103 protein-coding genes, 2 tRNA genes and 1 riboswitch (1 of these 106 running past the window's edge) are annotated in these 115343 nt (G+C 56.8%); of the genes, 56 read left to right on the forward strand and 49 right to left on the reverse strand.

The window, feature by feature from the left end; translation table 11 throughout:
* Both ACMGGH_RS01665 and ACMGGH_RS01670 read left to right on the forward strand, forming a co-directional pair.
* Positions 1–207: the final stretch of a response regulator gene (locus ACMGGH_RS01665; RefSeq protein ID WP_047367414.1), read on the forward strand. Its footprint begins 486 nt before the window's first position; the window shows 207 of its 693 coding nt (coding positions 487–693); the start codon falls outside the window, past its left edge; the stop codon is at positions 205–207.
* A 109-nt stretch (positions 208–316) separates the two neighbouring features.
* Positions 317–1474, forward strand: coding sequence for a DDE-type integrase/transposase/recombinase (locus ACMGGH_RS01670; RefSeq protein ID WP_232949191.1), 1158 nt, complete (start codon positions 317–319; stop codon positions 1472–1474).
* A gap of 73 nt (positions 1475–1547) precedes the next feature.
* Here the strand turns inward: ACMGGH_RS01670 and ACMGGH_RS01675 are convergent, their stop codons facing one another.
* Positions 1548–3686: an ornithine decarboxylase gene (locus tag ACMGGH_RS01675; RefSeq protein WP_193031868.1), complete on the reverse strand. Its 2139-nt coding sequence runs from the start codon at positions 3684–3686 to the stop codon at positions 1548–1550.
* Between the two features lie 181 nt (positions 3687–3867).
* Here ACMGGH_RS01675 and ACMGGH_RS01680 point away from each other — a divergent pair, with 181 nt between their 5' ends.
* The 3 genes from ACMGGH_RS01680 (at position 3868) to ACMGGH_RS01690 (ending at position 6091) form a co-directional block, all read left to right on the forward strand.
* Positions 3868–4581 carry a DUF554 domain-containing protein gene (locus ACMGGH_RS01680; protein WP_232948953.1) on the forward strand — a complete coding sequence of 238 codons (714 nt, stop codon included), beginning with the start codon at positions 3868–3870 and terminating at the stop codon, positions 4579–4581.
* Positions 4582–4676: 95 nt separating this feature from the next.
* Positions 4677–4752: transfer RNA gene (locus ACMGGH_RS01685), tRNA-Phe, on the forward strand.
* 520 nt (positions 4753–5272) lie between these two features.
* Positions 5273–6091 carry a DUF4225 domain-containing protein gene (locus tag ACMGGH_RS01690; RefSeq protein WP_155026355.1) on the forward strand — a complete coding sequence of 273 codons (819 nt, stop codon included), beginning with the start codon at positions 5273–5275 and terminating at the stop codon, positions 6089–6091.
* Here the strand turns inward: ACMGGH_RS01690 and ACMGGH_RS01695 are convergent.
* The 3 genes from ACMGGH_RS01695 to ACMGGH_RS01705 all read right to left on the reverse strand — a co-directional run bounded on the left by ACMGGH_RS01695 (position 6069) and on the right by ACMGGH_RS01705 (position 9216).
* Positions 6069–6395 carry a hypothetical protein gene (locus ACMGGH_RS01695; RefSeq protein WP_045630641.1) on the reverse strand — a complete coding sequence of 109 codons (327 nt, stop codon included), beginning with the start codon at positions 6393–6395 and terminating at the stop codon, positions 6069–6071. The two genes, ACMGGH_RS01690 and ACMGGH_RS01695, sit on opposite strands and share 23 nt — an antisense overlap.
* Positions 6396–6799: 404 nt before the next feature.
* Positions 6800–8587, reverse strand: coding sequence for a hybrid sensor histidine kinase/response regulator (locus ACMGGH_RS01700; protein ID WP_049138310.1), 1788 nt, complete (start codon positions 8585–8587; stop codon positions 6800–6802).
* A complete protein-coding gene (locus tag ACMGGH_RS01705; RefSeq protein ID WP_028014393.1) occupies positions 8584–9216 on the reverse strand; it encodes a response regulator transcription factor in 633 nt (210 codons plus the stop codon). Before ACMGGH_RS01705 ends, ACMGGH_RS01700 begins: the two co-directional genes overlap by 4 nt.
* Before the next feature lie 175 nt (positions 9217–9391).
* On the opposite strand from ACMGGH_RS01705, the gene ACMGGH_RS01710 reads away from it, so the two are divergent.
* Together ACMGGH_RS01710 and ACMGGH_RS01715 are read left to right on the forward strand one after the other, a co-directional pair.
* Entirely contained in the window at positions 9392–9706 is a 315-nt protein-coding gene (locus tag ACMGGH_RS01710; RefSeq protein WP_028014394.1) for a lipoprotein, read from the forward strand.
* Positions 9707–9820: 114 nt separating this feature from the next.
* Entirely contained in the window at positions 9821–12838 is a 3018-nt protein-coding gene (locus ACMGGH_RS01715) for an autotransporter outer membrane beta-barrel domain-containing protein (protein ID WP_028014395.1), read from the forward strand.
* A 61-nt stretch (positions 12839–12899) separates the two neighbouring features.
* On the opposite strand, the gene ACMGGH_RS01720 is transcribed toward ACMGGH_RS01715, so the two are convergent.
* Positions 12900–13427, reverse strand: a complete 528-nt coding sequence (locus ACMGGH_RS01720) for a helix-turn-helix domain-containing protein (protein WP_045260784.1) — start codon at positions 13425–13427, stop codon at positions 12900–12902.
* A gap of 673 nt (positions 13428–14100) precedes the next feature.
* Here ACMGGH_RS01720 and pgaA point away from each other — a divergent pair.
* The 4 genes from pgaA to pgaD are packed head-to-tail and all read left to right on the forward strand — an operon-like array spanning position 14101 to position 20240.
* On the forward strand, positions 14101–16539 hold the full coding sequence (gene pgaA / locus ACMGGH_RS01725) for a poly-beta-1,6 N-acetyl-D-glucosamine export porin PgaA (RefSeq protein ID WP_232948954.1): 2439 nt from the start codon (positions 14101–14103) through the stop codon (positions 16537–16539).
* Between the two features lie 8 nt (positions 16540–16547).
* Entirely contained in the window at positions 16548–18485 is a 1938-nt protein-coding gene (pgaB, locus tag ACMGGH_RS01730; protein WP_232948955.1) for a poly-beta-1,6-N-acetyl-D-glucosamine N-deacetylase PgaB, read from the forward strand.
* Positions 18478–19809 carry a poly-beta-1,6-N-acetyl-D-glucosamine synthase gene (gene pgaC, locus ACMGGH_RS01735; RefSeq protein ID WP_193052535.1) on the forward strand — a complete coding sequence of 444 codons (1332 nt, stop codon included), beginning with the start codon at positions 18478–18480 and terminating at the stop codon, positions 19807–19809. Before pgaB ends, pgaC begins: the two co-directional genes overlap by 8 nt.
* Entirely contained in the window at positions 19806–20240 is a 435-nt protein-coding gene (pgaD, locus tag ACMGGH_RS01740; RefSeq protein ID WP_045260787.1) for a poly-beta-1,6-N-acetyl-D-glucosamine biosynthesis protein PgaD, read from the forward strand. The genes pgaC and pgaD overlap by 4 nt, the downstream gene beginning before the upstream one ends.
* 54 nt (positions 20241–20294) lie before the next feature.
* On the opposite strand, the gene gss is transcribed toward pgaD, so the two are convergent.
* From gss to ACMGGH_RS01770, 6 genes are all read right to left on the reverse strand, one after another.
* Positions 20295–22157, reverse strand: coding sequence for a bifunctional glutathionylspermidine amidase/synthase (gene gss / locus ACMGGH_RS01745; RefSeq protein ID WP_232948956.1), 1863 nt, complete (start codon positions 22155–22157; stop codon positions 20295–20297).
* Between the two features lie 116 nt (positions 22158–22273).
* On the reverse strand, positions 22274–23245 hold the full coding sequence (locus ACMGGH_RS01750) for an ABC transporter ATP-binding protein (RefSeq protein ID WP_232948957.1): 972 nt from the start codon (positions 23243–23245) through the stop codon (positions 22274–22276).
* Entirely contained in the window at positions 23242–24216 is a 975-nt protein-coding gene (locus ACMGGH_RS01755; protein WP_047367402.1) for an ABC transporter ATP-binding protein, read from the reverse strand. The genes ACMGGH_RS01750 and ACMGGH_RS01755 overlap by 4 nt, the downstream gene beginning before the upstream one ends.
* Positions 24209–25054 (reverse strand): ABC transporter permease, encoded by an 846-nt coding sequence (locus ACMGGH_RS01760; protein ID WP_028014404.1) that lies wholly within the window; start codon positions 25052–25054, stop codon positions 24209–24211. The genes ACMGGH_RS01755 and ACMGGH_RS01760 overlap by 8 nt, the downstream gene beginning before the upstream one ends.
* Positions 25055–25058: 4 nt before the next feature.
* The gene (locus ACMGGH_RS01765; RefSeq protein ID WP_232948958.1) at positions 25059–26012 is read right to left on the reverse strand and encodes an ABC transporter permease; all 954 of its coding nucleotides are present in this window, start codon (positions 26010–26012) and stop codon (positions 25059–25061) included.
* A gap of 44 nt (positions 26013–26056) precedes the next feature.
* Positions 26057–27646, reverse strand: coding sequence for an ABC transporter substrate-binding protein (locus ACMGGH_RS01770; protein WP_193050806.1), 1590 nt, complete (start codon positions 27644–27646; stop codon positions 26057–26059).
* A gap of 245 nt (positions 27647–27891) precedes the next feature.
* Between ACMGGH_RS01770 and yghU the strand changes: the two genes are divergently transcribed.
* On the forward strand, positions 27892–28758 hold the full coding sequence (gene yghU / locus ACMGGH_RS01775) for a glutathione-dependent disulfide-bond oxidoreductase (protein ID WP_028014407.1): 867 nt from the start codon (positions 27892–27894) through the stop codon (positions 28756–28758).
* Positions 28759–28916: 158 nt separating this feature from the next.
* Entirely contained in the window at positions 28917–29249 is a 333-nt protein-coding gene (locus tag ACMGGH_RS01780) for a YMGG-like glycine zipper-containing protein (protein WP_041908148.1), read from the forward strand.
* A 49-nt stretch (positions 29250–29298) separates the two neighbouring features.
* On the opposite strand, the gene ACMGGH_RS01785 is transcribed toward ACMGGH_RS01780, so the two are convergent.
* Positions 29299–30846: a methyl-accepting chemotaxis protein gene (locus tag ACMGGH_RS01785; protein ID WP_045260793.1), complete on the reverse strand. Its 1548-nt coding sequence runs from the start codon at positions 30844–30846 to the stop codon at positions 29299–29301.
* A 219-nt stretch (positions 30847–31065) separates the two neighbouring features.
* On the opposite strand from ACMGGH_RS01785, the gene ACMGGH_RS01790 reads away from it, so the two are divergent.
* Entirely contained in the window at positions 31066–32106 is a 1041-nt protein-coding gene (locus tag ACMGGH_RS01790) for an aldo/keto reductase (protein ID WP_232948959.1), read from the forward strand.
* Positions 32107–32181: 75 nt separating this feature from the next.
* Here ACMGGH_RS01790 and ACMGGH_RS01795 read toward each other — a convergent pair whose 3' ends face one another.
* Together ACMGGH_RS01795 and ACMGGH_RS01800 are read right to left on the reverse strand one after the other, a co-directional pair.
* Positions 32182–32670 (reverse strand): TIGR00645 family protein, encoded by a 489-nt coding sequence (locus ACMGGH_RS01795; protein WP_003862473.1) that lies wholly within the window; start codon positions 32668–32670, stop codon positions 32182–32184.
* 81 nt (positions 32671–32751) lie between these two features.
* On the reverse strand, positions 32752–33255 hold the full coding sequence (locus ACMGGH_RS01800) for an ESA_00282 family adhesion-associated protein (RefSeq protein WP_041908140.1): 504 nt from the start codon (positions 33253–33255) through the stop codon (positions 32752–32754).
* A gap of 103 nt (positions 33256–33358) precedes the next feature.
* Here ACMGGH_RS01800 and ACMGGH_RS01805 point away from each other — a divergent pair, with 103 nt between their 5' ends.
* Positions 33359–33763, forward strand: coding sequence for a hypothetical protein (locus tag ACMGGH_RS01805; protein ID WP_219358140.1), 405 nt, complete (start codon positions 33359–33361; stop codon positions 33761–33763).
* Complete coding sequence (locus ACMGGH_RS01810) at positions 33744–34223, forward strand: cytoplasmic protein (RefSeq protein WP_416172908.1); 480 nt, start codon at positions 33744–33746, stop codon at positions 34221–34223. The genes ACMGGH_RS01805 and ACMGGH_RS01810 overlap by 20 nt, the downstream gene beginning before the upstream one ends.
* 42 nt (positions 34224–34265) lie before the next feature.
* Here the strand turns inward: ACMGGH_RS01810 and exbD are convergent, their stop codons facing one another.
* Both exbD and exbB read right to left on the reverse strand, forming a co-directional pair.
* A complete protein-coding gene (gene exbD / locus ACMGGH_RS01815) occupies positions 34266–34691 on the reverse strand; it encodes a TonB system transport protein ExbD (protein WP_032643392.1) in 426 nt (141 codons plus the stop codon).
* 4 nt (positions 34692–34695) lie between these two features.
* The gene (gene exbB, locus ACMGGH_RS01820) at positions 34696–35427 is read right to left on the reverse strand and encodes a tol-pal system-associated acyl-CoA thioesterase (protein ID WP_028014417.1); all 732 of its coding nucleotides are present in this window, start codon (positions 35425–35427) and stop codon (positions 34696–34698) included.
* Between the two features lie 251 nt (positions 35428–35678).
* Here exbB and metC point away from each other — a divergent pair, with 251 nt between their 5' ends.
* Both metC and yghB read left to right on the forward strand, forming a co-directional pair.
* Positions 35679–36866 (forward strand): cystathionine beta-lyase, encoded by a 1188-nt coding sequence (metC, locus tag ACMGGH_RS01825; protein WP_193540934.1) that lies wholly within the window; start codon positions 35679–35681, stop codon positions 36864–36866.
* A gap of 143 nt (positions 36867–37009) precedes the next feature.
* Complete coding sequence (yghB, locus tag ACMGGH_RS01830; RefSeq protein ID WP_028014419.1) at positions 37010–37669, forward strand: DedA family general envelope maintenance protein YghB; 660 nt, start codon at positions 37010–37012, stop codon at positions 37667–37669.
* A gap of 45 nt (positions 37670–37714) precedes the next feature.
* Here yghB and ACMGGH_RS01835 read toward each other — a convergent pair whose 3' ends face one another.
* A complete protein-coding gene (locus ACMGGH_RS01835; protein ID WP_232948961.1) occupies positions 37715–38614 on the reverse strand; it encodes an AraC family transcriptional regulator in 900 nt (299 codons plus the stop codon).
* A gap of 195 nt (positions 38615–38809) precedes the next feature.
* Here ACMGGH_RS01835 and yqhD point away from each other — a divergent pair, with 195 nt between their 5' ends.
* Complete coding sequence (gene yqhD, locus ACMGGH_RS01840; protein WP_232948962.1) at positions 38810–39973, forward strand: alcohol dehydrogenase; 1164 nt, start codon at positions 38810–38812, stop codon at positions 39971–39973.
* Positions 39974–40078: 105 nt separating this feature from the next.
* Positions 40079–40906, forward strand: coding sequence for a 2,5-didehydrogluconate reductase DkgA (dkgA, locus tag ACMGGH_RS01845; protein WP_021242117.1), 828 nt, complete (start codon positions 40079–40081; stop codon positions 40904–40906).
* Positions 40907–40979: 73 nt separating this feature from the next.
* On the opposite strand, the gene ACMGGH_RS01850 is transcribed toward dkgA, so the two are convergent.
* From ACMGGH_RS01850 to ACMGGH_RS01870, 5 genes are all read right to left on the reverse strand, one after another.
* Positions 40980–43151: a YgiQ family radical SAM protein gene (locus ACMGGH_RS01850; protein WP_232948963.1), complete on the reverse strand. Its 2172-nt coding sequence runs from the start codon at positions 43149–43151 to the stop codon at positions 40980–40982.
* A gap of 131 nt (positions 43152–43282) precedes the next feature.
* Positions 43283–44695: a cell division protein FtsP gene (ftsP, locus tag ACMGGH_RS01855; protein ID WP_232948964.1), complete on the reverse strand. Its 1413-nt coding sequence runs from the start codon at positions 44693–44695 to the stop codon at positions 43283–43285.
* 58 nt (positions 44696–44753) lie between these two features.
* On the reverse strand, positions 44754–45491 hold the full coding sequence (gene plsC / locus ACMGGH_RS01860) for a 1-acylglycerol-3-phosphate O-acyltransferase (RefSeq protein WP_028014424.1): 738 nt from the start codon (positions 45489–45491) through the stop codon (positions 44754–44756).
* Positions 45492–45653: 162 nt separating this feature from the next.
* Positions 45654–47912: a DNA topoisomerase IV subunit A gene (gene parC / locus ACMGGH_RS01865; protein WP_136485013.1), complete on the reverse strand. Its 2259-nt coding sequence runs from the start codon at positions 47910–47912 to the stop codon at positions 45654–45656.
* Positions 47913–48030: 118 nt separating this feature from the next.
* On the reverse strand, positions 48031–48432 hold the full coding sequence (locus tag ACMGGH_RS01870; RefSeq protein ID WP_023309189.1) for a YgiW/YdeI family stress tolerance OB fold protein: 402 nt from the start codon (positions 48430–48432) through the stop codon (positions 48031–48033).
* Positions 48433–48571: 139 nt separating this feature from the next.
* Here ACMGGH_RS01870 and qseB point away from each other — a divergent pair, with 139 nt between their 5' ends.
* The 5 genes from qseB to lysM all read left to right on the forward strand — a co-directional run bounded on the left by qseB (position 48572) and on the right by lysM (position 52124).
* Entirely contained in the window at positions 48572–49231 is a 660-nt protein-coding gene (gene qseB / locus ACMGGH_RS01875) for a quorum sensing response regulator transcription factor QseB (protein WP_045261340.1), read from the forward strand.
* Positions 49228–50565, forward strand: a complete 1338-nt coding sequence (gene qseC, locus ACMGGH_RS01880; RefSeq protein ID WP_219358135.1) for a quorum sensing histidine kinase QseC — start codon at positions 49228–49230, stop codon at positions 50563–50565. The genes qseB and qseC overlap by 4 nt, the downstream gene beginning before the upstream one ends.
* 105 nt (positions 50566–50670) lie before the next feature.
* Positions 50671–51252, forward strand: coding sequence for an NAD(P)H-dependent oxidoreductase (locus ACMGGH_RS01885; protein ID WP_041908121.1), 582 nt, complete (start codon positions 50671–50673; stop codon positions 51250–51252).
* Between the two features lie 31 nt (positions 51253–51283).
* Positions 51284–51598, forward strand: a complete 315-nt coding sequence (locus ACMGGH_RS01890) for a putative quinol monooxygenase (protein ID WP_008502984.1) — start codon at positions 51284–51286, stop codon at positions 51596–51598.
* Between the two features lie 85 nt (positions 51599–51683).
* Positions 51684–52124, forward strand: a complete 441-nt coding sequence (gene lysM, locus ACMGGH_RS01895) for a peptidoglycan-binding protein LysM (RefSeq protein WP_028014428.1) — start codon at positions 51684–51686, stop codon at positions 52122–52124.
* Between the two features lie 33 nt (positions 52125–52157).
* On the opposite strand, the gene ACMGGH_RS01900 is transcribed toward lysM, so the two are convergent.
* From ACMGGH_RS01900 to ACMGGH_RS01910, 3 genes are read right to left on the reverse strand one after another with little or no spacing between them, the layout of a single operon-like run.
* Positions 52158–53345: a glycoside hydrolase family 88 protein gene (locus ACMGGH_RS01900; protein ID WP_048959950.1), complete on the reverse strand. Its 1188-nt coding sequence runs from the start codon at positions 53343–53345 to the stop codon at positions 52158–52160.
* A gap of 17 nt (positions 53346–53362) precedes the next feature.
* Positions 53363–54628: an oligosaccharide MFS transporter gene (locus ACMGGH_RS01905; protein ID WP_232948966.1), complete on the reverse strand. Its 1266-nt coding sequence runs from the start codon at positions 54626–54628 to the stop codon at positions 53363–53365.
* A gap of 31 nt (positions 54629–54659) precedes the next feature.
* Entirely contained in the window at positions 54660–56474 is a 1815-nt protein-coding gene (locus ACMGGH_RS01910; RefSeq protein WP_232948967.1) for a DUF2264 domain-containing protein, read from the reverse strand.
* 166 nt (positions 56475–56640) lie between these two features.
* Here ACMGGH_RS01910 and ACMGGH_RS01915 point away from each other — a divergent pair, with 166 nt between their 5' ends.
* A complete protein-coding gene (locus ACMGGH_RS01915) occupies positions 56641–57480 on the forward strand; it encodes a helix-turn-helix transcriptional regulator (protein ID WP_219358132.1) in 840 nt (279 codons plus the stop codon).
* Between the two features lie 41 nt (positions 57481–57521).
* On the opposite strand, the gene ACMGGH_RS01920 is transcribed toward ACMGGH_RS01915, so the two are convergent.
* From ACMGGH_RS01920 to ACMGGH_RS01940, 5 genes are read right to left on the reverse strand one after another with little or no spacing between them, the layout of a single operon-like run.
* A complete protein-coding gene (locus ACMGGH_RS01920; protein WP_028014433.1) occupies positions 57522–58397 on the reverse strand; it encodes a MurR/RpiR family transcriptional regulator in 876 nt (291 codons plus the stop codon).
* Positions 58394–59344 carry an iron-siderophore ABC transporter substrate-binding protein gene (locus ACMGGH_RS01925; protein ID WP_048959954.1) on the reverse strand — a complete coding sequence of 317 codons (951 nt, stop codon included), beginning with the start codon at positions 59342–59344 and terminating at the stop codon, positions 58394–58396. Before ACMGGH_RS01925 ends, ACMGGH_RS01920 begins: the two co-directional genes overlap by 4 nt.
* Positions 59345–59353: 9 nt before the next feature.
* Positions 59354–60394, reverse strand: coding sequence for a FecCD family ABC transporter permease (locus ACMGGH_RS01930; RefSeq protein WP_136343784.1), 1041 nt, complete (start codon positions 60392–60394; stop codon positions 59354–59356).
* Positions 60391–61374: a FecCD family ABC transporter permease gene (locus tag ACMGGH_RS01935; protein ID WP_232948968.1), complete on the reverse strand. Its 984-nt coding sequence runs from the start codon at positions 61372–61374 to the stop codon at positions 60391–60393. Before ACMGGH_RS01935 ends, ACMGGH_RS01930 begins: the two co-directional genes overlap by 4 nt.
* Positions 61371–62183 carry an ABC transporter ATP-binding protein gene (locus tag ACMGGH_RS01940; protein ID WP_028014437.1) on the reverse strand — a complete coding sequence of 271 codons (813 nt, stop codon included), beginning with the start codon at positions 62181–62183 and terminating at the stop codon, positions 61371–61373. Before ACMGGH_RS01940 ends, ACMGGH_RS01935 begins: the two co-directional genes overlap by 4 nt.
* Positions 62184–62567: 384 nt before the next feature.
* On the opposite strand from ACMGGH_RS01940, the gene ACMGGH_RS01945 reads away from it, so the two are divergent.
* A complete protein-coding gene (locus ACMGGH_RS01945; protein ID WP_232948969.1) occupies positions 62568–64706 on the forward strand; it encodes a TonB-dependent siderophore receptor in 2139 nt (712 codons plus the stop codon).
* An 83-nt stretch (positions 64707–64789) separates the two neighbouring features.
* Here ACMGGH_RS01945 and parE read toward each other — a convergent pair whose 3' ends face one another.
* Genes parE through nudF form a run of 5 tightly spaced genes read right to left on the reverse strand, consistent with a single transcriptional unit; the run spans position 64790 to position 69198 of the window.
* The gene (parE, locus tag ACMGGH_RS01950; protein ID WP_028014439.1) at positions 64790–66682 is read right to left on the reverse strand and encodes a DNA topoisomerase IV subunit B; all 1893 of its coding nucleotides are present in this window, start codon (positions 66680–66682) and stop codon (positions 64790–64792) included.
* Between the two features lie 28 nt (positions 66683–66710).
* The gene (gene yqiA, locus ACMGGH_RS01955; RefSeq protein ID WP_041908103.1) at positions 66711–67292 is read right to left on the reverse strand and encodes an esterase YqiA; all 582 of its coding nucleotides are present in this window, start codon (positions 67290–67292) and stop codon (positions 66711–66713) included.
* Entirely contained in the window at positions 67292–68119 is an 828-nt protein-coding gene (gene cpdA / locus ACMGGH_RS01960) for a 3',5'-cyclic-AMP phosphodiesterase (RefSeq protein WP_028014441.1), read from the reverse strand. The genes yqiA and cpdA overlap by 1 nt, the downstream gene beginning before the upstream one ends.
* Positions 68120–68146: 27 nt before the next feature.
* Positions 68147–68569 (reverse strand): DUF1249 family protein, encoded by a 423-nt coding sequence (locus ACMGGH_RS01965; RefSeq protein ID WP_003862516.1) that lies wholly within the window; start codon positions 68567–68569, stop codon positions 68147–68149.
* The gene (nudF, locus tag ACMGGH_RS01970) at positions 68566–69198 is read right to left on the reverse strand and encodes an ADP-ribose diphosphatase (protein ID WP_028014443.1); all 633 of its coding nucleotides are present in this window, start codon (positions 69196–69198) and stop codon (positions 68566–68568) included. Before nudF ends, ACMGGH_RS01965 begins: the two co-directional genes overlap by 4 nt.
* A gap of 204 nt (positions 69199–69402) precedes the next feature.
* Here nudF and tolC point away from each other — a divergent pair, with 204 nt between their 5' ends.
* The 3 genes from tolC to ACMGGH_RS01985 all read left to right on the forward strand — a co-directional run bounded on the left by tolC (position 69403) and on the right by ACMGGH_RS01985 (position 72871).
* Positions 69403–70881 carry an outer membrane channel protein TolC gene (gene tolC / locus ACMGGH_RS01975; RefSeq protein ID WP_028014444.1) on the forward strand — a complete coding sequence of 493 codons (1479 nt, stop codon included), beginning with the start codon at positions 69403–69405 and terminating at the stop codon, positions 70879–70881.
* A gap of 161 nt (positions 70882–71042) precedes the next feature.
* Positions 71043–71708, forward strand: coding sequence for a DUF1190 family protein (locus ACMGGH_RS01980; protein ID WP_049000611.1), 666 nt, complete (start codon positions 71043–71045; stop codon positions 71706–71708).
* Positions 71709–71710: 2 nt separating this feature from the next.
* On the forward strand, positions 71711–72871 hold the full coding sequence (locus ACMGGH_RS01985) for a glutathionylspermidine synthase family protein (RefSeq protein ID WP_045261129.1): 1161 nt from the start codon (positions 71711–71713) through the stop codon (positions 72869–72871).
* A gap of 38 nt (positions 72872–72909) precedes the next feature.
* On the opposite strand, the gene ygiD is transcribed toward ACMGGH_RS01985, so the two are convergent.
* The gene (ygiD, locus tag ACMGGH_RS01990; RefSeq protein ID WP_232948970.1) at positions 72910–73698 is read right to left on the reverse strand and encodes a 4,5-DOPA dioxygenase extradiol; all 789 of its coding nucleotides are present in this window, start codon (positions 73696–73698) and stop codon (positions 72910–72912) included.
* Positions 73699–73828: 130 nt separating this feature from the next.
* On the opposite strand from ygiD, the gene zupT reads away from it, so the two are divergent.
* From zupT to ACMGGH_RS02015, 5 genes are all read left to right on the forward strand, one after another.
* Positions 73829–74602, forward strand: coding sequence for a zinc transporter ZupT (gene zupT, locus ACMGGH_RS01995; protein WP_028014448.1), 774 nt, complete (start codon positions 73829–73831; stop codon positions 74600–74602).
* A 333-nt stretch (positions 74603–74935) separates the two neighbouring features.
* Positions 74936–75496, forward strand: a complete 561-nt coding sequence (locus ACMGGH_RS02000; protein ID WP_045261131.1) for a fimbrial protein — start codon at positions 74936–74938, stop codon at positions 75494–75496.
* A gap of 73 nt (positions 75497–75569) precedes the next feature.
* Positions 75570–78008: a fimbria/pilus outer membrane usher protein gene (locus ACMGGH_RS02005; protein ID WP_232948996.1), complete on the forward strand. Its 2439-nt coding sequence runs from the start codon at positions 75570–75572 to the stop codon at positions 78006–78008.
* 9 nt (positions 78009–78017) lie between these two features.
* Positions 78018–78779: a molecular chaperone gene (locus ACMGGH_RS02010; protein ID WP_048959459.1), complete on the forward strand. Its 762-nt coding sequence runs from the start codon at positions 78018–78020 to the stop codon at positions 78777–78779.
* Positions 78763–79824 carry a fimbrial protein gene (locus ACMGGH_RS02015; protein WP_028014452.1) on the forward strand — a complete coding sequence of 354 codons (1062 nt, stop codon included), beginning with the start codon at positions 78763–78765 and terminating at the stop codon, positions 79822–79824. Before ACMGGH_RS02010 ends, ACMGGH_RS02015 begins: the two co-directional genes overlap by 17 nt.
* A 44-nt stretch (positions 79825–79868) precedes the next feature.
* Here the strand turns inward: ACMGGH_RS02015 and ribB are convergent, their stop codons facing one another.
* Entirely contained in the window at positions 79869–80522 is a 654-nt protein-coding gene (ribB, locus tag ACMGGH_RS02020; RefSeq protein WP_028014453.1) for a 3,4-dihydroxy-2-butanone-4-phosphate synthase, read from the reverse strand.
* Between the two features lie 107 nt (positions 80523–80629).
* Positions 80630–80780, reverse strand: a riboswitch (FMN riboswitch).
* A gap of 121 nt (positions 80781–80901) precedes the next feature.
* Between ribB and ubiK the strand changes: the two genes are divergently transcribed.
* Entirely contained in the window at positions 80902–81198 is a 297-nt protein-coding gene (gene ubiK / locus ACMGGH_RS02025; protein ID WP_028014454.1) for a ubiquinone biosynthesis accessory factor UbiK, read from the forward strand.
* Between the two features lie 64 nt (positions 81199–81262).
* On the opposite strand, the gene hldE is transcribed toward ubiK, so the two are convergent.
* The 3 genes from hldE to ACMGGH_RS02040 are packed head-to-tail and all read right to left on the reverse strand — an operon-like array spanning position 81263 to position 86912.
* Positions 81263–82693 carry a bifunctional D-glycero-beta-D-manno-heptose-7-phosphate kinase/D-glycero-beta-D-manno-heptose 1-phosphate adenylyltransferase HldE gene (gene hldE / locus ACMGGH_RS02030; protein ID WP_003862540.1) on the reverse strand — a complete coding sequence of 477 codons (1431 nt, stop codon included), beginning with the start codon at positions 82691–82693 and terminating at the stop codon, positions 81263–81265.
* A 40-nt stretch (positions 82694–82733) separates the two neighbouring features.
* Positions 82734–85589 (reverse strand): bifunctional [glutamate--ammonia ligase]-adenylyl-L-tyrosine phosphorylase/[glutamate--ammonia-ligase] adenylyltransferase, encoded by a 2856-nt coding sequence (gene glnE / locus ACMGGH_RS02035; RefSeq protein ID WP_420299057.1) that lies wholly within the window; start codon positions 85587–85589, stop codon positions 82734–82736.
* Between the two features lie 21 nt (positions 85590–85610).
* On the reverse strand, positions 85611–86912 hold the full coding sequence (locus ACMGGH_RS02040) for an inorganic triphosphatase (protein WP_232948972.1): 1302 nt from the start codon (positions 86910–86912) through the stop codon (positions 85611–85613).
* 229 nt (positions 86913–87141) lie between these two features.
* Here ACMGGH_RS02040 and ACMGGH_RS02045 point away from each other — a divergent pair, with 229 nt between their 5' ends.
* The gene (locus ACMGGH_RS02045; RefSeq protein WP_041911953.1) at positions 87142–87762 is read left to right on the forward strand and encodes a TIGR04211 family SH3 domain-containing protein; all 621 of its coding nucleotides are present in this window, start codon (positions 87142–87144) and stop codon (positions 87760–87762) included.
* Between the two features lie 60 nt (positions 87763–87822).
* Positions 87823–89064, forward strand: coding sequence for a multifunctional CCA addition/repair protein (locus ACMGGH_RS02050; protein WP_028014458.1), 1242 nt, complete (start codon positions 87823–87825; stop codon positions 89062–89064).
* 13 nt (positions 89065–89077) lie between these two features.
* Here the strand turns inward: ACMGGH_RS02050 and bacA are convergent, their stop codons facing one another.
* Both bacA and folB read right to left on the reverse strand, forming a co-directional pair.
* Positions 89078–89899, reverse strand: a complete 822-nt coding sequence (gene bacA / locus ACMGGH_RS02055) for an undecaprenyl-diphosphate phosphatase (RefSeq protein ID WP_028014459.1) — start codon at positions 89897–89899, stop codon at positions 89078–89080.
* A 108-nt stretch (positions 89900–90007) separates the two neighbouring features.
* Positions 90008–90376 (reverse strand): bifunctional dihydroneopterin aldolase/7,8-dihydroneopterin epimerase, encoded by a 369-nt coding sequence (gene folB / locus ACMGGH_RS02060; RefSeq protein ID WP_045261137.1) that lies wholly within the window; start codon positions 90374–90376, stop codon positions 90008–90010.
* Between the two features lie 107 nt (positions 90377–90483).
* On the opposite strand from folB, the gene plsY reads away from it, so the two are divergent.
* Together plsY and ACMGGH_RS02070 are read left to right on the forward strand one after the other, a co-directional pair.
* Positions 90484–91098 (forward strand): glycerol-3-phosphate 1-O-acyltransferase PlsY, encoded by a 615-nt coding sequence (gene plsY / locus ACMGGH_RS02065; protein ID WP_014833311.1) that lies wholly within the window; start codon positions 90484–90486, stop codon positions 91096–91098.
* Between the two features lie 92 nt (positions 91099–91190).
* The gene (locus tag ACMGGH_RS02070; protein ID WP_028014461.1) at positions 91191–92657 is read left to right on the forward strand and encodes an MFS transporter; all 1467 of its coding nucleotides are present in this window, start codon (positions 91191–91193) and stop codon (positions 92655–92657) included.
* 41 nt (positions 92658–92698) lie between these two features.
* Here the strand turns inward: ACMGGH_RS02070 and ACMGGH_RS02075 are convergent, their stop codons facing one another.
* The gene (locus ACMGGH_RS02075) at positions 92699–93121 is read right to left on the reverse strand and encodes a MarR family winged helix-turn-helix transcriptional regulator (protein WP_047367377.1); all 423 of its coding nucleotides are present in this window, start codon (positions 93119–93121) and stop codon (positions 92699–92701) included.
* Between the two features lie 143 nt (positions 93122–93264).
* On the opposite strand from ACMGGH_RS02075, the gene ACMGGH_RS02080 reads away from it, so the two are divergent.
* The 9 genes from ACMGGH_RS02080 (at position 93265) to ureG (ending at position 99895) form a co-directional block, all read left to right on the forward strand.
* A complete protein-coding gene (locus tag ACMGGH_RS02080) occupies positions 93265–94278 on the forward strand; it encodes an alpha/beta hydrolase (protein WP_028014463.1) in 1014 nt (337 codons plus the stop codon).
* Positions 94279–94415: 137 nt separating this feature from the next.
* On the forward strand, positions 94416–95243 hold the full coding sequence (locus ACMGGH_RS02085; protein ID WP_232948973.1) for an urease accessory protein UreD: 828 nt from the start codon (positions 94416–94418) through the stop codon (positions 95241–95243).
* Between the two features lie 10 nt (positions 95244–95253).
* Entirely contained in the window at positions 95254–95556 is a 303-nt protein-coding gene (locus ACMGGH_RS02090) for an urease subunit gamma (protein WP_041908071.1), read from the forward strand.
* Between the two features lie 10 nt (positions 95557–95566).
* Positions 95567–95881, forward strand: a complete 315-nt coding sequence (locus ACMGGH_RS02095) for an urease subunit beta (protein ID WP_028014465.1) — start codon at positions 95567–95569, stop codon at positions 95879–95881.
* Positions 95874–97577 (forward strand): urease subunit alpha, encoded by a 1704-nt coding sequence (gene ureC / locus ACMGGH_RS02100; protein ID WP_028014466.1) that lies wholly within the window; start codon positions 95874–95876, stop codon positions 97575–97577. Before ACMGGH_RS02095 ends, ureC begins: the two co-directional genes overlap by 8 nt.
* A gap of 9 nt (positions 97578–97586) precedes the next feature.
* The gene (ureE, locus tag ACMGGH_RS02105) at positions 97587–98045 is read left to right on the forward strand and encodes an urease accessory protein UreE (protein WP_048961248.1); all 459 of its coding nucleotides are present in this window, start codon (positions 97587–97589) and stop codon (positions 98043–98045) included.
* Positions 98046–98054: 9 nt separating this feature from the next.
* A complete protein-coding gene (locus ACMGGH_RS02110) occupies positions 98055–98594 on the forward strand; it encodes a HupE/UreJ family protein (protein ID WP_049138365.1) in 540 nt (179 codons plus the stop codon).
* Complete coding sequence (locus tag ACMGGH_RS02115; protein ID WP_126817106.1) at positions 98594–99268, forward strand: urease accessory protein UreF; 675 nt, start codon at positions 98594–98596, stop codon at positions 99266–99268. The genes ACMGGH_RS02110 and ACMGGH_RS02115 overlap by 1 nt, the downstream gene beginning before the upstream one ends.
* A gap of 9 nt (positions 99269–99277) precedes the next feature.
* Positions 99278–99895 (forward strand): urease accessory protein UreG, encoded by a 618-nt coding sequence (gene ureG / locus ACMGGH_RS02120; RefSeq protein ID WP_126817105.1) that lies wholly within the window; start codon positions 99278–99280, stop codon positions 99893–99895.
* A gap of 46 nt (positions 99896–99941) precedes the next feature.
* On the opposite strand, the gene tsaD is transcribed toward ureG, so the two are convergent.
* On the reverse strand, positions 99942–100955 hold the full coding sequence (gene tsaD / locus ACMGGH_RS02125; RefSeq protein WP_047364618.1) for a tRNA (adenosine(37)-N6)-threonylcarbamoyltransferase complex transferase subunit TsaD: 1014 nt from the start codon (positions 100953–100955) through the stop codon (positions 99942–99944).
* 236 nt (positions 100956–101191) lie between these two features.
* Between tsaD and rpsU the strand changes: the two genes are divergently transcribed.
* The 3 genes from rpsU (at position 101192) to rpoD (ending at position 105266) form a co-directional block, all read left to right on the forward strand.
* Positions 101192–101407, forward strand: a complete 216-nt coding sequence (rpsU, locus tag ACMGGH_RS02130; RefSeq protein ID WP_001144069.1) for a 30S ribosomal protein S21 — start codon at positions 101192–101194, stop codon at positions 101405–101407.
* Between the two features lie 115 nt (positions 101408–101522).
* Entirely contained in the window at positions 101523–103268 is a 1746-nt protein-coding gene (gene dnaG / locus ACMGGH_RS02135; RefSeq protein ID WP_028014472.1) for a DNA primase, read from the forward strand.
* Between the two features lie 153 nt (positions 103269–103421).
* A complete protein-coding gene (gene rpoD / locus ACMGGH_RS02140) occupies positions 103422–105266 on the forward strand; it encodes an RNA polymerase sigma factor RpoD (RefSeq protein ID WP_028014473.1) in 1845 nt (614 codons plus the stop codon).
* 102 nt (positions 105267–105368) lie between these two features.
* Here rpoD and mug read toward each other — a convergent pair whose 3' ends face one another.
* Entirely contained in the window at positions 105369–105875 is a 507-nt protein-coding gene (gene mug, locus ACMGGH_RS02145) for a G/U mismatch-specific DNA glycosylase (RefSeq protein ID WP_008503183.1), read from the reverse strand.
* Positions 105876–105999: 124 nt separating this feature from the next.
* Here mug and ACMGGH_RS02150 point away from each other — a divergent pair.
* Positions 106000–106075: transfer RNA gene (locus tag ACMGGH_RS02150), tRNA-Ile, on the forward strand.
* Positions 106076–106183: 108 nt separating this feature from the next.
* Here ACMGGH_RS02150 and ACMGGH_RS02155 read toward each other — a convergent pair.
* On the reverse strand, positions 106184–106519 hold the full coding sequence (locus tag ACMGGH_RS02155) for a hypothetical protein (protein WP_232948974.1): 336 nt from the start codon (positions 106517–106519) through the stop codon (positions 106184–106186).
* A gap of 855 nt (positions 106520–107374) precedes the next feature.
* On the opposite strand from ACMGGH_RS02155, the gene ACMGGH_RS02160 reads away from it, so the two are divergent.
* Positions 107375–108544 carry a DNA repair protein gene (locus ACMGGH_RS02160; RefSeq protein ID WP_232948975.1) on the forward strand — a complete coding sequence of 390 codons (1170 nt, stop codon included), beginning with the start codon at positions 107375–107377 and terminating at the stop codon, positions 108542–108544.
* On the opposite strand, the gene ACMGGH_RS02165 is transcribed toward ACMGGH_RS02160, so the two are convergent.
* A complete protein-coding gene (locus ACMGGH_RS02165; RefSeq protein WP_232927917.1) occupies positions 108545–109309 on the reverse strand; it encodes a siderophore-interacting protein in 765 nt (254 codons plus the stop codon).
* Between the two features lie 147 nt (positions 109310–109456).
* Here ACMGGH_RS02165 and ACMGGH_RS02170 point away from each other — a divergent pair, with 147 nt between their 5' ends.
* Positions 109457–109951: a PadR family transcriptional regulator gene (locus tag ACMGGH_RS02170; protein ID WP_041908013.1), complete on the forward strand. Its 495-nt coding sequence runs from the start codon at positions 109457–109459 to the stop codon at positions 109949–109951.
* Here ACMGGH_RS02170 and ACMGGH_RS02175 read toward each other — a convergent pair.
* Together ACMGGH_RS02175 and ACMGGH_RS02180 are read right to left on the reverse strand one after the other, a co-directional pair.
* The gene (locus ACMGGH_RS02175) at positions 109948–111507 is read right to left on the reverse strand and encodes a methyl-accepting chemotaxis protein (protein WP_232948976.1); all 1560 of its coding nucleotides are present in this window, start codon (positions 111505–111507) and stop codon (positions 109948–109950) included. The two genes, ACMGGH_RS02170 and ACMGGH_RS02175, sit on opposite strands and share 4 nt — an antisense overlap.
* 336 nt (positions 111508–111843) lie before the next feature.
* Entirely contained in the window at positions 111844–113364 is a 1521-nt protein-coding gene (locus ACMGGH_RS02180; protein ID WP_063943009.1) for a methyl-accepting chemotaxis protein, read from the reverse strand.
* 435 nt (positions 113365–113799) lie between these two features.
* Between ACMGGH_RS02180 and ygjG the strand changes: the two genes are divergently transcribed.
* Positions 113800–115179, forward strand: a complete 1380-nt coding sequence (gene ygjG, locus ACMGGH_RS02185) for a putrescine aminotransferase (protein WP_232948977.1) — start codon at positions 113800–113802, stop codon at positions 115177–115179.
* Positions 115180–115343: the final 164 nt, after the last annotated feature.

Here is a 115343-nt window from a genome sequence, read left to right on the forward strand (position 1 = left end):
AACACGCTGGCGCGGGTGCAAACGCTGTTTAACAGCAAGGCGGCGCACTGCTTTACGGTGGATGAGGTGGTGAGCGAGACGGGACTGAGTAAAACCACCACCCGACGCTATCTGGAACATTGCGTAGAGGTGGGTTTTCTGACGGTGGAGATGCTGTACGGGAAGATTGGGCATCCGAGAAGGATGTACCGCCGCGCAGAAGCCTGACGAAGTATTATAGGCCCGGTAAGCTTGGGTATGAACCGGAAACATGGGTAACACTTTAGACCGGATACATGGGTAACAGTTATAACTGGCATAGAAGAGGAGACTCGCTATGCCCTGGACTGAGACCCGACCTATGCAACGCCTTGATTTTATCCGTGCCTGCCATGCAGGTACGGACTCCTTCTCCGCTCTTTGCCGTCTTTTTGGCATCAGCCGCAAAACCGGCTACAAATGGCTTCAGCGTTTTGACCCTTCTGACCTGTCCTCTCTCTCTGACCGGTCGCGCGCACCACGCTCCCACTCCCGGACGGTTCCTGATGAGGTCGTCGGACACCTGACTACCCTGCGTCAGAAACACCCTGACTGGGGCCCGAAAAAACTGCGGATGTGGCTACTCAATCATCACGTCGATTTTACCGTTCCTGCTGCCAGCACTGTTGGCGATATCCTCAAGCGTGAAGGCCTGGTACCTGACAGAAAGAGAAAGCGCAGAACGCCGGGGAATCGCCGGCCCCTGACCAGCATCAGTGAGAACAATCAGGTCTGGAGCGCTGATTTTAAAGGCAAGTTCAGGCTGCTGAGCAGAGAATACTGTCATCCCTTCACCCTGACCGACAACCACAGCCGGTATCTGCTGAGCTGCCGTGGAACGGACCGTGAGAGCGAGCCCTTCGTCAGGCACTGTCTGACGGAGGCGTTCCTGGAGTACGGTCTGCCGGACGTTCTGAGAACCGATAATGGTCAGCCCTTCGCAGGGACGGGTATCGCCGGGTTAAGTCGTCTTGCAGTCTGGCTGATAAAGCTGGGCGTCAGACCGGAACGAATCCGCCGGGGCCATCCCGAAGAGAACGGGCGGCACGAACGCATGCACCGTTCCCTGAAAAGTGCGCTGGCGCAGGGGAACACCTTCATGACGATGGAAGAACAACAGCGGTGGTTCAGTGACTACCGGAAAGAATTTAACTATGAAAGACCGCATGAAGCCCTGGCGGGTGCAACGCCCGGAACGGTGTGGCAACCCTCGAAGCGACAGTGGGATGGCCGTGTTCCTGACTATGCCTATCCGTCAGGAGGAACGGTCTACAGAGTGAAATCGAGGGGGACACTCTATATGGGGAAAAAGGGGACGGTGTTCCTGAGTGAAGCGCTGACTGATGAGTACATCATGCTGGAAGAACAAGATGATGGCCTTGAGGCCATCATCTTTAACGGAATAACGCTTGCGTACTACGACCGAAAAACCCAGAGTGTGCTCCGGATAGACTAAAAGTGTTACCTATGTTCCCGGTCTGATCTGTCACCTATGTATCCGGTCATACATTGCGCCACCGGGCCTACGTTCAGACATTCAATACGTACCCATACAGCCGCTTAATCCCGTCCGCATCCTTCTCGCTGTAAACGCCCTGCAACTCCGGCGAGAAGCCCGGCAGCATATTAATGCCCTCTTCCAGCGCCAGGAAATAACGCTGTACCGCCCCGCCCCAGACTTCTCCCGGCACCACGCACAGCACGCCTGGCGGGTACGGCAGCGCACCTTCGGCGGCAATGCGCCCTTCAGCGTCACGAATACGCACCAGCTCCACGTTCCCGCGAATGTACTCCTGGTTGGCATCCTGCGGGTTCATCACTACGGCGGGCAGGCTCTCCCGGCGGAACATCGCCTTCTGTAGATCCTTCACGTTAAAGCTGACGTAGAGATCGTGCATCTCCTGGCACAGTTGACGGATCGTGTAGTCTCGGTAACGCACCGGGTATTTTTGGTAGATGGTCGGCAGCACGTCGGCGAGCGGCGTGTCGTCTTCAATATGCTGCTCAAACTGCCCCAGCATCGCCACCAGCTGCGCCAGCTTCTCGCTGCTTTCGGCAGGCGTCAGCAGGAACAGGATCGAGTTGAGGTCGCACTTCTCCGGCACGATGCCGTTTTCGCGCAGGTAGTGGGCGAGAATGGTCGCCGGAATGCCGAAATCGGTATAGTGACCTGTTTCTGCATCAATGCCCGGCGTGGTCAGCAGCAGCTTGCACGGGTCGACGAAATACTGCTCGCTCGCATAGCCCTCAAACCCGTGCCATTTGGCCCCCGGCTCGAAGCTGAAGAAGCGACGCTCGCTCGCAATGACCTGCGTGGGGTGATCCTGCCATGGCCGCCCCGCCACCACCGGCGGGATAAACGGTTTAATCATATGGCAGTTGGCGATGATGGCCTTGCGCGCCTCAATGCCCAGCTCAACGCACTCCGCCCACAGCCTGCGCCCGCTCTCGCCCTCGTGAATTTTGGCGTTCACGTCCAGCGCCGCAAACAGCGGATAAAACGGGCTGGTGGAGGCGTGCAGCATAAACGCGTTGTTCAGCCGCTTGTGCGGACAGAAGCGCGCCTGACCGCGGATGTGGTTATCCTTTTTATGGATCTGCGACGTTTGCGAGAACCCGGCCTGCTGCTTGTGCACCGACTGGGTCACGAAAATACCCGGATCGTTCTCGTTAAGCTCCAGCAAGAGCGGAGACGTTTCCGCCATCATCGGAATAAACTGCTCGTAGCCCACCCACGCGGAGTCAAAAAGGATGTAGTCACACAGATGGCCGATCTTGTCGATCACCTGGCGGGCGTTGTAGATCGTCCCGTCGTAGGTGCCCAGTTGAATGATCGCCAGGCGGAACGGGCGGGCCTCGTCGGCCTTTTCCGGTGCCGCCTCGCGGATCAGATCCCGCAGATACGCGTCATCAAAGCAGTGCTCGTCAATCCCGCCGATAAAGCCAAACGGATTGCGCGCCGCCTCAAGATACACCGGCGTGGCGCCCGCCTGGATCAGTGCGCCGTGGTGATTAGATTTATGGTTGTTGCGGTCGAACAGCACCAGGTCGCCGCGGGTCAGCAGCGCGTTGGTCACCACCTTGTTGGCCGCCGACGTGCCGTTCAGCACAAAGTAGGTTTTGTCCGCGTTGAATACTTTCGCCGCGAACTTTTGCGCGTGCTTGGCGGAGCCTTCGTGGATCAGCAGATCGCCCAGCTTAACGTCGGCGTTGCACATGTCGGCGCGAAATACGTTCTCACCGAAGAAATCATAGAACTGTCGCCCTGCCGGGTGTTTTTTGAAAAAAGCCCCGTGCTGGTGGCCCGGACAGGCGAAGGTGCTGTTGCCCATCTCTACATACTGGCTCAGGGTATCGAAAAAAGGCGGCAGCAATTCCTCTTCGTAACGGCAGGCGGCGCTCTCCAGTTCCAGGAACTCCTGAGCTTTACCCGAGATAATCGCCGTGACGCCATCAGGCACCTCTCCAGGCTCTTGCGAGAACATAAACACCGGTAGCTGAAAGCCCGTACGCTTCAGCAACGCGAGAATGCCGCTGTAGCTTTCAACAACGGTAATGACGACTGCCGCCACATCGGTGAAATCGGTGTTATCCAGCGTCACCTTTTCACGGTGCGTAGAAACTTTGGATACCAGCTCATGGCTGACGGCAATTTTCATGGTTTTCATAAGCGCAAATACCCTCACCGAGCGGTGAGACAGGGAGGAGAAAATTCGCGCAATCATGTCACCTTTTATTTTCACGCGCAAGAAGGAATCAGTATGCACGAAACCACCCAAAGCTAAGGCTCGTGCAGCCCTGACGTGCCATAATAATGCAATATCAATGAGTAAATAACAGGAGTTAACCGTGGTTATCGGGCCATTTATTAACGCCGGAGCCGTATTGCTGGGCGGCGTACTGGGCGCAGTGTTGAGTCAGCGGCTGCCGGAGCGTATCCGTTCATCCATGCCCTCTATATTCGGCCTGGCATCCTTAGGCATCGGCATCCTTTTAGTGATCAAATGCGCCAACCTGCCCGTCATGGTGCTGGCTACACTGCTCGGCGCACTGATTGGCGAATTTTGCTATCTGGAAAAAGGCATCAATAGCGCGGTGGGCAAAGCCAAAAATCTGGTTGCCCGACCGGGCAAGGCGAAACACGGCACGCACGAGTCGTTTATTCAGAACTACGTCGCCATCATTATTCTGTTTTGCGCAAGCGGCACCGGGATTTTCGGCTCGATGCAGGAAGGAATGACGGGCGACCCAAGCATATTGATTGCAAAAGCGTTTCTCGATTTCTTCACCGCCACCATTTTCGCCACCACGCTCGGCGTTGCCGTTGCGGCGATTTGCGTGCCGATGCTGCTGATTCAACTCGCGCTTGCCACCTGCGCCACCTTGATTCTCCCGCTGACCACGCCAGCGATGATGGCGGACTTCACCGCCGTCGGCGGCCTGCTGCTGCTGGCGACGGGCCTGCGTATTTGCGGGATCAAAATGTTTGCCGTGGTGAATATGCTGCCCGCATTACTGCTCGCCATGCCGCTCTCTGCGCTCTGGACACACTTTTTCGCTTAAGATTGCGGCGAAATGGCGAGAGATTGCGCAGTCTGTAACGAAAACAACATTTTTCGTTGACGGCAACGGGCAGATCGGGTTTAATGCGCCCCGTTGCCCGGATAGCTCAGTCGGTAGAGCAGGGGATTGAAAATCCCCGTGTCCTTGGTTCGATTCCGAGTCCGGGCACCACTTATTTATAACCCTCGCTTCGGCGGGGGTTTTTGCTTTCTGAGTCAGCAACTCGTTGTTTGAACAGTAGTTACCACCCTTATCTTTCCTCCGACCCCGCTTCCCGGTGGTACAACTGGCGTGTTTACCGCCTTTACCTCCACACAGAAGCAGAAAAACCTGACCTTCACCAATCTATTTGAGCATTACAAATGCACATATCAATTGGACAGAGCCCGACAGAGCGGCATCACGTATCCGTGATTACACCCCATCGGCTAACTGTTTTATTAGATTGATTGGTGGTAAATCCATCCGGGACATCCTGAAAAGTGACCTGTCGGCGTTCCGTACACTGCTGGAACAGGCCCAGGCTAACCGCAGTAAAGTAGGCCGAGGAACGAAGCTGTAAAAAGCGACTTCTACTTCAGACACCGTAACCACATTGCTACTATATTGTGTGTGCGTTGGCACGCATGGCTGTCAGGGGGGCGTTTATCAGTCTAAGCAGAGGCCGGTAAAGCAATTGAGAGGAACTACAATGGATGCAGCATTACTTAACATGATGCGCTCAGGTGGAAGAAATAAAGCCTGGGCGGAAACGATGGTGAATATGGAAGCCAGGAAACTGGTAAATACAGCCAACACTCTGTCGGCTTTTCATCTCAGCGATAGTTTGACTCGAATGAAGTTTGTTCAGGAAATTCGGGACCTCATAGAAGAACAATTTACGTTAGCTCGTCGGGCTAAATCAGATGAAGAATGCATGGAATGCGTTAAAACTCTCAGAGAAGAAAACAGTAACCTGCTGGAACAAGCGCGTTTATTAAGAACGAAGGCAGCGAAGCTTTACGCTAAAGTCGAGTTTATCCGAGAGAATAACAAAATTGTTGGGTATGTGATCTCGGCTGTTAGTGTTGTCCTGGCCGGTGCTGAAATAGCCGCAGGATTTACCCTCATAGGCACTATGACCCCTCTCGGGGTTCTTGCTGGTGCGATTCTGGTTACTGACGGGGCAAACAGCATCAGTAAAGAAGTGGCTCGCTACGCAACTAACAACACTACCAGTGAAGGGCTGGTCGCGAATGCCGCGATGTCTACAGCTGAGTTTATGGGCTTTAGTCGTGAGAATGGGTTAGGTGTCTACAAATCAATTTCACTGGCCGCTAATGCGTACACCATTTTTGGCTTGTTACGGCGACCTGGTACCTGGCGACTGTTTCGTTATCTCCCTGCTGACTATTACCGAAAGGTGAGCACACTGAGCCGCCCGCAGCTTACAATGAAAATAGCGGGTTATGGCGTGAAAGCTAAGATTATTTTTGATCTGTTGTCCGTCAGCGACCCGTCCCAGAATTAGTCAGCATTTTACGATAACGCCAGGATTTGTAGCCAAGTTTTGCTGGCGTTATATACCAGATGAAAGGTAGTACAATCAATAACGTGAGTGCAAGTGTCAGGCTTGTATCCTTGGATGCAAGTAAAAGAGTTAAAGCCAGTATGATGAAGGCAATAATAGTTATCCACTTCATAGCCTTAAAACGATTGGCCAGATCATGAGTTACGCTATCAAACGAACCACCGTAATTTTCAATATTGTTTTTTAGCTTTTGAATATCTCGTTTGCTAAAACCTGATTTTAAAAGTGCCTCTTCGCTGGTCATTCTGTTATCCGTCCCATAACTCACTGAAACCTGTGACGAAGTTTAACTTAATTTGGCGGATAAATCGCTACCTGGCGATATTCATCAAATTTATATATATCAACGAGTTGAAGATATCTTAGAGTATACGCTCGAAAACTGACATTATTGCCCACTGCGGAACTTCGCTGGTAGCAACTCTAATGACTCCTTCGGGGCCGTTTCCAACATCTCCCGCCCTGCCCGGTAGAAGCAACATGCAGATCACCACAGGAGGCTGAATCATGCATGATGAAATCATTAATCAGGCCCGCGAAATCCTCCCTCAGCGGCTCAACCATACCGACACATTGGCATCACAGCAGGACACCGCGTACTATCTGGCCCAACAGTGAAGCGCAACGCTGCTGTTGTTATCTATTCCCCTATCCACGACATTCTGACCACTGCGTCAGCAGCGCATGCAGTTTAGCCGGCTCCAGAGGCTTGCGCAGCACCAGATACCCTTCCTGCTCCGCCTCCAGCAGAACAGGCGAATTAAATTCGCCGCTGACCATCGCGCCGCTCATGTCCGGCAGACGTTCAAAAAGCGCTTTCAGGATGTCGAAGCCGCTTTCGCCGGATCGCAGGCGCTGGTCGCACAGCACGGCGAACGGGGTGAAGCCGTCGTCGATGATGGCGAACGCTTCTTCAGCGGAGGCCGCGCAGCGCACCTTGATTCCCCAAACGCTCATCAGGCTCTCCCAGGCTGACGTCACCAGCGGGTCGTCATCGACGACCAGGCAAGAACCGCGCAGCGGCGCATAGCGTACCGGCGCAGAGGCGTTGTTATCGGCGGGCGGGATGTCCGTCGCGATCTCTTCGCCAGCATATTGAGTGAAGCGCATCCAGAAGCGTGAGCCTTTACCTTCTATGGATTGCATCCCGTACTTCACCTTCATCAGCCTGGCACAGCGGGCAACCACGGCGAGGCCCAGCCCGTGTCCGGCGCTGTCGATCTTCCAGGCCAGTTCGGGGCGGTAATAAGGGGAGAAGATTTTACCTTTCTCGTCATCAGCGATACCGACACCCGTGTCCCACACCTCCACCAGGCACTCGTCACCGCGCGGTCGGATGGCAACCAGCACGCCGCCCTGCTGCGTGTAGCGAAGGGCGTTTTGAATCAGGTTAATCAGCGATTGTCGCACCAGCAGCGGGTCGCCCATCACGTGGATGCGGCGTTTGGGTCGACGGGTGGACAGCCTAAGTGCACGGCTGTTGGCCTCTTCGCGAAACAGCGTGATCACCGAGTCGAGCAGAGCGCCGATGTCCACTTTGGTAGGGGCAGTGAGCACTTTTCCGGATTCAATCTTGCTGAGGTCGAGCAGAGAATTGAACATCAAATGCACCGAGCGAACGCTCTGCTGCAGGTCAAGCAGCTGGGGCGTCAGGCTGTCGTCCCGGTTTCGGTGGATAATCGCTTCAATCAAAAATCCCATGGCGTGTACCGGCTGACGCAGGTCGTGGCTGGCTGTCGTCAGGAACTGATTTTTATCCAGCAGCGCCTGCTCCGCTTCCTCTTTGGCCTGGCGAAACTGTTCTGCCAGGCGTGAGCTTTTTTCCTCAAGCAGCGCTTGCTGAATAAAGTACGCGTGCGACGTTAACGCATGGCGGTAAATGGCGAAGCCGTACAGCAGGTTCAGCATCAGCACAATGAAAATCAGCTCGTCCAGCCGCCAGATGATGCCGATATTCAATACTCCCCAGGAGGCGAAGAAAAAACACGTAAAGGTGCTGATGACTGGCGTCAGATGCGTCGCATTGGCAGCGACGATGGCGGCAATACTGATATTAAGGAGCAGGAAAAAGTCAAAGTTCTGCGTCTGCGGAGTAATTAAATAGAGAGATGAAATCCCCAGCCCGTGAATAAAAGCGATCTTATTTATGCGCGGAAGCCAGCGGCGCAGGACGTCCTCTTCATCATGCTCTTTCACTTCGCGCTGGTAGCGTCGGTGCAATATGCGGATTGCCACGGCACATAGCAGGTAAATAATTATCCAGATAATGGTTGGGCCAAGTTCATCGCCCAGCAAATAGATCCAGATGGCAAAAGGAATACCGACAAATGGCACTGCGCTAAAGCTGAACACCAGCCGCAAAAAAGTGTTGTTTAGCAAACGGATCTGCGCGGGAGATGAGATACCATCTTTCTGTAAGCTCTGGAAAAATCTCATTCTGATGATTCCCGCTTGCCATGCAGAAGCGTGATAGCTTCGACCCGGCTGTTAACGCCTATCTTTTTCAATATATTGCTGATGTGTTCTTTGACCGTGGGCTCAGAAATTGAAAGCTGCGCGGCGATTCGTTTATTTGGAAGGCCGCGCATAATCATATTTAAAACGTCTATTTGTCGCGGCGTTAAGTTAAATTTACTTAACTTCTCATTATTCGATTCAACGGGAAAATCGTTTCTCTCAGGAAACCAGGTCAGATTATCAAGGAGTGCACAAACGGCCCGTGAGAACATTTCAGGCGGTTCGCTTTTCAATACAAATCCGTGTCCCCCGGCGGCGTGAACTTTCTGCCAGATGTCATTATTGTCGTCCCCGCTGACCACCAGGAACCGTACCTGTGGGTAATGTTGTTTTACTTCTTTGAGTAATTTCAGTGCCGTTCCGGACGAAAGCCAAAAATCGATTACCAGCAAACGCGGCGGGCCATTATCCCTAATTTGACGGTAGCAATCTTCCTCATTCGTCACCACGCTCGCCTGCTTAAACTGGCAATGTGAAATCAGAAAATTAGCGATGCCGCTTGCTACCAATGGATGGTCATCAACGACCAACGCATAATTCTGCCCCAAAGGATCCTCCTTTTACCTTCGCATATCTGAGTGTACAGATGAATTATTATCTACCCACCCTACTTTAGGAGGGTTTTTTCGATTAGGAAAGGGAAATATATTATTCGCTGATTTGGGTAATTGAAAACATAAATACAATCAGTGAAATTAACTGATTGGATATCAAGGATAATTTATGAAAAAACCACTCATCTTTTTAAGCGTTACGTTGATGCTCGCCGGTTGTTCCACGCTAAAAACCGATCAGGCTATTCCACTCCTGCAGGCGGAGACCGCTAAAATGCTGGGGTTGGGCTCATCGGATGAAATAACCGTGACCAATGTTAATGGCGCCCAGCCGGACGCACTGGGAGGGCAAAAACTGTCTTATCGCGCTACGACGGAAAAAGGGCGTATTTTCGATTGCTCATCAATGATGATGCCGGGGATTTTAGGATCCGCCCCGACGCTCAGCGCACCAACCTGTACCCCTGTTGTCACGCATAAATAATTAACGGCAAATGAAAAGGCGTACATAAATAACGCCTTTTATATTTTCTGACGTATCTGAGTTTTCATAAAAACGATTTTCCAGACATCACGCTAATGAGTACGGAGATAGCCCGTGAATAACTCTACATCGCATGCTTTAGCGGTTAAGACGCCGCTTTCCAGACTTTACCTCGCTCTATTTTCCGCGCCACTGTTACTGCTTTCACCTGCCGATTTCGCGCGTGCAGCCGATGCCATTTTTGATGGCGAGGCGCGTATAACCGAAACGCTGGGTTACACCGGAGATGTTTACGTTGGACGTAATCAACCCGGAAACCTGCTGATTGATAATGGCAAAATCACCGCCTATAACATCAACATCGGTCGGCTGTTCGACGGCCAAATTTATGAAAGCGTGGTCACGGTCCGTGGGCCAAACGCTGAACTTAACGCAGTCAACGATCAGTACGTCCTGCGCGGCGACCTGAATCTTGGCCTCGGCACCCTGCGAGTCGAAGAAGGCGCGCTGGCCAGCGCAAAAGAAATTGTTGTCGGCACCACCCGCGGCTACGACAGCCACCTTATCGCCACTGGCGCCGGCTCTCGCGTGACCAGTAATTTTCTCAGCGTAGGTACCGATCTGGGGGCACGCTCCACGCTGGCGATTGAAGACGGCGCGGCGCTCAGCACCGCCTACGATGCGCGCATCGGCAACGGTACCGGGCCGGGTGAAACCGACACGCTAAGCCCGAAAGCCACCGTCACGGGGAGCGGCTCACAGTGGAACGTTGGCCGTACGTTGACGCTTTATGGCGACCTGGACGTGCTGAACGGCGGTGCGGTTAACGTTGGCGGCGTGCAGGTGGCGGGCGTCTCCGGGGCAGGTAAAACCGCCGAGCTGGTTATTGCGGGCAAAGACTCGCGCTTTACCAGCGGCAGCAGCGTGAGCGTGGGCGATTATGGCAATGGCGTGCTGTCGGTGATTGACGGCGGTTCATTTTCCGCTGGCAGCAATACGCTGATCGTGGGGACCTCGGGTTCCGGCTCGAACCGGGGTGCGCTCATTATCGGCAGCCGCGGCAATATGGACACCGGAACGGGTTTAACTGAGCCAACGCTTGGCACAGCGGGCGGCGCGGGTACTCTTGATGCGAATACGGCAATCAGCCTGCGCGGCGGGCTGTTCGGCAGCTATGTCTACTTCAACCATACCGATGAAAATTACGTCTTCAGCAACAAGATGAGTGGCGAAGGTGAAGTGATCAATACTTCCGGGCAGACAACGCTGAATGGCGATCTTTCAGCCCTTCAGGCGAACGTGACCGCGCGCGGTGGCAAAGTCATTATCGCCAGCAACATCAACACCCAGCCAGAAGACGATATTTTTGATATTCAGACCCTTAGCGCCGAGAACGGCGGGACGCTGATCCTCAACGCGACGGCGGGATCCGACGTTAGCAACGGGCTGGGCTACAGCAGCGCCGCCTCAATCAAGGCCGGCGGAACGCTGGGAGGGAACGGCACGCTGGGTCAGACCGAGATCCTTTCCGGCGGGCATATCTCGCCAGGGGATGGTGATATCGGCACGCTGACGCTGAAACGTTATCTGAATTTTGTAGGTGACTCTTTCTATGACGTCGATATCGCCGGTGATGGCCGCAGCGACCAGCTGCTGGTCGCAGGCAAAACGACCATCAGCGACCGGGCTCAGGTACAGGTCACTGCGCTGGATCCGCAAACCAGCTACAAAACGGGCCAAAGCTACCGCATTTTAACCTCCGACGGGGGGATTGACGGTCAGTTCGCGGGGGCGGTGTCTAAATCCGCCTTCCTGGACGTGGCGCTCAACCAGAGTACCAACGCCGTCGATCTGACCATCGCGCAGAAAGAGACCGGTGGCGAGAATCCGGGAGGCGAAAACCCGGGAGGTGAAAATCCAGGAGGAGGAAACCCAGGAGGAGGAAACCCAGGCGGTGAGAACCCGGGCGGAGAAAACCCTGGCAGTGAGAATCCGGGCAGCGGCAAGCCGGGGATTTTCCAGACCGTCGCCAAAAGCAGCAACCAGTGGAATACCGCCGGCGCGCTCTCCACCCTGACGCAAAGCGGCCCGTCGCTGGCGCTGTATAACTCGCTGCTGGTACTCAGCGCGCCGGAAGCGCGCGAGGCGTTCAACCAGCTGTCCGGTGAAGTTTATCCGTCAATGCAGTCCAACCTGATCGCCGGCAGCACGCAGGTGTTTAACGTCTTAAACCAGCGTATGCAGCGCGCGTTTGATAACGACAGCCTGCCGATACCACCGTTAGCGATGTCGCTGGTGCAGCAGCCGGAGCCGCAAAACAATGGCGTCTGGGGCCAGACCTTCAGCTCCTGGAGCCGAAACGACGGCGACGGTAACGTGGGCAAGCTGGACGGCAACACCACCGGCTTCCTGCTGGGGGCAGATCGCAAGCTGGCGGATCATAACGTGCGTGTCGGTGGCTACTTCGGCTACAGCCGCGGTGATTACGACGTCGACAGCCGTCGTTCCTCAACGGATACCGATAACTACCACCTTGGCCTGTATGCGGCGGGTCAACAGGATGCGTTCTCCCTTCGCGGCGCGCTGGGTTACACCTGGCACAAGATCGAAGGCGAGCGCAGCGTTGATTTCAGCGGCTTCTCGGATCGGCTGAAGTCGGATTACGACGCCAACTCGCTGCTGGCATTCACCGAAGCGGGCTACCGCTTCGGCCAGCCTGATATGAATATCGAGCCGTTCGTCAATTTATCGTACATTCGACTGCATACCGACAGCTTCAGGGAAGACGGCGGTGCCGCCGCGCTGAGCGTGCGTAACGAAACGATGAATACCTTTTACTCCACCCTCGGGGTGCGCGGTGTGACCGAGCTGCCAAAGAACGTGAACCTCTACGGTTCGTTGGGCTGGCAGCACGCCTATGGCGATAAGAATACCTCTTCGCGCATGGCGTTTGCGGGCAGCGACGCGTTCATTACTCAGGGGCAGGCCGTGGATGAGGACGTGATGGTGGGTGATATCGGCGTGAGCGTACAGCTGTCGCGTGCTGCGACGCTGGATGTGGGTTATCAGGGGCAATATGGTGCGGATACCCGCGTCAACTCGGTTAACGCTAATCTGCGCTGGTCGTTCTGAATTATTTCCAGTAAAAGAACCCGCCCTTGTGGCGGGTTTTTGCTTTTAGGCTCTCAGGAATTCAGGGATCGTTCCCAACCGCATCCAGCAGTTTGTTTTTAAAGATAAACAAACACGCCTCGTTGAAGTTCTCCGCCCCCAGGCGTTCCGACAGCGCCGTCCGTTTGCGATAGAGGCTCTTCACCGACGTGTTCAGCTCATCGGCAATCGCTTCCATCGACATCCCTGCCCTCAACAACCGCAGCATGATCGCTTCGTGCGTGCCAAGCCGTAAGTTAAGCAGCCATTTAGTGGTCAGACGCCTGCCCTTCATATTGAGCACCAGGTTAAATAACGATGCCATATCCGGCGCCGTAAGCGACGTATTCATAAACAACTTCATACTGAGTAGATTCTCCTCGCGATGTCGCATATCCAGCATAACGCAGCAGATCGTTTTTTTTGTTCTGGCCGGATGGCGTATCAGGTAATCATATAAACGGAGCGGAGAACGGCTATCAATCAACACAGAATATTCATCTGCACCGTTATCAAATATGTTTCTGTCAATCGAGTCGAGCAGGATAATATCCGGGAAAAATAGCCTCATCCCCCTGACAAGATAGCGATCCTGGGTCACTAACACTATTGAAGTTGCCACTAACCATCCCTTTTAGATTAAAGCAAGAACGCACCTTCAGAAAGAAGGCCGCCTTCGTTTTATAGCGCTGTAATATTAACGACAATATGTATTCTGGCGTTGAACATCCCTCAATACAGACATTGATGAGTAAGACTTCCTGTAGACTTTCATTCAATGGCTGGCGTTAATTATAAATAAAAAACAATCGCAGAAAAGTCACTTCGCTGAACATTAAGACTTTTTGTCATGAAACTTCCCAAACATGCACCAGAAAGTACTTTAATTGCTACAATAAAACCTCGCCAGGAATATAAACAAACTCAAAAAGACATAAATAAAACACATTAATATCAAATAGTTACAAATACATATTCAATTCAAAATAATCACAAAAGACATCTCATTCCAGAATTATCCCAAAACTACCCCTCTGCTTTTCACCATATTTATCCGGCAACATATCAGGTGTACATTACCTTCCACCCAGTTCCCAAAGAGGAGGTTCCATAATTACCTTAAAGTAAGTACCCCATAACGTTACTGCATTCAGATTTAATGTTCTCATTTATGGCCTTTAACGCAGAGTTAAAAGGCGGCCGTGTTATGCAATGGATTCATGATAAACAAATGGCAAATAGATATGGAAAGATCGCTTCGCTTCAATACGTTATTCTTTTATCGCGCCCCAGGATTATTGTTTCTGCTATTTCTGTTTCCTGTTCTCGTTCAGGCAACGGAATCCGTTTATGAGCAACAGATTCAACAGGCACGTAACGGTAATTACACGCCGTTTCTCAATTATCTTCAGCGGTATCAGCAACAGCATGCTCTGACGCCCGAGCAAGTGGCGGACTGGCTACAGGTGGCTGCGTGGGCAGGTCGTCATGACGAGGTGATTCAGCTCTGGCAGCGCTATGGCATTTATATGCCGCTGCCCGCTCGCGGCGTTGCGGCTGTCGCGCAGGCCAGAAGAGATCAAAAAGCGTGGCAGCCTGCCTTATCACTGTGGAAAGAGGCGCTTAGCCTTGCGCCACATAATGACGATTATCGTATCGGCTATATCAAAACCCTGGCCGATGCCCGCATGGATACGCTCGCTCTGCAGGAAGCCCGCAAGCTGGTGACGGAGGATCCCTCTCCGGCGCATCTTCAGACGCTTTCGTACGTCTGGTTACGCCAGGGAAAAAGCTGGGATCGGCTTTTAGCGGACACGCGCGCGCTGACCCTCGCGCCGGAGAATAAAGCGCTCCTTAGCGAGCTGATTGACGCGCTAACGGATAACCGGGTGAGTACTCCCGCGCTGATGCTGTCACAAAGGGTAACGCTGACCCCCGCGCAGCGCCGCCGTCTGGAGCTTAATGCCGCCGCAGAATGGGTTCGCCTTGCCGACGTGCCTGGCAGAACGGAAAAGGAGCGCCTGCAGCTGGCGCAAACGGCACTGAATCGTTACGACGCCCTGCTCTCACGCTGGCAACACGAACCGCAGGCAGCGGAAGACATCATCCTCGCCCGTATCGACAGGCTGGGTGCGCTGTACGCGCATGGCGATTACCCGCAGGTCATCCGTGAATATCAGGCGCTGACGGAGGCGCAGCATCCGGTGCCGGGCTGGGCCATCGGCTGGGCGATCTCCGCGTATCTGCAGGAGAAAAACGCCACTGCCGCCTTCTCGCTGTTGCAATGCTATCCGCAATACGCCGCCGATCCGCAGGACGAGGAGCATGCGCTTTTCTACGCCTGGCTGGACACGGGGCAGTATCAGGCCGCTCGCCAGTACGTAGAGCGCCAGACCCGCAGCGTTCCGTGGATCCGCTACGATTTCGGCTCGCCCACTCCGCAGCCCAACGATCGGTGGCTTACCGGGCAGTCGCTCAAATTTAACTATTTGCTCTCAACCAACGCCCTGCCGGATGCGGATAAGCTGGCGCACCGTCTGGCCACAACGGCGCCGGGCAATCAGGGGCTGCAGATTGACTATGCCACCCTGCTTCAGGCACGGGGCCAGCCGCGCGCGGCCGAGCAAACGTTAAAAAGGGCGGAGGCGCTGGAGCCATCTAATCTGGAGCTGGAACAGCAGCAGGCTTACGTCGCCATGGATCTGCAGGAGTGGCGCCAGATGGATTTACTGGCCGACGACGTGCTTGCCCGCGCACCCGTTGCTCGCAGCGCCAGGCGTCTGGACAGGCTCAGAACGGTGCATCACATGTCCGAGCTGCGCCTTAACGCGAGCAAGGGCTTGCACTCCGATAACCCCATCAGCGGGACGCACGACCTGAACGGGGATGCCACGCTCTATGGTCCACCGGTAGCGGATAGCTGGCGGCTGTTTGCGGGTACCCGCTATGCGCAAGGTAATTTCGATGAAGGCAAAGGCACCAGCCGTCACCTCCTGGGCGGCGTCGAGTGGCGTCCTCGCGACCTCCAGCTCGAAGCCGAGGTATCCAGCAACCGCTATCACGGTGAAAACAAGCCAGGTGCTCGCCTCTCAACCACGTACTTTCTCAATGATAACTGGCAGTTCAGCGGCAGCCTTGAACGCTTATCCCGCACCGCGCCGCTACGGGCATTACGCAACGGGATTAGCGCCAACCGGGGTGAAGGCGGGATCCGCTGGTATCAAAACGAGCGCCGTGAGTACCAGTTCAGCGCCGCCGTCAGCCGCTTCTCAGACCATAATCGCCGACAGGAATACACCCTTACCGGTAAGGAGCGTCTCTGGCAGACCCCGACCCTGACGCTGGATCTTGAACCGGGGATCGCCGCCAGTAAAAACAGCCTGCGGGACACGCTCTATTACAACCCGGCGCGGGATCTGTCCGTGACGGCCGCCCTGTCCGTGGACCATGAGATGTACCGCCATTACGACACCCTCTGGAGCCAGCAGTTGGTGGCGGGAGGCGGCAGCTACTGGCAGAAAAACCAGTCCGTTGGCGCCATCGCCCTGCTGGGCTACGGGCAACGCGTCCAGTGGAATAACGTCATTGATACCGGCGTGATGCTGAACTGGGATAAACGCCCTTACGACGGCAAACGCGAGAGCAACCTCTCCCTCACGCTTGACGCGACTTTACGCTTTTAAGGATGAATATGCTGAACACACGTTTTTCCGTGAGCCTGATCCTCATCGGCTGGCTCTGCCTCAGCGCGAGCGTCTGGGCGCAGGCAATCTCGTTCATTGCGCCCAGCGAGCGGCCGCAGCCGGAGGCGAGCAAACCCTGGCCGCAGAACCAGTTTCTGGTGCTGGCCTACCACGACGTCGAAGACGATGCCGCCGATCAGCGCTACCTCTCCGTGCGCACCAGCGCGCTAAACGAGCAGATTAGCTGGCTTCTGCACAACGGCTATCACGCCATCAGCGTGCAGGACATTCTGGACGCGCATGACGGCAAAAAATCGCTGCCGCCGAAAGCCGTTCTGCTCAGCTTTGACGACGGCTACAGCAGCTTCTACACCCGCGTCTGGCCGCTGCTTAAGGCCTGGAACGTGCCTGCGCTCTGGGCGCCGGTGGGCAGCTGGGTGGATACGCCAGCAAACCAGAAGGTGAACTTTGGCGGCCTGATGACGCCCCGGGATCGCTTCGCGACCTGGGACATGGTGCGCGAGCTCAGCCAGTCTCCGCTGGTTGAGATCGGATCGCATACCTGGGCCTCGCATTACGGCATCGTCGCCAACCCGCAGGGCAGCCGGGAACCGGCCATCGCCAACCGCTTTTATGATAAAGCGACGGGGCGCTATGAAACTGACCAGCAGTTCAGCCAGCGGATCGACGATGACGTCCGCAAGGTGACGGAGAAAATCGCGCAGGTGACGGGCAAAGCGCCGCGCGCCTGGGTCTGGCCTTACGGTGCCGCCAGCGGTACGTCGCTCGCCATCGCCAGGCAGCAGGGCTATCGGCTGGCCTTTACTCTGGAGGACGGGCTGGGTGACGTGCGCAATCTCGGTAGCATTCCCCGTTTGCTGATCGCCGGCAACCCCTCGCTCAAAGCGTTTGCCAGTTCGGTCAGCCGGGTTCAGGAGCGCGATCCCGTGCGCGTGATGCACGTCGATCTCGACTACGTTTACGATCCCGATCCGGCTCAGCAGACCCAAAACATCAACAGGCTGATCCAGAGGGTCTACGACATGAAAATCAGCCACGTCTTCCTGCAGGCGTTTGCCGACCCGCAGGGCGATGGCAGGATCAGGGCGCTCTATTTCCCCAACCGCCGGCTTCCGGTCCGGGCCGATCTCTTTAACTTCGTATCCTGGCAGCTGCAAACCCGCGCGGGGGTGAAGGTCTACGCGTGGATGCCGGTGCTCTCGTTCGATCTCGATCCTGCCCTGCCGCGCGTGCAGCGCCGGGACGATCGAACCGGCCAGCTGCGCGAGGCCAATGAGCCCTACATCAGGCTTTCACCGTGGGACCCGCAGGTTCGCCTGCAGGTGACGGAAATCTATGAAGATCTGGCCCGCTATGCCAGCTTCAACGGGATCCTGTTCCATGACGATGCGGTACTGACGGACGTTGACGCTGCCGGGCAGGACACGACGCGCCAGAAAAGCCGGAGGCTTATCGGATTTACCCGCGCTCTGAGCCAGGCGGTGAAGCACATCCGCGGCCCGCAGATAAAAACCGCGCGCAATATGTTCGTCCTTCCCATTCTGCAGCCCGAAAGCGAAGCGTGGTTTGCGCAGAATCTCGATGATTTTCTGGCGGCCTATGACTGGACGGTGCCCATGGCAATGCCGCTGATGGAGTCCGTTCCGGCGAACGAGAGCAATGCCTGGCTGACGCGTTTGATCAAGGCCGTCGCCGCGCGGCCCGGCGCGCTGGATAAAACCATTTTCGAGCTGCAGGCCAGAGACTGGGAGCAGAAGCCGCAGCGCGCCGTCTCCGACAGTCAGCTTGCGGCGTGGATGCGCGTCCTCCAGCTGAACGGCATCAAAAACTACGGCTACTACCCTGACGATTTCATCAATAACCAGCCTGATATCTCGCGCATCAGGCCCGTCTTTTCTTCCTACTGGTACCCTGACAATGACTGATCGCATAATCGCCTTTTCAATTTTGTGTCTGGTATTCGGGCTGCCGTTAGGGATGGCCGCCCTCTTTACCGGCGAGCTGATTCTGGATTTTGTCTTCTTCTGGCCGCTGTTTATGTCCGTGCTCTGGGTCACCGGTGGCCTCTATTTCTGGTTTCAGCTTGAACGCCGCTGGTCGTGGGATAAAGACACGCCCGCCCCGACGCTCGCCGGCGAGCCGCTCATCTCAATTCTGATCCCCTGCTTCAATGAGGAAAGAAACGCCAGAGAGACCATCAGCGCCGCGCTGGCTCAGCGATACGAGAATATTGAAGTGATCGCCATCAACGACGGCTCGTCTGATAACACCGCGCAGGTGCTGCAGCAGCTGGCGCTGGAGCAGCCGCGCCTGCGGGTGATTAACCTCGCGGAGAACCAGGGAAAAGCCGTGGCGCTCAAAGCCGGGGCGGCGGCGGCCCGGGGCGATCTGCTGGTCTGCATTGACGGCGACGCTCTGCTCGACCGCGACACCGCGGCCTATCTGGTCGCGCCGCTGATTCAGTATCCCCACGTCGGGGCGGTTACCGGGAACCCGCGCATTCGCACGCGCTCCACGCTGATTGGCCGCATTCAGGTTGGCGAGTTTTCGTCCATCATTGGGCTCATCAAGCGGACGCAGCGGATCTATGGCCGGGTCTTTACCGTCTCCGGCGTCATCGCCGCCTTTCGTCGGCAGGCGCTGGCGGACGTCGGGTACTGGAGCCCGGACATGATCACCGAAGACATCGACATCAGCTGGAAGCTCCAGCTGCGCCACTGGGATATCTTTTTCGAGCCGCGGGCGCTGTGCTGGATCCTAATGCCGGAGACGCTGAAGGGCCTGTGGAAGCAGCGTCTGCGCTGGGCACAGGGCGGCGCGGAGGTATTTCTGGTCAACCTGCGCAAGATGGTGCGCTGGGAGCATCACCGCATGTGGCCCCTGTTTCTGGAGTACGCGCTGTCAACGCTGTGGGCCTTCGCGTATGCGATAACGGTGCTGCTGTACATCATCAGCCACGTCGCGCCCATTCCCGCCAGGCTGACCGTTGAAACCCTGTTTCCCCCGGCGTTTACCGGGCTGCTGCTGGGCGTGATGTGCCTGCTGCAGTTCCTGGTCAGCTTGTACATCGAGCGGCGCTATGAGCGCAAGGTGGCCAGCTCGCTTTTCTGGGTGATTTGGTTCCCGATGGTCTACTGGATGATTGGTCTGTTCACCACCCTCGTCGCATTTCCAAAAGTCATGCTTAAACGTCAGCGCGCCCGCGCGCGCTGGATCAGTCCGGACAGGGGAAAAGGAAGCCTTCAATGAACGAAAATACCTTAATTTTGACTGAACATCGGTTGCTGCCACGACTTTTTGATGCCGCGTTAACCGTGGTGGCGTGGGGCGGGTTTCTGTTCTTCCTGTATGCCAGGCTGTGGATGCAGTTAACCGAGGAGAGCGACCACCGGTGGAGCGTGATTATTGCCTCCTTTAATACGGTGTTGATCTATTTGCTGTTCGCCGCGCTCAACGGCTGGCTGCTGATTTTGTGGTATCAGTACAACCGCCGCCGCGCGAACGTAAGACGACGTCAGCCGGGCTTGTTGCATCATGACGAACTTGCCCGCAGCTTTAACGTCTCACCGCAGCTCATCTCGGAGATGAGCCAGCACAACCTGCTGACGGTTTATCATGACCAGATTGGACGCATCATCGAATTGAAAACCAGCGCGCAGCAGGACGAGGAAGCGCAGTAACAAAAAGCCCCCACAGAGAATACCCTGCGGGGGCTTTTTTAGCGCAGATGCTCGTTACTTATCCTTGAGTACAATCAGCGGCTCGATATCGCTCTCTTTTTTCACCACCAGCGAGTCATCACCGCGCAGGCAGGTCCCGCCGTAATTTCCGCCCACGGTAAAGGTACAGACCTGAATGTACTTGCCGTCGACGTTTGGCAGGCACCAGAGCTGCTGGTAGATATTTTTGCGGTCAACAAACTTGCCGCTGGATTTATCCAGCAGCTCGTCCTGGGCGCTGATGAGATCGATATTGCTGCCGCAGCGTCCGGCAATCGGCTTGACGGCGTATCCGGTCTGCTTCAGCAGGTCATTCACCTCAAAATCGGTGTCGAGCAGGTAGCGGTGGTTCGGGAACAGCTGCCACAGGACCGGAAGAATCGCCTTGTTGCCGGGAATAACGGTCCACAGCGGTTCAAAGACCAGCACTTCCGGGCGCAGCAGAACATCAATCAGGCGCACTTCGCCCTCAGGATGCCCGGTGCGGATCGGCACGGCGGCGTATTCGGTTTCGCTGACCTCGCGGATCTGCTCTATCGCCGTCTCCCACGCCCAGGTTTTCCACACGCAGTTGACGTGACGACCTTCGTCGTCAATCAGCTGCCCGGAGGCATCCCAGCTCAGGGCGCCAAGCCCGTGCAGAATTTTGGTTTCAAATCCGGCCTGCAGCAGAGAACGCTGGATAAAGAGCGCGTGATAGTCCTCTTCGACATCGTTGTCCTGCATGATGTGGACGAACGGCCGGGCGTGGCTGTGCTTCCATGCGCCGGTCAGCTCTTCCAGCAGGCCTTCCGCCGGGTTGTGCCCGCTGCCGCGATAGCCGTTTTTGACCCACTCTTCGAGGATCAACCCGCCTTCTGTGTGACAAGACGCGGAGTCGGCATTGTACTCGTAGACCTTAATCCCGCGCTCATCCATGCAGAAATCCATACGACCGGTGATCATATGGTGGCGGCGCCACTGCCAGGAGAGGCGCAGGCGCGGCCAGAGGATTTTCGGGATGTCGAACAGCGCCAGCAGATTGTCGTCTTTCAGCACCTTGTCCGTCGCGTGCAGGTACATCAGGTGCAGTTCGTTGGTGGCCTTGATCAGCTCCTGCTCGGCGCTTTCGGTGATGGTGAAATACTGGCAGGGATCTTTGTTGATCACATGGCCGTTCGCACGGATATACGCCTGCTGCAGCGCGTCATTTTCGTTTAGCCATTTTCCGTCGAACTGACGTTTGTTTTTCAGCCGCGCGCCGCTGATTTTCAGCAGTTCACCGTCCGGTTCAGGCTGGGGAATGCTGTGCTCCGTGTCGTCCGTCTGGATCATCCAGCCGAGAATTTCGGTATCGCTGAAGGTGTCATGAAGGGTATAGCAGCCATTCTCCACGGTCATGCGCAGCTCGCGCGTCCACTGCTGCCCGAGCGGCAGCGGGGAGTGAATCACGTTCTGCTCCGCAATACGCACCTTATCGTCGAGAAGCTGGGTGATCACCGCAACGTGGCCGGTCTCATGAAACTCGCCGCCTTTTTGCCAGATCAGCAGCGCCCCGGCGCGCGGCGCGCGCTTCGAGCCGTTGGCAAAAGCCTGAAGGGGCAGAATGTTATCGTTCACCACCTGGCGTAAAAAGCGCAGGGAGAAAATTTCCCATGCCATGCCGACGTCGGTAAACACGAAGCCATAGTTGAGGAACAGGAAACGGCGGGCAAACTCAACGCACTGCCATTTGTGGCCCATGTATTCGTTGCCGATATAGCTGCGAAAGTCCGCGTCTTCCGGGTAGTTACGCGGGTCCAGACTGCCGTAATTTGAAGAGTAAATCGCCACGCCACCTGGCGCATAGCCTAACAACGTCCCGAATGGCGCATCACTGCTTAACTTTCCTTTACGCATGTATCCAACCTAAAACAGGCAGGCGGCAATTTTTTATGGGTTGTCGTCGTCTGCACGTTGTAATTAACCTGACAGAGGAGCGTTTATCATACACCTGCGCGACGCGTGAATAACATTTAAAACAGCCAGCATGCCGCGAAATGCCCTGGCGCGATCTCCTGCATCGCAGGCTCCTGCGTCTGGCAAACCGGCATGGCGTGCGGGCAGCGGCTGCAGAACTTACAGCCCGGCAGCGCGGACGTGGGGCCTGGAATGTCGCCGCGCAGGGTGGCGTCGTCGAGGTTGCGAATACGCGGATCGGGCTGGGGAACCGCCGCCAGCAGCGCGCGGGTGTAAGGGTGTGCCGGGCGCTGATACAGTTCATTCGCCGGGGCCACCTCTACCAGTTTGCCGAGATACATCACCCCAATGCGGCTGGAGATATGGCGCACCATGGAGAGATCGTGGGCGATAAACAGATAGGTTAGCCCCAACTCCTGCTGCAGGTCCTGCAAAATATTCACCACCTGCGCCTGCACCGATACGTCCAGCGCCGAGAGCGGCTCATCGCACAGCACAAATTCAGGATGCACGGACAACGCGCGGGCAATACTGATGCGCTGACGCTGCCCGCCGCTGAACTCATGCGGGAACCGTTCAAGGTGTTCGTGCTTCAGCCCCACTTTGTAGAGCAGCGTTTCCGTACGTTCTCGCTGTTCTTCGCGGCTGTAGCCGTGGATCTGCATCGGTTCGGCCACCAGCTGTCGCACCGTCATACCGGGGTTGAGCGAGGAGTAAGGATCCTGAAAAATTGCCTGCATCCGCTTACGCAGCGGCTTGAGCTCTCTTTCGCGGGCGTGGGCGATTGCCTGTCCGGCAAAGTGGATCTCGCCCGCGGTGATATCGAAAAGGCGCAGTATGGCGCGCCCGAGGGTGGATTTTCCGCAGCCGGACTCCCCCACCAGGCCAAACGTCTCGCCGGACTGGATATCAAAGCTCACGCCATCAACCGCCTTCACGGCCACGCCTTTACGCAGCAAACCGCCGTTGAGCGGATAGTGCTTGCGCAGATCGCGCACGCTCACTAATGGCGCCTGTTGTTCACTCATGCCTGAATCTCCTCGGCCCATAGCCAGCAGGCGGCGCGATGGCCCTCTCCGGCGGTGTAAAATGCGGGTTGCCGTTCACACTGGGGCATGCGCTTCGGGCAGCGTTCCGCAAATGGACAGCCCGGCGGCGGGTTAAGCAGGCCAGGCGGCGAACCTTCAATGGGCGATAAACGCTGATTCACCTCATCCGGGCGCGGCAGCGAGGCCAGCAGACCCTGGGTGTAAGGATGCGCAGGGCGATAAAAAATGTCCTCCACGCTCCCCTCCTCCATCACCAGGCCGCCGTACATCACCACCACGCGGCTGCAGACCTGTGCCACCACGCCGAGATCGTGGGTGATCAGCAAAATCGCGGTCCGGGTCTGCTGTTGCAGACTTTTCAGCAGGCGCAGGATCTGCGCCTGAATGGTCACGTCCAGCGCGGTGGTCGGCTCATCGGCAATAAGAAGCTTCGGATTGCAGGAGAGCGCAATAGCGATCATCACCCGCTGGCGCATCCCGCCGCTGAACTCGTGGGGATACTGGTCGTATCGGCGTTCCGCTTCAGCAATGCCCACCTGATCCAGCATGGCTATTGCTGCCGCTTTGGCCGCTTTTTTCGACAGTTTTTTATTTCGCACCAGGATCTCAGACATCTGCTTGCCGATAGTGAGCACCGGGTTCAGGGCGGTCATCGGATCCTGAAAAATCATCGCGATCTCGTTGCCGCGAATGGCACGCATCTGCGCGGGCGTTTTCTGCGCCAGGTCCTCATTCTGGAAGCGAATGCTGCCGCCGGTTATCCGTCCGTTGCTCCCCAGAAGCTGGATAATCGACTTACAGGTGACGCTTTTCCCGCAGCCCGACTCGCCGACGATACCGACGAGTTCCCCCGGCTGAACCTGAAAGCTCACGCCGCGCACCGCGTGAACCTCGCCCTCGCGGGTGCGGAACGTGGTTTGCAGGTTCTCAAGCGCTAATAAGTTACTCATCGCGATTTGCTCCCGGCTCAAAGGCGGTACGGAACACATCGCCCAGCACGTTAAAGCTGAACACCGTCAGCAGGATCAGAATGCCGGGGAACATCGCCAGCCACGACGCTTCGCCAATATAAGACTGGGCGTTGTTAAGCATGCTTCCCCATGATGCCGCCGGTGCCTGCACGCCCAGCCCTAAGAAGCTGAGCGTAGACTCCATCAGAATGGCCGAGGCGATATTCAGCGTGGCCGCCACGATAATGGTCGGCAGCACGCCGGGAATGATGTGGCGCACGATAATACGCAGCGGATGCGCTCCCGACGCGCGGGCATAAAGCACGTACTCGCGCTCTTTCACCGATAGGGTTTCAGCACGCACCAGACGCGACATGTTCATCCACGTCAGCAGGCTGATAATCAGAATGATGTTATCCACGCCCGGCTTGAGGTAAGCATTCACCACCAGCAGCAGGAAGAAGGCCGGAATGGCCATCAGGATATCCACGGCGCGCATCATCAGGTTATCCAGCCAGCCGCCAAAATAGCCGCTCACCGTTCCTACCACCGTGCCGATAAGCGTGGAAAAGAGCATGGCAAGAAAACCGACCATCAGGGAGATCTGGCCGCCGTACAGCGCGCGGGTAAAGTAGTCGCGCCCGTATTCGTCGGTGCCGAACCAGTGCGCGGCATCCGGCGGCAACGTGCGCGCGCCGAGCGCCATCCGATCTGGATCGTACGGACTTAACCCCGCACAGAGCGCGGCGACAACGAAAATAAAAAGCACAAACAGGGAGAACTGCGCCGGACGGTTGCGGCGCAGCTGGTGACGAACCTGCTGCCAGCGTCTGCTCATCCGGTTACCTCAGCGTACGAATGCGGGGATCGGCGAAGCGATAAAGCACGTCGGCGATCAGGTTACCGACGATCAGCATTATCGACGAGAGCATGATGATCGCCATAATCAGCGGGTAGTCCAGCGAGGCGATCGACTGGATCCCGAGCAGCCCCATCCCCGGCCAGGAGAAGACGCTTTCCGTCACATAGGCCCCCACAATCAGCTCACCGAACGACAATCCGAACAGGGTGATCACCGGCAGCAGCACGTTTTTCAGCACGTGGCGGAACAGAATGCTGGAACGCGTGGCGCCGTAGGCCAGCTGGGTCTGCACGTAGTCGGCCGAGAGCTGCGAGATGGTGTTGGAGCGGATGTAGCGTACGTAGCTGGAAAGATTATAAAACGTGAGCGCAATACACGGCAGCACGCCGTGGCGCAGCAGATCCAGCGCATTATCTTCCATGCCGATGGTGCGCATCCCCATGCTGGGGAACCAGTTAAGCTGCACGGCAAAAACGGTGATGAGCAAAATGCCGAACCAGAAAATCGGTACCGAGATGCCGATATAGGCAAACAGGTTCAACAGGTGATCCAGCCAGCGGTGCTTAAATGCCCCCGCCAGCAGCCCCAGCGGGATCGCCAGCACGATAGCCATCAGCAGCGACGCCCCCATCAGCCCCAGCGTGGCCGGAATGCGTTCGACGATCATCTCCAGCACCGGGCGGTGGTAAATCAACGAATAGCCGAGATCGCCCTGCAGGACGCTTTTCAGCCACAAGACGTACTGCGTGACCAGCGGCTTATCCAGCCCCAGGCTCTGGCGAATTCGCTCAATATCTTCCGGCGCCATACGCGGCGTGATGTACGCGGCCACGGGGTCGCCGGGCGCGAGCTTGACCAGCAAAAACGCCACCAGCGAAATAATGAAAAGCATCGGCAGCAGCTGCAGCAGCCGACGCGTGAGGAGTGTGTTCACGACGTGCCCTTAAAAGGCCCCGATCTTACGACCGGGGCAACAGCCTATTTTTGATAAATTTTTGACAGATCCTGGAACAGATAAACCGGCTTCGGCTCCGCTTCCTTCGTGCCGCCGAAGCGTTTATCCACGGCGACGGTCGCATTGGTGTAGGCGATCGGGTAGTAGGTCATCTCGTTCGCCACGGTCTGCTGAATTTGCTTGTAGATATCGGCACGTTTCGCGGCGTCGGTTTCCACGGCACCTTTATCCCACAGGGCATCAAACTGCGGATTTTTGTAGTGCGCGTAGTTATAGGCTTCGTTGCTCATGAACAGCGATTTGTAACCGTCCGGCTCTGCTCCCATAATGTAGCCGCCCAGGTTCAGTTCCCACGCGGTGTTGTTCATATCAAGACTGCGCTGAGACATGGCATTGGAGTCCAGCGGCATCAGCTCCACGTTCACCCCAATGCCCTTCAGCGCCTGCTGAATGTAGAGCGCCATGCTCTCCTGGGTTTTGTTGGTGTTCACATACGCCAAGCGTAGCTTGAGATTATCCGGCGCGCCGGACGTCTTCAGCAGGTCTTTGGCTTTTTGCAGATCGAATTTGTACTGTTCAATGTCATCCGTCTTGTAAAGCGTATCTGGCGTCAGGAACGAGGTTGCCGGTTTAGCGTAGTCCAGCGAGGTAAACGCGGTCTGGGTTAGCTCGTCTTTGTTGATGGCGTACGCGATGGCCTGACGCAGCGCTTTGCTCTTCATCACCGCCACGTTCTGGTTGAACGTCATATAGGCCAGACGGCCTTCCGGATAGACCACGAAGTCAAATTTCCCGGTATTTTTCAGGCGGTTCACATCCTGCGGGTCAACCATCTTGAGGTTGATTTCACCGTTTTGCAGCGCCAGGTTGGCGGCGTTGCTGTCTTTGGCGAAACGGTAGGTGACGGAATCGAGCTTCGGTTTGCCGTTCCAGTAATCGTCGAAGCGCGTAAGGGCGTAATACTGACCGGCGCGATACTCTTTAAATTTGAACGGCCCGGAACCGACCGGCGCATCGTTTTTGGTGCTCTTTTCCAGGTCGCCTTCACCGGCGAACACGTGCTGCGGGATCGGGTAGATCTGCACCAGGGTGCCGGTAAAGGCCGCGCTGACCTGCGGTAAGGTGAACTTAACGGTGCGCTCATCAACCTTGCTCACTTCAACAGGCTTGCCGCCGTAGGTAAACATGCTGCGGAAGAAGCTGTGCTGTTTGGCATCCAGCAGCTTATTGAAGGTGAAGACCACGTCGTCCGCCGTCAGCGGCTGGCCGTCCTGCCATTTTAGGTTGGGTTTTAGCGTCAGGGTATAGCTCAGGTTGTCGGCAGAAGGCGTCAGGCTTTCCGCCAGGCCCCACTCAATGTTGCCGTTATTAAAGCTGTACAGCGGGGCATAAAGCGCCTGCATGATGGTTAATGTTGTGCGGTCGCTGGCGTAGAGCGGATTAACAGCTAACGGGTCGCCGGAGGTAATCCCGATAATAAGCGAACCGCCCTCTTTTGGCGCGTCGCTTTTTGCCGCCGCGGCCGAATTTGTCTCTTTATTTTTCGCATCATCACAGCCCGCCAGGCCTAACGCGAGCGAAACGACCACTGCCGATAACAGAAGCTTGCGCATCTCACTAACCCCTTGCCTTATAAAGTGTTTATTACTGCATCTTTTATTTATGTTGAAGCATCATATTCAGCTTTAGCGGTTTACGCATTAATTATGAAAATGCGATTTTCGATTAAGCTTATGCCGGATTTGATATATATAAGCAGCAGAAGGAATAGCGGTTAATTGCTTGCGCTCACAACGTTAAACGCTTCACAAATCTCCTGCTACACTGCCTCAACACATCACTAAAAAGGCAGGCCAACATGTCAGACAACACGTATCAGCCACCCAAAGTGTGGGAATGGAAAAAGAACGGCGGCGGCGCGTTCGCCAACATCAACCGTCCAATTTCCGGCGCAACGCATGAGAAAGATCTTCCTGTCGGCTCTCACCCGCTGCAGCTCTACTCGCTGGGCACACCGAACGGCCAGAAGGTGACGATCATGCTCGAAGAGCTGCTGGCGCTGGGCGTGACGGGCGCGGAATACGATGCGTGGTTGATCCGCATCGGCGAGGGCGACCAGTTCTCCAGCGGGTTTGTCGATGTGAACCCGAACTCGAAAATACCGGCGCTGCGTGACCACTCCACGAACCCGCCAACGCGCGTTTTTGAATCCGGCAATATCCTGCTCTATCTGGCGGAGAAATTCGGCCACTTCCTGCCGAAAGATCCGGCGGGACGCACCGAGACGCTGAACTGGCTGTTTTGGCTCCAGGGCGCGGCACCGTTCCTCGGCGGTGGCTTTGGCCACTTCTACAACTACGCACCGGTGAAGATTGAGTACGCGATTGACCGCTTCACCATGGAAGCTAAGCGCCTGTTCGACGTGCTGGATAAACAGCTGGCGCGCGGTCGCTACGTGGCGGGTGAGGAGTACACCATCGCGGATATGGCGATCTGGCCGTGGTTCGGTTGCGTGGCGCTGGGCAGCGTCTATAACGCCGCCGAGTTCCTGGACGCGGAGAAGTATACCAACGTCCAGCGCTGGGCGAAGGACGTGGCGAACCGCCATGCGGTTAAGCGCGGTCGCATCGTTAACCGCACCAGCGGCGAGCTGAACGAACAGCTCCACGAACGCCACGCGGCGAGCGACTTCGATACCAATACGGAAGACAAGCGTCAGGCGTAACGTTCCGCCGGGCGGCTCCCCGCCCGGCAGCCGCGATCCTTGCCCAGGGCATCATTAGCCTAAAGGTTGAGTGGCTATTGCTGGCACTATCTGGACGTTTTTCTCACCTCAGAATGAGAAACGCCGTATCAACTGACAGCAGTCACAAAGGATCTGTTATGAAACTTATTAAAACAACGCTGGTTATCAGCGCCCTCATTTTTTCCACCTCGGGAATGGCCATCGACAAAACCGCCGCCGGCGCGGTAGCAGGTGCTGCTATTGGCGCAGCCACGGGCAAAGATCTGAAATCAACCGTGGGCGGTGCCGTGGTTGGCGCAGGCACGGGTGCAATGTTCAAAAACGGCGAAAAAGGCAAAGACGCACGTAAGGGCGGTGCCGTGGGTGCCGTCGTTGGCGCGGGCGCGGCTGCGGTGACGGGCAATAGCGTGCTGAAAGGCGCGGCCGTGGGTGCCGGCACGGGCGCGCTGATCGGTGAAGCGACGCACTAACAGCATCGGGAAAAGAAAGAAGTAAGGCCGCATCAGGCGGCCTGTTGTGTTATGCCGTCAGGCGGAACTTCTGCACCGAACGCTGAAGCTCTTCGGTCTGGCGTTCCAGCGCCGCGGCTGCCGCGGAAACCTCTTCGACCAGCGAGGCGTTCTGCTGGGTGACGCCGTCCATCTGCGTAATGGCAATCCCGACCTGCGAAATGCCCTTACTTTGCTCCTCAGAAGCCGACGCGATTTGCTTCATAATGGTCGTCACCTCCGTCACGTCGCGCAAAATCGCATCCATGGTGGTGCCGGTGTCGCTCACCAGCTGCGCACCCTGCTCGACGCGGGTCACGGAATCGGTAATCAGACCCTCAATTTCTTTTGCCGCATTGGCGCTTCGGCTTGCCAGGTTGCGGACTTCACCCGCCACTACGGCGAATCCACGCCCCTGCTCGCCCGCGCGCGCCGCTTCTACGGCCGCATTGAGCGCCAGAATATTGGTCTGGAAGGCAATGCTGTTGATGACGTTGGTGATTTCAGCAATTTTCTTCGAGCTTTCCGAAATACCGCTCATGGTGGTGACCACCTCTTCCACCAGCGAGCCGCCGCGGCTGGCGGTGGTTGAGGCCACATCGGCAAGCTGGCTGGCCTGACGCGCGCTTTCGGCGTTCAGCTTCACGGTAGCGGTCAGCTGTTCCATGCTGGCCGCCGTCTCTTCCAGCGCGGCAGCCTGCTCTTCGGTACGGGAAGAGAGATCGTTGTTGCCGCTGGAGATCTCCGTCGCGCCGCGCCAGATATTCTCACTGCCGGAGCGAATGGTGCTGACCGCTTCACGCAGGCTGTCCTGCATGGCGCTCAGCAACGGCACCAACTGTCCCACGCAGTTGCGGCCGAAAGGCGCAATGGGCTGGCTGAGATCGCCCTGGGCAATCTGGCGAAACTGCTGGCGAATGCGCTCCAGCGGTTTGACCAGCATCGCCACCAGGTAGCGGTCGGTAAAGAGCAGGATCAGCAGGCCGATAATGGTGGCGACGATAATAACCGTGCGGGTCATGCTGGTCAGGCCGTCGACCACCATGCGGGTGCTGTCGAGCGTCTTCGCGGCGGCATTATTGAACTTCTCGGCGGCGGCACCGAACGCACGGCTTAGCGGCGGCGTAACGTTGTTGGCCTGCTGGCGGTAGCCGTCCAGGGTCGCCTGCTTCGCCTGCTCCATTTGCGGCGTCACGCCCTGTTCAAGCAGCGCCTGCCAGGCACCGATCACCTGCGCAGAGACCTGCTCATCCATTGGGCCAGGCGAGATCGCCTTCATTTCGGCCAGTTTCTTACCCATGTTGTCCAGCGCCTGTTGGGCAGAGGACAAATCCGGCGTGCCGCCAGCGGCTTTGACCTCCATGGCGCGGCTCAGACGGGTCACAAAGCGGAAATACTGATCGTTGCCCTGGCTGAGCACCATCATCTGTTTGACCAGTTGGCGATCGACTTCATTGCCGTCTGATACCCGTGACAGGGACCAGGTGCTGTACAGCCCGACGCCCGCCCACATTAAACAAAAAATCCCGAGGATCGTCAGCATGACGAAACGGATCGTGAAATTACGGAGCATATTCATAAGTCTTCCTTGCCGTGAGGGTGAATTCGCCCAGAGGCGAGTGCTACTCTCGTTATCGGCAGGGTGCAGGGAAATTATAACCTTTTGTGATTATTTTTAGTTAGCGTGGCTTCACAGGTCGCACAGCCACCGTTAACCCTTATCTTCGCACGACATGATGTGATAAGTTCAGAATGAAAACGACGTTTCAAAAAATCATCTATAAGAAAAGGAGACATCATGTCCTGGTACCCTGACGCTACCCGCTACGAGAATATGCAGTACCGCTACTGTGGCAAGAGCGGCCTGCGCCTGCCCGCGCTGTCGCTGGGCCTGTGGCATAGCTTCGGCCACGTTCAGCCCCTTGATTCCCAGCGCGCGCTGCTGCGTAAAGCCTTCGACCTCGGGATTACCCATTTCGATCTTGCCAACAACTACGGACCGCCTGCGGGAAGCGCGGAAGAGAACTTTGGCCGCCTGCTGCGTGAGGACTTTGCCCGGTATCGCGACGAGCTGATTATCTCCACTAAAGCCGGTTACGACATGTGGCCAGGCCCGTACGGTTCAGGCGGCTCACGTAAGTATCTGCTCGCCAGTCTCGACCAGAGCCTGAAACGTATGGGCGTCGAATACGTGGATATTTTCTATTCCCACCGCGTGGATGAAAATACGCCAATGGAAGAGACGGCCTCCGCGCTGGCTCATGCTGTTCAGAGTGGGAAAGCGCTGTACGTGGGCATTTCCTCCTACTCTACCGAGCGCACACAAAAAATGGCCGCGCTGCTGCACGAGTGGAAGATCCCGCTGCTGATCCACCAGCCGTCCTATAACCTGCTTAACCGCTGGGTCGATAAGACCGGCTTGCTGGATACGCTGGAAGCAAACGGCACGGGGTGTATTGCCTTTACCCCGCTGGCGCAGGGTCTGCTGACCGGAAAATACCTGAACGGTATTCCGGAAGGTTCTCGCATGCAGCGCGAGGGGAACAAAGTGCGCGGCCTGACGCAGAAAATGCTGACGGAAGCTAACCTGAACAGTCTTCGTCTGCTTAATGAGATGGCGCAGGCGCGCGCGCAGACGATGGCGCAGATGGCGTTGAGCTGGCTGCTGAAAGATGCTCGCGTGACGTCAGTGCTGATTGGCGCGAGCCGCCCGGAACAGCTGGAGGAGAATGTTCAGGCGCTGGGTAATCTGCGCTTTACGGAAGATGAACTGACGCGGATTGACCAGCACGTGGCGGACGGGGAACTGAATTTGTGGCAGGCGTCGTCGGATAAATAGTGTGGTTCGATGCTTTCTCCCCTCACCCTAACCCTTCCCCGGGAGAGGGTTAGGGTGAGGGGAGAAATGTGTACCTTATTTCTTACTGATCTTATCCAGATACCCCATCACAAACGCCGACAGCACAAACGTCAGGTGGATAATCACATACCACATCAGCTTATTATCCGGGACGTTTTTCGCGTCCATAAACACGCGTAACAGGTGGATAGAGGAGATTGCCACTATAGATGCCGCAACTTTATTCTTCAGCGACGAGGCGTCCATTTTCCCCAGCCAGCTGAGCTTTTCTTTATGCTCGGCGATATCAAGCTGAGAGACGAAGTTCTCATAACCGGAGAACATCACCATCACCAGTAAGCCGCCCACCAGCGTCATATCCACCAGCGACAGCAGAACCAGAATTAAATCGGCTTCCGCCACGGAGAAAATGTTCGGCAATACGTGGAAAATCTCCTGGAAGAACTTGATCGTCAGGGCGACCAGCGCCAGGGAAAGACCGAAATAGACGGGTGCGAGCAGCCAGCGAGAGGCATACATTGCGTTTTCAAAGAAGCGTTCCATAAAATCCTGTCTGCAAACGAAACCAGCGCTCAGTATATCTCAACGGCGCTGACTGTTTGCAAGAACTAACCAGTACGCCACTCAGACGTCGTCCGGGTTAACCTCAGGACGCGCATACTCCGGCCAGACCAGCACCACCAGCTCCGGGTAGGCTTCCAGGCTAAACTCGCGAAAACACTGGCGAAGGTTTAATACGTCCAGGTCGGAATACGAGACCTTCTCACCGTTAAGACAGCGCTTTTTGATGTTGTCGTAATATTTATAAACCGCTGAATTCAGATCGCTACAGCGACGCTGCGCCTCAAACAGACCGGGCGTGTCATTAATTTCCGACATTTTCATGCGCTTAATTGTCGCGTGTAAGAAGTCGATATATTCATGATTCACCCGCCAGTACCAGACAGGCGTAACGGAGTTCATCAAAACAGAGAAATGATCTTCTCCTTCCTCTTTTGTCATCAGTTCAGGTTGTGGCGGTTCACTGGTGTCTTTCGACACTTTCGTTTTATTGAACTCCTGCATCAATAAAAGCACACCAGCGGTCAGTAATAGTAATGTGATGACCGTAAAAAAGATGCTGTTCATGGGTTGGCTCCATTTTTTTTGATTTTAAAATTGCCTCATGATATTGTCAACGAATCTCACGCCTTTACCAACCCCACCCTGTTGAAATTAAAGGAAATTAAAAATGCTGCCCGACTATCTCGTCCCGGCTAAGTACCACATTACGCCTGTGGAACAGCAACCGACGGAAGAAGAAAAAAAGGCCAGTTTCACTCAGGGGAAAAGAAAGCTCTCTGATTACGAGCCTGATATATTAATTGGCGTTTCTCACACTGGCAAATCCCGTAATATGCTGCTGGAAGAGCACGATCGCCATATAAAAGACCGCTTATTTCGCGCTATAAAAATTGAAGCCTTCGTCCACCTGCTGAATGACCTGCAGGCAGAAGGCGAAATAGATGCCCAGAAACTAAGTCAAATAATGGCTGAAAAAACGAAGGAAATAAATGAGGCCGGCAATGAAATTTGGCTTAATCTAATTACGCGAGAAAAAAACAACCCTATTTTTTATACCCTGGGGGAAGATTAACGTGAAAGAAGTTAAAGTTAAAGACAATAACGTTTATTTGACTTTAGATGATAAAAAAAGTGATGAATTTATCTTAAAGCAAAATATCGAGGGGCTAAGAAATGCAAAAAATGCCGAGATGACGCGTATTACACAAGACCTGGTATCGATCCCGGCAACGCTGGTGCGTCTGAAATGGCAGAATCGCCGTGAGATTTATCCGTTACAGGTTAAAGAAGAAATTTACGGCGCCGTGATGAACGCCATCATCGAACAGCTTCCAGAACTGAAAGAGAAACTGCTGGGACGTCTTGAGGCCAACTATCAGTATCTGCTTGCCAGAGAAGTCGCCACCCTGCGCCTGACGCGCAAACTGTCAGCCGGTGAGTACCGTACGTCAAACGTCACCTGCGTTGCGCTCGATGAGGACGCGCTGACCCCCACCTCCTCTACCGCACCGACGGACAACAAAAACGCATAAACCAACAGGCATAAAAAAAGCCGGCTTTCGCCAGCTTCTTTATCACTTCGAGGCCGCTTTCTCTTCCCCGACCAGCCCAATCTTCAGATAACCCGCCTGATGCAGCGTGTCCATTACCTTCATCATGGTTTCGTAGTCGACGGTTTTGTCCGCCCGGAAGAAGACGGTGGTGTCCTTCTTGCCGCCGGTCAGCTGGTCCAGCGCCGGAATAACGGAGGCATCCGTCACAGGGTCGTTCCCCAGGAACATGGATTTATCCGCTTTCACCGACAAATAAATTGGCTTTTCCGGACGCGGCTGCGGCTGGCTGGAGGAGGCAGGAAGATTCACCTTCACGTCCACCGTCGCCAGGGGGGCTGCCACCATGAAGATAATCAGCAGCACCAGCATGACGTCGATAAACGGCGTCACGTTGATTTCGTGCATTTCGCCGTTATCGTCCAGATTTTCGTTTAGACGCATTGCCATACAATCAACCTACGCGCAGTTTAGACGCCGCGTGCACCGGCTTCACGGCGCTGGCATTCAGGTCGAGATCGCGGCTTTGCAGCAGCAGAACCTGAGCGGCAACGTCACCGAGCGTGGCTTTGTAGTTGCCGATCATACGCGCGAAAATGTTGTAGATAACCACCGCCGGAATTGCCGCAACCAGACCGATTGCCGTCGCCAGCAGCGCTTCCGCGATACCCGGGGCCACTACCGCCAGGTTGGTGGTTTGGGTCTGAGCAATGCCGATAAAGCTGTTCATGATGCCCCAGACCGTACCGAAAAGACCGATGAACGGTGAAATCGCGCCGATGGTCGCCAGATACCCATTGCCGCGTCCCATGTGTCGGCCAACGGCCGCAACGCGACGCTCCAGACGGAAACCGGTACGCTCTTTAATACCTTCGTTATCTTCACTGCCGGCGGAGAGTTCCAGCTCGTTCTGAGCTTCATTCACTAACAGGGTGGTCAGGCTTTTCGGGTGGAAGGATGAGGTCATCTCAGAAGCCTGATCCAGAGAGCGGGCTTCTGCCAGCTGCTGCTGTTCCCGCTTGAGGCGACGCTTCTGCGAAAGCAGCTCGGCGCTTTTGCTGAAGAAGATAGCCCAGGTGACAACGGACGCCAGAATCAGGCCGATCATCACAATCTTAACCACGATGTCAGCATGATGATACATGCCCCAAACGGAGAGATCCGTCTGCATCAAATTATTACCCACTCTGTATCTCCAGGACGCAAATCACAAAATCTGAACGTAATAATATCAAAAAGCCGTCGAATTGATAGTCGTTCTCATTAGTATTTACATGGTGCCGTAATTTTCGCTCAGTTTCCTTGCGCTTACGCAGTAAAAATTTCTTATGCGCTTTTTTGCTAATATTTTCTGCTTATTCGATAAGCATGCGGGTGCAGTTTTTTACAATCGTGGTAGTCTGGACGTCCAGACGTATAAAAACAGGGTTAGCGAACATGACCAAGAAGCATCTTGATACCACGCTGGTGCAGGCGGGACGCAGCAAGAAATACACTCAGGGATCGGTCAACAGCGTGATTCAACGCGCTTCCTCGCTGGTGTTTGATACCGTTGAGGAGAAAAAAATCGCCACGCGTAACCGCGCGAAAGGTGGGCTGTTCTACGGTCGCCGCGGCACGCTAACCCATTTTTCGCTGCAGGAAGCGATGTGCGAGCTGGAGGGGGGCGCGGGCTGCGCGTTGTTCCCGTGCGGTGCGGCGGCGGTCGCGAACACCATTCTGTCGTTTGTGGAACAGGGCGACCATATCCTGATGACCAACACCGCCTATGAACCCAGCCAGGATTTCTGCACCAAAATTCTCAGCAAGCTCGGCGTGACCACCAGCTGGTTTGACCCGCTGATTGGTGAAGGCATTGCTGAACTTATCCAGCCAAACACGCGCATTGTGTTCCTGGAATCTCCTGGCTCCATCACCATGGAAGTGCACGACGTTCCGGCTATCGTGAAGGCCGTGCGCAGCAAAGCGCCAGAGGCGATTATCATGATCGACAACACCTGGGCGGCAGGTGTGCTGTTTAAGGCGCTGGAATTCGATATTGATATCTCGATTCAGGCGGCAACGAAATACCTGATTGGACACTCTGACGGGATGATTGGCACCGCGGTTTCCAACGCGCGCTGCTGGGACCAGCTGCGGGAAAATGCCTACCTGATGGGCCAGATGGTGGATGCAGACACGGCATACATGACCAGCCGGGGCATTCGTACGCTCGGCGTGCGTCTGCGTCAGCATCATGAAAGTAGCCTGAAAATCGCTGAATGGCTGGCGCAGCATCCGCAGGTTGAGCGCGTGAACCATCCGGCGCTGCCGGGTAGTAAAGGCCATGAGTTCTGGCAACGTGACTTTACGGGCAGCAGCGGGCTGTTCTCGTTTGTCCTTAAAAAACGGCTGAGTAATGACGAACTGGCAAGCTATCTGGATAATTTTACCCTCTTCAGCATGGCCTACTCCTGGGGCGGTTTTGAATCCCTGATCCTGCCGAATCAGCCGGAGCAGATCGCGGCCCTGCGCCCCGGCGGAGAAGTGGACTTCAGCGGCACCCTCATTAGATTGCATATCGGTTTAGAAAATGTGGACGATTTAATTGCGGATTTATCTGCAGGCTTTGAACGTATCGTGTAGAGTGCGGGCTGAAAATGTACTCCCCGGACGCTTTTGTGAACACTGCATGCAGAAAAGTCTGCATGAGTTGCGCCTGCGATCAATCCCGACAGGTGAAATTGGGAGTACAATAGCGTTATCTCTGCTGTTCCACAGGAAAGTCCATGGCTGTTATTCAAGATATTATCGCGGCGCTCTGGCAACATGATTTTGCCGCCCTGGCGGATCCCCACGTTGTAGGCGTCGTCTATTTCGTGATGTTCGCGACGCTGTTTCTGGAAAATGGATTACTGCCAGCCTCGTTTTTACCCGGTGACAGTTTGCTTTTGCTTGCCGGGGCGCTGATCGGCAAAGGCGTCATGGACTTTACGCCAACGATGGTTATCCTTACCTCCGCCGCGAGCCTGGGCTGCTGGCTGAGCTATCTGCAGGGCCGCTGGCTGGGGAACACGCGCGTGGTGAAGGGCTGGCTGGCGCAGTTGCCCCATAAATATCACCAGCGTGCGACCTGTATGTTTGACCGCCACGGCCTGCTGGCGCTGCTCGCCGGGCGTTTCCTGGCGTTTGTGCGCACCCTTCTGCCCACCATGGCGGGTATTTCCGGGCTGTCTAACCGCCGCTTCCAGTTCTTCAACTGGCTGAGCGCCCTGCTGTGGGTTGGCGTGGTCACCACCCTCGGCTACGCGCTGAACATGATCCCCTTTGTGAAGCACCATGAAGATCAGGTGATGACCTTCCTGATGATCCTGCCGATATTCCTGCTGGTTGCTGGGCTGGTGGGTACCATTGCGGTGGTGATTAAGAAAAAGTATTGCAGTGCATAAACAAAAGCCGGGTGGCGTTACCGCTTTCCCGGCCTACGTTTCCCCTCAGGCGCCCTGCATCGTTCTTATACGTGACGCATCTTCTCCCGGCGTGACGCCGAAATAGCGCTTAAACTCCCGACTGAACTGCGACGCACTTTCGTAGCCGACGCGCATGGCCGCCGCGCTGGCCTTCATGCCGTCGTGGATCATCAACATCCGTGCCTTATGCAAACGGTAGGTTTTGAGGTACTGCAGCGGCGAGGTGCTGGTCACCGACTTAAAGTTGTGGTGAAACGCCGAAACGCTCATGTTCGCTTCCGCCGCCAGCTGGTCAACGCTGAGGTTCTCCGTGTACTGGCTTTCAATACGCTTGAGCACGCGGCTGATCAGGCTGAAGTGGGTCTGTCGGCTCACCAGCGCAAGTAACGCCCCGCCGCCCGGCCCCAGCAGCACGTGATAAAGAATTTCGCGGATAATCTGCTTGCCGAGAATACGCGCGTCCAGCGGCCTTTCCATGACGTCCAGCAGGCGCTCAATGGCGCAGAGGATCTCTTCCGACAGCGTCGCCGAGTTAATCCCGCTGGAGGCCATCGACGGCTGGAAAAGCTCGTCTTCGCCAATCTCCATCAGCAGCTCCTGCAGCTGAAGAATATCGACGTTGACGCGAATACCCGCCAGCGGGACCGACTCTGTCGCGAAGGTTTCACATTCGAAGGGTAAAGGTACCGTCAGGAGCAGATATTCATTGGTGTCGTAGCGGAACACCCGCTCGTTGATATAGCCAATCTTATGGCCTGAAAAGAGAAAAACGATGCCCGGCTGGTACATCACCGGCGTGCGCGTCCCGGGCTGCGTGCCGTAGAGCAGGCGAATGTCCGGCAGCAGGTCGCTAACATTATTTTCTTTATCTATCAGCCTTTTAATCTGCGAGGTAAGCTGAAGGCAGATCGCTTCACGGTTCATTTTACGTTACTCCGGGTACGGTTTCCGACCCTCACAGTCTGCGCATTCTTACGAAGTTTCTCCAGCGCTCTGTAGAAATGGGCAAGACATCGGCAGGAATGTGCATTGAGAGCCTGGCCCCGGACGGCCACAATGAGCAGCATCAGGTAGCCATCAGCGCCACCACGGTTTTTCACCCACTAAAGGGAACGAGCAATGAACAACTTTAATCTTCACACCCCAACCCGCATTCTGTTTGGTAAAGACGCTATCGCCGACCTGCGCGCGCAGATCCCTGCTGACGCCCGCGTGCTGATCACCTACGGTGGCGGCAGCGTGAAAAAAACCGGCGTGCTGGATCAAGTTTACAGCGCTCTGGACGGACTGGACGTGCGTGAGTTCGGCGGCATTGAGCCAAACCCGTCTTACGAAACGCTGATGAACGCGGTGAAAATCGCCCGCGAAGAAAACATCACCTTCCTGCTGGCGGTCGGCGGCGGCTCCGTGCTGGACGGCACTAAATTCATCGCGGCAGCAGCGCACTACGCTGATGGCATCGATCCGTGGCACATCCTGGAAACCCGCGGCAGCGACATTAAAAGCGCGATCCCGATGGGATCCGTATTGACCCTGCCAGCGACGGGTTCTGAATCCAACAAGGGCGCGGTGATCTCCCGCAAAACCACCGGCGACAAGCAGGCCTTTATGAACGAACACGTTCAGCCTGTCTTTGCCATTCTGGATCCGGTTTACACCTACACCCTGCCCGCGCGTCAGGTGGCGAACGGCGTGGTCGACGCCTTTGTACACACCGTCGAGCAGTACGTGACCTACCCTGTTAATGCCAAAATTCAGGATCGCTTCGCGGAAGGCATTCTGCTGACGCTGATTGAAGACGGCCCGAAAGCGCTGAAAGAGCCGGAAAACTACGACGTGCGTGCCAACGTCATGTGGGCCGCGACGCAGGCGCTGAACGGCCTGATCGGCGCTGGCGTGCCGCAGGACTGGGCAACCCATATGCTGGGCCACGAGCTGACGGCGATGCACGGCCTGGACCACGCCCAGACGCTGGCCGTTGTGCTGCCTGCGCTGTGGAACGAAAAACGGGATACCAAGCGTGCCAAGCTGCTGCAGTACGCCGAGCGCGTGTGGAACATCACCGAGGGTTCTGACGATGCGCGTATTGAGGCCGCCATTGCAGCGACCCGTAACTTCTTTGAAAGCCTGGGCGTACCAACACGTCTGTCCGGCTACGGCCTGGACGGCAGCTCCATCCCTGCCCTGCTGGCAAAACTTGAAGAGCACGGCATGACCCAGCTGGGCGAGCACGGCGACATTACGCTGGACGTCAGCCGTCGAATCTACGAAGCGGCACGCTAAGCGTTTTTGGCATCCTGACTTTCGTTTTTTGACATTTCGTCCAGACTTAATGCACACCCCATCGCCGGAGTCCCCCTCCGGCGATGCGCACCTGAAGGAGGAAAAATGGCAAACCAAACCGTAATCAAGCTGCAGGACGGCAACGTGATGCCCCAGCTGGGGCTAGGTGTATGGAAAGCCGGTAACGACGAGGTCGTCTCCGCCATTCATAAAGCACTCGAAGTCGGCTATCGGTCGATTGATACCGCCGCCGCGTACAAAAACGAGGACGGCGTGGGGACCGCGCTGGCCAGCGCCGGCGTCCCTCGCGATGAGCTGTTCATCACCACTAAACTGTGGAACGACGATCAAAAGCGCCCCCGCGAAGCATTGCAGGAGAGCCTGGAGAAACTCCAGCTTGATTTCGTCGATCTGTACCTGATGCACTGGCCGGTTCCGGCCATCGACCATTACGTTGACGCCTGGAAAGGGATGATTGAACTGCAGAAAGAGGGGCTGGTGAAAAGCATCGGCGTCTGTAACTTCCAGGTGCATCACCTGCAGCGCCTGATTGACGAAACGGGCGTCGCTCCGGTGATTAACCAGATCGAGCTGCACCCGCTGCTGCAGCAGCGCCAGCTTCACGCCTGGAACGCCACCCACAAGATCCAGACCGAGTCCTGGAGCCCGCTGGCGCAGGGCGGTGAAGGCGTGTTCGATCAGAAAATCATCCGCGACCTGGCGGATAAATACGGCAAAACCCCGGCGCAGATCGTCATTCGCTGGCATCTGGACAACGGCCTGGTGGTGATCCCGAAATCGGTCACGCCGTCGCGCATTGCCGAGAACTTCGACGTCTGGGATTTCCGACTGGACAAAGACGAGCTGGGTGAAATTGCGAAGCTGGATAAAGGTAAGCGGCTTGGGCCGGACCCGGATCAGTTTGGCGGTTAATCGCGTTAAAACGCCGGGTGGCGGCTTCGCCTTACCCGACCTACAAAAAACCCCGGCAAGCCGGGGTTTTCTTTTACGCTTTACGCTTCACAGGTTTCTTCACACTGGAATTACCGTTCGATCGCTGATGCACAATCGGCGTATGTTTGGTCAGCGCCGGGCGCGTATTGCGGTTCTGGCGACGCGCTTCGCGCATCTCATCCAGCGTAGGAGCCGGAACCAGGCAGTCGCGGCGCGAGCCAATAAGGTGTTTTTTACCCATCTCTTCCAGCGCCTGGCGGATCAGCGGCCAGTTTTTCGGGTCGTGGTAACGCAGCAGCGCCTTATGCAGACGACGCTGTTTATCCCCTTTCGGCACAACCACCTCTTCACTCTTGTAGCCAATCTTACTCAGCGGGTTTTTGCCGGTGTAATACATGGTCGTCGAGTTGGCGAGCGGTGAAGGATAGAAGTTCTGCACCTGATCCAGACGGAAGCGACGCTGCTTCAGCCACAGCGCCAGGTTCACCATGTCTTCATCGCGCGTGCCAGGATGCGCGGAGATGAAGTACGGGATCAAATACTGCTCTTTGCCCGCCTGCTTCGAGTAGGTGTCGAACAGCTGCTTAAAGCGATCGTAGCTGCCCATGCCCGGCTTCATCATCTTCGACAGCGGGCCTTCTTCGGTGTGCTCCGGCGCAATCTTCAGATAACCGCCGACGTGGTGCGTCGCCAGCTCTTTGATATAGCGAGGATCTTCCACGGCGATGTCGTAACGCACCCCGGAGGCGATGAGGATCTTTTTGATGCCCTTCAGGTCTCGCGCGCGGCGGTAGAGGTTGATCGTCGGCTCGTGGTTAGTATCCATGTGCTCGCAAATGCTCGGGTAGACGCAGGAGAGACGACGGCAGGTCTGCTCCGCGCGCGGCGACTTGCAGCGCAGCATATACATGTTCGCGGTTGGGCCGCCGAGATCGGAGATCACGCCGGTAAAGCCCGGCACCGTGTCGCGAATGGCTTCGATCTCATTGATGATCGAATCTTCAGAGCGGCTCTGGATAATACGGCCTTCGTGTTCGGTAATGGAGCAGAAGGAGCAGCCGCCGAAGCAGCCGCGCATGATGTTGATCGAGAAGCGGATCATCTCATACGCCGGGATACGGGCGTTGCCGTACGCCGGGTGCGGCACGCGCTTGTACGGCAGCGCAAAGACGCTGTCCATCTCTTCGGTGGAGAGCGGGATCGCCGGCGGGTTGATCCAGATGAAGCGCTCGCCGTGCTTCTGCATTAGCGCGCGGGCGCAGCCCGGGTTGGTTTCATGGTGCAGAATACGGGACGCGTGCGCGTAGAGCACCTTGTCGGCTTTCACCTTCTCGTAGGACGGCAGCAGCACGTAGGTCTTTTCCCACGGCTTCGGGCGCGGCGGCTGCACAACGATAGCCTTCGCTTCCGCTTTCTTCGGCTCAACCGGCTTGTTATCGGCGCACGGCAGATCTTCACCGTACGGGTGCGGGATCGGGTCGATTTTGCCCGGCATATCAATAATGCGGGAATCCACCCCGCTCCAGCCCGGCAGCGCCTCTTTCACCATGATCGCAGTATTGCGCACGTCGCGGATGCTGCTCACCGACTCGCCCTGCGACAGACGGTGCGCCACTTCCACCAGCGGACGCTCGCCGTTACCGTAAATCAGCATGTCGGCCTTGGAGTCCACCAGCACCGAGCGGCGCACGGTATCTGACCAGTAGTCGTAGTGCGCGGTGCGGCGCAGGCTCGCCTCGATGCCGCCGAGGATCACCGGCACGTCTTTCCAGGCTTCCTTGCAGCGCTGGGTATAAACCAGGGTCGCGCGGTCCGGACGTTTGCCCGCCACGTTATCCGGCGTGTAGGCGTCGTCATGGCGCAGCTTACGGTCGGCGGTATAGCGGTTGATCATCGAGTCCATGTTGCCAGCGGTCACGCCGAAGAACAGGTTCGGTTTTCCCAGACGCATAAAGTCGTCTTTGCTGTTCCAGTCGGGCTGGGAGATGATCCCCACGCGGAAGCCCTGCGCTTCGAGCATACGGCCACAGATGGCCATGCCGAAGCTCGGGTGGTCAACGTAGGCATCGCCCGTGACCAGAATGATATCGCAGCTGTCCCAGCCCAGTTGGTCCATCTCTTCCCGGGACATCGGCAGGAACGGCGCCGGTCCAAAGCAGGCCGCCCAGTACTGGGGCCAGGAGAAGAGGTCACGATCCGGCTGGATCAGGGAAATTGCGCTCATAGTGCTTCCGAAGAAAAAATAGACAAAAGGGCGGGGATTATACGCTGGAACATTGTGGGAAATGAAGGGGTATTATGCGGGCTGTTGCCCTCACCCCAACCCTCTCCCACAGGGAGAGGGAGAAAAGCACGTTACGGCGCCGGATTCACCAGCATCTGCCCTACCGAGCCCCTGTCCATCATCTCCAGCATCTGGCTGTGGAACAGGAACGGGAAGTGCGGCCACGAAGGCTGACCGTAGTAGACGAGCAGTTCAACCTGGCCGTCCACCCACACGGTATCTTTCCAGCCGCGATCTTCCGGGAACGGCATCGCGCCATTAACGTTGCGGATCAGGAATGACACACCTTCAATATGGAACGACTGCGGCATGTCTGACCGGACCGTCCAGCGCTCCCACGTTCCCTGCTGAGCGGTGATATCAATGCGATTTACATCCCACAGCGCGCCGTTAATGCCCGGATCGTCGCCCAGGCTGATATCACGGCTGCGCACCGGCGAGCCGCTCATGATCTCCTGCGGCAGCAGGCGCATCGGCAGGCTATCGGTGACCAACGGCAGCAGGCCGGTTGGACGCAGAGTAAGCACCAGCGTGGAGACCAGAATGCTCGACGGCTCAAAGAACCCGCGAATACGGTCAACGATGCTCGCGGCTTCACCACAGGTGACGGAGACTTCGTCCCCGTTGGTCATATCCACCAGAATTTCACGACGTTCACCCGGCGCCAGCGCCAGCTGTTTAACGGAGACCGGCGCGGGTAAAAAGCCCTGGTCGCCGGAGATTACGTGCAGCGGGCGGCCATCGCTCATCTGCAGCTGATAGCGACGCGAGTTAGAGGCGTTGAGCAGGCGCAGGCGCACCCAGCCGCGGGACACTTCCACGTACGGGCTCTGCGCGCCGTTAACCAGCAAGGTATCGCCGACAAAGCCACCGCTGCCCGGCTCGCTGTACTCCGGCGTGCCGAAGTTATCCAGACGTTTGTCCTGAATAATGACCGGGAAATCGTCCACGCCGTAGTGGTTCGGGATCGGCAGAGATTTACTGACCTCATCTTCCACCAGCCACATGCCGGCCAGACCGTTATAGACCTGCTGCGCCGTACGGTTAGGGGTATTGGCGTGATACCACAGGGTTGCCGCGCTCTGGCGAATCGGCAGGACGGGCGCCCAGTCGGCGTTGGGGGACATCATTCGCGCCGCGCCGCCAATCAAAGGGCCAGGAACCTGTAAGCCGCTGATGGTCATGGCAACATTTTCCGCCGTACGGTTGCTGTAAATGAGCTTAACGTCATCGCCGTTCCACACGCGGATGGTCGGCCCGAGGTAGCGCCCGTTAATGCCCCACACCGGCGCGCGCGTGCCCTGGGTAAAGGACCAGTGGCTGCGCTGAAGCGTGAGGAAAAGCGGCTGCCCGCGACGGGATTCAATTAACGGCGGAATGGGCAGCGGCTGCTGCTGCCCGGCGGCGCTGGCTGTCAGCGGCATCGCACCCGCACAAAGGGCAATCCCCGAAGCCTGAATAAACTGACGCCGACTGAGTGACATATAAGCTCCATCTGAAACGACTAACAACGCGGGAATTCTTTTTCCCTTTAACGCCGAATTAAACCTTACCGGCGGCTTCTCTTTCTGCGACTTCTTTATCCAGCAGCGCAATATGCTGAGCCATGAGCTCGCGGCAGTGTGCTGCCAGTTCGCGCACCTGGTCTTTACCGTATTTGCTGGTATCGACGGGTGGCAGCATTTCGACAATCACCAGACCATTATTCAGGCGGTTAAGATTAATCTTATTAGAAGTATTGGAAACGCACACGGGAATAATTGGAACACCTGCCGCAATTGCGGCATGAAACGCGCCGGTTTTAAACGGCAGCAGGCCGCGGCCGCGGCTACGCGTCCCTTCCGGGAACATCCAGATTGAGATCCGGCGCTTTTTAAAATGATTCACCACTTCTGCAATCGTGCCGTGCGCTTTTGCACGGTTGTTACGGTCGATCAGCAGGTTACCGGTCAGCCAGTACAGCTGGCCAAAAAACGGGATCCACAGCAGGCTTTTTTTCCCCACCGTCACGGTCGGAGGCAGAACAATATTGGAGGCCGTCACCATATCGTAGTTGTTCTGATGGTTGGCGATATAGATGGCGTTACCGAAGTTCTCCGCTCCTTCAGGCAGGCGTTTTTCAACCTTCAGACCAAACAGCGGCGCAAGGCGACCGAACATATGGCCAAAGGTGGCAACATGCTTCGGATTACGCGGGCTGAACAGGCAGTAAATAGAGCCGAAAATACAGACCAGAATGCAGTAAATAACGGTAAGAATAAGACGAACAATGTATAGCATAGCGACCTCTGAAGCCCTGACAGCTGACAATTATACTTCACCTGTGGCCAGGTAAGGACTTTATTACGAGCGCGTATTGTTAATCGCAACGCACGAATTAACAACGATTTTACGGGAAATTTTATTGAAATACCCCCTCCGGACAGAGGGGGTGTCATGACATTACTCTTCGCTGTCGCCCGCGCTGCTGCGCGCAGGCGAATCAATCTCCACGCGGTCGATACGCTGCAGGCCGCGCATCAGCGAACCGCGGCGACCGCGCTCGCCCACCACTTTCTGCAGCTCTTCCGGGCGAAGCTTGATTTTACGCTTGCCAACGTGGATGGTCAGCGTGCTCTGCGGCGGCAGCAGGAAGAGGTGCGCCAGGCCATCTTCACCTTTCGCGGCTTCCGCCGACGGGATGTTGATGATCTTGTTGCCCTTACCTTTCGACAGCTCCGGCAGGTCGCTGACCGGGAACATCAGCATGCGTCCGGCAGAGGTGATCGCCAGCAGCATGTCGCTCTCGTTCTCAATCACCAGCGGTGTCATCACGCGGGCATTGTCCGGCAGGCTGATCAGCGCTTTACCGGCACGGTTACGCGACACGAGGTCGTTAAAGGTACAGATAAAGCCGTAGCCCGCATCGGACGCCATCAGCAGCTTCTGGTCGTCGGCCTCCATCAGCATGTGGTCAACCGTTGCGCCCGGCGGCAGCGTCAGCTTACCGGTGAGCGGTTCGCCCTGGCCTCGCGCGGAAGGCAGCGTGATCGGGTCGATAGCGTAGCTGCGGCCCGTGGAGTCGATAAACGCCACCGGCTGGTTGCTCTTGCCTTTCACCGCCGCTTTAAAGCTGTCGCCCGCTTTATAGCTTAGGCCCGGCGCGTCGATATCGTGGCCTTTGGCGCTGCGCACCCAGCCGCTCTGCGACAGCACAATGGTCACCGGCTCGGACGGCTGCATGTCGTGCTCGTTCATCGCCTTCGCTTCTTCGCGCTCGTGCAGCGGAGAACGACGGTCGTCGCCGAAGGCATCGGCATCCGCCTGCAGCTCTTTCTTCAGCAGGGTGTTCATCTTGCGCTCGGAGGCGAGGATCGCCTGCAGCTGATCGCGCTCTTTTTCCAGCTCGCTTTGCTCGCCGCGGATCTTCATCTCTTCCAGCTTAGCGAGATGGCGCAGCTTCAGTTCGAGGATCGCTTCGGCCTGGGTTTCGCTGATGCCGAAGCGCGACATCAGCGCGGGCTTCGGCTCGTCCTCGGTACGGATGATCTCAATCACTTCATCGATATTGAGGAACGCCACCAGCAAACCTTCGAGGATATGCAGGCGCTTAAGCACTTTCTCCAGACGATGGTTCAGACGACGGCGCACCGTATCGCGGCGGAACGTCAGCCACTCGCTGAGGATCTCCAGCAGGTTTTTCACCGCCGGACGACCGTCGAGGCCAATCATGTTCAGGTTGATGCGGTAGCTTTTTTCCAGATCGGTAGTAGCGAACAGGTGGTTCATCACCTGCTCCATGTCCACGCGGTTAGAGCGCGGCACGATCACCAGACGGGTCGGGTTTTCGTGGTCCGATTCGTCGCGCAGATCGTCCACCATCGGCAGCTTTTTATTGCGCATCTGGGAGGCGATCTGCTCCAGCACTTTGGCACCGGAAACCTGGTGCGGCAGCGCGGTGATCACCACGGCGCCGTCCTCTTTATTCCACACCGCGCGCATGCGCACGGAGCCGCGACCGTTCTGGTAGATCTTGCGGATTTCTGCACGCGAGGTGATGATCTCGGCTTCGGTCGGGTAATCCGGCCCCTGCACGATATCCAGCAGCTCGTCCAGCGAGGTTTTTGGCTGCTCGATCAGGGTGATGGCGGCTTTCGCCACTTCACGCAGGTTGTGCGGCGGAATGTCCGTCGCCATGCCGACCGCAATACCGGTGGTGCCGTTCAGCAGGATGTTCGGCAGACGCGCAGGCAGCATCTTCGGCTCCTGCAGCGTACCGTCGAAGTTTGGCACCCAGTCAACGGTTCCCTGACCCAGCTCGCCCAGCAGCACTTCGGCGTATTTGGACAGGCGGGATTCGGTATAACGCATCGCTGCGAAGGATTTCGGATCGTCCGGCGCACCCCAGTTCCCCTGCCCGTCCACCAGCGGATATCGGTAAGAGAACGGCTGGGCCATCAGCACCATCGCTTCATAGCAGGCGCTGTCGCCGTGCGGATGGTATTTACCCAGTACGTCACCCACGGTACGGGCGGATTTCTTGAACTTGGCGGTGGCGTTCAGCCCCAGTTCGGACATCGCATAGACGATGCGGCGCTGAACGGGCTTCAGGCCATCCCCGATAAACGGCAACGCCCTGTCCATGATGACGTACATGGAGTAGTTCAGGTAGGCGTTTTCCGTGAATTCATGTAGCGCGAGGCGCTCTGCCATATCGCTCATTACGTGTGATTCCTCAACTCAGAAACCGAAGGGTTTCAGGCAATATTGCCGCAGATACTACCTCATCTGACGAATTGAGTCACAAAGAAAAAGGGCCGCATAAGCGGCCCTTTTCGGGTTATTTGTTCAGCTTGATAACCTGCTTCACGTCGATTTCAAACTCGTTCCAGTCTTTGTCGACTTTACCCTGCAGCTCTACCTTATCCTGCGGGGTGACGGTCACGCCGTTCCAGCGCTTGTGGTCAATCTCAACCACCACCGTGCCGGACTCGTCGCGGAAGGTGTAGCGGTCATCGGACAGGCGCTCGGTAATGTTCCCGCGCAGCTTCACCCAGGCATCGTCCTTCAGATCTTTCACTTTAGCCGCGGTGGTGAGGTTGGCGTTGTTATCGACAAAACCGCCCTGCTGGGTTTGCGTCTGGGTCTGTGTCGCAGATGGGCCAGTAAAGCCGCCCTGTGCAGCAAAGACCGGCGCGGTGGTCATCATCATGATGGCAGCAATTGCAGCGAATTTTTTCATCTTCATCTCTCCCTTTAATGTCGTTTCGCAGTCCATTAAACAGGGTAAACCTTAACAACTTCTTAAGGGGAAAATTTATTTATTTTTACTGTACAGCAGGCGCTTGCAGAGGGTTTACTGACGGCATCAAGGAGGGAACATGCGCATTTTACTGGTAGAAGACGACAGGTTAATCGGCGATGGCATCAAAGCAGGCTTAAGCAAACTGGGCTTTAGCGTGGACTGGTTTACCGAGGGGAAAACCGGGCAGGCCGCGCTTGCCTCTGCGCCCTATGATGCCGTGGTGCTTGACCTGACCCTACCGGGAATTGACGGTCTGGAGATCCTGCGCGCCTGGCGCGAAAGCGGGCGCAGCGAGCCGGTACTGATCCTGACCGCGCGGGATGCGCTGAACCAGCGCGTTGAAGGGCTGCGCCTTGGTGCGGACGATTATCTCTGTAAGCCGTTCGCGCTGATAGAAGTGGCCGCCCGTCTGGAAGCGCTGGTGCGCCGCAGCCACGGCCAGACCCGCAGCGAGCTGCGCCACGGCAAGGTGACGCTCGATCCGGCAAGCCTCGTCGCCACGCTGGAGGGCGAAACGCTGACGCTTAAACCCAAAGAGTTCGCCCTGCTGGAGCTGCTGATGCGCAACGCGGGCCGGGTGCTGCCGCGCAAGCTGATCGAGGAAAAGCTTTATACCTGGGACGATGACGTCTCCAGCAATGCCGTCGAAGTCCATGTCCATCATTTACGCCGCAAGCTCGGGAGCGAGTTTATCCGCACCGTGCACGGCATCGGCTACACCCTGGGTGACGCATGAAGCTGAGCCTGAAGCTGCGCCTGACGCTCCTCTTTTTAGCGCTGTCTCTGACGGCCTGGTTTGCCGCCAGCCTGGTGGCGTGGCAGCAGACCACCCACAAGCTCGATAAGCTGTTCGACACCCAGCAGATGCTGTTTGCCAAACGGCTGCTGACGATGGATCTGGACGAGATCCGCGCGCCGGAGCGCATGCGCGAGGTGCCGAAAAAGGCCAAACACGGGCATCTGGACGATGACGCGCTGGCCTTCGCTATTTACGCTTCAGACGGCACGATGATCCTTAACGACGGCGAAAACGGGCGCGATATCCCGTATCACTATCGTCGTGACGGCTTTGATGACGGACGGCTTCAGGATGACAACGATGAATGGCGCTTTTTATGGCTGACGTCGCCAGACGGAAAATACCGCGTGGTGGTCGGCCAGGAGTGGGAGTACCGGCAGGATATGGCGCTGGACGTGGTCAGCTCGCAGCTGACGCCGTGGCTGGTGGCGCTGCCGGTGATGCTGCTGTTGCTTATTGTCCTGCTGAGCCGGGAGCTGAAGCCCCTTAAAAAGCTGGCCCAGACCCTGCGTTCCCGCTCGCCGGACGCCACCGACGCCCTGCCCACTCAGGGCGTGCCGGCGGAAGTGCGCCCCCTGCTCGACTCGCTGAACCATCTTTTTACCCGTACCCAGGAGATGATGACCCGCGAGCGCCGCTTTACCTCCGACGCCGCCCACGAGCTGCGCAGCCCGCTGGCGGCGCTGAAGGTGCAAACCGACGTGGCGCAGCTTTCTCAGGACGATCCGCAGGCGCAGGAAAAAGCGCTGGCGCAACTGCACGCGGGTATCGACCGCGCCTCCCGGCTGGTGGATCAGCTCCTCACCCTGTCGCGCCTGGACTCGCTGGACAGCCTGGACGGCGTAGAACAGATAGCGATGGCCGACCTGCTGCAGTCTGCGGTAATGGATATTTATCCTTCGGCACAGCAGGCGGGTATTGATATTCGCCTGCACATCAACGCGCCGGAGGTGACCCGCACGGGTCAGCAGCTGCTTCTGAGCCTGCTGGCGCGCAACCTGCTGGATAACGCCACCCGCTACAGCCCGCGCGGCAGCGTGGTAGACGTGACGCTGAACACCCGTAGCGTTACCGTGCGCGACAATGGCCCGGGCATTGCGCCCGATGCGCTGGCGCGTCTCGGCGAGCGCTTTTATCGTCCACCGGGTCAGGACGCCACGGGCAGCGGGCTGGGGCTATCCATTGTGAAACGCATTGCCGCGCTGCACGGCATGCGCGTCTCGCTGGGCAATGCGCCAGAAGGCGGCTTTGAAGTGAAGGTTAACTGGTAAGGGATTATTGCATTTAGCGCAAAAGACTTTGCACATTTTGCTTATTTTTCCGCTCCGTCCTCGCGCGTAGAATACCCGGCATACTCACATCACCGAGGACAAATAATGAGCAATATTCTGATTATCAACGGCGCGAAAGAGTTCGCGCACTCTAAAGGCCAGCTGAATGACACCCTGACCGAGGTCGCGGACGGTTTCCTGCGCGACGCCGGGCATGATGTTAAGGTCGTGCGCGCGGACAGCAACTATGACGTGAAGGCCGAAGTGCAGAACTTCCTGTGGGCCGATGTGGTTGTCTGGCAGATGCCGGGCTGGTGGATGGGCGCGCCGTGGACCGTGAAAAAATACATGGACGACGTCTTCACCGAAGGTCACGGTTCGCTGTATGCCAGCGACGGACGCACCCGCTCTGATGCCTCTAAAAAATACGGCTCCGGCGGTCTGATTCAGGGCAAAAAATATATGCTCTCCCTGACCTGGAACGCCCCTCTGGAAGCCTTCACCGAAAAAGATCAGTTCTTCGAAGGCGTGGGCGTAGACGGCGCGTATCTGCCGTTCCACAAGGCGAACCAGTTCCTGGGGATGGATCCGCTGCCGACCTTTATCGTCAACGACGTGATTAAAATGCCTGACGTCCCGAGCTATATCGCAGAATATCGCAAGCATCTCGCGAAAATTTTTGCTTAACTGGTAGCCTGGAATTAAAGGAGTAGTAACCATGCTTACAGTAATCGCAGAAATCCGTACTCGTCCAGGTCAACATCACCGCCAGGCGGTGCTGGATCAGTTCGCGAAAATCATCCCAACCGTACTGAAAGAAGAAGGCTGCCACGGCTACGCGCCGATGGTGGACGCCGCTACCGACGCAAGCTTCCAGGCCACTGCGCCAGACTCCATTATCATGGTTGAGCAGTGGGAAACCGTCGCGCACCTCGAAGCACACCTGCAGACCGCGCACATGAAAGCGTGGAGCGATGCGGTGAAGGGTGACGTGCTGGAGACCCACATCCGTATTCTGGAGCAAGGGGTTTAAAACCTGCCTTCCCTCTCCTTCCGGGGAGGGAATTCTCTCTGACCTGCTATGCTTATTCTGACTTCATGATCAACAGGAGGATGGAATGGGTCTTTTTAACTTCGTGAAAGAAGCAGGCGAAAAGCTATGGGATAACCTGACCGACCACAAAGGTCAGAGCGACAAAATCACCGAGCACCTCAAGAAACTCAACATTCCCGGTTCAGACAAAGTTCAGGTTAACGTTACCGACGGCAAGGCCAGCGTGACGGGTGACGGGCTGACCCAGGAGCAGAAAGAAAAAATCCAGGTCGCCGTCGGCAACATCGCGGGCGTCAGCGAGGTGGAGAACAACATCACCACGACCGATGCCAAAGATGAAGCCACCTACTACACGGTAAAATCCGGCGACACCCTGAGCGCTATCTCCAAAACCGTGTACGGCGATGCCAACCAGTACAACAAGATTTTTGAGGCTAACCGCCCGATGCTCTCCAGCCCGGATAAAATCTACCCCGGCCAGACGCTGCGTATTCCTAAAGCGTGATCCGCGAGTCGGGGGTCGCCCCCCCGACCGTTTTTACCAGTACAGTTTCCAGCTCTGCGTAAAGCGCACCAGCGCCTCCACATAGAAGTAATCCCCCCAGCTCGCACACTCGTCCACCCCTTTGTTGCTCGCCAGGTGATAGACCGAGTGCTTCAGCAGCCCGGTACCCTTCTCCTCTTTGCCCCTCAGGTAGTGCTTCGTCAGTGACGACATAATGCCTTTGGCCCACTCCAGATAACGCTCCCGGTCCGGATCCGTCACGGGCAGGTGCTTCACCAGTTCCAGCAGCCCGCACACCGCAATCGCCGCCGAGGACGAATCGCGCAGCGCGTCGGTCCCCACCAGCGCCAGATCCCAGTGGCAGACGTAGTCTTCCGGGAGGCGGTTGAGGAAGTAGTTCGCCAGCCGCTTCGACAGGGCGATCATCGTCTCGTCGCCGGTATAGATATAGCTCAGCAGGAAGCCGTAAATCCCCCACGCCTGCCCGCGCGACCAGCAGGAGTCATCGGCATAGCCCTGCTGGGTATTGCCGTAGCGCGGCGCGCCGGTTACCACGTCCATATAATAGGTGTGGAACGTGGAGGCATCGTCGCGGATGAGATAGTTTGCCGCCTGCATGACGTGCGCTTTTGCGGCGTCAGCAAAGCGCGGATCCCCCGTCTGCTCCGTCGCCCAGTAGAGCAGCGGCAGGTTCATGTTGCAGTCGATGATCATCCGTCCGGCCTGCTCCGGGTCTGAAAGATCGCCCCACGCCTGAATGATTTTCGCCTTCTCATGAAAGCGCTCCAGCAGGGCTTCAGCCGCCAGCAGGGAGAAACCGCGCGCCTCGCGGCTGCCGGTGAGTCTCCAGGCCGCCACGCAGGAGAGCGTGTACAGGAAGCCCAGATCGTGAGTGTTGGTGTCGCTGCGCCCGGCGATGCGCAGGCCGAAGGAGCGCACGTGTTTTTCCGCCATCGAGCGGAATTTCTCCTCGCCGCTCATCTCCCACGCCAGCCACAGCTGGCCGGTCCAGAAGCTGGTTGTCCACTCTACGTTGTCGGTCAGCGGGTAATAACCGTTCCGGCAGGTTTCCGCCGGGAACTGCTCTCCGAATGCCGTTAAATGACGGCTAATCAGCTCGAGGACGTGGCTACGCGCAGAGATCAGTTCATCGCTAAACAGGCGCGAGTCTACGGGAGCAGGAATGGCAGACAGGCGTTCCTCTCTGATACGACTTAACATATTTCGGTTCCTTGTGGTCAGCGTGATGAAGGTTCTGCTACGTTCAGCGGGCGGGGGCCGCGCCATTTGCTCTGGCAGGCGGATAACGTAAAAGCAGAAATAAGGGTAAAGATCAGCGCCGTCGCCCCCATGATGATATAGGTCTGTTCAAAGCCGATGCGGTCATACATATATCCGGCAGGCGAGGAAACCACCACGTTCCCCACGTACAGCATCGCCTGATAGCCCAGTAAATACATGGTGGCGTTCACGCGCTTGTCGAAATGCTCCGCAATATATTTAAAGACCGACACCAGCAGCAGGCAAATTTCCATACCGTATAGCGGCTTGAGCACGGAAATTAACAGATGCGAGTCGCACATCCCGGAAATAATCAAACGCACCCCGACGATCAGCCCGACAATTAATAGCCCGCGCCTGGCGCCAATAAAGTTAACGAACAGCGGGACAACCATATACATGACGAATTCTATGCCCGACTGCACGGTACCGAGATAGCCAAACACCGCGTTGCCCTCATGAATATCGTCAAAGAAGGTAACGAAATAGCGCGAGAACTGCTGCTCGGCGATAAACATCATCCACGCCACGCCCGCCACATACAGGCAAAAAGCCCAGAATTTACGGTTACGCAGCAGGGCATACACATCTGCGGGGGCAATTTTCTCTTTGGTCAGTACCGCATCGGCATGAACGGAGTTAGTGTTCACTTTCAGGCTGAGCAGGACAACCAGCATCACGATCGACGTCACGCTGCCCATAATGAAGTTATAGGTCGGTGAGAGGTTGAACAGCAGGCCGGAGAAGGACGATGCCACCGCCCAGCCGAGCGAGCCCCACATACGAATTTGCCCGAACTCCATGCCGTTTAAGCGGCTGAAGCGGTCGGAATAGGATTCACACGCCGCCACGCCCGCATACCAGGCAAAGCTTAAATAGAGCGCGCCGATAATAATCCCCAGCAAGGTGCTGGACATTAACAGCGGCTGATAGACGTAAATAAAAAACGGCGCCATCAGGGCCGACATGGCGACCACAAAATAGAGCAGATATTTGCTCATGCCGATTTTATCGAGAATATAGCCGTAGATGGGTTTGAGAATAACGGAAAATATTCCGTTCACCGCGAACACGGTTCCAATTACCGTCCCGCTGAGATTCGCTTTTTGACCCAGCCAGATCGCCAGCAGACCAATACTCGCGGACCAGGTAAAGAAATAGAGAAAAATAAAGCTGCTGATTTTGTAATATTCGGTTCTGTTGGTTGTCGATGTATTTTTCATACCATCCTCGCCGAGGTGTAGGGTCAGAATTTTATAACGTGAACGACAGCAGACGTTCGCCTCCAGGGTCGCGGATTACGACCCGGTTATGGTTCATATCCAGCTGCGGCGCGGCCGCAACGTTCTGTTTCTCACTGGCAATGACGGCACAGCAGAGCCAGCGCTCTCCCGGTTGGAGATCGGTTTTTAACAGCGGAATGGAGGCGCACTCCGGGAACATGATGCTGCTGTTCGGCGGCGTGACGATGCTGTCCGGGGTGCGTTCAATGAAAGGCGACAGATCGACAATCGCACTGCTGCCGTTCTCTGCCGCCAGATAGCTGCCGCGCGCGCGGATTTGGTGCTCCGTTTTCATCACGGCGAAACCGCCCTCCGCCGTTTGCAGCGTGCGCGCGCTGTTGATGCGGTGCAGGCGCAAATGCCACTCGCCAAACGGGATTTGCCAGGTCTCGATGTGCACGTCGTGCCACGGCGACCAGCGTGAATAGATGTAGTTTTCTTCCACCCTCACCGCGTCGCACTCGCGACGTCCGCGGAAATAGTTATCCCCGTCCGCCAGCAGCAGCATGGAATCACAGGCCGCATGCTTCAGGCCAAAGCGCCCGCGCTCAATGGTGAAGCCAAAGCGGCTGGAGTAGGCAAATTTGGTGTATTTCGCTTCGGTGTTGACGTAGTTGTTCAGCTCCAGCTGACCGGCGGTGAGCATGGTGACGTGTTGAGAGTTCGTCGAATGCATCAGGATCTGCTGCGCGTGCGGGATGACGTGCTTCTCCGCCAGCGTGGGCAGCGGCTGTTCTTCTGCCTGCCAGAACGGATGCGTCTCCGGCAGCGCCAGAATCAGGTAGCTTTTTAGCGCCCAGTAGGGCGAGCCGGGAGAGTTATAGTCCTCACACATGGCGAGGTTCGGACAGGCAAAACCGAGGGTCAGAATGCCGTCCCGGTCGGTAATTATCTGCTGCTGCCACCAGCGGAGATGGCGCAGGATAATGCCCTTCACAATACCCGGCGTGAACACGTCAAGTTCAGAGAAGGCAACCGCGCTCCAGAAGGCGACCATCGCAAAGCGGTAGGTCAGGCTGCGGCCAAACGGTACCGACGCGCCGTCCGCGGCGGACCAGTAGATAAAGTCCTCCGCAAACAGACGCGAGCGCTCGCGCAGCACTTCTGCCCTCGCCTCATCGCCGCTTAAAGTGGCGTAAATCAGGCCGTAGAAGTGGAACGCCATGGAGATGTAGTAATCTTTCGGGCGACCCGCGCCGTCGGAATACCAGCCATCACCCAGGTAATAGGCCTCCATCAGCGCAAACCGATGGTCGATGGCGGCCTGGTCGTACGGCAGCCTGGCGCGCTTGAAGCCCAGTTGGACCATAATGGCAAAGTAGTTCCAGTTGCTGTCGGGCATCTGCGCGTCGGCAATCTGATTCAGCCACGCGTGCAGGTTCATCACCTCGCGCTCGCTGAAGCAATCGGTGAGTTTATTCCCCAGCAGGGAAAGCCCCAGACCGTAGGACGCCATCTCGACCAGACGCTGATCGTACGGAGCGGTTTCGCCCCAGTAGCCCGGGCTTTGCGGATCGGTGCCGATCCTGATGGCCTCCATGTACTTCTCGCTAAACGGCGAAGCATCGCCCGAAGCCAACAGCGGAAACAACCCCCATAGCGCGCGGGAGAGCCCCTCCATCTGCGCGATATCCGTCGCGTAGTGCGCGCAGGTATCACCCAGCGAGAACCGCGAATGATTTACCGGAAACTGCTTATCCAGCGCGCCAAGTAAAGTATTCAGAGACGCCACGACGTCCTGGCGTGAAGACAACAGATTTGATTTTTCTTCGCTTTCCGCCCGCATAGTTCCACCCTCGTCATCAACTGCGGCCAAGCATAGTGAATGCGTAAGGTGGAGAAATGTTAGCCACGTCACAGGTGAGAACGTTCGATAAACCTGCGGTTGATAAAATTTAAAAAGGTGGTTTATAAATCTCTTCTGACGGGGAAAAGTTGAGTTTTATTGCACTATGCATGACGCGCCCATAACCGATCGTCTTGAGCTCATTACCTTAAACGACACCGTAGCGTCGTTCAGCCGCCTGTTTGCTAACACGGTGCGTTACCACCACTGGCATCAGTGTCTTGAAATTCTCTATGTGGAAGAAGGGTTTGGCGTCGCGATTGTCGATAACCGTCACTACACCATGCGCCCCGGACGCCTGTTTTTCTTTCCGCCATTTACCCTACATAAAGTCAGGGTGGACGAACAGGCGGAAGCGATTTACCGGCGCACGATTATTCACCTCGACCACCACGCGGTGCTGAAGTGTCTGCGTGATTTTCCGCACACGCAGCAGCGGCTGGAAAAACTCTCGCGTCGCGGCTCAGAGGCGTGGGTGGTTGACCTGGCATACTGCCATAGCCATGTCGATCATCTGTTCAGCTGTTATCCGCCGCCGATGAGCAGCGAAAGCATCGCCGGGCTGCTGATTAGCCTGTTTGCTATGTTGCCTGACGATCGTACCGGCGCACCGGGCAGCAGCACGGGGATCGCCAGCCAGGTGATGTTCTGGCTGGACGAGCATTATCAGGAGAAATTCCGCCTCGACGCGCTGGCAGCGGAACTGGGCAGATCGCGCAGCTACGTGTCGCGAAAATTTCATGCGGAGACGGGGGAGAAAATCCACCACTACCTGAACACGCTCCGCCTGCGTAAGGCGTGCGAATACCTGCTGCACAGTGACGCGAGCGTGCGGGAGATTGCCGCGCGGGTGGGATTTTCTGACGTGACCTGGTTTATCAGCGCGTTTAAGAAGGGGATTGGCGAGACGCCGCTGCAGTACCGGAAGAATCATCGTGCGGTATGACACCCTCACCCGCCCCTCTCCTTCAAAGGAGAGGGAGACAATCAACTGCTTTTCTTGCCCGGCTTTAGCCCACGGTGAAGCTCGTTGATGCGCTTCATCGACTTGATGGTGCGCTGCGGCTCGGTGGAGGCGACGGATAAAACAATCATCTCCAGGCACAGCAGCACCGTGCCGTGGAGGGGGATTTTGCCCTTCTCGCCGCCGCGCGGAACGTGGATCACCACGCTGGCCTCTTTGCTGAATCGCGAGTCGGTGGCATTGGTGAGCAAAATGGTGGGGATCCCCAGCCGTTTCGCTTCGCGCAGCGTGGTCTGCCCTTCCCGATGCGCGGATTTTTGCGCCATCATGATCAGCACATCCCCGCGCTGGAGACCTATCAACTGCTCGGCCAGCCCTATTCCCGTGCGGTTAAGCGGCGTGGCGGGTAGCCCCATCCGGCTGAACAGCCTGGCGGTGTAGTCGGCCAAAATCCCGGACGCGCCAATCCCAAATATGGCAACCTGCCTCGCCTGCGCCAGCAGCGAGACCGCCTGCGCCATCGCGAAGCGGTTGTGGGGTTCAGACAACACCTCACAGGTGTGCTGATGCCCCTCCAACACGAAATCAATGCTCGCATTGACGTCGCTGGTCAGCGTATTCACCGTGGTGGAGATCTTTTCGCTGGAGGTCACAACCGGGCCAAACCACTGCTCCAGCGTCTGCTTGAGATCGCGCAGCCCGGCGAAACCCAGCGCCTGGATGGCGCGAACGACGGTGGCGTCCGACGTTTTGAGCAGCGTCGCGATCTCCATTGCCGTCTGCTCCATCACCGCTTCACGATTTTCATTGATATAGCGCGCCACCTGCAGCAGGCGCGGCGTGAGCTGGTGCGACCGGGAGCGGAGGCGGTCACCGAAGAGATCAACTTTACGGCTCATCGTGACGCCTCCGGCAGCGGACGTCCGGCAATCTGCGACTGGACCTGCGCGGCCATCAGCCCTAACGAGGCGAACGAGTTCGAGATGGCCTCTTCACGCGAGATCAGAACGTAATGTCCGGTGCGACAGGCATTCAGGAACTGACACCAGCCCGGCATCACCGCATCCATCGCCGCCAGCTCATCCTGCGGTTTGCCGCCCGTATCCCCGCGCCAGGTGGCGAAAACGAAATCCGCATCCAGCTCCGGCAGCCGCTCGGCGCTGACGTCAATGCGTCCCCCTTCCGGGATGGACTCAATCAGCGGCGGGAAGGTGAACCCGGCATCACGCAGCACGCGGCCCAGCGAGTGATAGCTGTGCATGGCATTGATTTTCCCCTGATTGGCCTGAATCACCGACACGCTCACTTTGCGGGTATCAATAGTCGCTTTAAGCGCCTTAATTTGCTCCTGATAGCGCCGCTCCAGAACCTTGAGCCGCGCCTGCGTGCCCGTCAGTTGCGCCAGCTTGCGGTAGATCTCCGGTGCGCCGCCGTCGAGATGATCGATACTCACCGTCGGGGCAATTTTCTCCAGTTGTTCCACCGGGGTATTTCGCGTCGGCTCGGTAATGATCAGGTCAGGCTTTGCGGCGGCGATGGCTTCAATGTCGATATCCGCAGTGCCGATAAACTTGATGTCGGAATTATCGAAGTCGACGCCGGTCAACATGCCGCTGGAGCGCAGAAAATGGCTGCCGTCCGGCCGGGTGCGGCCATGGCTCGCCACCGGCGGTACGCCAAGCTCAATCAGCGGAATAGTAATGTCCAGGTCGTGTAGCGAGACGATCCGTTTCGGATGCACCGGCACCACCACCTTACGGTTCAGATCGTCAGTAAACGTCTGCGTCGGCTCGGTCGCGCTCGCCGCAAATCCCACCAGCAACAGCAATGAAAACAGTATGCGCATGTTAATCCCCTAAAATCTGTCCCGACGCTGCCAGAGCAGCAGCAGGAAAAACGGTCCGCCAATCAGTGAAATCACAATTCCCGCCGGCAGCTGCAGCGGGAGGAATGCCAGCCGCCCGACGTTATCCGCCAGTAGCACCAGCAGCGCCCCCAGCACGGCGCTGCCCGTCAGGAGCGCCGTTTGCCCGCCGCGGAGCAGCAGGCGCGCCATGTGCGGCGCAATCAGCCCGACAAAACCAATGCTGCCCACGCAGGAGACGCAGGCCGCCGTCAGCACTACCGGGGCGAGAACCCTTAGAAGCGCCAGCCGGTTTGTGCGCACGCCAAGGCCCGCTGCGGTGTGGTTACCAAGCAGCGCCACGTCCGCAGCGCGGGCGGTAAACAGCAGCAGCGCAAACGCCGGAAGCGCCCAGGCAGCGGCAATGCAGACCAGCGTCCAGTTTGCCGCGTGGAGGCTGCCCGCCAGCCATAGCATCGCCGTCTGCACGTCGCGCACGTCCGCCGTGGTCATAAAGACGCCCATTGCGGCGGCAAAGACCCACGACACGCCGATGCCGATCAGGATGAATCGCGGACGTGAGATATCGCGCGCCAGGGCCACCACCAGCAGCGCGGTGAGCAGCCCCCCGGCCATGCCAACCAGCGGCCGCCAGGCCAGGCCCAGCGCCGGGAACTGAAATATCAGCAGCAGTACCGCCGCGCTACAGCCCTCTTTCACCCCGATAAGCCCCGGATCGGCCAGGCCATTGCGGGTTATGGACTGCATTGCCGCCCCCGCCATGCCGAGCATCCCACCGCACAGCGCCGCCATCAGCAAGCGTGGCAGGCGGATATCCATCACGATGTAGCGCGTCTCTGACGTCAGGGTTTCTGGATAAAACAGCGCGCGCCCGATGGCGGAAGTGGGGATGGGCAGAGAGCCGTGCGTCAGGCCAAACCCCGTCAGCAGGCAGGCGGCCAGCGTCAGGATGACCAGACATACCAGCGCCTTTGGGCGGACCAGCGCCGAGAAGGCGCCAACGCGTAGCGCACGCAGTCCGGCGCGGTTCATTTAAACATCCTCGAGGCCATGAAGATAAAGACCGGGGCGCCAACCAGCGCGGTCATGATGCCGGTTGCCAGCTCCCAGGGCAAAAACAGCGTGCGGGCAGCGATATCCGCCAGCAGCAGAACCAGCGCCCCGCACAGGGCGGACAGCGGCACCATCACGCGCAGATCGACCGACACCAGACGGCGAACGAGCTGAGGCACCACGAGCCCAATAAAGCCGATCGGCCCGGCGAGGGAGACCGCCGCACCGCAGAGCAGCGCGATGGCCATCAGGGCAAGCAGCCGGGTTTTCAGCAGCGATACGCCAAGCCCCTGCGCCATTCTGTCGCCCAGCGCCAGCATGTTGAGCGAGGGCGACAGCCAGAGCACCAGCGCAAAGCCCACGCCAGCCACCCACAGGGCAGCGGCAATCGTTTCACCGCTGACCCCCGCTAAATCCCCCGCCAGCCAGGTGCGCATGGCGAGCAGCGTCTGTTCATCGAGGATGAGCACCGTGGCGGTAATCGACGAGGCAAACGCCGACATCGCCACGCCGCACAGCGTGACCTTCATCGGCGTAAGCCCGGTGCGTCCGGACGAGGAGAACGTGAGCACCAGCAGAAACAGCGCCGCGGCTCCGGCGGCGGCAATCAGCGGGCGCCCAAACGGCAGCGTCATCCCCAGCGCGCTCGTCAGCACCACCGCCAGCGCCGCCCCGGCGTTGAGCCCCAGAATATGCGGTTCGCCGAGCGGGTTGCGGATCGTGGATTGCAGCAGCACGCCCGCCACACCGAGCGCGGCCCCCGCCACCATCGCGGCGCAGAGGCGCAGCAGTCTGAGCTTGATGATGATGTTATGGTCGAAATTGCGCGGATCGAAGTGGAGGATGGCCTCCACCACCGTTTGCGGGGCGATAAAGCGGGCGCCGATCCCCAGATGGGCAATCGCGCCGGTTGCAAGCAGCAGGGCGAACATCAGGAAAGCCAGAGAGGTGCGCATCATGGCTGTTTTGCGACCTGGCGAAACGGCATAAAGAACGGTTTACCGGTCAGCGGATTGATGGACATATGCACGTCGACATCAAACACCGCTTTAATCAGCTCCGGCGTGCAGGCGTCCCCTTCATGCAGTACGCCCTCGACTTTTCCCTGGCGTAAAAAGACCAGCGAATCGCCGTAGCTCACGGCGAAGTTGAGATCGTGCAGCACCACCACCACGGTACGTCCGTGCTCGCGCGTCAGCGTATGCAGCAGTTCGAGGATCTCCACCTGGTAGCGGAGATCGAGGAACGTGGTGGGTTCATCCAGCAGGATATAGGGCGTTTGCTGCGCCAGCGCCATGGCGATCCAGCAGCGCTGACGCTGGCCGCCGGACAGGCTTTCGACGGGCATGTGGGCAAACTCGGCCGTGCCGGTCAGGCGCAGGGCCTCCTCCACCGCCTGCTCGTCCTCGTCGCTCCACTGGCGCATAACGTTCTGCCAGGGAAAACGCCCGCGCGAGACCAGCTCAAAGACGGTTAACCCTTCCGGCAGCAGCGGAGACTGCGGCAGGATGCCAAGCTGGCGGGCGACGGCTTTCGTCGGCTGCGCGTGGATCGCCTTGCCGTCGAGAACCGCCGCGCCGCCAAGCGGCTGAAGCAAACGCGCGATGGTACTCAGCAGCGTGGATTTTCCGCAGCCGTTCGCCCCCACCAGAACGGTGATTTTCTGCTGGGGGATCGCAAGAGAAATATCATCAACGATGATTTTTTTCTGATAACCGGCAGAAAGATTCTCCAGAACCAGACCCGGTTTTGTCGTGTTGTGAGCCACGTGCATGCCAACGTAATAAAAAAGGGAAACAAATATAAATAAAAATCATTCTCTTTTGAGAGTTTGAGGCCGCGCCATGTAGTAGTCAAGGGAAGAAACACCCTGAAAAAAACAGGGGTAACGGTGTGCTACTACACTGGCCAGTAAAACAATAAAGACTTAATTTTCAATTGATTAATTGATTCCCCCTGTGCTTTTCCGTTACGTTTCAGAGATGTAGCCGATTTTTAGCTTTTTTCATTTACTACTACATTTCCGCATGATTGAATGATTCTCAATTACATGTTCGATGCCAGTTCTGGCTAACGGGCAGACCATAAAGGGCAATGACTCACAGGTTCTTCCGTGAAGCACCTTCACGGATATTTTGGGATAACAGTTGTAATGGCTACGTTCACACCTTCACTCTCTGGGATAAAAGGGCGCGCGCTCTTTTCACTGCTGTTTATGGCGCCGCTGTCGCAGGCAGCAGACACCACGGCTAAAGACGGCGAAACGCTTACCGTCACCGCCGATCCAAATGCTACGGCGGAGGCCACCAACGGCTACCAGCCGCTGAATACCTCCACCGCCACGTTGACCAACATGCCGATGCTGGATATCCCGCAGGTGGTGAATACCGTCAGCGATAAGGTGCTGGCGGATCAGCACGCCACCACGCTGGATGAAGCGCTCTATAACGTCAGCAACGTGGTGCAGACCAACACCCTGGGCGGTACGCAGGATGCCTTCGTACGCCGCGGGTTTGGCGCAAACCGCGACGGCTCGATCATGACCAACGGCCTGCGCACCGTGCTGCCGCGCAGCTTTAACGCCGCAACCGAACGCGTGGAGGTGCTGAAAGGCCCGGCCTCAACGCTGTACGGCATTCTCGATCCGGGCGGCCTGATTAACGTCGTCACGAAGCGCCCGGAGAAAATCTTCGGTGGCTCGATTTCTGCCACCTCTTCCAGCTTTGGCGGCGGCACCGGACAGGTCGATGTCACCGGTCCGATTGAGGGCACGCGCCTGGCGTATCGCCTCACGGGCGAGTATCAGGACGAGGATTACTGGCGCAACTTCGGCAACGAACGCAGCACGTTTATCGCCCCTTCGCTGACCTGGTTCGGCGACGATGCCACCGTGACCGTGCTCTATTCGCATCGCGACTATAAGACGCCGTTCGATCGCGGAACGATCTTCGATCTCAACACTAAAAAGGCCGTCGACGTCGATCGCAAAACCCGCTTTGACGAGCCGTTTAACGTGACCGACGGGCAGTCCGATCTCGCTCAGCTTAACGCGGAATACCGCCTCAACAGCCAGTGGACCGCGAAGTTCGACTACAGCTACAGCCAGGATAAATACAGCGACAACCAGGCCCGCGTCATGGCCTACGATTCAAAAACCGGCACCCTGACCCGCCGGGTGGATGCAACTCAGGGCTCGACCCAGCGCATGCACAGCACCCGTGCGGATCTGCAGGGCAACGTGGATATCGCGGGCTTTTATAATGAGATCCTCACCGGCGTGTCGTATGAAAATTACGATCTGCTGCGCACGGACATGATGCGCTGTAAGAACGTCAAAGGTTTCAATATCTATAATCCGGTTTACGGCAAACTCGACGAGTGTACAACCGTCTCCGCCGCTGACAGCGACCAGACGCTCAAGCAGGAGAGTTACTCGGCCTACGCCCAGGATGCCCTGTACCTGACGGATAAATGGATTGCCGTCGCCGGGCTGCGCTACCAGTATTACACCCAGTACGCGGGCAAAGGTCGTCCGTTTAACGTCAATACCGATAGCCGCGACGAGCAGTGGACGCCGAAGCTGGGGCTGGTTTACAAACTGACGCCAGCAGTCTCGCTGTTTGCCAACTATTCGCAGACGTTTATGCCGCAGTCGTCTATTGCGAGCTACATTGGCGACCTGCCGCCGGAAACCTCAAACGCGTACGAAGTAGGCGCAAAGTTCGATCTGTTCGACGGCATAACCGCCAATATCGCGCTGTTTGATATTCACAAGCGCAACGTGCTGTACACCGAAAGCATCGGGGGCGAAACCATTGCCAAAACCGCGGGCCGCGTGCGATCTCAGGGCGTGGAGGTGGATCTTGCCGGCTCACTGACCGAGAACACCAATATTATCGCCAGCTACGGCTATACCGACGCGAAGGTGCTTGAAGACGCGGATTACGCGGGTAAACCGCTGCCGAACGTGCCGCGCCATACCGGCTCCCTGTTCCTGACGTACGACATTCATAATGCGTTTGCCGGGAATACCCTGACGCTCGGCGGCGGCGGGCACGGCGTTAGCCGCCGCTCGGCGACCAACGGTGCGGATTATTATCTGCCGGGCTATTTCGTGGCGGATGCGTTTGCGGCGTATAAGATGAAGCTGCAGTATCCGGTGACGCTGCAGGTGAACGTGAAGAACCTGTTTGATAAGACCTACTACACGTCGTCGATTGCGACCAACAACCTGGGCAACCAGATTGGCGACCCGCGCGAAGTGCAGTTTACGGTGAAGATGGAGTTTTGATGTAAAAAAGTCCGGTGGCGCTAATGCTTACCGGGCCTACGATCCATTCCCTCTCCCTGTGGGAGAGGGTTAGGGTGAGGGTATCAGGCCTCAATATCCGCCATATCCCCTTTCTCCTGCAGCCAGTTACGTCGGTCTTCCGAACGTTTCTTGGCGAGGAGCATATCCATCACGGCGTTGGTTTGCTGTTCGTCTTCGTCGCTGATCGTCAGCTGCACCAGGCGGCGCGTGTTCGGATCCAGCGTCGTTTCGCGCAGCTGCATCGGGTTCATTTCGCCCAGCCCTTTAAAGCGCTGCACATTTGGTTTGCCCTTCTTACGCTTAAGCTGCTCCAGCACGCCCGCCTTCTCTTCTTCCGTCAGCGCGTAGTACACCTCTTTGCCGAGGTCGATACGGTAGAGCGGCGGCAGCGCCACGTGGACGTGACCGTTTTTCACCAGCGTGCGGAAGTGCTTTACAAACAGCGCGCACAGCAGCGTGGCGATGTGCAGACCATCGGAGTCCGCATCCGCGAGAATGCAGATCTTGCCGTAGCGCAGCTGGCTCAGATCCTCACTGTCGGGATCGATGCCGATCGCAACGGAGATGTCGTGTACTTCCTGCGAGGCCAGCACTTCGTCTGAAGAGACTTCCCAGGTGTTCAGGATCTTACCCTTGAGTGGCATGATCGCCTGATATTCACGATCGCGCGCCTGTTTGGCCGACCCACCCGCCGAATCCCCTTCCACGAGGAACAGCTCGGTGCGGTTGAGATCCTGCGCGGTGCAGTCCGCCAGCTTGCCCGGCAGCGCAGGGCCGCTGGTCAGCTTTTTACGCACCACTTTCTTCGCGGCACGCAGACGACGCTGGGCGCTGGAGATGGCCATTTCAGCCAGCATCTCAGCAGCCTGAACGTTCTGGTTCAGCCACAGGGTAAACGCATCTTTCACCACGCCGGAGACGAACGCCGCGCACTGGCGCGATGACAGACGTTCTTTGGTCTGACCGGCAAACTGCGGATCCTGCATCTTCACGGAGAGCACGTAGGCGCAGCGGTCCCAGATATCTTCCGCCGAGAGCTTCACCCCGCGCGGCAGAATGTTGCGGTATTCGCAGAACTCACGCATCGCGTCCAGCAGTCCCTGACGCAGGCCGTTGACGTGGGTACCGCCGAGCATGGTTGGGATCAGGTTGACGTAGCTTTCGGTCAGCAGCTCGCCGCCTTCCGGCAGCCACAGCAGCGCCCAGTCCACCGCTTCGGTATCACCGCTAAAGTTACCGACAAACGGTTTTTCCGGCAGCGTCGGCAGGCCGTTTACCGCTTCGCACAGGTAGTCGTTCAGGCCATCGGCGTAGCACCAGGTCTGCTCGGTGTTGTTGACGTGATCTTTAAAGGTAATTTCCACGCCCGGGCACAGTACCGCTTTGGCTTTCAGCAGGTGCGTCAGACGAGAAACGGAAAAGCGCGGGCTGTCGAAGAAGCTTTCGTCAGGCCAGAAGTGGACGCTTGTGCCGGTGTTGCGTTTAGCGCACGTGCCGACAACCTGCAGATCCTGCACCTTCTCGCCGTTTTCAAACGCGATGTTGTACACCTGACCGTCGCGACGGACGTTCACTTCCACGCGTTTGGACAGGGCGTTCACCACGGAAATCCCCACGCCGTGCAGACCACCGGAGAACTGATAGTTCTTGTTGGAGAACTTACCGCCCGCGTGCAGTCGGCAGAGAATCAGCTCAACGGCAGGCACGCCCTCTTCCGGGTGGATGTCCACCGGCATGCCGCGACCGTCGTCGATGACCTCCAGCGACTGATCGGCGTGCAGGATGACGTCAACGCGCTTGGCATGGCCCGCCAGCGCTTCGTCCACACTGTTATCAATAACTTCCTGGCCCAGATGGTTCGGGCGCGTCGTATCGGTATACATCCCCGGGCGGCGGCGAACCGGCTCAAGCCCGGTGAGTACCTCAATGGCATCAGCGTTATAGGTTTGCGTCATGATTTAAACTAGCAATTCGCATTGATTGTCAGTGGCTGTGCAGTCCAAGAAAATCGACAATCTGGGTGAAATGATCCTCAAAGCCCGTGAAAGCATGGTTTCCGCCCTCTTCTATAGTCTGGCGGCAGGAGGCGTAATACGCCACTGCCTGGCGGTAATCCAGCACTTCATCACCCGTCTGCTGCAGCAGCCAGATGAGATCCGGCGCTTCAAGCGGGTCGACCTGCATAACTTTGAGATCGTAAATATGGCGTGACTCTAGCACATATTGCTGCCCGGTGTAGGGGTTCTCGTTTTCGCCAAGAAAGTCCCTCAGCAGCTCAAATGGCCGTACCGCCGGATTAACCACAACGGCGGGCAGCATAAAGCATTGTGAGAGCCAGGTGGCATAGTACCCGCCCAGCGATGAGCCAACTACGCCAAAGGATTCACCGCCGTGTTCAAGCACGATCGATTCGAGCATTTCCGCCGCCTCCGCCGGATACGGCGGCAGCTGCGGGATAATCATCTCAACGTGGGGGTGATGCTCGCTCAGCCACTGGCGAAACTGCGTCGCTTTTGCGGAGCGCGGCGAGCTGTTGAATCCGTGCAGATAAAGGAGCGTAGACATCAGTAGCCTTCTGAAGCGGTATCCGGGCGGAACTCTGCGCCTGCCAGACGGCAGACTTCCGTGGTCAGCGTGCCGTCGGCATGCAGTTCCAGCCAGCGCCAGCCTGGCGCGATGGTATCCAGCGTAAAGTTGGCGCAGTGCGGCTTAAACTGCACACAGGTTGACGGCGTCGCCAGCATGCGGCGTCCGTTCCAGTCGAGATCCTGTTCCTGATGGATGTGTCCGCACAGCAGGTGTTTCACGCGCGGGTATTTCGCCAGCACGCTATCCAGCGCCGCGGAGTTACGCAGGCTGTGCTGATCCAGCCAGCTGCAGCCTGCCGGCAGCGGATGATGATGGAGCAAAAGCAGCGTATGACGTTCAGGTTCGGCAGCCAGTTTGGTCTCCAGCCAGTCGAGTTGAAACTCGCTTAATTCACCGTGCGGGACGCCAAATACCTGGCTGTCCAGCAGCAGGATCTGCCACTGTTCACCCGCAAATACGCACTTCGCCGGAGAAATCCCCGCATCCTGAAGGGAGCTGTACATTGCGGGCTGGAAATCGTGGTTTCCGGGCAGCCAGACGCAAGGCACGCTAAAGCTCGCGATGCCTTCAGCAAAATGCTGGTAGGCCGCGGAGGACTGGTCCTGCGCCAGATCGCCCGTTGCGACAATCAGGTCGCAGTCGCGATGTTCAGCGTGAATGGCGCTCAGTACCGCCTGATAACTCTCCCAGGTATTAACCCCCAGCAAAGTTTCATGCTTTTCGGCAAAAAGGTGGGTATCGGTGATTTGTAATATCCTGACTGGCGCCCCACCAGCAACAGTCAGGTTCAACAGGCTTTCCAAATGGTGTCCTTAGGTAGGTTTATGACGCTAACAAACCGGAATCGCCATTGCTCCATGTGCTAAACAATATCTTAGCCAGTCGGCTAAAAACTGGTTAATTTGATGCTTTTCGTCGCGTTGATGCAACTTTTTATTCGGATAATCATACCGCGCCTTGAAGCGAAAGATCTGCTGACTTGAACACACTTCAGCGACCATCGCGTCATGATAGAGACGCACCGTCATTGACGGCAGGCTCCAGTAGCTGATGCTGGGCGCTGTTTGTTCTATTTCCACCAGCGTAGTGTAGCGCGTTGATTCTGTTATCGTTAACCGATACTGCGCGTTGCTCACCTGATAGCTTACCGTTTCGCCGGGTGCGTCGTTTCTCGGCAGCAGGCGGCGCAATTGTGCGAAATTGGTTTCGCACAGGCGCATCATTTCTGGGAAGTCAGGCGTATAGCGCTTCATTTTTTCCACTCGTTTCGTAATGTCTGATAATGCAGCTGCAGCCATTGCAGGGCGATGACAGACGCTGCGTTGTCGATTTTCCCCTCTTCTACCCACTGATAAGCCTGTTCCCGGCTCACCACATGAACCCGAATATCTTCGTTTTCATCAGCCAGACCGTGAATGCCTTCTGCGGTCGTGGCGTCCACTTCGCCCACCATAATGGATAAGCGTTCGCTGGTGCCACCCGGACTCGCCAGATAGCTCAACACCGGTTTTGTGCGACCTACCACCAGCCCGGCCTCTTCCAGCGCCTCGCGCCGGGCGACGTCCTCGACCGACTCGCCTTCTTCGATCATCCCGGCCACCATCTCCAGCAGCCACGGGCTTTCACTGGTGTCATACGCGGCAATGCGGATCTGCTCCACCAGCACGACTTCGTCACGCACTGGGTCAAAGGGTAGCAAGACAGCCGCATGCCCGCGCTCAAAAATTTCACGTCTGATTTCGCCGCTCATTTCACCGTTGAACAGGCGATGCCTGAAACGGTAAAGATCCATCGAAAAAAAACCGCTATAAAGCGTTTCTCGTGCAATAATTTCTACATCGTTTTTGGCGAATGTCACGGGCAACTTTTCTGGTTTTTGCATGAGTCGAGTCCTGGTAGCAATGGTGATGAAATTATGAATTTCAAGGCTGTTTGGCTGCCGTTTGTAAGGCTATATGGTAGATTGGTGCAAATTACCGCCAGATGGCACGTAACGCCAACCTTTTGGTGTGGATGATTCTGTTAGAATCGGCAATTATTTTTTAATTAGATCAGCGCTAATACTGCTTCACAACAAGGAATGCAAATGAAGAAATTGCTCCCCATCCTTATCGGCCTGAGCCTGACGGGCTTCAGTGCAATGAGCCAGGCGGAAAACCTGTTACAGGTCTACCAGCAGGCACGTCTGGGCAACCCTGATTTACGTAAATCAGCGGCCGATCGTGATGCTGCGTTTGAAAAGATTAACGAAGCGCGTAGCCCACTGCTGCCGCAGTTAGGTTTAGGTGCAGATTATACCTACAGCAACGGTTTCCGCGACGCTAACGGCGTTAACTCCAATGCTACCAGCGCCTCACTGCAATTAACACAGACGCTGTTTGATATGTCCAAATGGCGCGCCCTGACCCTGCAGGAAAAGAGCGCGGGCATCCAGGATGTGACCTATCAGACCGACCAGCAAACGCTGATCCTGAATACTGCCACCGCGTACTTCAACGTGCTGAGCGCCATTGATGCGCTCTCCTACACCGAAGCGCAGAAACAGGCGATCTACCGCCAGTTGGATCAAACCACCCAGCGCTTCAACGTGGGTCTGGTGGCGATCACCGACGTGCAGAACGCCCGTTCACAGTACGACACCGTGCTGGCCAACGAAGTGACCGCGCGTAACAACCTCGACAACGCGCTGGAATCCCTGCGCCAGGTGACCGGGAATTACTATCCTGAGCTGGCTTCCCTGAACGTCGACAGCTTCAAAACGGATAAGCCGCAGGCCGTTAACGCCCTGCTGAAAGAGGCGGAAAACCGCAACCTGACGTTGCTGCAGGCGCGTCTGAGCCAGGACCTGGCCCGCGAGCAAATTCGTCAGGCGCAGGACGGCCATCTGCCAACCCTGAGCCTGAGCGCGTCCACCGGCGTTTCTGACACGACCTACAGCGGCTCTAAAACAAATTCTGCCCAGTATGACGACAGCAATATGGGTCAGAACAAAGTGGGCCTGAGCTTCTCTCTGCCGCTGTACCAGGGCGGTCAGGTAAACTCTCAGGTGAAACAGGCGCAGTACAACTTTGTTGGCGCGAGCGAGCAGCTGGAAAGCGCGCACCGCAACGTGGTGCAGACCGTGCGTTCGTCCTTCAACAACGTGAACGCGTCTATCAGTAGCATCAACGCCTATAAACAGGCCGTTGTGTCTGCACAGAGCTCCCTGGACGCGATGGAAGCGGGTTACTCGGTCGGTACACGTACTATCGTTGACGTGCTCGACGCGACCACCACGCTGTACAACGCGAAACAGCAGCTCTCCAGCGCACGTTACCAGTACCTGATTAACCAGCTGAACATCAAGCAGGCGCTCGGTACGCTGAACGAGCAGGATCTGCAGATGCTGAACAGCGCGCTGGGCAAACCGGTCTCTACCTCGCCGGACAGCGTTGCGCCGGAGAACCCGGAGCAGGTTGCCGCCGTTGATAACTTCAACGCTAACGGCAGCGCCCCTGCCGCACAGCCAGCGGCCGCGCGTAGCACGGCACCTGCAAGCAGCGGTTCTAACCCGTTCCGTAACTAAGAGTGTTATCACGCCCTCTCTCACCGGGAGAGGGCGCAGCTGAATCACACCCGAACGTAAGCCAACGTAAAGATCCCCCTGATTCCGCCCCTCTTCGCTTCATTTTCAACCACTCATCCACTATCCTGAGCGTTATTACCACTGGGTCCTGGAAGACAAACATGAAACGGACAAAAACGATCAATCACGCGTCGTTCCGCAAAAGCTGGAACGCACGTCATCTCACCCCTGTTGCGCTGGCAGTAACCGCGGTCTTTATGCTGGCAGGCTGTGAGAAAAACGACGAAACGGTTTCGCTGTATCAAAACGCGGACGACTGCTCCGCCGCAACCGGCCAGACAGCAGAATGTAAAACCGCCTACACCAACGCCCTGAAAGAAGCGGAACGCACCGCGCCGAAATACGCCTCGCGCGAAGACTGCGTGGCGGAATTTGGTGAAGGACAGTGTCAGCAGACGCCAGCTCAGGCAGGTACTGCGCCGGAAAATCAGGCGCAGGCGCAGTCCAGCGGCAGCTTCTGGATGCCATTAATGGCAGGCTACATGATGGGCCGCCTGATGGGCGGCGGTGCGGGCTATCAGCAGCAACCGCTGTTTAGCTCGAAAAACCCGGCCAGCCCGGCTTATGGTCAATATACCGATGCCAGCGGCAAAGGCTATGGCGCAGCGACCCCGGGCCGCACCGTGACCGTCCCGAAAACCGCGATGGCGCCGAAGCCTGCGACCACCAGCACCATCACCCGCGGTGGGTTCGGTGAGTCTGTGGCGAAACAGACCAGCATGCAGCGTAGTGCAACAGGCACTTCCACTCGCTCAATGGGCGGCTGATCATGGAACGAGTCGGTATTACCGAGCGCCCGGACTGGCGCGAAAAAGCCACTGAATACGGTTTTAACTTCCACACCATGTACGGCGAGCCGTACTGGTGTGAAGATGCTTACTACAAACTGACGCTCGACCAGGTGGAAAAACTGGAAGAGGTGACGGCCGAGCTGCACCAGATGTGCCTGAAGGTGGTGGATAAAGTCATCAACAGCGACGAGCTGATGACTAAATTCCGTATTCCGAAGCACACCTGGAGTTTCGTTCGTCAGTCGTGGAAAACGAATCAGCCTTCGCTTTACTCTCGCCTCGATCTAGCGTGGGACGGCGTGGGTGAGCCGAAGCTTTTAGAAAACAACGCGGATACGCCGACCTCTCTTTACGAAGCGGCATTCTTCCAGTGGATTTGGCTGGAAGATCAGATGAACGCCGGAAACCTGCCGGAAGGTAGCGACCAGTTCAACAGCCTGCAGGAAAAGCTGATTGAGCGTTTCGCCGAACTGCGGGAGCAGTTTGGCTTCAATCTGCTGCATCTTGCCTGCTGTCGCGACACGGAAGAAGACAGGGGCACGGTACAGTATCTGCAGGACTGCGCAGCCGAAGCGGAAGTGGCGACTGAATTCCTCTATATCGAAGATATTGGCCTGGGGGAAAAAGGTCAGTTTACGGATATGCAGGATCAGGTGATCAGCAACCTGTTCAAGCTCTATCCGTGGGAATACATGCTGCGTGAAATGTTCTCCACCAAGCTGGAAGACGCGGGCGTGCGCTGGCTGGAACCGGCGTGGAAGAGCATTATCTCCAATAAAGCCCTGCTGCCGATGCTGTGGGAGATGTTCCCGAACCACCCTAACCTGTTGCCAGCTTACTTTGCCGAAGATGAGTTCCCACCGATGGAGAAATACGTCGTTAAGCCTATCTTTTCCCGCGAAGGCGCGAACGTCTCCATTATCGAAAACGGTAAAACGCTGGAAGCGGTTGAAGGTCCATACGGTGAAGAAGGGATGATCGTCCAGGAGTTTTATCAACTGCCGAAATTTGGCGACAGCTATACGCTGATCGGCAGCTGGCTTATTAACGATCAACCTGCCGGGATCGGCATCCGCGAAGATCGCGCGTTGATTACGCAGGATCTGTCACGGTTCTATCCGCATATTTTTGTTGAATAAAACTTGCCCGGTGGCGCTACGCTTACCGGGCATGTTTTTTACCCCACCTGCACCGACAGCATACTCAAACTGCCCATTTCAATGCCGTCAACCGGAATGGTAACCGGCTCCTGACCGTCCCATGCACCTAACACATACAGCAGCGGCAGGAAGTGTTCCGGCGTCGGGTTAGAGAGCGAACCGCCTTCGTGATCCAGATAGTTCACTAACGGATGCTTCTCAACCGGGCCTTGCCAGGTCAGGTTCGCTTTGACGTAGGCGTTAAAAGCGCTCGCCCACGGGTATGGCGTGTTCTCACCGTGCCAGCGCGCCGTACGCAGGTTATGCACCACGTTGCCGCTTGCCACCAGCATGATGCCCTCATCACGCAGGGTCGCCAGTTTGCGGCCCATTTCCAGATGCCAGGCCGCCGGTTTAGTGCTGTCGATGCTTAACTGCACCATCGGAATATCTGCATCAGGGTACATCTTAATCAGTACGCCCCACGAGCCGTGGTCAAAGCCCCAGGCTTCTTTATCCAGCGCCACTGGAACAGGTGCGAGCAACTCTACCAGCCGCTGTGCCAGCGCAGGCGAGCCGGGAGCCGGATAATGCGTATCATACAGCGCCTGCGGGAAGCCGCCGAAATCATGAATGGTTTTAGGCGCTTCCATGGCCGTTACGCCGGTACCACGGGTAAACCAGTGCGCAGACACCACCACAATCGCCTTCGGACGCGGCAATGTCTCCCCCAGATGACGCCAGGCGCGGGTATAAACGTTGTCTTCCATAACGTTCATTGGGCTGCCGTGGCCTAAAAACAGTGCAGGCATACGAGAAGAAGACATGGTGGTATCCTTAGAGAAGGTGTCAATTTGATGGTTCTACATTACGCGCATTCAGGTGAAGATAAACGCAGATAACCGTGAAGATCATCATCAGGAAATTTGAACGTAAGATATCGCTTAAGGAGAGTGCATGTCAGTACCCTTAATTTTGACCGTGCTTGCGGGTGCCGCGACCTTTATCGGTGCGTTCCTCGGCGTGCTCGGGCAAAAACCGTCTAATCGTCTTCTGGCGTTCTCGCTGGGCTTCGCCGCTGGCATCATGCTGCTTATCTCGCTGATGGAGATGCTGCCAGCAGCACTTCACACCGAGGGCATGTCTCCGGTTCTGGGCTACGGCATGTTCATCGTCGGCCTGCTGGGCTATTTTGCGCTCGACCGTATGCTGCCCCACGCCCACCCTCAGGATTTGATGCAAAAAAGCGTTACTCCAATCCCCGGCAACATCAAGCGCACGGCGATCCTGCTGACGCTGGGTATCAGCCTGCACAACTTCCCGGAAGGTGTCGCCACGTATGTCACGGCCAGCAGCAATCTGGAAATGGGATTTGGTGTCGCGCTGGCGGTAGCCTTACACAATATTCCTGAAGGACTTGCCGTGGCCGGGCCGGTTTATGCCGCAACGGGTTCAAAACGTACTGCCGTCTTCTGGGCGGGGATTTCCGGGATGGCCGAAATTCTCGGCGGCGTGCTGGCGTGGCTGATCCTTGGAAGCCTCGTCTCCCCTGTCGTGATGGCGGCGATTATGGCTGCCGTGGCCGGGATTATGGTTGCGCTCTCCGTAGATGAGCTGATGCCACTGGCGAAAGAGATCGATCCTAACAATAATCCCAGCTATGGCGTGCTGTGCGGCATGTCGGTGATGGGGCTAAGCCTGGTTCTGCTGCAAACGGCAGGTATAGGCTGACACGGATGCCCTCATCGATGAGGGCAATTCTTTGATGCGCCCCAGCGCAGCCGTTGCATTTTACACTGTCTGCGGCTCTGTATTTACAATTGGAAAATCAAGAGTTTTTATGGATATTTTTAAGCGCAATATTTCCCGATTAAATTGCGCTTAAAAAACCGCTGCTGCATGAAATATTAACCGGTTACGATAGTAATAAATTATATATTAACCTCCTCTAAAAATATCTTTAAGCCTCATTAATCGTAAAAGCCCCCCTCAACCCGTTATACTTTGCGAGCATTCTGAAAATTAATATTCAGATTATGAATTCAATTGAAAAAGGATATTTTCATGTATATGGGTAAAAAAGTACTGTTAGCGGTTGCGATGGCTGCCATCGTTTCGGGTTCTGCTTTTGCTGATGACCAGGGTTCCGGCAAAATCAAATTCAAAGGCGTGGTCATTGATGCACCGTGCAGCATTGCACCAGACAGCGTTGATAAAGAAGTGGACCTGGGTGAAGTCACCACTGCCGTTATCAATGCCAACAAAAAGTCTACCGCTGTTCCGGTTGATATCAATCTGGAGAACTGCCAGCTTGACGATCCGGCGGACGAAACGGATACGCCAGTAACCAAAGTTGACGTGACCTTCACCAGCGCAGCAACTGACGCTACTGACACCAGCCTGATGAGCAACACCTATGCAAGCGGTGCTCAGAACGTCGGTGTTCGTCTGCTGGACAACAACGAAGCCAACATCACCCTGGGTTCGGCTCAAACGGTCGATCTGCTGGCGGGTTCCACCACTCAGACTCTGCACTTCAAAGCATTAATGGAAGTTGCTCAGGGTAAAACTGCCACAGCGGGTCAGGTTGAAGCGACTGCCAACTATGTGCTGATGTACAAATAAGGCAATGCATCACGATAAAACCGGCTGGCATTATTTGCCAGCCGGTATGTGATATTATTTTGGTAACAGGATGATGACATATAAATTACAATCTAAAATCATCATTGCGTCCCTGTTAATGACGAAGATTGCCTCTGCCACCGAGTTTAATATCAATGCCATTGATAAAGACCAGCGGGGCAGCGTTGACCTCTCCCTTTTTAAAAATGAAATAGCGGTTACCCCTGGCAGCTATTTTGTTACCGTATCTATTAACGACACACCGCTGGCTAACGGCTGGCAGCTTAGCTGGAAAGAGGTAAATAACACGGTACAGGTGTGTATTCCTCCTGAGCTGGCGGATACGTTTGCCCTGAAAGAGGAAGTCCGCGACGCCTTACCCGAAAAAGAGGGATGCGTCGACTTTTCCTCCAGACCGGATATTACCTTTAATTTTGAACAAGCGACCCAGACGCTGAAGGTCACCGTACCCCAGGCATGGTTGCAGTACCGCGCCGCCGACTGGATGCCACCCGCAACGTGGGACAATGACGTACCGGGCGTGATTCTGGATTACAACCTGTTCGCCAGCCACTATCAGCCCAGCGACGGCAGCAGCACCAACAACGCCAACACCTATGGCACGGCGGGCGCGAATATGGGCGCATGGCGCCTGCGCAGTGATTATCAGTACAGCCAAACGCATACCGATGCAGGTTCGGATCATGACGGACGCTTTTCGCGCGTCTACATGTTCCGCCCTCTTCCTTCGCTTGGTGCTAAGCTGACGCTGGGTGAAACGGACTTCCAGTCCTCAATCTTTGACGCTTTTACCTATACCGGCGCCTCCCTGATCAGCGATGAGCGCATGCTCCCCTGGTCGCTGCGTGGCTATGCGCCACAAATTACCGGTATCGCGCAAACCAACGCGACCGTCACCGTCAGCCTGGCCGATCGCGTAATTTATCAAAGCAAAGTCCCACCTGGCCCCTTTGTTATTCAGGATCTTAACCAGTCCGTTCAGGGAACGCTGGACGTAAAAGTGACGGAGGAAGACGGGCGCGTCAGCACCTTCCAGGTCTCGGCGGAATCGGTGCCTTTTTTAACGCGTAAAGGGCAGGTTCGCTACAAGCTGGCGGCGGGTAAAGCGCGTAAAGACGCCTCTCATGACGTCGAAGACACCGGTTTTATGAGCGGTGAATTCTCATGGGGAATGCTGTCAAACACCTCGCTCTATGGCGGGACGCTTGCCGACGGGGATCATTACCGTTCCGTTGCCGCCGGGATCGGGCAAAATATGGCGCATCTGGGTGCCCTCTCTTTTGACGTCACGCAGGCCACCAGCCAGCTCCCCTTCCAGGATAGCCAGACGGGTTACAGCTATCGTTTTAACTACAGTAAGCGTTTCGATACCACCGGCAGCCAGCTTACGCTTGCCAGCTACCGCTACTCCGATCGGAAGTTCCTGAGCTATGCCCGCTTCCTTGATTATGACGACAACGATCGTCAGACAGAAAAGCAGACGTTGAGCGTAACGGCCAGCCAGTACATCAGCCCGTTATCGCTCAACCTCTACGTCAACGTACTGCGTCAGACCTGGTGGAATGAAGCCCCGTCCACGACGGGAAGCATTACCGTAGGCTATAACTTTGATCTGGGACGCTGGAAAAACCTCGGCGTCACCCTCTCCTGGAGCAAAACGCATTACGAAGATGAAGACGACGATACGCAGTTTTATCTTTCCCTGAGCGTACCGATCGATCCGGATCATCGTCTCAGCTACGATCTGCACAACAGCGATAGCCTGAGCCAAAATGTCTCCTGGTACGACACGTCCGATCGCAATAATACCTGGGGCGTCTCCGCGGGGACGGAGAGTGAACACGCGGACGCGGGCGCACAGATGAGCGGTAACTATCAGCATTATTCACCGTTTGGCGATCTGAATATCTCCGGAAGTTATAAAGCTGATGAATATAACTCCCTGAGCGCCAGCTGGAATGGCTCGTTTACCTCAACGGCCAAAGGCGCGGCGCTGCACCGTCGCAGCTACGGTAACGAACCGCGCGTGATGGTCAGCACCGACGGCGTCGGCAACATTCCGCTGAACATGTCGCGGGATGAAACCAACCGCTTTGGTATCGGCGTTTTACCGTCGGTTTCCAGTTACTCTCCCGCCAGCGTACAGGTCAATCTGGATAACCTGCCTGACGGCGTCGATGTGGACAACCGCATCACGACCACCACCTGGACCGAGGGGGCGATTGGCTACCGCCAGATTGCCACGCGCGCTGGCAACGATATTGCCGGCATTATCCGTACGCCAGCCGGCACTCCGCCGCTGGGCGCGATTGTTCACCTGCTGGAAAGTGACCAGCAAATCGGCATGGTCGCCGACGAAGGCCACGTCTGGCTGGGAGCAGTCGAGCCTGAACAACAATTCCGGGTAACGTGGGGTGACAATCAGCAGTGTCGCTTCTCGCTGCCTTCACACCTTGAAAACAGTATGCAGTTGATACTGCCATGCCAGTAAGAAACCATGATGAAACTGACCTCATTCACTAGCCTGTGCCTGATGTTAATCGGCACCGCATTTACCACCCACGCCGCCGTTAACCTGGACCGCACCCGCATTGTGTTTCCGGAAAGCGATAAGGCCAGCAGCCTCAAGATTGATAATCAGAGCAAAACGTTGCCTTATCTGGCGCTCTCCTGGATAGAAGATGAAAACGGACGCAAGGAGGACAGCCATTTTATGGCGCTTCCGCCGATCCAACGTCTTGAAGCGGGCGCCTCGTCTCAGGTCCGGATTGTGAAGCAGGCCGCGACCGCCCGGTTGCCGAAAGACCGGGAATCACTGTTTTATTTCAACCTGCGCGAGGTGCCGCCGAAAAGTTCCAGCGCGAGCGAGGAACGCAGCGTAATGCAGGTCGCGATGCAGAGCAGGATCAAACTGTTCTGGCGTCCCAAAGCGATCGCCAAAAAGGCAGGCGATCAGGCAGAAATGCGTATGGAAGTCACCGCAAACGCGAAAGGGCTCACCGTGCATAACCCTACGCCTTATTACATCACGCTGGCGTGGCTGAGCAAAAATGCGAAAACCATGCTGCCCGGTTTTGACAGCCTGATGATCGCCCCGTTTGCGACGGCGACAACCTCTACCGGTGACTATCACGGCAACTACTACAGCATTGGCTACATCGATGATTACGGTGCGCTGAAAAAGGTCGACGCGCAATGTTCAGGTACGGCGAAATGTACGCTCAGCGAGCATAAGGTCGATAAAGATGCGCAAGCTCGCTAATCTGCTGTTCCTGCTGCTGATATCCGCTCTGCCCGTAAGAGAAGCGCTGGCGCTGGACTGCTATCTTGGTGCTTCAGGCGGGCCGGTTGAAGAGACAAAAACCATCTCGCCCTTTGCTATCCCCAGCAACGCGCAGGTGGGGCAGAAAATCTGGGAATCAGATGACATTAAAATCCCGGTTACCTGCGATCACAACGTCACCAGCGGCTTTCAGCCGGAAGACGTTTACGCCTGGGTCAACCCTTACCCGGCCGCAACGGACCCTTACTATGAGCTTGGCGTAACCTACGAAGGTGTGGACTACGATGCCACGGGCCAGCCGAATGGCGTGGATACCCGCCAGTGTCTCGATAACAAGAACATCCTCATCTATACCCCGGCTCAGATCCGGCAGATGGGCTGGGAAAACCTGATCTGCTCCGGTAACCCGGATGACGTCCATACGACACGCACGTTTATTGCCCGCTTTCGCCTGTTTGTAAAAATTAAGGCGATTCCGCCTCACGGCTACGTGAGTTCGCTCGGCGATTACATCGTGGTGCAGTTTGACGGTAAAGGCGGGGTCAACCAGATGGCCGACGCGAAAAACCTGAAGTATCACATCAACGGCTTGCAAAACATTACCGTTCTGGACTGCGGGGCAACCTTCAGCATCTACCCTGAAAACCAGGAGATCGATTTTGGCACCTTCAGCGCTCGCGACATTGTGAACCAGAAAACGCGCGTTCGTGAATTTACGGTCAAAACCACCAAGGTGCAGGACGCGCAGTGCTCTGATGGATTCAAAATGGATTCGTCATTCTACACGAACGAAAAACTCAGCGCTGACGATACGGCGCTATTGATTGGCAACGGGCTAAAACTGCGTATTCTGAACGGAACGGATCCGTTTACCTTCAACCACTATCAGGAGTATGCCGACTTCACCGGGAGTACGTTGCAGTATGAGCAAAAGTACACGGCAGAGCTGTCGTGGGATGAGGGAAAAGCGATCCAGTCCGGACCGTTTGAAACCGTGGTGCTGTTTAAAATTAACTACCACTAGCGACAAAAAAGCCGGGTTTCCCCGGCTTTTTCACATCAGCGGTCTCAGCTGGCCTTGCGCTCGTGCGCCTGGCGGTATTCTACCAGATCTTCAATTGTGACAACCGGCATGTTGTGCAGACGCGCAAAGGTGATGCACTCTGGCGCGCGGGCCATGGTGCCGTCATCGTTGGTCAGTTCACACAGCACGCCCGCAGGCTTAAAGCCCGCCAGTGTCACCAGGTCGATCGTCGCTTCGGTGTGACCACCACGGGTCAGCACGCCGCCCGCCTGTGCGCGCAGCGGGAAGACGTGGCCCGGACGGTGCAGATCGGAGGGTTTCGCATCGTCAGCAATGGCGGCACGCACGGTGGTCAGACGGTCAGCCGCAGACACACCGGTGGTTACGCCATGCGCCGCTTCGATGGTCACGGTAAAGCCGGTACCAAAGGCGCTGGTGTTGTTCTCAACCATCATCGGCAGATCAAGCTGCTTACGACGATCTTCGGTAATACACAGGCATACGATGCCGCTGCCGTGACGGATGGTCAGCGCCATCTGTTCAACGGTCATGTTTTCGGCGGCGAAAATCATGTCGCCTTCGTTTTCACGGTTTTCATCGTCAAGCACCATCACACCGCGGCCTTCGCGCAGTGCATCCAGTGCATGTTCAACACGTTGAGTTGAAGTGCCAAAAGAGGAAAGTAGCGTCTGATTCATGGTAAAAAAAACCTCATTAACATTATGGTTACCAGAATCAGGGCAGTCTTAGGAGCGCCGTATAAGCGGCAAAAAGATAACGTGAGCGGGCCCATGCCCGACTGGATCGTTACTCTCTCCCATCCGGACTCTAACCGTCGGCCCCGGAATTACACCGGATCTGCTGACCTTTGAGAATTCACCCAAAGCGCTCGCGGGCTTTCAGCGCTAAGCTGATTTACCGCCGGTGGGGAATTTCGCCCCGCCCTGAGAATAAGCGAGATAACTATAACGCTATTGATTAACCTGGGCAATGCATAAGCTTCAAACAAATCTGCTTTATCCTGGGTCATGACGCGCTACAATGTTCATCAACACCGACTTATCAAGGGAAGCCATTATGATTGACCCGAAAAAAATTGAGCAGATCGCGCGTCAGGTTCATGAGTCCATGCCAAAGGGCATTCGTGAATTTGGTGATGACGTTGAGAAGAAAATCCGCCAGACGCTGCAGGCGCAGTTGGTTCGCCTTGATTTAGTCAGCCGCGAAGAGTTTGACGTGCAGACCCAGGTCTTGCTGCGCACCCGCGAGAAGCTGGCGCTGCTGGAACAGCGTCTGAGCGAGCTGGAAAACCGCAATGCGCCGGAAGAAGTGAAGCCAGCACCGGCCATTCCGCCGGTGGACGATCAGGAGTAAGTGCGGCCTGATGCCCTCTCCCACAGGGAGAGGGTGAAAAAAAACGGGCCAACTGGCCCGTTTTTTACTGACTGTCTTTCTGGATCTTCTTGATGATGTTGGTGGTTGAACACCCGTCCTCAAAATTGAGCACCATCACCTCACCGCCGTTGGCCCAGACCTCTTCGCTGCCTGCGATTTGCTCTGGCTTGTAATCGCCGCCCTTCACCAGCAGGTCTGGCAGGATCCCGGCAATCAGGCGCTGCGGGGTATCTTCTTCAAACGACACCACCCAGTCCACCGCTTCCAGCGCGCCAAGCACAATCATACGTTGCTCGAGCGGGTTCACCGGGCGCGTTTCGCCCTTCAGGCGTTTGGTCGACGCATCGCTGTTCACTGCCACAATGAGGCGATCGCCCAGCTTGCGCGCATTCGCCAGATACGACACGTGGCCCGCGTGCAGGATGTCAAACACGCCGTTGGTCATCACCACTTTTTCACCGCGCTTGCGCGCGGCGGCAACGGCCACCTTCAGCTCGTCTTCGGTCATGACGCCAAAACCGGTATCAGCACGCCCGCGCACCGCGTTTTCCAGCTCGATGGGCGAAACGGTTGAAGTACCCAATTTACCGACGACCACGCCCGCCGCGGCGTTTGCGAAGTAGCACGCCTCTTCCAGAGAGTTACCCGCGGCCAGCGTCGCCGCCAGCACGCCGATCACCGTATCACCGGCACCGGTCACGTCGTACACTTCCTGCGCCTGGGTTGGCATATGCAGCGGCGCCTTGCCCGGCTGCAGCAGCGTCATCCCCTGCTCGGAACGGGTGACCAGCAGCGCGGACAGCTCGAAATCAGCGATGATTTTCATGCCGCGCTCAACCAGCTCTTCTTCCGTTTTGCACTTGCCCGCCACCGCTTCAAACTCGGAGAGGTTTGGCGTCAGCAGGGTTGCGCCGCGATAGCGCTCAAAGTCAGTACCTTTCGGATCGATCAGCACCGGCACGCTGGCTTTACGCGCCAGCTGAATCATCGTTTGCACGCTCGCCAGCGCGCCTTTGGCGTAGTCAGACAGCACCAGCGCGCCGATGTTGCCCAGCGCCTGGTTAATGCGCTCGTGCAGCGGCTCGGGATCAACGCCTTCGAACCCTTCTTCAAAATCGAGGCGGATCAGCTGCTGGTTACGCGACAGCACGCGCAGCTTGGTGATGGTTGGGTGTGTCGGAACAGAAACGAAGTCGCACTTCACGTTCACGTCCGCCAGCGACTTGCTCAGCGCACGCGCCGCATCGTCAATGCCGGTCAGGCCCACCAGACGCGAATGCGCGCCCAGCGAGGCTATGTTCATCGCCACGTTTGCCGCGCCGCCGGGACGCTCTTCAATGGTGTCGACCTTAACCACCGGTACCGGCGCTTCAGGAGAGATGCGGCTGGTCGGCCCATACCAGTAGCGATCCAGCATCACATCCCCGACAACCATTACTCCAGCACGTTCAAACTCTGGCAGTGTTACTTTCATTCCTGACTCCAGAAAGATTCACAATTTGCGCGCGATAATATCACACTTGTTTTGTTACGCACGGCTCCACCAGCCATTTCTGCCAGCTTGCCGTCACCTGGGCGCGCTCTGCGGTAAAACAGTCCAGCGCCACGTGGCCCGGCTGTTCCTGCAATGCCAGGTGATGAAGCTCATCGCGCAGCGTGGTGTAGGCGCGGGTTAAGGCCTGCGCCTCCTGCTCGTCCATAATGTCGTTTTGCGCCAGCAGTTCCAGAATGCGCACGTTATCGGACCAGCGCGTCAGCTTCGGCTTGTCGTGGGCATGCAGTAGCACCAGGTACTGAGTGATGAACTCAATATCGGTAATCCCGCCCTCATCGGCTTTAATATCAAAGCGATCGCGATGTTTGTTACCCAAATGCGCGCGCATTTTCTCACGCATTTCACGCACTTCAGTTTGCAGGGTGCTGCCCTCTCGCGGGGTCGTCATGACTGACTTACGGATCGCATCGAACTGCGTTTTGAGCTGCGGATCGCCGTACACCACGCGGGCGCGCACTAACGCCTGATGTTCCCACGTCCAGGCTTCGTTCTTCTGATAATCGGCAAACGCGTCCGTCGAGGTGACCAGCATGCCTGCCGCGCCGGACGGGCGCAGACGCGCGTCCACCTCGTACAGAATGCCCGACGAAGTGCGGGTGCTGAACAGGTGCATGATGCGCTGGGCCAGGCGCAGGTAGAACTGCCGCCCGTCAATCTCACGTTCGCCGTCGGTCATCACGTCCGCCGGACAGTCGTGCAGGAAAATCAGATCCAGATCGGAGCTGTAGCCCAGCTCCCAGCCGCCCAGCTTGCCGTAACCAACCACGGCAAACCCTCGCCCCTCGCGGTCAGCAAGGTGCTTCGGCTGGCCGTAGCGGGCCACCATTTGCACCCACGCCTGGTGGACTACCGCGTCGATGATCGCCTCCGCCAGCCAGGTTAAGTGATCGCTCACTTTCATTACCGGCAGCGTACCGGCGATATCCGCTGCCGCTACGCGCAGCATCTGGGCCTGCTTAAACTGACGCAGCGCCTCCAGCTGCTGCTCTTCGTCCTCTTCCGGCACGCGCAGCAGATACTGGCGCAGCTCGTCGCGGTAGGCGTCCGTCGCCGTCGGCTGATAGAGCGTGTTCGGGTCGAGCAGTTCGTCCAGCAGCAGCGGGTATCGCGCCAGCTTGTTGGCTACCATCGGCGACGCGGCGCAGAGGGTAATCAGGTGCTTCAGCGCGCCGGGAAACTCGCTCAGCAGTTCAAGATAGGTGGTACGCGTGATAATCCCGCTCAGCAGCGGCATCATGCGCGACAGCGGCACTGGCGCATCCTCGCGGGAGCAGACGTCGCTCAGCAGGTGCGGCATCAGATGATCCAGCACCTGCCGACCGCGCGGGCCAATGGCGCGCTTGTTCAGTTCGAGACGAAAATCGGCAATCAAGGCCACCACGCGATGGCGGGCGTCGTCGCTTAAGTGCGCCAGCACCGGCGTGGTGTCATCTTCCTGAAGCGCGTCCTGCCACAGTTCGCGCCAGTGCTCGGAGAGCGCATCGTCCGGCGATTCACTTTCGTCGTCACCAATAAGGTCGTTAAAGATGCGGCGAACGCCTGCCATATGGGCATCCAGCCGTTCGGTCAACGTTGACCAGTCATCCACCCGCATGCCCCAGGCCAGGCGCGCCCGGTTCAGCTCATCGCCTGGCAACGTCTGGGTCTGTTCGTCGTTAATGCTTTGCAGCAGGTTTTCCAGACGGCGCAGGAACAGATAGGACTCGCGCAGGGTTTGCGCGTCGCCGTCCGGCAGCAAATGCAGTTGCTCAATGGCGCTCAGCGTCGGCAGCAGCGAGCGGGACTGCAGCGACGGCTCGCGCCCGCCGCGGATCAGCTGGAAGACCTGAACGATAAATTCGATTTCGCGGATGCCGCCCGCGCCAAGCTTGATGTTGTCCTTCAGGCCGCGACGGCGCACCTCGCGGGCGATCATCCCTTTCATATTGCGCAGGGACTGGATCACGCTAAAGTCGATGTAACGGCGGAACACGAACGGGCGCAGCATGGCACGCAGCTCATTGGCGTAAGCGTCGTCGCTGTCGCCCATGATCCGCGCTTTGACCATCGCGTAACGCTCCCAGTCGCGCCCCTGCTCCTGGTAATAATCTTCCAGCGCGGCGAAGCTCAGCACCAGCGGGCCGCTGTCGCCAAACGGGCGCAGGCGCATGTCCACGCGGTAAACAAAGCCGTCCTGCGTAGGCTGATCCAGCGCCTTAATCAGACGCTGCCCGAGTCGGGTAAAGAACTGGGCGTTATCCAGCTCGCGACGACCGCCTCGCGTGGCGCCATTCTCCGGCCAGGCAAAGATCAGGTCGATATCCGAGGAGAAGTTCAGCTCGCAGCCGCCCAGCTTGCCCATCCCCAGAATCAACAGCGGCTGCGGAACCCCTTCTTCGCTGCACGGCGTGCCCCACTCTTTACAGCAGGCGGCGTAGAGCCAGTCCCGCGCGGCGACAATCAGCGTCTGCGCCAGTTCGCTCAGCTGCTGCAAGGTGCTCTCTTCACTCACCAGCTCCAGCGCCTGCGCCCAGGCAATGCGCACCATCACCCGGCGACGGAACTGACGCAGAACGCGCATCAGCGTGGCTTCATCCGCCACCTCTGCCAGCGCGGTTTGCAGCCAGCCAGCATAGTGCCGCCACTCATCAGCCTGCGGCGGCGCGCTTTCCAGCTCTGCCAGCCAGTCAGGATTGGCGCTGACGCTCTCCTGCACAAAATCACTGAACGTGAGCACGCTTTTCGCCTGCTCGCTTAACGATGACGCGGGTAACCACTCGGGCAGACGTTCGCAAACGGTTTGCCAGTGCTGCTGTAACTGCGAAGAAAGCGGCATATCAGGGGTTCCTTGCCAGAATTAACGTTTTCCGCTGTGCAGCCAGTATGGATCCTGCGAAATGGCTTCGTTGCGGAAATGCTCGATCTCAATCTGCTGACGGGTCTCAATGGCATGCTTAAGCCCCTGCCAGTTCTCCAGCCAGGCCTGCGCCTTCACGCCCTCGTACGCTCCCGACAGAAGCAACATGCTGTCGATATTACGCGCCAGGCGGGGAAGCTGGTCGCCATACTGGTCGCCCAGCGGATGCGCGAAGGTGGTTCTCAGCTCGGCGGCGTGGCGGGAAAGATGGATATCCGCGAAGCGTTTAAAGTTGTCCGCGATTTTGGTCTGCGCTTTTGCATCGAGGAAGACGCGCCAGCCGCGCGTCACCAGAAACTCGGTCAGCGCCAGTTTTGCCGCGGCATTTTGCGGGCTATAAAGCGCGGTTTGCGCCGACACGTCGGAAAGCAGCAGCGTTTCGGTCTGGGTCAGCAGATCGCGTAAGTGAGCGCTAGCTTTACGCGGTACGATACCGCCAAACAGCGTCAGGGTATGACGCACCAGTCCGATAGCGGCCAGCACCTGTTTTTTGGCATTTTTGACGTTACGCGCCCACAGTTCTTCATGGTACTGCCATTGGGAGAGCGCCAGCTCCAGCGCCGCTTCCATGCCCTGTTCAATGCTGGCTTTCGGGACGACACGCAAAATCGGAGTCTCTCTCAGCACGCGTGGCGCATTTCCGGCAGCCAGGTGGTAGCCCCGCGCCGCTTTGCTCAAGCTGCCCTGACGTAAACCCGGCTGGCTTACCAGCTTGCGCGCCAGCTTCAGCACGTCGCTCGCATCGCCTTCCAGAAGTTCCAGCTCCAGCTCGCAGATCGGTTCCTGGAACTCACCCGCCTTCACCTCGCCTAAATCCAGCGCGATTTCAATGCGGCTCTTGCCTTCCGTCACCAGCCATTTCTCGCGAGCGAAATCGGTGCAGAACAGCGGCTGCACCTGCCCTGCCAGCGTGGCGGGCAGTTCGCCTTCCGGCCAGACTTCCGCCGGGAAACGTTCCAGCTCAAGTTCTGGCTTACTGATGTCGATATTGTATTCCGGGCGCTGATGCAAACCGCCGACCACGCGGCCGGCGATTTTCATCGTCATCTCGTAGCGTCCGTTCGCGCCGCGGATGCGCAGCCCCATATCGTGGTTGCGCAGCCAGTTGTCCGGCGTTTCGTAGTAGATGTTGAGCAACGGTACGGGTTCATGGTGCTCGCCGGAGAGCGTATTCAGATGCTGACGGAGCGCGTCAACGCTGTCTTTTTCGACGATAAATTTTAATTCGATTTCCTGAGCCATAGCCTTGTACTTTTGCGGGCGTCACAGACGCGTCAATGAGGGCGAACTTCCTCGCCATTTGTTTGTCAGTACATAGTATTTTGCGCCAAATTGCCATGCAATGAGCAATTTGTCGGGCGTAAATGTGTAGAGTCGTGACACAGATGATTCTGATTGCTGATGAATGCTTTGCGTAGAGACACTGTTGCCACTACTATCGTTCCACTTTTTATGAAAATAACGACTAATGATGCTTAAATTACGCCTGATTGGACTTACTTTACTCGCTTTAAGCGCCGCAACCGCAGTGCACGCTGAAGAGAAGCGTTACGTTTCTGACGAACTTAACACCTGGGTGCGCAGTGGCCCCGGAGATAATTATCGCCTCGTGGGCACGGTGAATGCCGGCGAGGAAGTCACCCTGTTGCAGACCAACGCGGAGACCAATTACGGTCAGGTTCGCGACAGTTCCGGCCGTACCTCCTGGATCCCAATGAAAGAGCTGAGCACCGTGCCAAGCCTGCGCACCCGCGTGCCGGATCTGGAAAACCAGGTGAAGACACTGACCGACAAGCTGAACAACATCGACGGGACCTGGAACCAGCGCACCGCTGAAATGCAGCAGAAAGTGGCGCAGAGCGACGGCGTGATCAACGGTCTGAAAGAAGAGAATCAAAAGCTCAAAAACGAGCTGATCGTCGCGCAGAAAAAAGTGAACGCCGCGAACCTGCAGCTTGATGACAAACAGCGCACCATTATCATGCAGTGGTTTATGTATGGTGGCGGCGTGCTGGGCGTTGGTCTGGTGCTGGGTCTGGTTCTGCCACATCTGATCCCAAGCCGTAAGCGTAAAGATCGCTGGATGAACTAATTCGTCTTCTCTGCCAGACTTACGTATCATTCTGGAAAAGAGAAAACGGGAGAGTTGGGCGTGAAGAGTTATCTGGTCGGTGGTGCGGTACGTGATGCGTTGTTAGGTCTGCCGGTCAAAGATAAAGACTGGGTGGTGGTGGGCGCCACCCCGGAAGAGATGCTCGACGCGGGCTACCAGCAGGTAGGCCGCGATTTTCCCGTGTTCCTGCATCCGAAAAGCCGGGAAGAGTACGCCCTGGCGCGTACCGAACGGAAATCCGGTTCCGGTTATACGGGCTTCACCTGCTACGCCGCGCCGGATGTGACGCTGGAGCAGGATCTGCTGCGCCGCGATCTCACCATTAACGCCCTGGCCCAGGACGAAAACGGCCATATCATCGACGCCTACGGCGGGCAGGACGACCTGCGCGATCGTCTTTTGCGTCACGTCTCCCCGGCATTTTCTGAAGATCCGCTCCGCGTGCTGCGCGTGGCGCGTTTTGCCGCGCGTTACGCGCATCTGAGCTTCCGTATTGCGGATGAGACGATGGCGTTGATGACGGCCATGACCGAGGCGGGCGAGCTGGAACACCTGACGCCGGAGCGCGTCTGGAAAGAGACGGAAAATGCCCTCACCACCCGCAACCCGCAGGTCTTTTTCCAGGTTCTTCGCGACTGCGGCGCGCTGAAGGTGCTGTTCCCGGAAATCGACGCGCTGTTTGGCGTGCCCGCACCGGCGAAATGGCATCCCGAAATTGATACCGGCGTGCACACGCTGATGACGCTGAGCATGGCCGCCATGCTCAGCCCTGAGGTGGACGTACGTTTTTCCACCTTGTGCCACGATCTCGGCAAAGGCTTAACGCCGAAAGAGTTCTGGCCGCGCCATCACGGGCACGGTCCGGCGGGGGTAAAGCTGGTTGACGGGCTCTGCCAGCGTCTGCGCGTGCCGAATGACATCCGCGATCTGGCAAAGCTGGTCGCCGAGTTCCACGACCTGATCCATACCTTCCCGATCCTGAAGCCCGCCACCATCGTGAAGCTGTTCGATAATATCGACGCCTGGCGCAAGCCGCAGCGCGTGGAGCAGATTGCGCTCACCAGCGAAGCGGACGTGCGCGGCCGCACCGGGTTTGAAGCGTCCGATTATCCCCAGGGGCGTTTGCTGCGCGAAGCGTGGGAAGTCGCAAAAGCGGTGCCAACGAAAGACGTGGTTGAGGCAGGATTTAAAGGCCCGGAGATTCGCGAGGAGCTAACCAAACGGCGGATTGACGCGGTTACCGCGTGGAAGGAAAAGCGTTGCCCTCAGCCGAAAGAGTGAGGGCAATCGGTTATCAGAAGAAGACCACGTACACCGCAGCCGCGACGATAAAGCGGTAGATCGCGAACGGAATGAACGAGATACGCTTAATCAGCTGCAGGAAGGTTTTGATGGCAATCAGCGCCACGATAAAGGCGGTGATAAAGCCCACGGCAAACATCGGAATATCGCCTGTGGTCAGGAAGCCAATGCTTTTGTAAAGGTCCAGCGCGGTGGCGCCCATCATCATCGGCACCGCCAGCAGGAACGAGAACTCGGACGCCGCGTAGCGGCTCACGCCCATCAGCATCCCGCCTGAAATGGTCGCACCTGAACGGGAGAAGCCCGGCCACAGCGCCAGACACTGGAAGCAGCCAATGATAAACGCCTGACGATAGGTCATATCGTCCAGGCCTTCCGCACGCGGGACTTTTGGCTTCAGCACTTCCGCGGCAATCAGCAGGAAACCGCCCACCACCAGCGCGTACATGACGTTAATCGGGTTAAACAGCGATTTAATGGTGTCGTGGAATACCAGCCCCAATACCACTGCCGGGATCATCCCGAGCAGGATGTGAATCAGCGTCAGGCGGCCTTTGCCCTCTCCTTCACGCTGCGGCAGACGGCCAAAGTGGATGCCGATCAGGCCAAACAGGCGACGCCAGAACATCACCACCACCGCCAGAATCGAGCCCAGCTGAATTACCACCTCAAACGTCTTTGCGGTATCGCCTTCGAAGCCCAGCAGATGGCCAACGATAATCATATGGCCCGTACTGGAAACCGGTAAAAACTCCGTCAATCCTTCGACCACACCCAGAATTGCCGCCACCAGCAGCGAGTGCATATCGCTCATCTATAAACCCCTAAAAAAAGATATAAAAAAACGGTCGCCCCTAACGGCTACCGTGAAAGATACAGCCTTAAGACCGATATAACCTAAAATGGTTTAGCAATTATGACGTTAATTGTTTCCTTTCAGATTTGTGCCACGCTCGATAATCACGCCTACGTTGGCCGCGCGCGCCACTGCCCCCGGCTTGCTCAGCTTAATGCGTACCCACGGTGAGTTGAATTTGGTCAGCAGCAGATCCGCCACCTCTTCCGCCACCCGTTCCACCAGCGCAAAACGCTGTCCTTCCACGTGGCCGATCACCGCTTCGCTGATGTCGGCATAGCTCAGACAGTCATTCACGTCATCGCTTTTTGCCGATTTGCGGTTATCCCATCCCATTTCGATATCGAACACCAGTTTCTGCTCGATGGTCTGTTCCCAGTCGTAAACACCAATTGTGGTGATTACCGAAAGTTGCTCTATAAATACAATATCCATCACGACCTGCCTGCTTTTTGGCTAAACCGGATACCACTTCCGGCGAATTATGCGTATTATCCACAGATGCTGAGAATACAGATACATTTTCAAAACGGAACAGCGTTATGAGTGCAATCGCGCCTGGAATGATCCTCCTCGCCTATCTTTGCGGCTCAATCTCCAGCGCCATTCTGGTCTGCCGCATTGCCGGGTTACCTGACCCGCGTGAAAGTGGTTCCGGGAATCCGGGAGCGACCAACGTGCTTCGAATTGGCGGCAAGGGAGCAGCCGTAGCGGTTTTGATTTTTGATGTTCTGAAGGGGATGCTACCCGTCTGGGGCGCGTATGCGCTGGGCGTCACGCCGTTCTGGCTGGGGCTCATCGCCATCGCCGCCTGCGTCGGCCATATCTGGCCCGTATTCTTCGGCTTTAAAGGCGGCAAAGGGGTGGCGACCGCCTTTGGTGCCATCGCGCCCATCGGATGGGACTTAACCGGCGTCATGGCCGGGACCTGGCTGCTGACCATTCTGCTGAGCGGCTATTCGTCGCTGGGTGCCATCGTCAGCGCGCTGATCGCCCCGTTTTACGTCTGGTGGTTTAAACCCCAATTCACCTTCCCGGTATCGATGCTCTCCTGCCTGATCCTGCTGCGTCATCACGACAATATCCAGCGCCTGTGGCGACGCCAGGAAACGAAGATCTGGACGAAGCTCAAGCGAAAGAAAAAAGATCCCGAGTAGGCGGTTAGTTATGCCTTATAACCAAATGTGATTTTTGTCACCTTCTGCCTGTGGTAACTGTTAGAGACACAACACAACCACACAAAAAGAAAATGGCAGAAATCACAGACACAACTCCCCTTTCAACGGCAGGAATTCCCCCTGATGGCGACATTCAGTGGGTGCGCAGTGCATCGGACGTTTCACGTCTCGTTAATGACGGCTCACAGGGCCGGGCTAACGCCCGGATCGTGGTGGGTATCGCTCTGGGCGGGATTTTCCTCGATGCCTACGATCTGGGCGCGCTGGCGTTCGGCATTAAAGACATTACCCGCGAATTTAACCTGACGCCCGCCGGTACCGGCATGGTGGCCTCGGCGATTACCTTTGGTGCCATTGTCGGGGCGCTGCTCGGCGGTTACCTCACGGATAAAATCGGGCGCTACCGCGTCTTTATGGCCGACATGGTATTCTTTGTCGTCGCCGCTATCGCCTGCGCGCTGGCCCCGAATGAATATGTGCTGGCGGGCGCGCGCTTTGTAATGGGCCTTGGCGTGGGGATCGACCTTCCCGTGGCGATGGCGTTCCTGAGCGAGTTTGCCAGGCTGAAAGGGCCGGGCAATAAGGCCTCCAGCGTCGCGATGTGGTGCCCTACCTGGTATGCGGCGATCAGCATCTCTTACCTTCTGGTTCTCTTTTTCTATGCAGTGCTGCCGGAAAGCCACAGCGACTGGCTCTGGCGTTTGATTCTCGGCTTTGGTGCAGTACCCGCGCTGGTGATTATCGCCATCCGCAGCCGCTATATGAGCGAATCGCCGGTCTGGGCGGCGAATCAGGGCAACCTGAAAGAGGCGGCGTCCATTTTGCGGCAGTCGTACAATATTAACGCTCACGTCCCGCAGGATGCGCTCACCCAGCCTGCGCCTGTCGTGAATAAAGCCAAATGGTCGAACTATCTGAACCTGTTCCGCGGCATCTATCTGCGGCGTACCACGCTCGCCACGCTGCTGTCCGTCGTCTCCTCGTTCGCCTATAACGCCGTGGCCTTTGGCCTGCCGGTGATTATTTCAAGCTTCTTCGTGCAGTCTATGCTGACCACTATTGTGATCTCGCTGGCGCTGAACCTGCTTTTTGCGTTTATCGGCGGATTACTGGCGGTGCGCTACGTGCCGCGCTTCGGCGCGTGGCGGATGTCGCTGGCGGGTTACGCCTGTCAGCTTGTGGCGCTGCTGGGGCTGGCGCTGATTGGTCGACCGGACGGTGCCTCTGAAGGGGTGCTTGCCGTGGCGATGCTGGCGCTTTTCCTGTTCGGTCAGGGATTTGGCCCGGGCGCGCATACCATGACGTTCGCCTCGCTGAGCTACCCGACCTCGCTGCGCGGCGTGGGCGTGGGTCTCAACCAGACGCTGATGCGCAGCAGCTCCACGCTGTCGCTGTTCCTGTTCCCGCTGCTGGTCGCATCTCTCGACACCGCCGTGTTCTGGGTGATTGCGCTGGCGCCGTTTATCGGTCTGGCGTCATTGCTGGCGATCCGCTGGGAGCCGTCCGGGTATGATGTGGATGCGGAGGACTACCGGTAACGACACATCGCTTCGGTGGGTTCCCCCCCACCGAAGTGCGCTTACAAATCTTCCAGCAGCGTTCGGGAGAGTTTTTTTAGCATTTCCAGCTCATCATCATTCATCCGCATGCTGCATCGAATCTGGTCCGGCAGCGCCATCACCTGCTTTTTCAGTTCTTTCGCTTTATCGGTCAATACGACATTTTTCATCCTTTCATCCCCCACAACCGCGATACGGTTGAGAAAACCTTTTGCCTCAAGCTTCTGGACCAGCGGGGTCAATGTGCCTGAATCAAAATAGGTTTTATCGCTGAGATCGCGAAGCGGGATGTTGTCTTTCTCATAAAGCGCCATCAAAACAACAAATTGCGGATAGGTCAGATCCATCTCCTGCAGCAGAGGGCGATACTGGCGCACGAACGCATTGGTGACCGAGTACAGCGAGAAGCACAATAAATCATCTAGTGTTTTGTTTTCTTTCATTTTTCTATCAACCCTGAATCTGTTGTCTAAAAAAAATTATAAATAATGTTTGACTAAAAGTATCTTGCGCGCAAGTATTACACCAACAACTAAGTAGCGCACTATTTAGTTATCCAATCAAATACGTTAAAAGGGGTACCACCATGAAAACATTAACCGCCATCCTGATTTCTTCCGTCTTCGCGTCAGCCGCGGCATCCGCTCAAACCACCAATACTCCAGCCCCGACCGCAGGCGTACAGGCATTTCTTGATGTCCTGAATGCTGGCAAAGGGAAACCGATGGAACAGATGACCCCGCAGGAGGCCCGCCAGGTACTGATCGGCGCACAGCAAGGAGCAAAATTGCCGCCCGCTCAGGTGACTGAAAAAACGATCCAGGTCAATGGCCAGACGATCGCCCTTAAAATTGTGAAGCCTGAACATGCTGCCGGTACGCTCCCGGTATTTATGTTCTTCCACGGTGGCGGTTGGGTGCTGGGTGATTTTCCAACCCACGAACGTTTAATCCGCGATCTGGTTCGTGCATCAGGCGCCGCAGCGGTTTACGTTGATTACACACCGTCACCTGAAGCCCATTTCCCGGTGGCAATCAATCAGGCCTATGAAGCGACAAAATGGGTAGCCGAGCACGGCCAGGAAATTGGCGTGGACGGCAGCCGTCTGGGCCTGGTAGGTAACAGCGTGGGCGGCAACATGGTGGCTTCAGTGGCGTTGCAGGCCAAACAGTTTAATGGGCCAAAAATTCGCTACAACGTGATGCTCTGGCCAGTGACGGACGCCAGCTTTGATACGGCTTCCTATCACCAGTTCGAAAATGGCTACTTCCTGTCAAAAAACATGATGAAATGGTTCTGGGATAACTACACCACCAGCGCTGCCGATCGTAACAATATCCTTGCCTCTCCGCTTCGCGCCAGCACTGCACAGTTGAAAGGCTTCCCGGAGACGCTGATTCAGACAGCTGAGCTGGACGTTCTGCGGGATGAAGGTGAAGCATTCGGGCGTAAACTGGATGCGGCTGGCGTCCCGGTGACCGTCACGCGCTATAACGGCATGATCCACGATTACGGCCTGCTTAACCCGCTGAGCCAGGAGCCAACGGTTAAAGTCGCCCTTGAGCAGGCAGGTGCAGCATTGCATGACCACCTGAAATAGGATCGTCATGCTTCACACAGAGCACGGCCCCGGGCCGTGCTTTTTAATTTCCTCTATCCATAAGCGACTCATATGACAGCCTTCATTTCCGCCAGGGCATACTGAAACGACCCCGATGATGCGCAGATGGAAGCAGCATGTTAGCAGCTCAGGTCACTGATAATACGTATAAAGGCTGGCAGGCGTCGCTTGCCCTGCAGTTTTGTCACACCCCTGAGAAAACCCTCCTGCGTTCCGCTCGACACGTCGGGCCGCTCACCGTACAACGTCCGTTTTATCCCGAAGGAAAAACCTGCCACCTCTATCTGCTGCACCCGCCCGGCGGCGTCGTGGGCGGCGATACGCTGGATATTTCCGTTCGGCTCGATGCCAAAAGCCACGCGCTTATCACCATGCCCGGCGCCAGCAAGTTCTACCGCAGCAGCGGCCCGCAGGCGCGTCTGAGCCAGCACTTTTATCTTGATGAAAACGCCACGCTGGAGTGGCTGCCGCAGGACACCATTATCTTTCCCGGCGCGAACGCCGCGCTGCGTTCCGTCTTCCACCTTAAGGCCTCCAGCACGCTGCTGGCGTGGGAGCTGTACTGCCTGGGCCGCCCGGTAATCGGTGAGACCTACAGCCACGGCACGCTGGAGAGCCGCCTTGAGGTGTGGGTGGATGACGAACCGCGCCTGATAGAGCGCCAGCACCTCGGCGACGGCGATCTCACGCCCGTGGCCGGACACCCGTGGATCGGCACCCTGCTGTTCTATCCGGCCCGGGAAGATCATCTCGACACGGTGCGCGCGCTGCTCGCGCCTCTGGGCCATTTTGCGGGGGCAACGCTCACCGACGCTCTGCTGTCGGTGCGTTTTCTCTCCCACGACAACCTGATTTGCCAGCGGGCGATGCGCGACATCTGGCAGTCGCTTCGCCCGCTTCTCACCACCAAAACCGCCTGTTCGCCGCGCATCTGGCAGACATAAGAGAAACGTTATGGAACTGACCCCCAGAGAAAAAGACAAGCTGTTGCTGTTTACCGCCGCGCTGGTTGCCGAACGCCGCCTTGCGCGCGGGGTAAAGCTCAACTACCCGGAATCGGTCGCGTTGATCAGCGCCTTCATCATGGAAGGCGCGCGCGATGGCGAAACCGTCGCCGCGCTGATGGAGGCGGGCCGCCACGTCCTGACGCGCGATCAGGTGATGGAGGGCGTGCCGGAGATGATCCCGGATATTCAGGTGGAAGCCACCTTCCCGGACGGCTCCAAGCTCGTCACCGTCCACAACCCGATCGTGTAAGGAGCACGTGATGATCCCAGGTGAATACCAGATCCAGCCCGGCACTATTGCGATCAACGTCGGGCGTGAAGCCCAAAGTGTTGTTGTTGAAAATCACGGCGACAGGCCGATCCAAGTCGGATCGCACTACCACTTTTACGAGGTCAACCCGGCGCTGAAGTTTGATCGCGAAGCCACCAGGGGCTACCGGCTGAACATTCCGGCGGGTACCGCCGTGCGCTTCGAGCCAGGCCAGAAGCGAGAGGTGACGCTGGTGCAGGTGACGGGCGCGCAGCGCATTTTTGGCTTTCGCGGCGAGGTCATGGGCGAGGTGAAACATGGCTGAAATTTCACGTCAGGCGTATGCCGACATGTTCGGCCCCACTACCGGGGATAAGGTGCGGCTGGCGGACAGCGAGCTGTGGATCGAAGTGGAAGACGATCTCACGGTCTACGGCGAAGAGGTCAAGTTCGGCGGCGGGAAGGTGATCCGCGACGGCATGGGTCAGGGGCAGATGACAGCTGACGGCTGCGTGGATCTGGTTCTCACCAACGCGCTGATCGTCGACCACTGGGGGATCGTGAAGGCCGATATCGGCGTGAAGAACGGGCGGATCTTCGCCGTCGGCAAAGCCGGGAACCCGGACATTCAGCCCGGCGTGACGATCCCGATCGGCGCCGCGACGGAAGTGATTGCCGCCGAGGGGAAGATCGTCACCGCTGGCGGGATCGACACCCACATCCACTGGATCTGCCCGCAGCAGGCGGAAGAGGCGCTGGTCTCCGGCGTCACCACCATGATCGGCGGCGGCACCGGACCGGCGGCGGGCACCAACGCCACCACCTGCACGCCGGGGCCGTGGTATATCGCCCGCATGCTGCAGGCCGCCGATACGCTGCCGGTGAATATTGGCCTGCTCGGCAAAGGTAACGGCTCCAACCCGGACGCCCTGCGCGAGCAGATCGCCGCCGGCGCCATCGGGCTGAAGATCCACGAAGACTGGGGCGCGACGCCCGCGGCGATCAACTGCTCGCTGGAGGTGGCCGAAGAGATGGATATTCAGGTGGCGCTGCACAGCGACACGCTGAACGAGTCCGGGTTTGTTGAAGACACGCTGGCGGCCATCGGCGGGCGCACGATCCACACCTTCCACACCGAAGGCGCGGGCGGCGGCCACGCGCCGGATATCATCACCGCCTGCGCGCACCCGAATATTCTGCCCTCTTCCACCAACCCGACCTTGCCCTACACGGTGAACACCATCGACGAGCACCTCGACATGCTGATGGTTTGCCATCACCTCGACCCGGATATCGCCGAGGACGTGGCGTTTGCCGAATCCCGCATTCGCCGGGAGACCATCGCCGCGGAAGACGTGCTGCACGATATCGGCGCGTTCTCGCTCACCTCGTCAGATTCGCAGGCCATGGGTCGCGTCGGGGAAGTGATTATCCGCACCTGGCAGGTGGCGCACCGTATGAAGGTCCAGCGCGGCGCGCTGCCGGAAGAGACCGGCGATAACGATAACTTCCGCGTGAAGCGCTATGTCGCCAAATACACCATCAACCCGGCACTGACCCACGGCATCGCCCATGAAGTCGGTTCGATTGAGGCGGGTAAGCTGGCGGATCTGGTGGTCTGGTCCCCCGCCTTCTTTGGCGTAAAACCGGCCACCATCGTCAAAGGCGGGATGATCGCCTGCGCGCCGATGGGCGACATCAACGCCTCGATCCCCACGCCGCAGCCGGTGCATTACCGCCCGATGTTTGGCGCGCTGGGCGCAGCACGTCACGCCACGCGGCTGACGTTTGTTTCTCAGGCGGCCCACGCGAACGGCATCCCGCAGCAGCTCAGCCTGCAGAGCGCCACGGCGGTGGTAAAAGGCTGCCGGACGGTGAAAAAGGCGGACATGATCCATAACGCTCTGCAACCGAACATCACCGTCGATTCGCAAACCTACGAGGTACGCGTCGACGGCGAACTGATTACCAGCGAACCGGCTGACGTTCTGCCGATGGCGCAACGCTATTTCCTGTTTTGAGGAGTGAAGATGATCTATTTGACCCAACGCCTGGACCACGCGCATCCGACTACCGCCAGCGTCACGCTGCCGATTGACGTGCGGGTGAAAAGCCGCGCCCGCGTGGCGCTTAACGACGGGCGCGAAGCCGGACTGATGCTGCCGCGCGGCCTGCTGCTGCGTGGGGGCGACCTGTTGACCACCGACGACGGCAGCGAAGTGATCGAAGTGATCGCTGCCCCGGAGTCGGTTTCCGTGGTGCGCTGCGCCGATCCGTTCCTGCTCGCCCGCGCCTGTTACCACCTGGGCAACCGCCACGTGCCGCTGCAGGTCATGCCCGGCGAGCTGCGCTATCACCACGATCACGTTCTCGACGACATGCTGCGCCAGTTCGGGCTGGACGTGACCTACGCCAGCCTGCCGTTTGAACCGGAAGCGGGCGCGTATGCCAGCGATGCCCACAGTCACTCTCACGCTCATTCACATTAAGGATCAATCATGCGCAAGTATTTACCGCTATTACTGCTGGCTTTTTCCGTTCCCGCGCTCGCGCATCCCGGCCACGGCGCCGACAGCTTTCAGGCTGGGTTTTTCCATCCGCTGACCGGGCTGGATCACCTGCTGATGCTGACCGGGGCTGGCGTGCTATCTGCCCTGAGCGGCCGCAAGCTCCTGCTGCCGTTTGCCACCCTCGGCATGATGCTTGTCGGCGCCGTTGCGGGCAGCCTGCTCGGCGGCTTTAGCGGCATGGAGATGCTGATTATCGCCTCGCTGGCGGTCTGCGGGGTGATGATGTTTAAAACTGAAAACCGCCTGCTGCTGGCGGTGCCTGCCCTGGCGATGTTCCACGGCTGGGCGCACGGGGTGGAGATGTCTGGCCACAGCTTCTGGCTGTTCACCAGCGGGTTTATGTTCGCCAGCGCGACGGTGCTGTGCGCCAGTTTCGCCGCAGGCTTGCTGCTGCGCCGTCACGACGGGCTGCGTAAAACCTTCGGCGGCGGGCTGATTGTCTCCGCCCTGCTGGCGCTGATGAGCTGATGGAGCACGCCCGCCAGTGGCTGCGCCTGATGCAGCTCTCCAGCAGCAGCCTGCCGGTCGGGTCGTTTACCTGGTCGCAGGGGCTGGAGTGGGCCGTAGAGGCGGGCTGGGTTACGAGCACCGACGCCTTCAGACGCTGGCAGATCCAGCAGATGGAGCAGAGCTTTTTCTGCGTCGATCTGCCGATATTTATCCGGCTGTTCCGGGCCTGCGAACAGCAGGACGTCGCGGCAGCAAAACGCTGGACGGCATATTTGCTCGCCTGCCGGGAAACGCGCGAGCTGCGCGAAGAGGAGCGCAACCGTGGGGCGGCCTTTACGCGCCTGATTAAAAGCTGGGAGCCGAACTGCCCGGCAGAGTGGCTGCCGCTGTTTGCGCAGAGCCAGCTCTGCGGCATGGCGTGGCTCGGCGTGCGCTGGGGCATTGGCGCGCGCGAGCTGGCGCTGAGCCTCGGCTACAGCTGGATAGAGAGCGCAGTGATGGCGGGCGTCAAGCTCGTCCCCTTCGGACAGCAGGCGGCGCAGCAGCTGATTATCGAGCTGAGCGACCATTTTGCCGCCGGGTTTGAACAGGCATTTTTACGTGGCGACGACGCGCTGGGGGCAGCTACGCCACTGTCGGCCATCGCCTCCGCGCGCCACGAAACACAATATTCACGACTATTCCGTTCCTGAGGAGTCAACATGGCTGATTACAAACATCCCCTGCGCGTGGGCGTGGGCGGTCCGGTAGGATCGGGCAAAACCGCGCTGCTGGAAGCGCTCTGCAAGGCGATGCGCGACACGTACCATCTGGCGGTGGTCACTAACGATATCTACACCAAAGAGGATCAGCGCATCCTCACCGAGGCGGGCGCGCTTGAGCCGGAGCGCATCGTGGGCGTGGAGACGGGCGGCTGCCCGCATACCGCCATCCGTGAAGATGCCTCAATGAACCTCGCGGCGGTAGAAGCACTCAGCGAGAAGTTCGGTAATCTGGATCTGATCTTCGTTGAAAGCGGCGGCGACAACCTGAGCGCGACCTTCAGCCCGGAGCTGGCGGACCTGACTATTTACGTGATCGACGTGGCCGAAGGGGAAAAAATCCCGCGCAAGGGCGGACCGGGGATCACCAAATCCGATTTTCTGGTGATCAACAAAACCGACCTCGCGCCGTACGTCGGTGCGTCGCTGGAGGTGATGAAGCGTGATACCAATCGCATGCGCGGCGAGCGCCCGTGGACCTTTACCAACCTGAAGGCGGGTGACGGTCTGGGGACGATTATTGCGTTTCTGGAAGAGAAAGGGATGCTGCGGGTGTAGTCGTAAATTTCCCTCTCCCTGTGGGGAGAGGGTTAGGGTGAGGGGGTTACGCCTCAGGCAGTTCCGCCAGCGGCCAGCGCGGACGCACGGACACGCTCAGGTCGGACGTTGCCCCCGCATTCAGGCGCACCATACCGGCGTAGGCGATCATCGCCCCGTTATCGGTACAGAATTCCGGACGCGCGTAGAACACTTCCCCGCGACGCTTTTGCATCATCTCCGCAAGCTTCGCGCGCAGCGTGCGGTTGGCGCTGACGCCGCCCGCCATCACCAGACGCTTGAAGCCGGTCTGATCCAGCGCACGCTTGCACTTGATCATCAGCGTATCCACTACCGCATCTTCGAACGCGCGGGCGATGTCGGCGCGGGTCTGCTCGTCGTTGTCGTTATTGCGGATAGTATTCGCCGCGAAGGTTTTCAGCCCGGAGAAGCTGAAGTCCAGCCCCGGACGGTCGGTCATCGGGCGCGGGAAAACAAAGCGCCCTTCCGTTCCCTGCGACGCCATTTTAGAGAGCATCGGGCCGCCTGGGTAATCCAGACCCAGCAGCTTGGCGGTTTTATCGAACGCTTCGCCGGCGGCGTCGTCGATCGACTCGCCCAGCAGCTCGTACTTGCCAATACCCGTTACGCTAATCAGCTGGGTATGCCCACCGGAGACCAGCAGCGCCACGAACGGGAATTCGGGCGGATTCTCTTCCAGCATCGGTGCCAGAAGATGCCCTTCCATGTGGTGAACCGGAATGGCGGGAACGTCCCACGCGAAGGCCAGCGAACGCCCTACCGTCGCGCCGACCAGCAGCGCACCGACCAGACCCGGCCCTGCGGTATAGGCTACGGCGTCAATATCGGTTGAGCTTAATCCGGCCTCTTTCAGCGCCGCCTGAATCAGGGGAACCGTTTTACGCACGTGGTCACGAGAGGCCAGTTCAGGTACGACGCCGCCGTAGTCAGCGTGCAATTTCACCTGACTATACAGCTGGTTGGCCAGAAGCCCTTTTTCGTCGTCGTAAATGGCGATGCCGGTTTCATCGCAGGATGTTTCAATACCCAGTACACGCATGACTTGTTTTACCTCGTTTCAATACCGCGCAGTGTAGAGCCTGGGCGGGTTGATGTAAAACTTTGTTCGCCCCAGGAAGAAGGCTCGTGTATACTCCCCACCCTTATTAAAGTCCCTTTCAAAATCGCATCGGTGCTTTACAAAGCAGCAGCATTTGCAGTAAAATTCCGCACCATTTTGAAATAAGCTGGCGTTGATGCCAGCGGCAAACCGAATTTATTAAAGGTGAGAGTTACATGCCGGTAATTAAAGTACGTGAAAACGAGCCGTTCGACGTAGCACTGCGTCGCTTCAAACGTTCATGCGAGAAAGCAGGTGTTCTGGCTGAAGTTCGTCGTCGTGAGTTTTATGAAAAACCAACGACCGAACGTAAGCGCGCTAAAGCTTCCGCTGTGAAACGTCACGCGAAGAAACTGGCTCGCGAAAACGCACGCCGTACTCGTCTGTACTAATCTGTTGAGGGCCAACGCCCTCAATTGACAGACAGAGTTGTAGTCGTAAGGCCGTGCTTCCGGAAGGAATGCGCGGCTTGTTTTCGTTTATAAGTCGCTTAAATTTTTGGGGCATATGGCCGGAAGAATCCCACGCGTTTTCATCAATGACCTGCTCGCCAGAACCGACATCGTCGATCTCATCGACGCGCGGGTAAAGCTGAAAAAGCAGGGCAAGAACTACCATGCGTGCTGTCCGTTCCATAACGAAAAAACCCCCTCCTTCACCGTAAACGGTGAAAAGCAGTTTTACCATTGCTTCGGCTGTGGCGCACACGGTAATGCCGTCGATTTTTTAATGAACTACGACAAGCTCGAGTTCGTTGAAACCGTCGAAGAACTGGCGGCGATGCATAATCTTGAAGTGCCGTATGAAGCAGGCAGTGGGCCAAGTCAGATCGAGCGCCATCAGCGGCAAACGCTGTATCAACTGATGGATGGCCTGAATTCGTTTTACCAACAGTCTCTTAAGCACTCTGCGGCTGAGCCTGCGCGTCAGTATCTGAACAAGCGCGGACTGAGCGACGATGTGATTGCGCGTTTCGCTATTGGTTACGCCCCGCCCGGCTGGGACAACGTGTTAAAGCGTTTTGGCGGCAATAGCGAAGATCGTAAATCCCTCATCGACGCAGGCATGCTGGTCACTAACGACCAGGGACGAAGCTACGACCGCTTCCGTGAACGGGTGATGTTCCCGATCCGCGACAAGCGTGGCCGGGTAATTGGTTTTGGTGGTCGCGTGCTGGGTGATGCCCTGCCGAAATACCTCAACTCTCCGGAAACCGATATTTTCCATAAGGGCCGCCAGTTGTACGGTCTTTATGAGGCGCAGCAGGACAATGCGGAACCTCCGCGTCTGCTGGTCGTCGAAGGCTATATGGACGTCGTTGCGCTGGCGCAGTACGACATTAACTACGCGGTTGCGTCGTTAGGTACGTCCACCACTGCCGATCATATTCAACTGCTGTTCAGGGTGACCAACAACGTCATCTGCTGTTACGACGGTGACCGAGCCGGACGCGACGCCGCCTGGCGAGCGCTGGAAACCGCGCTGCCGTATATGACCGACGGACGTCAGCTACGCTTTATGTTCCTGCCCGACGGTGAAGACCCGGATACGCTGGTGCGTAAAGAGGGCAAAGCGGCATTCGAAGCGCGGATGGAGCAGGCACAGCCGCTCTCCACGTTTCTGTTTAACAGCCTGATGCCGCAGGTGGATTTGAGTACCCCTGACGGGCGCGCGCAGCTCAGTACTCTGGCGCTGCCGTTAATCAGCCAGGTGCCCGGCGAAACGCTGCGCATCTACCTGCGTCAGGAGTTAGGCAACAAGCTCGGTATCCTGGATGACAGCCAGCTTGAACGTTTAATGCCTAAACAGGCTGAAAACGGCACGGTTCGCCCCGCGCCTCAGCTAAAACGCACAACCATGCGTATACTGATAGGGTTACTGGTGCAAAACCCCGAACTTGCTCCGCAAGTGCCGTCGCTGGCGGGTTTGAACCACGAAAAGTTGCCCGGACTTGGCTTATTTTCAGAACTGGTCAACACTTGTTTGTCTCAGCCAGGTCTGACCACCGGACAACTTTTAGAGCATTATCGCGGCACAAAAGAGGCCGCTACCCTTGAAAAACTGTCGATGTGGGACGATATAGCAGATAAGGAAATTGCAGAAAAAACGTTCACCGACTCGCTCAACCATATGTTTGATTCGATGCTTGAGTTGCGCCAGGAAGAGTTGATAGCTCGCGAGCGCACCCATGGCTTAAGCAGCGAAGAACGCCGGGAGCTCTGGATGATTAACCAGGAACTGGCGAAGAAATAAAAAATTTAACGGCTTAAGTGCCGAATATCGATCGGGAAGCCCCCGGCAGCCGCACTGAGAGGCAGCGGCAAAAATATAAGTACGCCCTCGCTTTAAAGGTTGGCAGCACCATCGCCGACACCAATCAAACGAATTAAGTGTGGATACCGTCTTATGGAGCAAAACCCGCAGTCACAGCTGAAACTTCTTGTCCAACGCGGTAAGGAGCAAGGCTATCTGACCTATGCCGAGGTCAATGACCATCTGCCGGAAGATATCGTCGATTCAGACCAGATCGAAGACATCATCCAAATGATCAATGACATGGGCATTCAGGTGATGGAAGAAGCACCGGATGCCGATGATCTGTTGCTGGCTGAAACCTCCAACAACACTGACGAAGATGCGGAAGAAGCTGCTGCACAGGTCCTGTCCAGCGTGGAATCTGAAATCGGGCGTACCACTGACCCGGTCCGCATGTACATGCGCGAAATGGGTACCGTTGAACTGTTGACCCGCGAAGGCGAAATTGACATCGCAAAACGCATCGAAGACGGGATCAACCAGGTTCAGTGCTCTGTTGCCGAATACCCGGAAGCGATTACCTATCTGCTGGAGCAGTACGATCGCGTTGAAGCGGAAGAAGCGCGCCTGTCTGACCTGATCACCGGTTTTGTCGACCCGAACGCTGAAGAAGATATGGCGCCTACCGCCACTCACGTCGGTTCTGAGCTGTCTCAGGAAGAGATGGATGACGACGAAGATGAAGATGAGGAAGAAGACGACGACAGCGCGGACGATGACAACAGCATCGACCCGGAACTGGCGCGCGAGAAGTTTGCCGAGCTGCGTACCCAGTACGAAGTAACGCGTGACACCATCAAAGCGAAAGGCCGCAGCCATGCCGCCGCTCAGGAAGAGATCCTGAAGCTGTCTGAAGTATTCAAACAGTTCCGCCTGGTGCCAAAACAGTTCGACTACCTGGTAAACAGCATGCGCGTGATGATGGATCGCGTACGCACCCAGGAACGCATCATCATGAAGCTGTGCGTTGAGCAGTGCAAAATGCCGAAGAAGAACTTCATCACCCTCTTCACCGGCAACGAAACCAGCGAAACCTGGTTCAACGCGGCTATCGCGATGAACAAGCCGTGGTCTGAAAAACTGCACGACGTGAAGGACGATGTCTATCGCGGTCTGCAGAAGCTGCAGCAAATTGAAGAAGAGACCGGCCTGACCATCGAGCAGGTCAAAGACATCAACCGTCGCATGTCCATTGGTGAAGCGAAAGCCCGCCGTGCGAAGAAAGAGATGGTTGAGGCGAACTTGCGTCTGGTTATCTCTATCGCCAAGAAATACACCAACCGCGGTCTGCAGTTCCTGGATCTGATTCAGGAAGGCAACATCGGTCTGATGAAAGCGGTAGATAAGTTTGAATACCGTCGTGGTTACAAGTTCTCTACTTACGCGACATGGTGGATCCGTCAGGCGATCACCCGCTCTATCGCGGACCAGGCACGCACCATCCGTATTCCGGTTCATATGATTGAGACCATCAACAAGCTCAACCGTATCTCCCGCCAGATGCTGCAGGAGATGGGCCGCGAGCCGACGCCGGAAGAGCTGGCCGAGCGCATGCTGATGCCGGAAGACAAGATCCGTAAAGTGCTGAAGATTGCCAAAGAGCCAATCTCCATGGAAACACCGATCGGTGATGATGAAGATTCGCATCTGGGGGATTTCATCGAGGATACCACCCTCGAGCTGCCGCTGGACTCGGCTACAACCGAGAGCCTGCGTGCCGCCACGCACGACGTCCTGGCTGGCCTGACCGCCCGTGAAGCGAAAGTGCTGCGTATGCGTTTCGGTATCGACATGAATACCGACCACACGCTGGAAGAAGTGGGTAAACAGTTCGACGTGACCCGCGAACGTATCCGTCAGATCGAAGCGAAGGCGCTGCGTAAGCTTCGTCATCCTAGCCGCTCTGAAGTGCTGCGTAGCTTCCTGGACGACTAATCCTGGTAAACAGCGAAAAGCTCCCAATCGGGAGCTTTTTTTTTGTTTATTCCCTCTCCCCGTGGGAGAGGGCCAGGGTAAGGGCATCAGGCCGCAAAGGAGCTAAAGCCCCCGCACCATCAGCGCCTCATCCAGCTCCCTGTAGGCCTCCACCAGCTTATCCAGCGTCGCTCTGTTGAGCCCGCTGGGATTCGGCAACACCCACACCTGTGTAACGCCAATCATGATGCTCTGCTTGCCCCACTTAGCCCCGCGCTGGCTGAACGCCTGCTCGTAGGCCTGCTTTCCGAGGATCGCCAGCGCGGCGGGCTGATAGTCTTCAATCTTCTTCACCAGTTCCCGCCCGCCGCTGCGCAGTTCATGCAGGTTGACCTCGCTTGCCTGTACCGTCGGCCGCTCGACCAGCATGGTAATTCCGCAGCGCGTGTCCAGAAGGTGCTGCTCCTCTTCCGGCTTGAGTAACCTGTCGGTAAACCCGGCCTGGTAGATCACTTTCCAGAAGCGATTGCCCGGATGGGCGAAGTGAAAGCCGGTGTGCGCCGAGGACTTTCCCGGGTTGATTCCGCAAAACACCACCCGCAGGCCAGGGGCCAGAATGTCGTTGATCATCTTTACTCCCGCTGATACGTCGTTATGGAAGTATAAAGGATTGATAATGCGTTGTTTATAAAAACAGCAGGCAGGTGTGGATGGCTGGATTGCTGCGGGGAGTTACTTTATAATTCACCGCCACGGCCCCTTAGCTCAGTGGTTAGAGCAGGCGACTCATAATCGCTTGGTCGCTGGTTCAAGTCCAGCAGGGGCCACCAAATTTTAGCTTTATAATCATATAATTAAGCCACTCCAGCGAGTGGATTTTTTCTAAGTTACTGATAGCGAACCTTTATCGTTACCCTGCTTCTTAACTGAACCCGATTTCAATCCAGACCCCACTGTATGACGCAGAGCAGAACAGGCTTAATTTCGCCTCGACGACCACCTTGTGGATCAGTTTTCATGATTAGCTTTTGTATCGAGCGAAATGCCGGTAGATTTTTCGTAACAAAAATGGCAAGTACACCCAGCAGAATTGACGCTAAGCCAAGGAAAATCAATAAAGAAAGGATATGACTGAACAAGCCACCAAAGCTTGTAAAATCACTCAATCGAGCAAACTGCTCCGGAGTGAGTACTCGAACGACGACCTCTGGAATAGTTAGAAAGAAAATAATCACCACCAGAACATAAATTGCCACTCTACCGCTTTTTTTCATTTTCTTCCTTGCCCCTTATGACAATGATGATCAATTATTGACATGAGTTATTAAAAAGATGAAACGAGCAATCTTATGGTTTCTGCAGTCCTATATTTATTACATCCCTATAGCACTCATTGTTGCTGGCGCTTATCTCTTCGCGCGTTTCCTGCCTGACTATTTTGGTATACCTACCTTTGCATGGATCATCATCGTTTCCTATTTTTATGTAAAACATAATCGTTGGTTCTAATGGGTTCCGGAAAATCAACAGCCCACGCGCGCGCAACAAAAAAGCCAACCCTGTACTCCAAGGGTGTTGGCTCTATCTTAAAGCAGCGACAATCTCACCGGGTTAAAACACGTACGTATGTCCAGCGTAAATTCGTTAGAAACAATATGTGCCTTCAATTGATATACAGATGCTCAACTGCCGTGTAGTTTACGCCTACACCTGACGCGTAAGTCAGATAATTTTACGTTATCAAGCCGTATTCACGGCCAGGATTGTCCTGCCAGCTGCCTGAGTGCTCCTTATCTTTACCCCCACACTGCCCCCCTGGACGGGAAAGGGTGATCATCTCTTTGCTCACTGTCCAATCTGCAGATTTTTTACCGAATCGTAATACCTTTCTTCCGTATTTTGCGCAGTGACCTGTCTTTATTTAGATACTATTGCTATATATTTCAATAAATTAAATTCAACCTCAAAAAGCAGCACTCTTATTCTTTTGTTAAGCGCTCATCTTCACACTCTGTAAAATCTAAAGAAATCCCCCATCGCGCCGATCATCATCCGTGTGTATTATTTCCTGTAGCTTTTACAACAACTACCCTTAACTCAAATACTTAAGCGCCAAAGCGAAAGGCATCATGAGCACACCGATCAAACGGCTAGAAATCATTAAAAATGCCATTGAACTGGAAGATGACGACATCATCCAGAGCCAGCTGACACGCCTGAAAAATGAAGCGTTTGACGATGAGCTACAGGCAATCGTCGTGGCGCTTGAGGAAAAGAACTATACCTCGGCCATGGCGGCCATAACCGCCTGGCTGCAGGGCCAACGCGCCGTGACCCAGTGGCGTGACCCACAGGTAGCCGCCAGCAAGCTGGAGCTGAAGGCGCTGGAAGAGCGTCTGCGCGATCTGATTGACCGCCGCAACGCGCGCGTGCAGCAGCTTGATGAGTTCAACGATCTCTATTTCTCCCGCCTCGGACCGCTGATGCAGCAGATCCTCGCCCTGCGTAAAACGCTGGCGGAGCTGAACCTGCGTCGTCAGCAGGCGGAGGCACGTCGTCGCGAGGAGGATTACCGCCGCTGTCAGCGCTATATGGCGCAGGCGGTGGAGATGCTGGCGACGCTTACCCAGCGCTGGCGCGATCTCCCGGCTGACTCCGTCCAGGCCGCTCAGGCACGTAAGCATCTGGAGCAGCAAAGCAATCTGATTGCCAACCTGCTGGCCGAAGCGCTCGAACTGGAAAGCGGCTTAACGCGCGAAGAAGAGCCCGCGCGTCAGGCGCGCGACGAGGCCAACGAAGAGTACGAGAAGTATCGCGAACAGCATCACGATGCCGAAGTGCGGCTGCGCAAGGGCAAACATCTCTCGGAAGAAGATCAGAACGAACTCAAGCGCCTCTGGCGGCAGGCGAGCAAGCTCTGCCATCCGGATTTAGTCGCAGACGATCTGAAAGAGGAAGCCAACGCGATGATGGTGCAGCTCAACCAGGCCAAACAGCGCGGCGACGTCAAAACCATTCGCTCGCTGGTGGCCCGCCTGCAGCAGGGGTTCGAGCCATTGATGGCGAGCGACAGGCTGAACGATCTGGAGCGTATCCGCAAAAAAATGGCGCAGGTCCGCGAGCAAATCGACACCTTAGTGAACGAGCTGGCGGAGCTGGAAAAAGAGGAGTCATGGCTGCTGGTCTCGTCGCTGAGCAATATGGAAGCGTACTTTGCTCAGCAGGAGAAAGCGCTAAAAGAGGTATGCGCCTCGCTCGAACATCAGGTTAACGAAGCGCAGATGGATTCGGCAGCCTGATTATTTAGCGTGCCAGTATGCGCTGGCACGCACCAGATGCTGGTCAATCGCGTTGGTTTCAAACTGGCGGCTCAGGCTTTTTACCACCTTCCCTTCTCCGGTCAGCCAGATAAAGTAATCCTCCGCCGGCACGGCCAGCGCCGCCAGACGGTCAGCCACCGCCTGCTCGCTGTGGCCCACCACCCAGGTGATGTTGAAATCACTCAGGTGCGCCAGATAGTCCTTATAAGATTCATCACCTACGGTCACCACCGCGTGAATCTCCGGACAAACCGGCAGTTTAGCAATGCTCTCTAAACGTCGACGCAGCGCCGGCATGCCGGACTCGTCGCACACGTACAGCTGCCAGGCGTAATCCTCCGGCACTACCAGCGAGCCGCGCGGGCCGCCGATCGTCAACCTGTCGCCCACCTTCGCCTCGACTGCCCAGCCGCTGGCAATCCCGCCGTCATGAATGAAGAAATCGAGCGCCAGCTCATGATTTGCCTCATCGTACAGCGGCGTATAGTCGCGCGCCTGTGGACGTACGCCGTCGCCCCAGTCGATACCATCATCGGTGACCTTCGGCGGGACAAACGTGGTGCCAGGTGCAGGGAAAAAGACTTTTGTGTGGTCGTCGAAGCCGCGGGAGCTAAAGCCCTCCAGCGCCTCGCCGCCTAAAACAATGCGCTGAAAGCCTGCGCTAACGCGTTCAACGCGGCGCACCGTCAGCTCGCGAAAGCGCAGGTCATTACGCACGCGCTGTGGGTAACGGGTAGATGCCATTTTTAGCCTCTTCTCTGGTGAATACGATATATCGGAATTGAATTTTAAATGATAATGATTACTAATCAGTAAAAAAGCAAGATTTTTTAGATTGCATCTGAATATATCTTAGATATAGTTTAGATATATCAAATTAAGAGACATAACATGCGACATGAACACGACGGCGGTGGACGCCGACCGCGCTTTTTCGGCCACGGCGACCTGCGACTGGTGATTCTGGATATCCTGACCCGCAGCGCCAGCCACGGCTATGAGCTGATCAAAGAGATCGAGAACCTGACCCAGGGGAACTACACGCCGAGCCCCGGTGTGATCTACCCGACGCTGGATTATCTGCAGGATCAAACCTTTATCACCATTACGGAAGAAGAGAGCGGTCGTAAGAAGATTGCGATTACCGCTGAAGGACAACGCTGGCTGGACGAAAACCGGGAACAGCTGGAACAGATCCAGGTGCGTATTAAGGCGCGCAGCGTCGGCTTTGAGCTGCGCAAAAATCCGCAGATGAAGCGGGCGCTGGATAACTTTAAAGCGGTGTTAGACCTGAAGGTAAATCAGGGAGAGCTCAGCGACGCGCAGCTCAAGCAGATTATCGGCATAATCGACCGCGCGGCGCTGGAGATCTCCCAGCTGGATTAAGCCGGCGCGTGCTCGCTCACTCGGAATACGCGTACCAACTCTTTCAGGTGCATCGCCTGCTCGTTAAGGGATGCCGCCGCCGCGACGGACTCCTCCACCAGCGCAGAGTTCTGCTGGGTGGTGGCATCAATCAGGCCAATCGCGTTGTTGATCTGCGAGATCCCCTCCGTCTGTTCGTGGCTGGCCTGGCGGATCTCGCGCAGGATCGTGTCCATCTCCTCCACGTTGCCGACCATGCCGTTGATCAACGCGCTCGCTTTTTCCACCAGATTCATCCCGTCCTGGGTCTGGCTGGTGGAGCTCTCGATCAGCTCGCGAATTTCACTGGCAGACGACGCGCTCTTCTGGGCAAGCTGGCGAACCTCACCGGCAACCACCGCGAAGCCGCGGCCGTGCTCGCCCGCACGCGCCGCTTCCACCGCCGCGTTCAGCGCCAGAATGTTGGTCTGGAACGCAATGGCGTCGATCAGGTCGATAATGTCGGACATCCGGTTCGACGTCTCGTTAATCAGGCGCATTTTGCTGGTCACCTGCTTCATCATCTCCCCGTTGTTTTTGACCACCGTGGCGGCATCTGCCGAGAGATTAGTCGCTTCCCCGGTGTGCGAGGCGGTGTTTTTCACCGTCGCGGTGATCTGCTCCATCGAGGCGGCGGTCTGTTCAACGGAACTTGCCTGCTCCTCGGTGCGCGCGGCAAGATCCTGGTTACCGGCGACAATCTGCGCGGCTGCGCTGGAGATATTCTCCGAGCCTGTTTGCACCTGCTGCACAATATCCAGCAGGCGGTTTTTCATCTCCATCAGCGCGTGCAGCAATAGGCCCGTTTCGTCTTTGCCGTGCGGCGTGATGCTGCCCGTCAGGTCGCCCTCTGAAATGGCATTGGCAAAATTCACCGCCTCGCCGAGTGGGCGGGTAATAGCGCGCACGATAAACCAGCCAATCAGGCTGCCAGCGGCGACGCTAAAGAGGGTGATCAGGATCAGCAGCAGTCGGCTAGACCTGAAGTCTCCTTCCACCTGCGCCCCCGCGCTCTGCATCTCATGGTTCTGAATCGCAATCAGCTCCTGCACTTTAGCTTTATAGGCCTGCTGCACGGTGAGGGTATGGGTCATCATCTCCTGAATAGCGCCCGCACGGTCATTATTCTGCACCGCCTGCAAAATGCGATAGCGCGAGTCCAGATACTGCTGACGAACGTCGCGGATCTCGGCAAGGACCTGCTGCGATTTCGGGTCCTGCAACACCGTATTCAGCTCGCCCAAAATCACCGTGATATGCTCGCTGATCTCTTTAAGATGCTGCTGCGACTGTGCCGTGTACGTTCCCTGTTCATCCAGCAGCATGAGCTGCTGAGTGCTAATAAATTCCTGGAAGTTGTCGATTAACTGGTTCGCTTTTACCGTGGTGGGATAATCATGGGTAATGATGGATTGCATCCCGTTGTTAGCCCGGTTCAGGCTCAGTAAGGACATACTGGCGCTGATCACCATCAGGACAATAAAGAATCCAAACGCCAGAAATAATTTCGTGCCGATCTTTACGTCATGTAAGAACATATTTACTCCATCGATGTGATTATTTCTCAGACGATCGCTGTTATCGGTAACGAATCCGCTAACTTTATGACTTTGATCGTTTTTTTATTTCATAACCATCACAATGGATAGGTAGAGGCTATTAATTCCGCCCCATCGATCGTTACCAGACCACCAGAACAGGGTTTTGCAAAATAGCATCGGGGAAAACTGACTTAGGCAGGAATAAATAACTGAGGAACTTTCTTTAGTTATTTAATATCTCATTAACAATAAAAAACATTAATAGTCACAACCACAAATAAAAAAGCCGTTTATTCCTTACGGTATAAACGACTTTTCCGGAACATTACTGGCTCAATGGAGCACCGTCACCGCATCCTTAAGACGCCCGGCGCGGTGTTTCACCATGGCAGAGATGTGCGCGCTCTCCTCGACCAGGTCGGCATTTTTTTGCGTAATGCTGTCCAGTTCCGCCACCGCGCGGGTAAGCTCTGACAACCCGGTCGCCTGTTCGGACGTCGAGTGGCTGATCTGCGCGATGAGCTGCGTGACGTTTTTCACCTGCTCGACAATGTCATCCATCGTGCGGCCTGCGGCGTGCACCTGCTCCGAGCCGGACTGTACCCTGCTGGCGCTGGCATCAATCAGCTTGCGGATATCGTTAGCCGCATTCGCGCTGCGGCTGGCAAGGTGGCGAACTTCCCCCGCGACCACGGCAAAGCCTTTCCCCTGCTCGCCGGCTCTTGCCGCTTCAACGGCCGCATTCAGCGCCAGGATATTGGTCTGGAAAGCGATGTCGTTAATCAGGGAGGTAATCGAGCCGATGCGCTGCGTGCTATCGGCGATGTCATCCATCGTTTTCACCACGGTCTGCATCGCGTTGCCGCCTTTCGTCGCCGCGCTGCTCGCGGCGACGGAGAGTTTGTCCACTTCGGCGGCGGTTTCTGAGTTGCTCTGAACGGAAGCGGCCATCTGGTTCATCGTTGCGACGGTCTGCTGCACGTTCGCCACGGTCTGACGCGTACGATCGTTCAGCGCTTCGTTCCCCTGCGCCAGCCTGTCGCTGCCGTCACGGACGCTCATCACCTGGCTTGAGACGTCATTGATGAGCCAGCGGCACATCAGCCCCAGCTGTCCTACCGCGCGCAGGGTCAGCCCCAGCTCGTCGCTGCGGTTCAGATGCTGCACGCTGTTGCGCTCGCCGGTCGCCACCTTCAGCGCCTGATGCGCGACGTTTTCGATCGGGCGGACAATTTGCTGCTCAAACAGCAGCGTTCCCAGCAGCGTTATCACGGCGGCCGCTGCGAGCGGCACCCAGCCTGCGGAGGTGGTCACCAGGGTAGCGGCAAGCGCGGCAAAGAGCGCCGCCATCACGCTGCGTACGCGCCAGCGTAGCGGCATGGAAGGAAGTTTACCCAACCAGCCCTTACGCACCACCAGTCCTTTTTGGATGCGTTTTTTACAGCTCCCGTTATTCAGCGCCCGGTAGAGCGGCTCTACGGCAGCGATCTCTTCCTCCGTGGCTTTGGTGCGGATCGACATATACCCCGTCACCTGCCCATTCCGCACCATCGGTACCGCATTCGCACGCACCCAGTAATGATCGCCATTTTTACGCCGGTTTTTGACAATGCCGCTCCACGGCTCACCCTGCTGCAGGGTGTACCACATATCGGCAAACGCCGCTTTTGGCATGTCGGGATGGCGCACCAGATTGTGCGGCTGGCCCATCAGCTCATCAAGCTGATAGCCGCTCACCTGCACAAAGGTGTCGTTTGCATGGGTCATATAGCTGTGGACGTCGGTGGTCGACATTAAGGTGGTGTCATCGTCCAGAGGATAATTATTCTGGGTGACACAGGAAGGAGAAGACATGACGGGCATTCCTTGCAGGTTATTCGAATGTTAATTTTGTGGTTTATTGTTTTTTCGGCGGTAAACAATTTATCTTTAGTTGTTAAACTTGATGGAGATCGCAGATTTCACTTAAACCGCACTTTTAGTGAGATTTTATAATTCATTGATTCCAAATACTTTCGCAAAGAAATTACCTATAAAGCATGACCTGTTAACGCCCACTTAAGCCGCAAGCCATGCACTCCTTTAGTGCAATTGCCTTTTTGTGCACCTGAGAATGCGGGTTGCCCTGTCCCCCTAAATCCCGTTTCGATTGCTCCGGCATGATTAAATATTGCGCAACATAATTTTAACCTGGCGTTTATCCCGATTTTCGTTAAGTCATCTGAAGTGGCGTAATCCCTGCAATACTTAACTCAGTATCATGTGATACGCGATCCCCGGGAGCATATTTTGAACAGGTTACCTTCCAGCGCCTCGGCTCTTGCCTGTACCGCGCACGCACTGAATCTCATTGAGAAGCGAACGCTCGATCATGAGGAGATGAAACAACTTAACCGAGAGGTCATCGATTATTTTAAAGAGCATGTGAATCCTGGTTTTCTGGAGTATCGCAAATCTGTTACCGCCGGCGGGGATTACGGAGCCGTAGAGTGGCAAGCGGGAAGTCTCAACACGCTTGTCGACACCCAGGGACAGGAGTTTATAGATTGCCTGGGTGGTTTCGGTATCTTTAACGTGGGGCACCGTAATCCAGTAGTGGTTTCCGCCGTACAGAATCAACTTGCGAAACAACCTCTCCATAGTCAGGAACTGCTCGACCCTCTTCGCGCCATGCTCGCGAAAACGCTGGCGGCCTTAACGCCCGGCAAGCTGAAATACAGCTTCTTCAGCAACAGCGGCACCGAGTCGGTCGAGGCGGCGATCAAGCTCGCCAAGGCGTACCAGTCGCCACGCGGGAAATTCACCTTTATCGCCACCAGCGGCGCGTTCCACGGGAAATCCCTGGGGGCACTGTCTGCGACCGCCAAATCCACCTTCCGCAAACCGTTTATGCCGCTGCTGCCGGGCTTCCGCCACGTGCCGTTCGGCGACATTAACGCCATGCGCACCGTGCTGAGCGAATGCTGTAAAACCGGCGATGACGTGGCGGCGGTGATCCTCGAGCCGATTCAGGGTGAAGGCGGCGTGATTTTGCCTCCACAGGGCTACCTGCCCGCCGTGCGTCAGCTGTGCGATGAGTTTGGCGCGCTGCTGATCCTCGACGAAGTGCAGACCGGGATGGGGCGCACCGGCAGGATGTTTGCCTGCGAGCACGAGAACGTTCAGCCGGACATACTGTGTCTTGCGAAGGCGCTCGGCGGCGGCGTGATGCCGATTGGTGCAACGGTTGCCACCGAGGAGGTGTTCTCGGTGCTGTTCGACAATCCGTTCCTGCACACCACCACCTTTGGCGGTAACCCGCTGGCCTGTGCGGCGGCGCTGGCCACCATCAACGTGCTGCTGGAGCAAAACCTGCCTGCGCAGGCGGAGCAGAAAGGCGACATGCTGCTGGATGGCTTCCGCCAGCTGGGGCGTGAGTACCCGGATCTGGTGCAGGAGGCGCGCGGCAAAGGGATGCTGATGGCAATCGAGTTTGTCGACAATGAAATCGGCTACAACTTCGCGAGCGAGATGTTCCGCCAGCGGGTGCTGGTAGCCGGCACGCTCAACAACTCGAAAACCATCCGCATTGAGCCACCGCTGACGCTGACCATAGAGCAGTGTGAGCAGGTGCTGAAGGCGGCGCGCAAGGCGCTGGCAGCGCTGCGGGTAAGAGTAGAAGAAGTATGATTTAATCCCTCCTCTTATGGAGGAGGGAGTTATATCCACTCTAATTTCATTTCAATTTGTAATTAAACATGGCATATTGAAAATCACTCTTACATTGCCCTAAAGAACAATTCCCGTTTTAAATTAATATCTAATTTTAATAAAAGGATAGCGTTCAATAACAA

Origin of the sequence: Enterobacter sp. BNK-16 (assembly GCF_048684955.1) — a bacterium.
GTDB classification, from domain to species: Bacteria; Pseudomonadota; Gammaproteobacteria; order Enterobacterales; family Enterobacteriaceae; genus Enterobacter; species Enterobacter bugandensis.

What these genes read in the sequence shown, in the direction of transcription:
- metC (WP_193540934.1), top strand. Translation starts at nt 35,679, where the DNA reads ATGACCAAGAAGCATCTTGATACCACGCTGGTGCAGGCGGGACGCAGC.
- ACMGGH_RS02010 (WP_048959459.1), top strand. Translation starts at nt 78,018, where the DNA reads ATGAAACTGACCTCATTCACTAGCCTGTGCCTGATGTTAATCGGCACC.
- dkgA (WP_021242117.1), top strand. Translation starts at nt 40,079, where the DNA reads ATGGCAAACCAAACCGTAATCAAGCTGCAGGACGGCAACGTGATGCCC.
- ACMGGH_RS01935 (WP_232948968.1), bottom strand. Translation starts at nt 61,374, where the DNA reads ATGATGCGCACCTCTCTGGCTTTCCTGATGTTCGCCCTGCTGCTTGCA.
- parC (WP_136485013.1), bottom strand. Translation starts at nt 47,912, where the DNA reads ATGAGCGATATGGCAGAGCGCCTCGCGCTACATGAATTCACGGAAAAC.
- parE (WP_028014439.1), bottom strand. Translation starts at nt 66,682, where the DNA reads ATGACGCAAACCTATAACGCTGATGCCATTGAGGTACTCACCGGGCTT.
- exbD (WP_032643392.1), bottom strand. Translation starts at nt 34,691, where the DNA reads ATGGCAATGCGTCTAAACGAAAATCTGGACGATAACGGCGAAATGCAC.
- ygiD (WP_232948970.1), bottom strand. Translation starts at nt 73,698, where the DNA reads ATGTCTTCTTCTCGTATGCCTGCACTGTTTTTAGGCCACGGCAGCCCA.
- pgaD (WP_045260787.1), top strand. Translation starts at nt 19,806, where the DNA reads ATGAACGAAAATACCTTAATTTTGACTGAACATCGGTTGCTGCCACGA.
- ACMGGH_RS01930 (WP_136343784.1), bottom strand. Translation starts at nt 60,394, where the DNA reads ATGAACCGCGCCGGACTGCGTGCGCTACGCGTTGGCGCCTTCTCGGCG.
- ACMGGH_RS01755 (WP_047367402.1), bottom strand. Translation starts at nt 24,216, where the DNA reads ATGAGTAACTTATTAGCGCTTGAGAACCTGCAAACCACGTTCCGCACC.
- qseC (WP_219358135.1), top strand. Translation starts at nt 49,228, where the DNA reads ATGAAGCTGAGCCTGAAGCTGCGCCTGACGCTCCTCTTTTTAGCGCTG.
- qseB (WP_045261340.1), top strand. Translation starts at nt 48,572, where the DNA reads ATGCGCATTTTACTGGTAGAAGACGACAGGTTAATCGGCGATGGCATC.
- ACMGGH_RS02165 (WP_232927917.1), bottom strand. Translation starts at nt 109,309, where the DNA reads ATGGCATCTACCCGTTACCCACAGCGCGTGCGTAATGACCTGCGCTTT.
- ACMGGH_RS01720 (WP_045260784.1), bottom strand. Translation starts at nt 13,427, where the DNA reads ATGAGGCTATTTTTCCCGGATATTATCCTGCTCGACTCGATTGACAGA.
- ACMGGH_RS02070 (WP_028014461.1), top strand. Translation starts at nt 91,191, where the DNA reads ATGGCAGAAATCACAGACACAACTCCCCTTTCAACGGCAGGAATTCCC.
- tsaD (WP_047364618.1), bottom strand. Translation starts at nt 100,955, where the DNA reads ATGCGTGTACTGGGTATTGAAACATCCTGCGATGAAACCGGCATCGCC.
- ACMGGH_RS01770 (WP_193050806.1), bottom strand. Translation starts at nt 27,646, where the DNA reads ATGCGCAAGCTTCTGTTATCGGCAGTGGTCGTTTCGCTCGCGTTAGGC.
- ribB (WP_028014453.1), bottom strand. Translation starts at nt 80,522, where the DNA reads ATGAATCAGACGCTACTTTCCTCTTTTGGCACTTCAACTCAACGTGTT.
- ACMGGH_RS02155 (WP_232948974.1), bottom strand. Translation starts at nt 106,519, where the DNA reads ATGAAAAAAAGCGGTAGAGTGGCAATTTATGTTCTGGTGGTGATTATT.
- ACMGGH_RS01700 (WP_049138310.1), bottom strand. Translation starts at nt 8,587, where the DNA reads ATGAGATTTTTCCAGAGCTTACAGAAAGATGGTATCTCATCTCCCGCG.
- ACMGGH_RS01965 (WP_003862516.1), bottom strand. Translation starts at nt 68,569, where the DNA reads ATGAAGCGCTATACGCCTGACTTCCCAGAAATGATGCGCCTGTGCGAA.
- ACMGGH_RS01795 (WP_003862473.1), bottom strand. Translation starts at nt 32,670, where the DNA reads ATGGAACGCTTCTTTGAAAACGCAATGTATGCCTCTCGCTGGCTGCTC.
- ACMGGH_RS01910 (WP_232948967.1), bottom strand. Translation starts at nt 56,474, where the DNA reads ATGCGGGCGGAAAGCGAAGAAAAATCAAATCTGTTGTCTTCACGCCAG.
- dnaG (WP_028014472.1), top strand. Translation starts at nt 101,523, where the DNA reads ATGGCCGGAAGAATCCCACGCGTTTTCATCAATGACCTGCTCGCCAGA.
- ACMGGH_RS01695 (WP_045630641.1), bottom strand. Translation starts at nt 6,395, where the DNA reads ATGACCAGCGAAGAGGCACTTTTAAAATCAGGTTTTAGCAAACGAGAT.
- ACMGGH_RS02045 (WP_041911953.1), top strand. Translation starts at nt 87,142, where the DNA reads ATGCTTAAATTACGCCTGATTGGACTTACTTTACTCGCTTTAAGCGCC.
- ACMGGH_RS02095 (WP_028014465.1), top strand. Translation starts at nt 95,567, where the DNA reads ATGATCCCAGGTGAATACCAGATCCAGCCCGGCACTATTGCGATCAAC.
- ACMGGH_RS02015 (WP_028014452.1), top strand. Translation starts at nt 78,763, where the DNA reads ATGCGCAAGCTCGCTAATCTGCTGTTCCTGCTGCTGATATCCGCTCTG.
- ACMGGH_RS02170 (WP_041908013.1), top strand. Translation starts at nt 109,457, where the DNA reads ATGCGACATGAACACGACGGCGGTGGACGCCGACCGCGCTTTTTCGGC.
- ACMGGH_RS01675 (WP_193031868.1), bottom strand. Translation starts at nt 3,686, where the DNA reads ATGAAAACCATGAAAATTGCCGTCAGCCATGAGCTGGTATCCAAAGTT.
- ACMGGH_RS02115 (WP_126817106.1), top strand. Translation starts at nt 98,594, where the DNA reads ATGGAGCACGCCCGCCAGTGGCTGCGCCTGATGCAGCTCTCCAGCAGC.
- ACMGGH_RS01800 (WP_041908140.1), bottom strand. Translation starts at nt 33,255, where the DNA reads ATGAACAGCATCTTTTTTACGGTCATCACATTACTATTACTGACCGCT.
- ACMGGH_RS01835 (WP_232948961.1), bottom strand. Translation starts at nt 38,614, where the DNA reads ATGAACCGTGAAGCGATCTGCCTTCAGCTTACCTCGCAGATTAAAAGG.
- ACMGGH_RS02075 (WP_047367377.1), bottom strand. Translation starts at nt 93,121, where the DNA reads ATGAAAGAAAACAAAACACTAGATGATTTATTGTGCTTCTCGCTGTAC.
- hldE (WP_003862540.1), bottom strand. Translation starts at nt 82,693, where the DNA reads ATGAAAGTAACACTGCCAGAGTTTGAACGTGCTGGAGTAATGGTTGTC.
- gss (WP_232948956.1), bottom strand. Translation starts at nt 22,157, where the DNA reads ATGCGTAAAGGAAAGTTAAGCAGTGATGCGCCATTCGGGACGTTGTTA.
- ACMGGH_RS02000 (WP_045261131.1), top strand. Translation starts at nt 74,936, where the DNA reads ATGTATATGGGTAAAAAAGTACTGTTAGCGGTTGCGATGGCTGCCATC.
- plsC (WP_028014424.1), bottom strand. Translation starts at nt 45,491, where the DNA reads ATGCTATACATTGTTCGTCTTATTCTTACCGTTATTTACTGCATTCTG.
- ACMGGH_RS01980 (WP_049000611.1), top strand. Translation starts at nt 71,043, where the DNA reads ATGAAACGGACAAAAACGATCAATCACGCGTCGTTCCGCAAAAGCTGG.
- rpoD (WP_028014473.1), top strand. Translation starts at nt 103,422, where the DNA reads ATGGAGCAAAACCCGCAGTCACAGCTGAAACTTCTTGTCCAACGCGGT.
- plsY (WP_014833311.1), top strand. Translation starts at nt 90,484, where the DNA reads ATGAGTGCAATCGCGCCTGGAATGATCCTCCTCGCCTATCTTTGCGGC.
- ACMGGH_RS01890 (WP_008502984.1), top strand. Translation starts at nt 51,284, where the DNA reads ATGCTTACAGTAATCGCAGAAATCCGTACTCGTCCAGGTCAACATCAC.
- ACMGGH_RS01670 (WP_232949191.1), top strand. Translation starts at nt 317, where the DNA reads ATGCCCTGGACTGAGACCCGACCTATGCAACGCCTTGATTTTATCCGT.
- yqhD (WP_232948962.1), top strand. Translation starts at nt 38,810, where the DNA reads ATGAACAACTTTAATCTTCACACCCCAACCCGCATTCTGTTTGGTAAA.
- nudF (WP_028014443.1), bottom strand. Translation starts at nt 69,198, where the DNA reads ATGCAAAAACCAGAAAAGTTGCCCGTGACATTCGCCAAAAACGATGTA.
- yqiA (WP_041908103.1), bottom strand. Translation starts at nt 67,292, where the DNA reads ATGTCTACGCTCCTTTATCTGCACGGATTCAACAGCTCGCCGCGCTCC.
- glnE (WP_420299057.1), bottom strand. Translation starts at nt 85,589, where the DNA reads ATGCCGCTTTCTTCGCAGTTACAGCAGCACTGGCAAACCGTTTGCGAA.
- ACMGGH_RS02080 (WP_028014463.1), top strand. Translation starts at nt 93,265, where the DNA reads ATGAAAACATTAACCGCCATCCTGATTTCTTCCGTCTTCGCGTCAGCC.
- ACMGGH_RS01985 (WP_045261129.1), top strand. Translation starts at nt 71,711, where the DNA reads ATGGAACGAGTCGGTATTACCGAGCGCCCGGACTGGCGCGAAAAAGCC.
- ureC (WP_028014466.1), top strand. Translation starts at nt 95,874, where the DNA reads ATGGCTGAAATTTCACGTCAGGCGTATGCCGACATGTTCGGCCCCACT.
- ACMGGH_RS01920 (WP_028014433.1), bottom strand. Translation starts at nt 58,397, where the DNA reads ATGAGCCGTAAAGTTGATCTCTTCGGTGACCGCCTCCGCTCCCGGTCG.
- pgaA (WP_232948954.1), top strand. Translation starts at nt 14,101, where the DNA reads ATGGAAAGATCGCTTCGCTTCAATACGTTATTCTTTTATCGCGCCCCA.
- ACMGGH_RS01780 (WP_041908148.1), top strand. Translation starts at nt 28,917, where the DNA reads ATGAAACTTATTAAAACAACGCTGGTTATCAGCGCCCTCATTTTTTCC.
- ACMGGH_RS02160 (WP_232948975.1), top strand. Translation starts at nt 107,375, where the DNA reads ATGAGCACACCGATCAAACGGCTAGAAATCATTAAAAATGCCATTGAA.
- mug (WP_008503183.1), bottom strand. Translation starts at nt 105,875, where the DNA reads ATGATCAACGACATTCTGGCCCCTGGCCTGCGGGTGGTGTTTTGCGGA.
- zupT (WP_028014448.1), top strand. Translation starts at nt 73,829, where the DNA reads ATGTCAGTACCCTTAATTTTGACCGTGCTTGCGGGTGCCGCGACCTTT.
- ACMGGH_RS02110 (WP_049138365.1), top strand. Translation starts at nt 98,055, where the DNA reads ATGCGCAAGTATTTACCGCTATTACTGCTGGCTTTTTCCGTTCCCGCG.
- tolC (WP_028014444.1), top strand. Translation starts at nt 69,403, where the DNA reads ATGAAGAAATTGCTCCCCATCCTTATCGGCCTGAGCCTGACGGGCTTC.
- ACMGGH_RS01905 (WP_232948966.1), bottom strand. Translation starts at nt 54,628, where the DNA reads ATGAAAAATACATCGACAACCAACAGAACCGAATATTACAAAATCAGC.
- ACMGGH_RS01710 (WP_028014394.1), top strand. Translation starts at nt 9,392, where the DNA reads ATGAAAAAACCACTCATCTTTTTAAGCGTTACGTTGATGCTCGCCGGT.
- ACMGGH_RS01850 (WP_232948963.1), bottom strand. Translation starts at nt 43,151, where the DNA reads ATGAGCGCAATTTCCCTGATCCAGCCGGATCGTGACCTCTTCTCCTGG.
- ureE (WP_048961248.1), top strand. Translation starts at nt 97,587, where the DNA reads ATGATCTATTTGACCCAACGCCTGGACCACGCGCATCCGACTACCGCC.
- ACMGGH_RS01805 (WP_219358140.1), top strand. Translation starts at nt 33,359, where the DNA reads ATGCTGCCCGACTATCTCGTCCCGGCTAAGTACCACATTACGCCTGTG.
- ACMGGH_RS02005 (WP_232948996.1), top strand. Translation starts at nt 75,570, where the DNA reads ATGACATATAAATTACAATCTAAAATCATCATTGCGTCCCTGTTAATG.
- ubiK (WP_028014454.1), top strand. Translation starts at nt 80,902, where the DNA reads ATGATTGACCCGAAAAAAATTGAGCAGATCGCGCGTCAGGTTCATGAG.
- ACMGGH_RS01790 (WP_232948959.1), top strand. Translation starts at nt 31,066, where the DNA reads ATGTCCTGGTACCCTGACGCTACCCGCTACGAGAATATGCAGTACCGC.
- ACMGGH_RS01760 (WP_028014404.1), bottom strand. Translation starts at nt 25,054, where the DNA reads ATGAGCAGACGCTGGCAGCAGGTTCGTCACCAGCTGCGCCGCAACCGT.
- ACMGGH_RS01885 (WP_041908121.1), top strand. Translation starts at nt 50,671, where the DNA reads ATGAGCAATATTCTGATTATCAACGGCGCGAAAGAGTTCGCGCACTCT.
- ureG (WP_126817105.1), top strand. Translation starts at nt 99,278, where the DNA reads ATGGCTGATTACAAACATCCCCTGCGCGTGGGCGTGGGCGGTCCGGTA.
- ACMGGH_RS01915 (WP_219358132.1), top strand. Translation starts at nt 56,641, where the DNA reads ATGCATGACGCGCCCATAACCGATCGTCTTGAGCTCATTACCTTAAAC.
- yghU (WP_028014407.1), top strand. Translation starts at nt 27,892, where the DNA reads ATGTCAGACAACACGTATCAGCCACCCAAAGTGTGGGAATGGAAAAAG.
- rpsU (WP_001144069.1), top strand. Translation starts at nt 101,192, where the DNA reads ATGCCGGTAATTAAAGTACGTGAAAACGAGCCGTTCGACGTAGCACTG.
- ACMGGH_RS02090 (WP_041908071.1), top strand. Translation starts at nt 95,254, where the DNA reads ATGGAACTGACCCCCAGAGAAAAAGACAAGCTGTTGCTGTTTACCGCC.
- pgaB (WP_232948955.1), top strand. Translation starts at nt 16,548, where the DNA reads ATGCTGAACACACGTTTTTCCGTGAGCCTGATCCTCATCGGCTGGCTC.
- yghB (WP_028014419.1), top strand. Translation starts at nt 37,010, where the DNA reads ATGGCTGTTATTCAAGATATTATCGCGGCGCTCTGGCAACATGATTTT.
- ACMGGH_RS02040 (WP_232948972.1), bottom strand. Translation starts at nt 86,912, where the DNA reads ATGGCTCAGGAAATCGAATTAAAATTTATCGTCGAAAAAGACAGCGTT.
- ACMGGH_RS01785 (WP_045260793.1), bottom strand. Translation starts at nt 30,846, where the DNA reads ATGAATATGCTCCGTAATTTCACGATCCGTTTCGTCATGCTGACGATC.
- ACMGGH_RS01870 (WP_023309189.1), bottom strand. Translation starts at nt 48,432, where the DNA reads ATGAAAAAATTCGCTGCAATTGCTGCCATCATGATGATGACCACCGCG.
- ACMGGH_RS01945 (WP_232948969.1), top strand. Translation starts at nt 62,568, where the DNA reads ATGGCTACGTTCACACCTTCACTCTCTGGGATAAAAGGGCGCGCGCTC.
- ACMGGH_RS02175 (WP_232948976.1), bottom strand. Translation starts at nt 111,507, where the DNA reads ATGTTCTTACATGACGTAAAGATCGGCACGAAATTATTTCTGGCGTTT.
- ftsP (WP_232948964.1), bottom strand. Translation starts at nt 44,695, where the DNA reads ATGTCACTCAGTCGGCGTCAGTTTATTCAGGCTTCGGGGATTGCCCTT.
- lysM (WP_028014428.1), top strand. Translation starts at nt 51,684, where the DNA reads ATGGGTCTTTTTAACTTCGTGAAAGAAGCAGGCGAAAAGCTATGGGAT.
- folB (WP_045261137.1), bottom strand. Translation starts at nt 90,376, where the DNA reads ATGGATATTGTATTTATAGAGCAACTTTCGGTAATCACCACAATTGGT.
- ACMGGH_RS02180 (WP_063943009.1), bottom strand. Translation starts at nt 113,364, where the DNA reads ATGTCTTCTCCTTCCTGTGTCACCCAGAATAATTATCCTCTGGACGAT.
- pgaC (WP_193052535.1), top strand. Translation starts at nt 18,478, where the DNA reads ATGACTGATCGCATAATCGCCTTTTCAATTTTGTGTCTGGTATTCGGG.
- ACMGGH_RS01690 (WP_155026355.1), top strand. Translation starts at nt 5,273, where the DNA reads ATGGATGCAGCATTACTTAACATGATGCGCTCAGGTGGAAGAAATAAA.
- ACMGGH_RS02085 (WP_232948973.1), top strand. Translation starts at nt 94,416, where the DNA reads ATGTTAGCAGCTCAGGTCACTGATAATACGTATAAAGGCTGGCAGGCG.
- ACMGGH_RS01925 (WP_048959954.1), bottom strand. Translation starts at nt 59,344, where the DNA reads ATGCGCATACTGTTTTCATTGCTGTTGCTGGTGGGATTTGCGGCGAGC.
- ACMGGH_RS01900 (WP_048959950.1), bottom strand. Translation starts at nt 53,345, where the DNA reads ATGTTAAGTCGTATCAGAGAGGAACGCCTGTCTGCCATTCCTGCTCCC.
- ACMGGH_RS01750 (WP_232948957.1), bottom strand. Translation starts at nt 23,245, where the DNA reads ATGAGTGAACAACAGGCGCCATTAGTGAGCGTGCGCGATCTGCGCAAG.
- bacA (WP_028014459.1), bottom strand. Translation starts at nt 89,899, where the DNA reads ATGAGCGATATGCACTCGCTGCTGGTGGCGGCAATTCTGGGTGTGGTC.